We start from the raw sequence: 115,343 nt of genomic DNA, 5'->3' as shown, positions 1-115,343 counted from the left end.
ACCGCCTGTACTTCGAGCCGCTGACGCTTGAGGACGTGCTGGAGATCGTCCACGCGGAGTCGCTGGCCGGCCCCGTCGTGGGCGTCGTCGTCCAGCTCGGCGGGCAGACCCCGCTGGGCCTGTCGCAGGCCCTCAAGGACAACGGCGTACCGGTCGTGGGCACCCCGCCCGAGGCCATCCACGCCGCCGAGGACCGCGGCGCCTTCGGCCAGGTGCTCGCCGAGGCGGGTCTCCCGGCGCCGAAGCACGGCACGGCGACCACCTTCGCGGGCGCCAAGGCCATCGCCGACGAGATCGGCTACCCGGTCCTGGTCCGCCCGTCGTACGTCCTCGGCGGGCGCGGTATGGAGATCGTGTACGACGAGGCGCGCCTAGAGGCGTACATCGCCGAGTCGACGGAGATCAGCCCCTCCCGGCCCGTCCTGGTCGACCGGTTCCTGGACGACGCGATAGAGATCGACGTCGACGCCCTGTACGACGGCGAGGAGCTGTACCTCGGTGGCGTGATGGAGCACATCGAGGAGGCCGGCATCCACTCCGGCGACTCGGCGTGCGCCCTGCCCCCGATCACCCTCGGCGGGTTCGACATCAAGCGCCTGCGGGCCTCGACGGAGGCCATCGCGAAGGGTGTCGGTGTCCGTGGCCTGATCAACATCCAGTTCGCGATGGCGGGCGACATCCTGTACGTCCTGGAGGCCAACCCGCGCGCGTCCCGTACGGTCCCCTTCACCTCGAAGGCGACAGCCGTGCCGCTGGCCAAGGCGGCGGCCCGGATCTCGCTGGGCGCGACCATCGCCGAGCTGCGGGCCGAGGGCCTGCTCCCGGCGGGCGGCGACGGGGGCACCCTTCCCCTCGACGCGCCGATCTCCGTCAAGGAGGCCGTCATGCCGTGGTCACGCTTCCGCGACATCCAGGGGCGTGGCGTGGACACGGTGCTGGGCCCCGAGATGCGCTCCACCGGCGAGGTCATGGGCATCGACTCGGTCTTCGGCACGGCGTACGCCAAGTCGCAGGCCGGTGCGTACGGGCCGCTGCCGACCAAGGGCCGCGCGTTCATCTCGGTCGCCAACCGGGACAAGCGCTCGATGATCTTCCCGGCGCGTGAACTGGTCGCCCACGGCTTCGAGCTGCTCGCGACGTCCGGCACGGCCGAGGTGCTCAAGCGCAACGGCATCAACGCCACCGTGGTGCGCAAGCACTCCGAGGGGGAGGGCCCGAACGGCGAGCGGACCATCGTCCAGCTCATCCACGACGGCGAGGTCGACCTGATCGTCAACACCCCGTACGGCACGGGCGGCCGCCTCGACGGCTATGACATCCGTACGGCGGCGGTGGCGCGCTCGGTGCCGTGTCTGACGACCGTCCAGGCGCTCGCCGCGGCCGTGCAGGGCATCGATGCCCTCAAACACGGTGACGTGGGTGTGCGCTCACTCCAGGAACACGCGGAACACCTGACCGCGGCCCGCGACTAACAGCCCAGGAGGGGGACACCGGAAACGGTGTCCCCCTCTTCACAAGGACACCTACATGTACAAGAAGTTCTTCCGTCTGGTCTTCCAACGGATGGATCCGGAGCAGGCGCACCACCTGGCCGTCCGCTGGATCCGCCTTGCCGTCCGCATCCCCGTGCTGCGCACGTTCGTCGCCGCCGCCCTCGCGCCCCGCTACCGGGAGCTGCGGACGGAGGCCTTCGGGCTTCGTATGCACGGCCCCTTCGGGCTTGCTGCCGGCTTCGACAAGAACGCGGTGGCCGTCGACGGCATGGCGATGCTCGGCTTCGACCACGTCGAGATCGGCACGGTGACAGGGGAGCCTCAACCCGGCAATCCGAAGCAGCGGCTGTTCCGGCTGGTGAAGGACCGCGCGCTGATCAATCGCATGGGCTTCAACAACGAGGGCTCACTGGCGGTGGCCGCCCGGCTTGCGTCCCGCGAGACCGTTTTCAGGACCGTCGTGGGTGTCAACATCGGCAAGACCAAAGTCGTGCCGGAGGCCGAGGCCGTAGGGGACTACGTGAAGTCTGCCGAGCGGCTGGCTCCGTACGCCGACTACCTGGTGGTGAACGTCTCCTCGCCCAACACGCCCGGACTGCGCAACCTCCAGGCCACTCAGGCGCTGCGCCCCCTTCTGAGCGCCGTCCGCGAGGCCGCCGACCGTACGGTCACCGACCGCCGGGTCCCGCTGCTGGTGAAGATCGCCCCCGACCTCGCGGACGAGGACATCGACGCGGTCGCCGACCTCGCCGTGGAACTGGGCCTGGACGGCATCATCGCCACGAACACGACCATCGCGCGCGAGGGACTCGGTCTGACGTCCGACCCCTCTCTCGTGAAGGAGACCGGCGGGCTCTCGGGCACCCCTCTGAAAGCGCGCTCCCTGGAGGTGCTGCGCCGCCTCTACGCGCGCGTGGGCGACCGGATCACCCTGGTGGGCGTCGGTGGCATCGAGAACGCCGAGGACGCCTGGCAGCGCATCCTGGCCGGCGCCACCCTGGTACAGGGCTACAGCGCCTTCATCTACGAGGGCCCGTTCTGGAGCCGTGCTGTCCACAAGGGCCTCGCCGCGCGCCTCCGCAGCAGCCCGTACGCCACCCTCGCCGACGCGGTCGGCGCGGACACCCGGAAGGCAGGGAAGACGGCATGAGCGGTCCGGAACCCTTCGGCTCCCGGCTGCGGCGCGCCATGGACGAGCGCGGCCCGCTGTGCGTCGGCATCGACCCGCACGCGTCCCTCCTCACAAGCTGGGGCCTGAACGACGACGTCGCCGGGCTTGAGCGGTTCAGCCGCACCGTGGTGGAGGCGCTGGCCGACCGGGTGGCCGTGCTGAAGCCGCAGAGCGCGTTCTTCGAGCGCTTCGGGTCGCGCGGTGTCGCCGTACTGGAGAAGTCGGTGGAGGAGGCGCGGGCCGCGGGCGCCCTGGTCGTCATGGACGCCAAGCGCGGCGACATCGGCTCGACCATGGCCGCGTACGCGGAGGCTTTCCTGAGCAAGGGCGCGCCGCTGTTCTCGGACGCCCTGACCGTGTCGCCGTACCTCGGCTACGGGGCGCTGAAGCCGGCTGTGGAGCTGGCGCGCGAGAGCGGGGCGGGCCTGTTCGTGCTGGCGCTGACCTCCAACCCGGAGGGACGCGAGGTCCAGCACGCCGTCCACACCGGGGACACCGGCGCCCGGAACGTCGGAGCGGCCATGCTGGCGCACCTCGCCGCCGAGAACGCCGGAGAGGCGCCCATGGGGTCCTTCGGCGCGGTCGTCGGGGCCACGCTCGGTGACCTGTCGTCGTACGACTTGGAGATCAACGGTCCGCTCCTGGCACCCGGGATCGGCGCGCAGGGAGCGACTCCGGCGGACCTCCCGGGCACCTTCGGAGCGGCCGTGCGGCAGGTCGTCCCGAACGTCAGCAGGGGTGTCCTGCGTCACGGGCCTGATGTCGCGGCGCTCCGCGGGTCCGCCGAGCGTTTCGCGGCGGAGATCGGTGCCGCCGTGGCGGCGGCCTGAGTCCTCCGATGAGTGCCTCACGGACGGCCCGGGTCTCACCCTGAGTCTGAATACATTCTCAAATCCGGGGCAATAAGCCCGTTATGTCCGACTCCAGGGAGGCTGACCAGGACTTTTCCGCTGTTCTCGCTGACTCAGGCGGACTTGACCGCTAGTCTCCGACGTGTGGGGGCGCCTCCCACGCCCTCAAGGCAGTGGGGGAGAACGGGCAAGCGTGTTGCTCGTAGCTCCCCAGGTGTGGGGCGACTAGGTTCCTCACCGGTCCGTATCCGACAGTTCGACATCCGAGGTGACGTAGGCGTGGCTCTTCCGCCCCTTACCCCTGAACAGCGCGCAGCCGCGCTTCAAAAGGCCGCCGCGGCTCGCCGGGAGCGGGCCGAGGTCAAGAATCGACTCAAGCACTCCGGCGCCTCCCTCCACGAGGTCATCAAGCAGGGCCAGGAGAACGACGTCATCGGCAAGATGAAGGTCTCCGCCCTGCTTGAGTCCCTGCCGGGCGTGGGCAAGGTCCGCGCCAAGCAGATCATGGAGCGACTCGGGATCTCCGAGAGCCGCCGTGTGCGTGGCCTCGGTTCCAACCAGATCGCCTCCCTGGAGCGCGAGTTCGGCAGCACCGGCTCCTGAGTCCTGGGTATCCGGGATTGCTGGAATAATCGCTGCATGAGTGAACGTCCGCGGCTGACCGTGCTCTCCGGCCCCTCCGGGGTCGGCAAGAGCACGGTCGTCGCCCATATGCGCAAGGAATATCCCGAGGTCTGGCTCTCGGTGTCGGCGACGACTCGCAAGCCCCGCCCCGGCGAGAAGCACGGAGTCCAGTACTTCTTCGTCACCGACGACGAGATGGACAAGCTGATCGCCAACGGCGAGCTGCTGGAGTGGGCCGAGTTCGCCGGTAACCGCTACGGCACCCCGCGTCGCGCGGTGCTCGAACGGCTTGAGGCGGGTGAGCCGGTGCTCCTGGAGATCGACCTCCAGGGCGCCCGGCAGGTCCGTGAGTCCATGGCCGAGGCTCAGCTGGTGTTCCTGGCCCCTCCCTCCTGGGAGGAGCTCGTGCGCAGACTCACCGGGCGGGGTACCGAGCCGCCCGAGGTCATCGAGCGCCGCCTCGACGCGGCCAAGGTCGAACTCGCGGCCGAGTCGGAGTTCGACATCACCCTGGTCAACACCTCCGTCGAGGATGTGGCGCGTGAGCTGCTAGCCTTGATGGACGTAGTGTGATCGTTTTCGATCTCATCCCCCCTTTCGGAAGGTAGAGCGTGTCCTCTTCCATCACCGCGCCCGAGGGCATCATCAACCCGCCGATCGACGAGCTCCTTGAGGCCACCGACTCGAAGTACAGCCTCGTGATCTACGCGGCCAAGCGTGCTCGTCAGATCAACGCGTACTACTCGCAGCTCGGCGAGGGCCTTCTTGAGTACGTCGGTCCGCTCGTCGACACGCACGTCCACGAGAAGCCGCTCTCGATCGCTCTGCGCGAGATCAATGCGGGTCTGCTGACGTCCGAGGCCGTTGAGGGCCCGGCGCAGTAGTATTTTCAGCCTGCGGCTGACTTTTCCACAGGCCCGGCAGCGCGACTGCCGGGCCTGTGGTCTGCTCGGGAGTGCGGGGGCCGTCCCCCGCAATGGCGCAGCATTGAGTGGTACGCCAGTCGTACGCCGAAGTGCCGCGGCGTGCACGTGACGAGTGTGGGGAGGCCCGGTGGGCAAGCCGAAGGTCGTTCTGGGGGTCAGCGGTGGCATCGCCGCCTACAAGGCGTGCGAGCTGCTGCGCCGGCTGACCGAGTCCGGGCACGACGTGCGGGTCGTCCCCACCGCGTCCGCGCTGCACTTCGTCGGCGCCGCCACCTGGTCGGCTCTCTCCGGCCACCCCGTCTCGACCGAGGTCTGGGACGACGTCCACGAGGTCCCGCACGTCCGCATCGGCCAGCAGGCCGACCTCGTGGTCGTGGCCCCGGCCACCGCGGACACGCTCGCGAGGGCGGCCCACGGTCTGGCCGACGACCTGCTGACGAACACGCTGCTCACCGCCCGCTGCCCGGTCGTCTTCGCCCCCGCCATGCACACGGAGATGTGGGAGCATCCGGCCACCCGGGAGAACGTGGCGACGCTGCGCCGCCGGGGCGCCGTGGTGATCGAGCCCGCCGTGGGCCGGCTGACCGGCGTCGACACCGGCAAGGGGCGGCTGCCCGAGCCCGCCGAGATCTTCGAGGTCTGTCGCAGGGTGCTCGCGCGTGGGGTGGCCGAGCCCGACCTGGCCGGCCGCCATGTGGTCGTCAGCGCCGGAGGCACCCGTGAGCCCCTCGACCCCGTCCGCTTCCTCGGCAACCGCTCCTCCGGCAAGCAGGGGTACGCCCTGGCGCGTACGGCCGCCGCCCGGGGCGCCAGGGTCACGCTGATCGCCGCGAACACCGGGCTGCCCGACCCGGCGGGAGTGGACGTCGTGCAGGTCGGGACCGCGGTCCAGTTGCGCGAAGCGGTCCTCAAGGCAGCCTCGGACGCGGACGCCGTGGTGATGGCGGCCGCGGTGGCGGACTTCCGCCCTGCGGCGTACGCACAGGGGAAGATCAAGAAGAAGGACGGCCAGGAGCCCGACCCCATCGTCCTGGTCCGCAATCCGGACATCCTCGCGGAGATATCTGCCGACCGCCCCCGGCCCGGCCAGGTGATCGTCGGCTTCGCGGCCGAGACGGACGACGTCCTCGCCAATGGACGCACCAAACTCAAGCGCAAGGCGTGCGACCTCCTCGTAGTGAACGAGGTGGGCGAGCGCAAGACGTTCGGCTCAGAGGAGAACGAGGCCGTGATACTCGGAGCCGACGGCAGTGAGACCCCGGTGCCGCCCGGACCGAAGGAAGCGCTGGCCGAGAAGGTGTGGGACCTTGTGGTGACCCGTCTCAACTGAAGGTTTCGTGCGCCCCAAGGTTCCCTCGAACACCGCACATTGGCGCGTGGCGCCCCTGGCGAACACCGATCCCCTGTGGGCAGAATGCAGGTGCCGCAGGTCACAGCACTCCCAAGAGGCGAGACGGGTAGGTCTGCGGTTGTGCTCAACCGATAAACTGTTCTCGGACGATGCCGGGCGCAGCCCCCGTCCCGTCCGCCAATGATCAGTCAGCAGCCGCTGCAACCCCAGGGAGCGTTGTGTCCCGTCGCCTGTTCACCTCGGAGTCTGTCACCGAGGGCCACCCCGACAAGATCGCTGACCAGATCAGCGACACGATTCTCGACGCGCTTCTGCGCGAGGACCCGACCTCCCGGGTCGCGGTCGAGACGCTGATCACCACCGGTCTGGTGCACGTGGCCGGCGAGGTCACGACCAAGACGTACGCGCCGATCGCCCAGCTGGTCCGCGAGAAGATCCTCGAAATCGGCTACGACTCGTCGAAGAAGGGTTTCGACGGCGCGTCCTGTGGTGTCTCGGTCTCCATCGGCTCCCAGTCCCCGGACATCGCGCAGGGCGTGGACACGGCGTACGAGTCCCGGGTCGAGGGGGCCGTCGCGGGTGGCGAAGTGGACGAGCTGGACCGGCAGGGCGCCGGCGACCAGGGCCTGATGTTCGGCTACGCGACGGACGAGACGCCCACGCTCATGCCGCTGCCGATCTTCCTGGCGCACCGCCTGTCGAAGCGCCTCTCCGAGGTCCGCAAGAACGGCACGATCCCCTACCTGCGCCCCGACGGCAAGACCCAGGTCACCATCGAGTACGACGGCGACAAGGCCGTCCGTCTCGACACGGTGGTGGTCTCCTCGCAGCACGCCTCGGACATCGACCTGGACTCGCTCCTGGCGCCCGACATCCGGGAGTTCGTGGTCGAGCCGGAGCTGAAGGCACTGCTGGACGAGGGCATCAAGCTGGACACCGAGGGCTACCGCCTTCTGGTCAACCCGACCGGCCGGTTCGAGATCGGCGGCCCGATGGGTGACGCCGGCCTGACCGGCCGCAAGATCATCATCGACACGTACGGCGGCATGGCCCGCCACGGCGGTGGCGCCTTCTCCGGCAAGGACCCGTCCAAGGTCGACCGTTCGGCGGCGTACGCGATGCGCTGGGTCGCGAAGAACGTGGTCGCCGCGGGTCTGGCTTCCCGCTGCGAGGTCCAGGTCGCCTACGCCATCGGCAAGGCCGAGCCGGTGGGCCTCTTCATCGAGACCTTCGGCACGGCCAAGGTCGACGCCGAGAAGATCGAGACCGCCATCGCCAAGGTCTTCGACCTCCGCCCGGCCGCGATCATCCGCGACCTCGACCTGCTGCGCCCGATCTACGCCCAGACCGCGGCGTACGGTCACTTCGGCCGCGAGCTGCCCGACTTCACGTGGGAGCGGACGGACCGGGTGGAGGCGTTGCGGGAGGCCGTGGGGCTGTAGCGCATCCGGTTCTGTTGTCGTGGGTCCGGCTCTCAGTGTCCGAGAGCCGGGCCCACGGGCGTTCCACGGAGCGGGTCAGAAACCGCGGTTGTCCCGGCCCGGAGCGTCGTCCGGGGGAGCCTCTCCATACGGGGGCTCGGGGTCGTACGACTCGTCCGGCATGCTTCGGCCCTGCGAGAAGAGGGCGAGTCGGCGCCGAATCGCCTCGGCCATGGCGAACTGCCCCGCGGCTTCGGCATCGTCCGCAACCCGCTTGAGGAAGAGCAGCGACTGGGGGTCGTCTTCCGAGATACCGAGGCAATCCAGCAGCCGGTCGACGTCATCGTCGGCCGTGCGCGGTTCCGCCCGGGCGGGCTCGGGGTCCGGCTCCCACATGGCATCCGGTGCCGGCTCCGCAGCGAGTCCCGGGATGAAACGATGGAAGTCCGATGGAACCGGTTGGTCGTGCGCAGCCGACGCCAACTCGGCCAGCAGCCCGATATCCGACACCGTTTTGTCGATCCGCTCGTCGTTTTTCGCGAGCCACCACACCACAGCGCTACCCGGGCTCTTCAGCACGTCGTCGCCGAGATAGGCGCGCTTGCTCTGCTCCCACTTCCGCTCGTGCTCCCACACAGCCTCGTCCTTGCGTACCGTGGCGAGTTTTTCCAGGCGCTCGCGGTCCGCTTCCTCCAGCTTCAACCGCACGTTGTCCGCCATGGTGACGACCCTGCCGCTCGCATCGGGCAGCATGGTCGCGAGTTCCCCGTTGAGCCGGTGCTGGACGAGGGAACTGCGGCGCGGTGAGGACTGCTGCGTGACTCGGCGAGCCCGCTCCAGCACCGCGTCGACTGCCAGCCCGCCCAAGTTGACGGTCGAGGCGTCCATGGGCGGATCCTGCGGAAGCCAGCGGATGGTGGCGGAGAACAGAAAGTCGTAGTCGTCCGACAGCGAAGGCAGCGCGACGTCGCGCACGACGCACTCCCAGCGCTCGACCGGTGCGATGGGCAGGTCGGGTTCGAGCTGCCGTTCGGGCGGCATCACCGGCCTTCGCCGACGGGCATACACGAACGAGGCGGCGACGTAGGCGCCGAGGACGCAGACGGAGACGGGCCACGCCCACAAAGGCCACCGCGTCATGAGTCCGACGATGAGGAAGAGCAGAGTGAGGATGACGGTGACGAAGCCCGTCATGGCCTTCTGGCCGGAGTGCATGAATCGTCTCCCGGGGACGGTCAGGGGCGGGTTCGGTGCAGGCCTTGCGCGGCATCGATCTTCTGCTGGACAAGCGGTGCCACGGGGGAGCGGAAGGCCAGCTGGTAGAGGCGCCCCAGTCGATGGGGCTGCTCTCGGCAGGCGCGGACAAGGATGTCGAGCAACTGATCGCGCTGCTGTGGCACCGCGTCCTCCGCTGCCAACAGCCACAGACTGCACGGTTCCTGCCAGTCCTTCGGGGCCACCCGCGCGAACAGGGCAGCCCAGCAGTCGCTGAGCTGTCGACGTACGCCGGGCTCGTCGAGCAGCGAGCGGAGCCCGATACGCCGGCTGGTCAGCCGGCCGGGCGCCGCCAGGACGGCGAACAGGCGGATGTCTGCCTTCCAGGGGCGCTCCAGCCACAGCCCCAGCGCCAGCCGGTCCAGCATGCGGCGGTGCAGGCGCTGGCTGGTCAGGACCAGTTGGGCCAACTTGGCCTCGGCCTCACGGTCTTGGCTCTGACGCCGGACCACGTGGTGGAACCGCACCAGGGCCTGCTCCGGGTAGCGGGATGCGAAGTCCCCTCCGTGGGAGCACACTCTGACGAGCACCGCGGCGCGTCCGTCCGACAGCTTGGAGCTGGTGGCCCAGTCGTACAGCTCCTTACGGAACCGCCTGCCGTGGTCGCCGTGCAGCGCGCCGTACGTGAGCGCCTGGGATGCGGCCGACCATGCCCGAGAGCCGTGGCGCTCGATCCATTCACGTACGAGCCCCAGCAGATCCTCCGCACGGCCGGTGCGCAGGATCTGCTCGGCGAACCGCTCCGCCAGCAGGGCCCGGTCGTCGGTCGTCAACGACTCCAGGGTGACTGCCCTGCCCACCCATTGGCCCAGCCGGGTGCGCAGGCCCGGCATGTTGTTCCAGAAGTGGACGCGAATGGCGACGTCGTAGTCCATGGACGTGAACGTCACCCGGCCCTGCTGATCGGGAGTGGCCTTGATCTCGTCGAACCGTGCCGAGAGGTCCTCGCGTTCGAGGAGAGGGCGATCGTCCTTCGGGTGGGCGACCGTGGAGAGCAGAGATTCGCAGGCCTCGTGAACGGCGTCGGTGCGTGCGCCGTGCAGCATCGCCGTGGTCAGCAGCAGGGCCTTCGGCCTGCCGTCCCTGAGCGCGAGGACCTGCCGGGCCACGTCTTCGGGGCTCCTGGTGAACGCTTCCACCGCGGTGCGGCACCAGTCCGTGAAGGTGTCGGACCTGGCCGTGGCGGCCACCGTCCGGATCCTCCACGCGAGGTTGGCGACTTGGTCCAGAGGGGGCTCGTACTCCAGGAAGTGGAAGAGCTCTGCTGGAGGCTCCAGGTCAACGGGGAGCTCTGCCTCCCGCAGTGCGCCGCGCAGGACCAGGAGGGCTTCGGGACGGACGATCGGTGCCCGGAGCTGGGCGAGATCCGAGTGCAGGTCACCGTCGGCGCAGTTCGGCAGCACGACCGCGAGGCGCGAACCGTTCTTGCGGACGGCGGCGTGAAAGCCGGGCAGGCCGTCGTGGACGGCCTGCCAGGCTTGGGCATCCGCCTCCGACAGGTCGAGCAGCAGCCCCTCGGGCTCCGGTGCATCGCGCCGTTCGAGCCCTGCGTTGCCCTGCTCGTCCTCCGGGAGCACCTCGTGCAGGTTGTCCCGCAGATCCCGGTATTCGGCCAGCAGCATGCGCGCCGCTGCGTTCCTGCCGCTGCCGGGACGTCCGGCGATCAGAACGGTGTGGGTCTCCTGGAGGATCTGCCGAGCTTCCTGCATACCCGGCGGGTACACGAACCGCCGCCTGAGCCGATCCAGGATGTCGGGCGCGAGCGGCTGTGACCTCGACCTCCGGTTGTCGGGCCCTGCACCGTAGAAGTTGTTGATGGTCTGCGTGCCGCTGCCTGTGTGGAACGTGGCGCCGGCGCCGCCGATCCAGTTGCTGAAGACCTCGGTCACCGCCGGCCGCCTCCGTCGGAGTGACGGCGTCGGTCACCCCCAAAGGTGTGGTGGACGCCGTTGTGGTTGTCCCCGGCCACGAAGGTGCCCCCGTCGCCCGAGAAGTGAGGGGAGTTGACGTTCTGATCCCCGGAACCCGTGTGGAACGGACCGGTGTTGTTCCTGTATACGGTCCCGGCGATGTCCCCACCGACACTGACGTCGCGGCCCTGCACGAACGTGCCGTGGTTGCCGCCGGAGACGGAGTTGTGTGTGCTGCCGGAGGCCGTTGGCGCGGTCTGCTGTGAGGCGTCCGTCAGTTCCGGCACGAGCCTCGCGAGTTCGTCCCCGATGTGCGCCAGGTCGGTCGCGGAATGGTACGGCCTGTACCGCAACGATTGGATCTCGGCCAGCCAGGACAGCTTGACGGGCAGTTGGTCCCTGCGCAGCCAGGAAACCGAGGAGTCACCGAGGACCGGAACGATGGGGATGCGGTACCGGTGCGCCTCAAGGATCTCTCGTCGGACCCAGTCGTCCTCACGGCGCAGTTCCGCGGCCGTCGCCCAGCCAGGGCCGACGACGACGAGTACGGCACGGCTCTCGCGGAGGTTGGTCAGCAACTCGTGCGGGTACTCCGAGCCCGGTCCGATCGACCGTCCGTCGCGGAACACGGCGTCGTCTCCGAACCGGTTGCGCAGTGCCTCGTCCAGTGTGGCGGCGAGGTGATCTCCGTCGCCGGTGCGGTAGTTGATGAATATTTCGGGCATGGCGAAGCTTCCCCTTGTTGGCATGGGCGTCATGGCGTGGGTGCGCCGTCGGGATGTTCGGGACGTTCCGTAGCGGGTGGTTGCCCGGTCGGGATCAGCCCAGGGAGGTGTGGAGAGCGGCCGTGAGGTCGGGTGACAGCCCGGCCACTGCCGGGCGGCTTCGGAAGCGCGCGAGGGTGCGGGCGAGGCGGCGCAGGTCCAGCCGGATGGTGGCCGAGTCAGACGGCTCGCACCGCGGGCAGCAGTTCCCGCGCGATGGCGCAGGCGTGGTCCACCTCGCCGCTGAGGGCGTGGGCCAATGCCCTTCGTATGCCGTAGCGTGCCTGGGTGCGCAAGGCGTGGACGGGCAGTCGGGCGCAGGCCTCGTCCAGGACGGCCGCCGCCTGCCTGGGGCGGCCCAGGTCGAGCAGGCACCATCCGGTGATCATGGTGATCGGGTCACTGAGATGTGTCGCCCCCAGCTGCGGTGTGGCCGGGTCCGGGTGGTCGGCGTCCAGCAGCGCGCGTGCACGGTCGAGGTCGCGCAGACAGGCGTCGTAGTCGCCCGCCAGCGCATGACCCTGCCCTTCGTGCTGGGCCGCCAGCCCGCGGATTCGCACGGGGAGCCGGGGCGAGCGAGCCGTCGACGCCAGCGAGATCGTCTCGGCTGCGTCTCCGCGGTAGTAGCTGATGAGCGCCCGGCGCGTGAGTGCGTACGAGGCCAAGTCCCGGTCGCCGGCCTCTTCTGCGAGTCCTACGGCCCGTTTGGTCCAGCTGAGGGCGGCCTCGTCGTCGCCCGCTTCCTGAGCCATCCAGCCCGTGAACTCGGCGTAGCGCGCCGACAGGTTGAGCAAGGCCGAGCGGGTTCCGGCCTCGCTGTGCGCCGCCAGATCGCCGAGGGCCCGCGTCTGCTCGGCGAGTGCGGGAAGGAGTGTGATCGGCGGGGAGACCTGGCCCAGACGACGGTACTGGTGGAACAGGTCCCGGCATGTCACGAGGAGATACGGTCCTGCGTTCGCGGCGAGAGCCGCAGTGGGAGCCGGAGCGGCATAGACGGGCGTGGCGCCCAGGACCGACGCGGCGCCCACTGCCATGACCTGGCGCCGCGAAGGGGGTAACGGCCAGTGTGCTCGACCGGGCAGATCGGGTTCGGTTGTGCCACGTCGCATATCTACTCCTGCTTCATCCAGCGGTGTTGCGGTGCTGCTGGTTGTCGGGACGGACGGCACGAGGGCGGACAGGGCGCCACCCGCGTCGAGTGCCGCGTCACAAAGGCGCGCGAACTCCGCAGTAGGACGTTTCTGCCCGGTCTCGATCTTGCTGAGTTGGCCCTTGCTGTAGTGCACGGACGATGCGAGCTGTGTCAGCGTCAGACCCGCGGCCAGCCGTAACCGGCGCAGTTCGGGACCGAACATGTGTGGCTGCTTCAGCACGTAAACCCCCTCATGCCGACGCCGCCGATGCCGAGGGACGCCCGTCGTCGCGCATCAGCGTCTGCCGGGTGCGGTGGGTCGGGCAAGGCGGTCGGCGGAGTTTCCCGTTTCCAGTTCTGATACCGGGGTGCAGGCCGTGGCAGGCGCAGGTGGCTCGGGGAGGCCGGATCGGCCGTGGAAATGGCCGGTGGGGCGGGCTTGTGGAGGAGCCGGGTGCGGGTTCCCGGCGCGTAGGTTGCGGCTGGTGGGCAGTGAGGCAGAGGTGGCCCGTGGGGTGATCTTGGTGGGCGGCGTTGTCCGTGGGATTTGGTAAGAATGCAAGCGTGAGCAGCGACAACGGGCAGAGGAGCGGCGGCGCCCAGGGGGCGGTGCCGGAGCAGCTCGCGCTCATTCGGGAGGCCGTGCGCAAGAACAAGGCGCCGAAGGCCAAACCACGGACGTGGCGGGGGGCCGCGCTGGCCAAGGAGTTGCCGGTTGCCCGGGTGCTGGTGGACAAGGGGGTGCTCCATCTCGACCGGTACTTCGACTACGCCGTGCCGGAGGAGCTGGACGCCGCGGCCCAGCCCGGGGTGCGGGTCCGGGTGCGGTTCGGGGCCGGGGGGCGGAATGTGCGGGAGGGGAGACGTGAGGGCGGTTCGCTGATCGACGGGTTCCTGGTCGAGCGGGTCGCCGAGTCGGACTACGCCGGGCCGCTCGCCGCGTTGGCGCAGGTCGTGTCGCCCGAGCCCGTCCTCGGTCCCGAGCTGCTCGGGCTCGCCCGGGCCGTCGCCGACCGGTACGCGGGGAGCCTGGCGGATGTGCTGCAGCTGGCCGTTCCGCCGCGCCACGGGCGGGCCGAGGCCCGGAAGACGGGCGACCCGCCTCCGCCGCCCGAAGCGCCGGACCCGGGCTCCTGGCGGCGGTACGGAAGGGGAGCGGATTTCCTGAGCGCCCTCGCCTCGGGAGGAGCGCCTCGTGCCGTGTGGACCGCGTTGCCCGGGCCGCAGTGGGCCGAGGAGATCGCGCGGGCCGTGCAGGCCACGCTCGCATCGGGACGGGGGGCGCTCGTCGTCCTGCCCGCCGGGCGGCCCGTCGCGCGGGTGGACTCGGCGCTGCGGGAGCTGTTCGGAGATGGGCAGCATGCTGTCCTCACCGCCGACGCAGGCCCGGAGCGGCGGTACCGGGAGTGGCTGGCCGTGCGGCGGGGGGCCGTGCGGGCCGTGGTGGGGACCCGGGCTGCCATGTTCGCACCCGTCCGTGATCTCGGGCTGGTGGTCGTCTGGGACGACGGCGATGCCAGTCACAGTGATGACCGCGCGCCGTTTCCGCATGTGCGGGAGGTCCTGGAGCTGCGGTCCACCCGCGACAAGTGCGCGTTTCTGCTGGGGAGTTGGAGCTGCACCGTCGAGGCGGCGCAGCTCGTCGAGAGCGGCTGGGCCGCGCCGCTCGTCGCCGACCGGGAGCAGGTGCGGGCCACCGCGCCGCTCGTGCGGACCGTGGGCGATGCCGAGCTGGCCCGGGACGAGGCCGCACGGGCGGCCCGGCTGCCGAGCCTCGCCTGGCAGGTGGCCCGGGAGGGGCTGCGGCACGGACCGGTGCTCGTGCAGGTGCCACGGCGGGGGTACGTACCGCGGCTGGCCTGTGCGCGGTGCCGGGAACCGGCGCGGTGCCGGTGGTGTGCCGGACCGCTTCAGGCCCGGGACGCCGGGGGCGGCGCTCTGTGCTGCGGGTGGTGCGGGCGAGAGGAGGGCGCCTGGCACTGCCCGGAGTGCGGGGGCTTCCGGCTGCGGGCGCAGGTCGTCGGGGCGCGACGGACCGCCGAGGAGCTCGGGCGGGCCTTCCCCGCGGTGCCGGTGCGGACCTCCGGCCGGGAGCAGGTCCTGGACACCGTGTCCGGGGCGCCCGCACTGGTGGTGAGCACGCCGGGCGCCGAGCCGGTCGCCGAGGGCGGTTACGCGGCCGCCCTGCTGCTGGACGGCTGGGCCATGCTGGGCCGCCCCGATCTGCGGGCCGGGGAGGACGCGTTGCGGCGGTGGATCGGGGCCGCCGCGCTCGTACGGGACCAGGGAGCCGGCGGCACGGTGGTGGTCGTCGCCGAACCGACGCTGCGTCCCGTGCAGGCGCTCGTCCGCTGGGACCCTGTCGGGCACGCCGTGCGGGAGCTCGCCGAGCGGGCCGAGCTGGGATTTCCGCCGGTGTCGAGGATGGCCGCGGTGTCGGGTACGGCGGAGGCGGTGGCCGAGGTCCTGGCCGACGCCGAACTCCCGCGTGATGCCGAGGTGCTGGGCCCTGTTCCGCTACCCGTCACGGATGCCGGGCGGCCTCGTACGGTGGGGGCGCCACCGCCGGGGGAGCGGTGGGAGCGGGCGCTCGTCCGGGTGCCGCCGGGGAGCGGGGCCGCGCTGGCCGCCGCGTTGAAGAGTGCGGTGGCGGCTCGAATGGCGCGTGGGGGGAGTGGGGTTGAGGCGGTGCGCGTCCGGATCGATCCGCCTGACATCGGCTGACCAGCGAGACGTGGGGCGGTGGTTCGGCGTCCGGGTGCCGGGTACGCCACTGCCTCCCGGCTCGGAACCGGGAGGCAGTCGACGGGGAAGGGGTTCAGCCGTTGCGGGGGCCCGGGAAGGCCGTGGGCCTTGCCTCGTCGCGGAGTGTCGGGCTGCCGGCCGTCGGCTGCGTCGGCATCGAGCGGGCGGCCGGGACCGTGGGCACCCCGGCCATGCCGGTGCCGACATTGACCGTGCGCGTGCCCGACGGTTCCGCGGCGCGCTCGGCCTCCGCCGAGGCCTGGGCGGCGGCGCGGCGGGCGCCGTAGCGACGGTGCACGGCCTGTTTGGTGACTCCGAGCGCTGAGCCCACGGCGTCCCACGAGAAGCCCAGTGAGCGGTCGAAGTCCACGGCGGCCGTGACGAGGGTCTCGACGCTGTCCCGCAGCTCCTGCGCGAGGCGGACGGTCGGGGCGGGGGCACGTCCGTAGACGACGAATCCCGTGGAGGGGCCGGAGCGGCGCGGGCGGTAGACGTTGCCCAACTGGGCGGTCAGGGTGCGGAGCGCGTCCACCTGCCGGCGGACCCGCTCGATGTCCCGCACCAGCAAGTGCAGGCTGGCCCGAGCCTGGGCGTCGTGGGTTGCGTGGTCGGCCATGAACAAGCCTCTCGAACCGGCGTTGAAGGATGGGCCGCGAATGCGGCCTGTTTGGTCAACTCTTTCTTGACCAACGCGCCTGTGGGTTTGTGGTCACGCTGCGGGGCGTAAGGGTCTTGTGCGTACGCCCCCTGAGGTTGCGTTTTCCGCCCGCGGCAACCCGTGCGAGTGCGCTGTCGGGTCTCACGCCGCACCCCCATAGACTGGTGTGCTGCCCCGCGCACCGGTTGCCAAAGACGCCGGGGTCGATCCGAACTCCCGCCCGAGAGGCCGACAGTCACCCATGAAGCTCGTCTTCGCCGGTACCCCCGAGGTCGCCGTTCCCGCTCTGGACGCCCTGATCGCCTCCGGGCGGCACGAGGTGGCCGCCGTCGTCACGCGGCCGGACGCGCCGGCGGGGCGCGGGCGGCGGCTGATCGCGAGCCCCGTCGCGCAGCGGGCGGAGGAGGCCGGCATCGAGGTGCTGAAGCCCGGCCGGCCCAGGGACGAGGAGTTCCTGGCCCGGCTCCGGGAGATCGCTCCGGACTGCGCTCCCGTCGTGGCGTACGGCGCCCTGCTGCCCCGCGTCGCCCTCGACATCCCCGCGCACGGGTGGGTCAACCTGCACTTCTCGCTGCTGCCCGCCTGGCGCGGAGCCGCCCCCGTGCAGCACTCCCTCATGGCGGGGGACGAGATCACCGGGGCGTCGACCTTCCTGATCGAGGAGGGACTGGACTCCGGGCCCGTCTACGGGACGGTCACCGAGGAGATCCGCCCCACCGACACCAGCGGTGACCTCCTCACCAGGCTGGCCTTCGCCGGCGCCGGGCTGCTGGCCGCGACGATGGACGGGATCGAGGACGGGACGCTCCAGGCCGTACCGCAGCCCGCCGAGGGCGTCACCCTCGCGCCGAAGATCACCGTGGAGGACGCGCACGTCGACTGGTCCGCTCCGGCCCTGCGCGTCGACCGGGTGGTGCGCGGGTGCACGCCCGCGCCCGGCGCGTGGACGACGTTCCGGGGCGAGCGGCTCAAGCTCATCCAGGTCGCGCTCGTGCCGGACCGTGACGACCTCGCGCCGGGCACCCTCGCCGTCGGCAAGAACCACGTGTACGCGGGCACCGGCTCGTACGCCGTCGAGCTGCTGTGGGTTCAGGCCCAGGGCAAGAAGCCGATGCGGGCGGCGGACTGGGCCCGCGGGGTGCGTATCGCCGACCCGGAGACCCTCGGCGGGTAGGCCCTGTCGTCACACTCCCGCCTGCCTGGCCGGGACGTACGCTTGACGCGTCGCTTGACGCGTGTCCCCACCCTGATTTCCGGAGCACCTTTTTCGTGAGTGAGCAGTCCCGTCGGCCGCGCAGGCCGGGCAAGCCCTACCGCCGACCCCAGAAGGACCCCGTCCGCATCCTCGCCTTCGAGGCGTTGCGGGCGGTGGACGAGCGGGACGCGTACGCGAATCTCGTGCTGCCGCCGCTGCTGCGCAAGGCGCGGGAGAAGGAGGGACCCGACAGGTTCGACGGGCGGGACGCGGCGCTGGCCACCGAGCTGGTGTACGGGACGCTGCGACGGCAGGGCACGTACGACGCCGTCATAGCGGCCTGCGTCGACCGGCCGTTGCGGGAGGTCGACCCACCCGTGCTGGACGTGCTGAGTCTCGGGGTGCACCAGCTGCTCGGGACCCGGATTCCCAGCCATGCCGCCGTTTCCGCCTCCGTCGAGCTCGCGCGTGTCGTCCTCGGTGACGGGCGCGCCAAGTTCGTCAACGCCGTGCTGCGGAAGGTCGCGCAGGACGACCTCGACGGGTGGCTGGAGCGGGTCGCGCCGCCGTACGAGGACGACCCGGAGGACCATCTCGCCGTCGTGCACTCGCATCCCCGCTGGGTCGTCTCCGCCCTGTGGGACTCCCTCGGGGGCGGCCGCGCGGGCATCGAGCGGCTCCTCGAAGCGGACAACGAGCGCCCCGAGGTCACCCTCGTCGCCCGGCCCGGGCGGGCCACCGCCGATGAGCTGCTCGACGCCCTCGGCGACGAGGCCGCGACGCCGGGGCGCTGGTCGCCGTATGCCGTGCGGCTCAGCGAGGGCGGCGAACCGGGCGCCATCGACGCCGTACGGGAGAACCGTGCGGGCGTGCAGGACGAGGGCAGCCAACTCGTCGCGCTCGCCCTCGCCGCCGCTCCCCTGGAGGGCCCCGACAAGACGTGGCTGGACGGGTGCGCCGGACCCGGCGGGAAGGCCGCCCTGCTCGCCGGGCTCGCCGCCGAGCGGGGCGCCGTGCTGCTGGCCTCCGAGAAGCAGCCGCACCGGGCCGGGCTCGTCGCGAAGGCACTGGACGGCAATCCCGGGCCGTATCAGGTCATCGCCGCCGACGGTACGCGCCCGCCGTGGCGGCCGGGCACCTTCGACCGGGTGCTGATGGACGTGCCCTGCACGGGACTCGGTGCCCTGCGCAGACGGCCCGAGGCGCGCTGGCGGAGACGGCCCGAGGACCTGGACGGGTTCGCGCCGCTCCAGCGTGCCCTGCTGCGGACCGCACTCGACGCCGTACGCGTCGGAGGTGTCGTCGGGTACGCCACCTGCTCGCCGCATCTCGCCGAGACCCGCGCGGTCGTCGACGACGTACTCAAGCAGTACGGTCCCGCGGCCGACCTCATCGACGCCCGGCCGCTGCTGGAGGGCGTACCGGACCTGGGCGAGGGCCCGGACGTCCAGCTGTGGCCGCATCTGCACGGCACGGACGCGATGTATCTGGCCCTCATCCGCCGGGTCGCCTGAAGCGGGCGAGGCCGCCCGGGGGGCGCGGGCTTCCAGTACCGATGCCACCGCCCTTCGCGGTACATGGGAGGCTTAGGACATGGCCGTGCAGATCAACCCCAGCATCCTGTCCGCCGACTTCGCCCGCCTCGCCGAGGAAGCGAAGGCGGCCGAAGGGGCCGACTGGCTCCATGTGGACGTGATGGACAACCATTTCGTCCCGAACCTCACACTCGGTGTGCCGGTCGTGGAGTCGCTCGCCCGCGCGACGGAGATCCCGCTGGACTGCCACCTGATGATCGAGGACGCCGACCGGTGGGCGCCCCAGTACGTCGAGGCGGGTGCCGGTTCCGTCACGTTCCACGCCGAGGCGGCCGCCGCACCCGTGCGGCTCGCCCGTGAGATCCGGGCCAAGGGCGCCCGGGCCTCCATGGCGCTGAAGCCCGCGACGCCCATCGAACCGTACGAGGACCTGCTTCCCGAGCTCGACATGGTGCTGATCATGACGGTCGAGCCGGGCTTCGGAGGGCAGGCGTTCCTCGACATCATGCTCCCCAAGATCCGCCGCACCCGTGAGCTGATCACCAAGCACGGCCTCGAACTCTGGCTCCAGGTCGACGGCGGCGTCTCGGCCTCCACCATCGAGCGCTGCGCCGACGCGGGCGCGGACGTCTTCGTGGCCGGCTCGGCGGTGTACGGGGCCGAGGACCCGGCCGAGGCGGTACGGGCCCTGCGCGACCAGGCCCGTTCGGCGACGGCCACGGCGGCCTGGGCGTGCGCGCACTGAGCACCGCGTTCAGGAACCTCACAGGGGTTGCGGAGCGTTGACCAAGAACCCGGCGGAGCCGCGGGAACGCCCCACCTGTGGACCCACGAATCCGGTGGACGCGCGACGACTGGGCCAAGACAACGTGAACGCCACCCATCCGGGCTGATCGAATACGTCGGATCTGCAAGGATGAACGGCGTATCCAGAGTGTGAACAGCAGTGAGGAGATGGCCGTGTCGGGTATGTCGGCGGGCCGGTCAGCCATGCGGATGGGACCCGCTGAGCTGGTGCAGGCGGCGGCGATGGCCCGCCGCTTCTACCTTGAGGGAAAATCCAAGATCCAGATCGCCGAGGAGTTCGGTGTCAGCCGCTTCAAGGTGGCCCGGGTCCTGGAGACCGCTCTCGAACGGGATCTCGTGCGCATCGAGATCCGCGTCCCCGCCGAGCTGGACGCCGAGCGCTCCGACGCGCTGCGGGCGCGCTACGGCCTCAGGCACGCCGTGGTGGTCGAGTCGCCGGCCGAGGCGGAGGAGTCGCCCGACCCGGAGAACCTCGGTGAGGTCGCCGCGGATCTCCTCGGCGAACTGGTGAGCGAGGGCGACGTCCTCGGGCTCGCCTGGGGGCGCTCCACCATCCACATGGCGGCCGCCCTCGACCGGCTGCCGCCCTGCACGGTGGTGCAGCTGACGGGCGTGTACGACGCCGGAACCGCCGAGCGCGGCTCCGTGGAGGCCGTCCGCCGGGCGGCCCAGGTCTCCGGCGGAGACGCCCACCCCATCTACGCGCCGATGCTGCTGCCGGACGCGGCGACCGCGGCCGCGCTGCGCCACCAGACCGGGATCGCCCGCGCCTTCGAGTACTTCGACAAGGTCACGGTCGCCTGTGTCTCCATCGGCTCCTGGGAGGCGGGCATCTCGACGGTGCACGACATGCTCACCGAGGAGGAGCGCGCCCACTACGCGTCCCTCGGTGTCGCCGCCGAGATGTCCGCGCACCTCTTCGACGCCGAGGGCCGCCGGATCGGACGGGACCTGGGGGAGCGGTGCATCACGGTCAAGACCGACCAACTGCGCCGTATCCCCGAGGTCGTCGCGATCGCGGGCGGACAGCGGAAGGCGGCGGCGATCGACGCCGTGCTGCGGTCGGGGCTGGTGACCAGCCTCGTCACGGACACCTCGGCGGCGGACTCCCTGCTGACGGCGGGGCCGGCACCGCGGTCCGCGCTCAACCGGACGGACCCGGACGATACGCTGCGCGCGTAGCCGGTGGGCCTCGTCCGACGGGTCGGGGCCCGTGGGCGGCAGCGGGTTCGCACGGGTGATCAGTACGACTCGACTGATCACCACGACTCGATCAGGACGGGGCTGAGATGAGCGACGGGACACTCGCGGAGGCGCTGGCCACCGGTGGCTGGGTGCACATCGAGCTGAACCTCGCGGGCGTCACCGACAAGCCCGCCTTCATGGACCGCTGCACCCGCGCCCTGGACCTGCCCGACTACTTCGGCCGGAACTGGGACGCCCTCGCCGACTGCCTCGGCGACCTGTCGTGGGCACCGCCCGCGCGGGGGCGGCTGGTCGTGGTCACCGGCTGGCAGGAGTTCGCCCTGGCGGTGCCGCACGACTGGGGCATCGCACAGGAGGTGTTCGCCGAGGCCGGCGACCGCTGGCGCGACACGGGGACCCCGCTGCAGGTGGTGCTCGCCCTCGGAGGATCCTCCTAGCCCGCCCCGGCCGCTCTGGGCGATCTGTCCGCGCCACGCACACCGGGCGGCATGGGAAAATGAAGTACGTGCTCTTCCCCCTGGCTGACCTGTCCGGGGGCCACCTCTGATCGACTGGGATGTGCAGCACGTGCGTTTCCTCAATGACATCCAGCCCGCGTACGACCTGACCTACGACGACGTCTTCATGGTGCCGAGCCGCTCCGCGGTCGGTTCCCGCCAGGCCGTGGACCTCGCCTCCCTGGACGGGTCGGGTACGACCATCCCGATCGTCGTCGCCAACATGACCGCCATCGCGGGCCGTCGCATGGCCGAGACCGTCGCCCGGAGGGGCGGGCTCGTCGTCATCCCGCAGGACATCCCGATCGAGGTCGTCACCGAGGTCATCTCCTGGGTGAAGGGCCGCCACCACGTCCTGGACACCCCGATCGTCCTGGGCCCCCACCAGACCGTCGCCGACGCCCTGGCCCTGCTGCCCAAGCGGGCCCACAACGCGGGCGTGGTCGTGGACGAGGACCACAAGCCGGTCGGCGTCGTCACCGACACCGACCTGTCCGGCGTCGACCGCTTCACGCAGCTCTCCGAGGTCATGTCCAGGGACCTGCTGCTCCTCGACGCCGCCATCGACCCGCGCGAGGCCTTCCACACCCTCGACGCCGCCAACCGCCGCTACGCCCCCGCCGTCGACACCGACGGCAGGCTGGCCGGCATCCTGACCCGCAAGGGTGCCCTGCGCGCCACGCTCTACACCCCCGCCACGGACGCGGGCGGCAGGCTGCGCATAGCCGCCGCCGTCGGTATCAACGGCGATGTGGGCGGCAAGGCCAAGCAGCTCCTCGACGCGGGCGTCGACACCCTCGTCATCGACACGGCGCACGGCCACCAGGAGTCGATGATCAACGCCATCGGGACGGTTCGCGCGATCGGCCCGGCCGTGCCGATCGTGGCGGGCAACGTCGTCGCCGCCGAAGGCGTCCGTGACCTCATCGAGGCCGGTGCGGACATCGTCAAGGTCGGCGTCGGCCCCGGCGCCATGTGCACCACCCGCATGATGACCGGAGTGGGCCGCCCCCAGTTCTCGGCCGTCCTGGAGTGCGCGGCCGAGGCGCGCAAGTACGGCAAGCACGTGTGGGCCGACGGCGGCGTACGGCACCCGCGCGACGTCGCCATGGCCCTCGCGGCCGGCGCGTCGAATGTCATGATCGGGTCCTGGTTCGCGGGGACGTACGAGTCGCCGGGCGACCTCCAGCAGGATGCGGGCGGCCGCCTCTACAAGGAGTCGTTCGGCATGGCCTCCGCGCGTGCCGTCCGCAACCGCACGTCCGACGAGTCCGCCTACGACCGCGCCCGCAAGGGCCTGTTCGAGGAGGGCATCTCCACCTCGCGCATGTTCCTCGACCCGGCCCGCCCGGGCGTCGAGGACCTGATCGACTCGATCATCGCGGGCGTCCGCTCCTCCTGCACCTACGCGGGCGCCGCCTCCCTGGAGGAGTTCGCCGAGCGGGCCGTCGTCGGCATCCAGAGCGCCGCCGGCTACGCGGAGGGCCAGCCGCTGCACGCCAGCTGGAGCTGAGCGACCTGGAGGGCAGGGGCCCGCCGGGCTCGTGTTCTACTTCAGTCGCGGCTGCCGCCGCTTCCGTCCCGCAACTCCGCCAGAAGTGAACCGCCCGCAGTGCTGAACGATCTCGACGAACGCATCGTGCACGCCCTCGCCGAGGACGCCCGCCGCTCGTATGCCGACATAGGCCAGTTGGTCGGCTTGTCCGCGCCCGCCGTCAAACGGCGCGTGGACCGGTTGCGAGCCACCGGAGCGATCACCGGCTTCACGGTGCGTGTCGACCCCGCCGCGCTCGGCTGGGAGACCGAGGGGTTCGTCGAGATCTACTGCCGGCGCAACACGTCGCCGCAGACGATCCAGCGCGGCCTGGAGCGGTATCAGGAGGTCGTGGCGGCCTCCACGGTCACCGGTGAGGCCGATGCGGTGGTTCAGGTCTTCGCTTCCGACATGCGGCACTTCGAGCGGGTGCTGGAGCGGATCGCGCAGGAGCCGTTCGTGGAGCGGACCAAGTCCGTGCTGGTGCTGTCGCCGCTGCTGCGGAGGTTCTCGTCCGGGGCGCCCGCCCAAGAGCCCTGGCTGTGAGACGGGTTGACGGCCCCGCCTGACAGGGGCGGGGACTCCCGTTTAGTATCGGCCGCATGACCTGGCGACATTGATCCAGCAGCCGTGCCTCCCGAGGGCCGCCTCGGGCGCCGTTCATCCGGCGTCCGAACTGTCCCTGCGGGAAGGCCTCATGACACTCTCACCTTCGCGTGTGCCCGCCACCGGTGTCCGGCGGCTCACGGCCACGCTGTACGGCTACTCGTTCCTCGACGAACTCGTCCTGCTCTACCCGGTGTACGCGCTGCTGTTCGTCGACACCGGTCTGTCCGTCTGGCAGATCTCCTCCCTGTTCGTGCTGTGGTCGCTGACCGGCGTCCTCGTCGAGGTCCCGTCCGGGGCCTGGGCCGACGCCGTCTCCCGGCGGACACTGCTGTGGCTCGGGCCGCTCCTCGGTGCCGTCGGCTTCGCCCTGTGGGTGCTCGTCCCCTCGTACGAGGCGTTCGCCGCCGGCTTCGTGCTCTGGGGCGTCCGCGGAGCCCTCGGCTCCGGTGCCCTTGAGGCGCTCGTGTACGAGGAACTCGACCGGCTCGGCGCGGCGGACCGTTACGCGCGGGTCATAGGCCGGGCCCACGCCGCCGGGCTGGTCGGAGTCGTGACGGCCATGGCGCTGGCCGGGCCGGTGCTCGCGTTCGGCGGGTACCCGGCCGTGGGGCTGGCCAGCGTGCTGGCCTGTCTGCTGACCGCGGCGGTGGCCGGCCGGTTCCCGGAGCACCGGACCGCCACCTCCCGCGGCGACAGCTGGACCACGACCCTCATCGCCCTGCGGACGGGACTCTCGGAAGCCCGCCGCGATCGTTCCGTACGCGGAGCGCTGCTGCTCGTCCCGGCTGTCAGCGCCGTATGGGGCGCACTCGACGAGTACGCACCGCTGCTGGCGCGGGACACAGGGGTGTCCGAGGAGACGGTTCCCTACCTGCTCCTGCTGATCTGGGCAGGAGCCACGGCGGGGAGCCTGCTGGCCGGGGCGGGCGAACGCCTGGGCACGGCCGGGCTCGCCGCTCTGCTGGCCGGCTCGGCGCTGGCCCTGGCCGTGGGCGCGGTGGCGGGGACACCGCCCGGCATCGCCCTCGTGGCCCTGGCCTTCGGTGGCTTCCAGCTGTCGACGGTCCTGGCCGATGTCCGGCTCCAGCAGCGCATCGAGGGCTCGGGACGGGCCACCCTGACCTCGGTCGCCGGTGTGGGTACCGAACTCGCCACGATCACCGTGTACGGCGCGTACGCGATGCTCGGCTCGGCCCACGCGCACGGCACCGTCTTCGCCGTGTTCGCGGTGCCCTACCTGGTGACCGCGCTGCTGCTGGCGGCCAGGCGTACTCGGCCAAGAGGTCGGTGACTCGGGCCCTCCGCCCCCGGGCGGAGGGGCCCTCCTTCCCGTGGCGCGCAACGAATCGCCGCCGGACCCGTGTGACACGCAACGGATCGTTCACCGGCGCGCAACGGCTGCTGCTTGTCCGGCCGAGCCGCCCGAACGTAGCGTCTCAGTGGCCCGGCACACGGCCCCCAACCCCCTTCGCCCAGATGAGGAACACGCATGCGCACCGCCCTGCTCCAGAGCTCCGGCCGCCCCGGCTCGGTCGCCGGGAACCTCAAGGTGCTCGACGGGGCCGCGGGGCGCGCGGCGGCCGCGGGAGCCCGGCTGCTGGTGGCGCCGGAGCTGTTCCTGACCGGATACGCGATCGGCGACGACATCGCGCGGCTGGCCGAGCCCGCCGACGGGGACTTTGCCGACGCGATCGCGGAGACCACCGGGCGGCACGGCCTCGCGATCGCCTACGGCTACCCCGAGCGGGCCGGAGACCAGGTCTTCAACTCGGCCCAGCTCATCTCCGCCGAGGGCGTCCGGCTGGCGAACTACCGCAAGACACACCTCTACGGCTGCTTCGAACGCGACCACTTCACACCGGGGGAGCAGCCGGTCGTCCAGGCAGAACTGGACGGCCTCCGCGTCGGGATCATGATCTGCTACGACGTCGAGTTCCCGGAGAACGTCCGCGCCCACGCCCTCGCCGGCACCGACCTCCTCCTGGTGCCCACGGCCCAGATGCACCCGTTCCAGTTCGTCGCCGAGTCGGTGGTCCCGGTGCGCGCCTTCGAGAACCAGATGTACGTCGCGTACGTCAACCGAGTGGGCCGGGAAGGAGAGTTCGACTTCGTCGGGCTCTCCACGCTGGCCGGCCCCGACGGGGTCGCCCACGCCCGCGCCGACCGCGGTGAGCACCTGCTCCTCGCCGACGTCGACCCCGCCCTCCTCGCCGCCTCCCGCCAGGCGAACCCGTATCTGGAGGACCGGCGCCCAGGCCTCTACGGGTCCCTCACCTGAGACCCCGGCCTGTGCTGCGCCGCCGGCCTTCCTCCAGCTCTTCCCAGTTCTCCCCAGCCCCTCCCCCCTCCTCCCAGTCTCCCTGTGCAAGGAGCCCGTACCCCATGACGTCCACGGCGCCCAACACCGTCCGGCACGCAGACGAGCAGCAGCCGCCCATCACCATGTTCGGGCCGGACTTCCCGTACGCGTACGACGACTTCCTCGCCCACCCGACGGGCCTGGGCCAGATCCCCGCGACAGAGCACGGCGCGGAGGTCGCGGTCATCGGCGGTGGGCTGTCCGGGATCGTGACCGCGTACGAGCTGATGAAGATGGGGCTCAAGCCCGTCGTGTACGAGGCCGACCGGATCGGCGGGCGGCTGCGGACCGTGGGGTTCGAGGGCTGTGACCCGTCCCTGACCGCCGAGATGGGCGCGATGCGCTTCCCGCCGTCCTCCACGGCGCTCCAGCACTACATCGACCTGGTCGGCCTGGAGACCCGCCCCTTCCCCAACCCCCTTGCGGAAGCCACCCCTTCGACCGTCGTCGACCTCAAGGGCGAGTCGCACTACGCGCGGACGATCGACGATCTGCCGCAGGTCTACCGGGAGGTGGCCGATGCCTGGAACAGGTGTCTGGAAGAGGGCGCCGACTTCTCGGACATGAACCGCGCCATGCGTGAGCGTGATGTCCGGCGCATCCGGGAGATCTGGTCGAAGCTGGTCGAGAAGCTCGACAACCAGACCTTCTACGGCTTCCTGTGCGACTCGGAGGCCTTCAGGTCCTTCCGGCACCGCGAGATCTTCGGCCAGGTCGGCTTCGGCACGGGCGGCTGGGACACCGACTTCCCGAACTCCATCCTGGAAATCCTGCGCGTCGTCTACACCGAGGCCGACGACCACCACCGCGGCATCGTCGGCGGCTCACAGCAACTGCCGCTGCGCCTGTGGGAGCGCGAGCCCGGAAAGATCGTGCACTGGCCTTACGGGACCTCGCTGAAGTCGCTGCACGTGAACGGCGAGCCACGCCCGGCCGTGACCCGCCTGCACCGCACCGCGGGCAACCGGGTCACCGTGACGGACGCGAACGGCGGCATCCGTACGTACCGGGCGGCCGTCTTCACCGCCCAGTCCTGGATGCTGCTGTCGAAGATCGACTGCGACGAGTCGCTCTTCCCGATCGACCACTGGACCGCCGTCGAGCGCACCCACTACATGGAGAGCTCCAAGCTCTTCGTACCCGTCGACCGGCCCTTCTGGCTCGACAAGGCCCTCGACGACAGCGGAAACCCGACCGGCCGTGACGTCATGTCGATGACGCTCACCGACCGTATGACGCGCGGGACCTACCTCCTCGACGACGGCCCGGACCGGCCCGCCGTGATCTGTCTGTCGTACACCTGGTGCGACGACAGCCTGAAGTGGCTGCCCCTGTCCGCGAACGAGCGGATGGAGGTCATGCTGAAGTCGCTCGGCGAGATCTATCCGGGCGTCGACATCAGGAAGCACATCATCGGCAGCCCGGTGACGGTGTCCTGGGAGAACGAGCCGTACTTCATGGGCGCGTTCAAGGCCAACCTGCCCGGCCACTACCGCTACCAGCGACGCCTCTTCACGCATTTCATGCAGGACCGGCTGCCCGAGGACAAGCGGGGCGTCTTCCTCGCCGGTGACGACATCTCCTGGACGGCGGGCTGGGCCGAGGGCGCCGTCCAGACCGCGCTGAACGCGGTCTGGGGCGTCATGCGTCACTTCGGCGGGGCGACCGACCCGGCCAACCCCGGGCCCGGCGACCTGTTCGACGAGATCGCCCCCGTCGAACTCCCCGAGGACTGACAGGGGTTCACACCCCGGCGGCCCGCGCCTGCTCGTACACCTCGGCGGCCACGTCCTTGAGTTCCTGGGCGTCCCGTGCGGTGGCCTGCAGTTCGACGAGGATCTCGTCCAGGCCCACCTCGGCGTGGGCCACGAGATCCTCGACGATCTGGGCGACGTCGCCCTGGAAGGGCTGGCGGTCCGCGCCGTCGTAGGCCTTGGGCGTGTACGTCGCGTTCACGCGGAGCACCGTCTGGAGCGGTTCCGTGCGCCCGCGTTCGGCGGCGAGATCCTGCAACTGACGCCACTGCGCGGAGATCTGCTCGACGCCCATGCCCACCGGCAGCCAGCCGTCCGCGTGGTCCACGAGCCGCTGCTGGGCCTTCCTGGTGCTCGCGGCCAGCAGGATCGGAATCGGCCGGGCGGGCTTGGGGCCCACCACGGCGGAGGCGATCTTCGTGATCCGCCCGTCGTACGACACCGGGTCGGGGCCCCACACCGCGCGGCAGACCTCGATCACCTCGTCCAGCACCTGGCCGCGCTCCTCGAAGGGGCGGACCGACGCGGCCGCGTACTCGTCGTGCGACCAGCCCGTGCCCAGGCCCGCGACCACCCGGCCGCCGCTCGCCGCGTCCAGCGAGGCCAGGGCCTTGGCGAGCTGGAACGGCACGTGCAGCGGCGCCACCAGCACGCTCGATCCGAGGCGGGCGCGCTCCGTCGCAGCGGCCGCCAGGGTGAGGGTGACCAGCGGGTCGGCCACGTTGCGGTACTGGTCGGGCCAGGGCAGGCCCTCGACGCCGTACAGGCCCTGCGTGGCCGGTTCGGGGAAGAGGGCCCGTTCGAAGACCCACAGACTGTCGTAACCGATCTGTTCGGCGGTGCGCGCCACCTCCGGTACGTCCTTGCCGATGTCGTACTGCCGCATCTGAGGAAGGCCGAGTCCGAGTCGCGTCGCCATACTCAAGCTCCTTTGCGAGAGATGTGTCATTGCTGAACGTCATTGTTGAACGTACAACTTCGCCGGGGACTTCTGGAGGCCACACGGTGGATCAGGCGCAGGAGTGGCCGAATCAGTCCGGCAGTGGCGTGAGCAGCATCCGTCCCGTGAGCCCCACCGCGGCGTCCAGCCGCTCGGTGAACTCCTCGGCGAGGTCGGGCAGTCCACGCAGTGCCCACAGTGCGCGGGCCGCCGACCAGGCGGCGTCGCGGGCCCGCTCCAGGCTCCATGAGCCGGCCAGGTGCGTGAGCGGATCGGCGACCTGGAGCAGGTCGGGGCCCGGCATCAGCTCCTCGCGGATGCGTTCCTCCACCGAGACGAGGATGTCACCCACGAGCTCGAACTCGTCCTCCAACTCGGCTGGTTCGCAGCCGAGCGTACGACAGGCGTCCACCACGGCGAGCGCGAGATCGTGCCCGATGTGCGCGTTGATGCCCGAGAGCGCGAACTGCAGCGGCCGTACGCCGGGATGACGCCGGAACAGCAGCAGCGGCCGCCAGCAGGCAGGCGGACGCCCTCCCTCCGCCACCCGCAGATAGCGCTCGGCGAACCGCACATCCAGCGTGATGGCCGCCCGGACGTCCGGGAACCCTCCAGTGTCGACGCACCGGTCGATCGCCTCCGTGACGGCGAGGTAGACGCGGTTGAAGACGGCGACCCCGTCGTGCCGCGGCAGGGCGGCGTCCAGGACCCGCATACGGGCGACGACTCCGTCGACGGGAGTGGTGAGTTGTTCCAACTGCGCCATGGGGGCAGGGTCCCAGCCCTAGGCTGGCGCCAGGAGCGCCGGGCCGGGCGCGTCCCCGGATCGGGTTAACGCCCATGGCGGAAAGTGGGGAGTACCACGTGTCAGGCTTACGTGCCCAGCGCCTGGCCGCACGCAGGGCCGAGCGCAGGCGCGCCGCCCGGCGCGGCGCCATGGTCGCCGCGGCCTGTGTCGTGGCCGCCGTCGGCACCGTCACCGGGTTGGTCTCCGCGCTGGACGACGACAGCGCGTCCGACGAGGCGCGCCCCCGGGCCACCCCCTCTCCCAGCCTCCGGCCGAAGCCCGCCGTGCCCCCTGCGCCTGAGCCCTCCCCGCCGCCCGCGTCGCCCGCGCCGGCCTCCCCGTCCCCGTCGAGGACGTCCCCGAAGCCCAGCCCGAAGCCCACCGCGACGAGGACGACGGAGACCGTCGCCGCGTCGGCCCGCCTGTACCGGTACCCCGACTCCCAGGTCCGCGACTGGGTCGCCGACAACCCGACCGACCCCCGGATCGAGGTCATCAAGTCCCGGATCGCCGACCATCCGGCCGCCGTCTGGTTCGCCGACTACACGCCGTCCGACATCACCGCCCGGGTCAGTGCCGTCACCTCGGAAGGGTCGGCGCAGGGGCGGGTGCCGGTCGTCGTGCCGTACGCCATCGCGGACCGCGACTGCGGCGGTGCCTCACAGGGCGGGGCGCCCGATCTCGACGCCTATGACGCGTGGATCGACAAGTTCGCCGCCGGGCTCGGTTCGGACGAGGTGATCGTGATCCTGGAGCCCGACTCGATCGCCCAGTCGGACTGCCTCTCGTCCGCCCAGCGCGTCGACCGGTTCGCCTCGCTGGCCCGTGCCGGCCGCGTCCTGAAGGAGGCGAACCCGAAGGCCCGGGTGTACTACGACGCCGGCCACTCCGAGTGGAACGCGCCGGACAAGCAGGCCGCGCTCCTCGGCAAGGCGGGCGCCGCCTCGCCGGGGTCCTCCGACGGCGTGTTCAGCAACGTGTCCAACTTCAACCCCACGAGCGCCGAGGTCACCTATACCCGGCAGGTGCTGGACGCCCTCGCCGGTCCCGCGGGCCTGGGCGCCGTCATCGACACCAGCCGGAACGGCAACGGCGCCCCCGCCGACGGTGAGTGGTGCGACCCGCCCGGCCGCAAGCTGGGCCGGCCGCCGACCCTCAGTACCGGAGAGGAGCGCGTCGACGCCTACCTGTGGGTGAAGCTGCCGGGCGAGTCGGACGGGTGCAAGGGCGCGGCGGGGACCTTCTCACCCGGGTACGCCTACGACCTGGCGCGCTGAGCCGCCGGGTCAGTCCCCTGAGCGGTGGCCTTCGGGCGGTCGCTCGCGCCCGTGCGCAGCACGCCCGCCAGGACGGCGAGACCGCCCGCCAGGAACGTGACCAGCCCGAACGACACCGTCAGGCTCGTCGCCTGGGCCAGGGTGCCGATCGCGCTCGGGGCGATCAGGCCTGAGGTGTACGTGATGGTGGCGACGCCCGCGATGGCCAGGCTCGCGTTCGGGCCGCTGCGCCCGGCGGCCGCGAAGCACAGCGGTACGACGACCGCGATGCCCAGACCCATCAGCGCGAAGCCCGCCATCGCCACCGCCGGACCCGCCGCGGCAGCGACTGATGTCTGCGCCGCCACGACGACCAGGAGCCCGCCCAGCGCGGCCATGACGCCGCCCGCCCGTACCGTGCGCACCGCGCCGAAGCGGTTCACGACCGCGTCGCCGGCGATCCGGGCCAGCGCCATGGTCAGCATGAACGCGGTGGTGCACGCGGCGGCGAGACCGGCCGACGTGCCCAGCTGGTCTCGCAGGTAGACCGCCGACCAGTCGATGCTCGCACCCTCCGCGAACACTGCGCAGAACCCGACCGCGCCGATGAGCAGCGCCGACCTGGGCGGCAGCGCGAAGTGCGGCGGCGGCTCCTCGTCGTCGGTGGGCCTCAGGTCGAGCACCCACTGGCAGGCGGCCAGGGCCACGACGGTGAGCGTCGCCGAGGCCAGCGCGTGGTGCAGGCGCGCGTCCGAGCCCAGGTGCGCGGCGAGCGTGCCGGCCGCGGACCCGATCAGCGCACCCACACTCCACATGCCGTGCAGGCCGGACATGATCGACCTGCCCAGGCGGTTCTCCACGTCCACCCCGAGCGCGTTCATCGCGACGTCCGCCATGCCGGCCGTGGCGCCGTACACGAAGAGGGCCAGGCACAGCGTCCACAGGTTCGGCGCGAGGGACGGCAGGACCAGGGCGAGCGTCCACAGCGAGATCAGGCCGCGCAGTGCGTTGCGGGCGCCGAAGCGATGGCTGATCCGCCCCGCGAGCGGCATCGCCACCGACGCGCCGAACGCCGGGAAGGCGAGCGCGAGACCCAGCTGGCCCGCGCTGACGGAGGTGTGGTCCTGGATCCACGGCACCCGGGTGGCGAACGACCCGGTGACCGCGCCGTGCACCGCGAACACGGCGGCCACGGCATACCGGGCCCGCCGCACCGTGCGCTCGTCGTAGACCACCTCGCCCATCCTCATCTCCTTCCCGGACCGGGGCACAACGCCCCGCCGTCACCGAAATCATGGCGCCGCGTAAACTATCAGGAACCCTGCCTGATAGATAGGCGTGAAAGGGGCGCTCAACAGGCCACCGGCTGTGCGCCGCCACTGATCTGGAAGGATCCCGGCATGCCCGCATCACCGAGCACCGCCCGGGCCATCAACGACCGGCTCGCCCTGCGGCTGCTGCAGCAGGAGGGCCCGCTGACGGCAGGTCGGCTGAAGCAGCTCACCGGACTGTCCCGGCCCACGGTGGCCGACCTGGTGGAGCGCCTCATGGCGGCCGGTCTCATCGAGGTCGTGGGCGAGTCGGGGGAGCAGCGCCGCGGCCCGAACGCGCGCGTGTACGGGATCGTCGCCGACCGCGCACACCTGGCGGCGCTCGATGTGCGAACCGAGGGCGTGACCGTCGTCATCTCCGACCTTCTGGGGACGGAGCTCGGCCGGGCGTCCCTGCCGATCGCGGACGACACCGGTACCGGACCCGCGGTGGAGCAGGCGGTCGCGCTGGTGGAGCGCGCGGCCAAGGAGGCGGGGGCCGACCCGCTGCACACCGTGGGCATCGGAGCCCCGGGCCTCATCGACCCCGCCACCGGCGAACTCCGCGACTCCTCCGGTCTCCCGGAGTGGCACCGCCGCCTGGTCGCGGCGCTCGGTGACCGCCTCCCGGCCCGGGTGATCGTCGAGAACGAGACCAACCTCGCCGCGCTCGCCGAGCAGCGGGAAGGCGCCGCCCACGACCGCGACACCTTCGTCCTGCTGTGGCTCGGCCTCGGCACCGGCGCCGCCGTCGTCCTCGACGGCCGCCTACGCCGCGGCGCCTCCGGCGGCACGGGCGAGATCGGCTTCCTCCCGGTGCCCGGCACGGCCGCGCTCCCCTCGGCCACGGACTGCGCCGGCGGCTTCCACTCCCTCGGCGGCGACGCGGCCGTGGTGGCCCTGGCCGGTGAGCACGGCCTGGCGGGGGAGGGGGCCGAGGCCGGAGTGCGTGCGGCGGCTCTCGTACGGGAGGCCGTGGCGGGGGAGGCCGACGGGGCCTCACGCTTCCTCGACTCTCTGGCCGACCGCCTCACCATAGGCGTGGCCTCGGTCGTCGCCGTCCTCGACCCCGGATGTGTGGTGCTCGGCGGTGAGGTCGGGCAGGCGGGCGGAGCCGTGCTCGCGGCCCGGGTCGCCGAGCGGCTCGGGCGGATGTCGCCGCTGCCGACCGAGGTGAGGGCGAGCGTGCTCGGTGGGGGCGCCGTGCTGCGCGGTGCGCTGCTGATGGCGCGGGACGCCGCTCAGGACGAGTTGTTCGGGCCGCCGTCCTCGCGGTAGGGCCGCCCGGCGGATCGGTCACCCCGCAGTGCGGGACCCCCGAACCGTTCGGTCAGGTACTCCTCGAACGTGCCCTTCCCCACGGCCCGTTCCGGCGTCAGATGGCCGCCGGTCCGGAAGCCGCGGTACGCCTTGCCGGCGAGCGGGACGTTCACGATCGGCCGACGACGCCCCGTGGCCGCCAGATAGGCGCGGGCCAGCTCGGGGATCGTACGGACCTCGGGCCCGCCCATGTCCGCGACCCGCCCGGCGGGGGCGTCCGCGGCGAGCTCGGCCAGGCGGTCGGCGACCTCGGCGGCGGCGATCGGCTGGACCCTCACCCCCGCAGGCAGAAGCATGACCGGCGGCTTCGACAGCCTCTGGAAGAGCGTCACGAGCAGGTCGTGGAACTGGGTCGTGCGCAGGACCGTCCAGCCGAGCCCCGACCGCTCGATCTGCCGCTCCACGGCCCGTTTGGTGCGGTAGTAGCCGAGCGGCACGCGGTCGACGCCGACGATCGAGATGAAGAGCAGATGGCCCACGCCCGCCCTGTGCGCGGCCGAGATCAGGTGCGCCGCCGCCTGCTCGTCGCCCCCGCGCGGTGTGCTCGCACAGTGCACGATCGTGTCCACGCCCGACACGGCCGCGTCCAGGCCGCCGCCCTCGCGCAGATCCACGGCGTACGGCAGGCTGCGCCGGCTGAGCACCCGCACCTCGTGCCCGTCCGCACGCAGCCGCTCGGTGACGAGCCGGCCCAGCGTTCCGGTTCCTCCGGTCACGAGCATCGTGGTCATGCCGTTCCGTCCCCTCGGACAGTGGGCGCCCCCTCGTGGAGCGCCCCCGTACGTCAGCTACGACCGGTCTGTTCCCGGAAATGTGACATCGAGGGCTGGAATGCGCTGCTCGTCCCGGTGTACGGGAGCGGCCGCGAAGCGTGGTCTCCGTTCGTGGACCCGGCGACGGGCAAGGGCCTTCGTCACCGCCGCCGGGTCGGTCTTCGGCGCAAGCCGCAATCGCAGACCCTAAGAGGACTAGACCACCAGGGTCAATAGGTCTGTACCAATTCAACGGACTGTTGAACCGCGGCAGTTGAGATGCCGCCGACTGTCCGGGAAGTCCAGTGCCGCCGTCTGTGAGGCACCCCACAGCGGCCCGTCGCATGAGTGACCATCAGGCGTGGCACACTGACCCTGTACCAGAAGCAGCGCACTCCGGGGTCGGTGAAAGTCCGAACCGGCGGTTACAGTCCGCGACCCGGTCGCTTCCAGCGATCGGTTGACCAGGTGAAATTCCTGGACCGACGGTTAAAGTCCGGATGGGAGGCAGTGCGCGGCGGGCGGGCATGCGTGCGCGCCGCCGTCTGTTTGTGGTCCGTCCCCAGGGCGGACCCCCTGCGGCGTCGCTCCCTGTGCCGTAGTCCGCTCAGTCTGTCGTCTTCGACAGCCCCGGAGTCCGAGCCCCATGAGGCAGGAGGACCCGGGAAGTGTTCACCGGAATCGTCGAAGAGCTGGGTGAGATCACCGCCGTCGAGAACCTCGGCGACTCCTCCCGCTTCCGCCTGCGTGGCCCCGTCGTCACGCAGGGCGCACAGCACGGTGACTCCATCGCCGTCAACGGCGTCTGTCTCACGGTCGTGGAGCACGAGGACGACTGGTTCACCGCCGACGTCATGGCCGAGACCCTCCAGCGCTCCAGCCTCGGCGCCCTGACCGTCGGCTCCCGCGTCAACCTCGAACGCCCCATGGCGGTGGGCGCACGCCTCGGCGGCCACATCGTGCAGGGGCACGTCGACGGCACGGGCACGGTCCTCGAACGCGAGCCGTCCGAGAACTGGGAGATCGTGAAGATCTCGCTCCCCGCCGACCTCTCCCGGTACGTCGTGGAGAAGGGCTCCATCACCGTCGACGGCATCAGCCTCACCGTCGTCGACGCGGGCCCCGACCACTTCACGGTCAGCCTCATCCCGACCACCCTCGCCCTCACCACCCTCGGCCACAAGCAGGCCGGCGACCCGGTCAACCTGGAGGTCGACGTCATCGCCAAGTACGTCGAGCGGCTGCTCGGCGACCGCGGGGCCGGTCAGGGGGCCGACCGGTGAACTGGCTCAACTCCGAGGCGTTCGCCCTGTTCGGCCAGCACATCAAGTGGTCGGACATGATCGGCAACCTGATCGGCCTGATCGCCCTCGCGCTCGGCTGGCGCCGCTCCATCTGGACCTGGCCCGCGCAGTTCCTGTCCGGCGTCATCCTCTTCACGGCCTTCGTCACCGCCCACCTCTCCGGCAGCGCCGGCAAGCAGGTGGTCGTCATGCTCGTCGCGGTCTACGGCTGGTGGCAGTGGAACCGCGGCAGCGGCCGGTCCGACAACGGTGGCGACGGCCACATCGCCGTACGGTTCGCCACCTGGCGCGAGCGCGTTCTCCTCGTCGCCTCGGCCGCGCTCGGCACCGTGGCCGTCGGCGGACTGTTCACCGCCTACCCGACCCTCTCCTGGGACCCCTGGCCGGACGCGTACATCTTCGTCGGCACGATCGTCGCCATGTACGCCCAGGCGCGCGGCATGGTCGAGTTCTGGTTCGCCTGGCTGCTCGTCGACCTCGTCGGTGTACCGCTGAACTTCGCCAACGGCTTCGCCTTCTCCGGTTTCGTCTACGTCGTCTACGGCGCGCTCGTCCTGTGGGGCATGCGCGACTGGTGGCTGCGCTCCCGGCAGCCCGCCCTGGAAGGAGCTCCCGCATGACCACGGCGCCGATCCTCTACAGCACCGACACCATCGAGGACTTCTCCCTCGACCCGGTCGAACAGGCCATCGCCGACATCGCGGCGGGCCGCCCGGTCGTGGTCGTCGACGACGAGAACCGGGAGAACGAGGGCGACCTCGTCATCGCCGCGGAGAAGGTCACCCCCGAGATCATCGCCTTCATGATGAGCGAGTGCCGGGGCATGATCTGCGCACCCATGGAGGGCGACGAGCTCGACCGGCTCGAACTGCCCCAGATGGTGCAGCACAACACCGAGACGATGCGCACCGCCTTCACGGTCACCGTCGACGCCTCACCCGAACACGGCGTCACCACGGGCATCTCCGCCTCCGACCGAGCCACCACGCTCCAGCTGCTGGCGAGCGGCACGGCGCAGCCCGGCGACTTCGTGCGCCCCGGCCACATCTTCCCGCTGCGCGCCCGGCCCGGCGGCGTGCTCGTGCGCAACGGCCACACGGAGGCCGCCGTCGACCTCGCCCGGCTCGCCGGACTGCGCCCCGCGGGCGCCATCGTCGAGATCGCCGGCGAGGACGGCCGCATGCTGCGCCTGCCCGATCTGATCCCGTTCGCGCGCAAGCACGGCCTGTCGATCATCTCCATCGAGGACCTGATCACCTACCGCCGCTCCCTTGAGCCCTCCACCGAGCCCTCCACCGAGCGCGCCACGTTGCCCAAGCAGGTGGCACCCCCCTCCGAGCCCACCGTCCACCGCGAGGCCAGGACGCATCTGCCCACCGCCTTCGGCGAGTTCACGGCACACGGCTACCGCTCCACCGCCGACGGCGTCGAACACGTCGCCCTCGTCCACGGCGACATCGGCGACGGGCAGAACGTCCTCGTCCGGGTTCATTCCGAGTGCCTCACCGGCGACGTCTTCCACTCCCTGCGCTGTGACTGTGGCCCACAGCTGGAGACCTCTCTCCAGCGCGTCGCGGCCGAAGGCCGGGGCGTGGTCGTCTACCTGCGCGGCCACGAGGGCCGTGGCATCGGCCTGCTGTCCAAGCTGCGCGCGTACGAACTCCAGGAGCGCGGCAGCGACACCCTCGACGCCAACCTGGAACTCGGCCTGCCCGCCGATGCCCGGGACTACGGCGCGGGCGCCCGGATCCTGGCGGACCTCGGAGTTCGCAGCGTGCGGCTGATGACCAACAACCCCGAGAAGACAGACGCACTCACCCGCCATGGACTCAAGGTCACCGGCCGCGAGCCGATGCCCGTACAGGCGGGCGAACACAACCTCCGCTACCTGCGCACCAAGCGGGACCGGATGGGGCACGACCTGCCCTGGCTGGACGCGACCACCGTGTCCACCTGCGGCAACCAGTAGGACGAGCACCGCGTAAGACGAGCACTCGGCAAGATGGACAAGTCGAGCGAGCACGAGAACCAAGGAGCAACGTGAGCGGCAAGGGCGCACCCGAACTGAGCGTGAAGGACTGCGGCGACCTGCGCGTCGCGGTCATCGCCGCCCAGTGGCACGAGAAGGTCATGGACGGCCTCGTCGACGGCGCCCTGCGCGCCCTGCGCGAACTCGGCATCGACGAGCCGACCGTCCTGCGCGTCCCCGGCAGCTTCGAGCTCCCGGTCGTCGCCAAGGTCCTCGCGGGCCGCGGCTACGACGCGATCGTCGCCCTCGGCGTAGTCATCCGCGGCGGCACCCCCCACTTCGACTACGTGTGCCAGGGCGTCACCCAGGGCCTCACCCAGGTCTCCGTCGACACCGGCGTCCCCGTCGGCTTCGGCGTACTGACCTGCGACACCGAGGAGCAGGCCCTGGACCGCGCGGGCATCGAGGGCTCCAGCGAGGACAAGGGGCACGAGGCGGTGACAGCAGCTGTGGCGACCGCCGCCACGCTCCGCTCAGTATCCGAACCCTGGCGTTAGGGCCGTCGGCACACGCGTAAAGTGGGCGCCACCATGTCCAAGAAGACGTTCGAGGAGCTCTTCACCGAGCTCCAGCACAAGGCCGCCCACGGCGATCCCGCCACCTCACGCACCGCCGAACTCGTCGGCAAGGGCGTCCACGCCATCGGCAAGAAGGTCGTCGAGGAGGCCGCCGAGGTCTGGATGGCCGCCGAGTACGAGAGCAAGGACGCCGCCGCCGAGGAGATCTCCCAGCTGCTGTACCACGTCCAGGTGATGATGGTCGCGCGCGGGATCTCCCTCGACGACGTCTACGCCCACCTCTGAGCCGCACCCGCACACATTTCCGTATATCTCCACGCGAAGGAAGCCACCCTCATGCTGCGCATCGCCGTCCCCAACAAGGGTTCACTCTCCGGCCCTGCGGCGGAGATGCTGCATGAGGCGGGCTACCAGCAGCGCCGCGAATCCAAGGAACTGCGCATCGTCGACCCGGCGAACGAGGTCGAGTTCTTCTACCTCCGCCCACGCGACATCGCGATCTACGTCTCCTCCGGCCGCCTCGACATCGGCATCACCGGCCGCGACCTGCTCATCGACTCCGGTGCCAACGCCGAGGAGATCCTCCCGCTCGGCTTCGCCCGCTCGACCTTCCGCTACGCCACCAAGCCCGGCACGGCGAACGGCGTGGCGGACCTCAACGGCATGACGGTCGCCACCTCCTACGAGGGCATCGTGGCGGGGCACCTCGCCGATCACGGTATCGACGCCTCCGTGGTCCACCTCGACGGCGCCGTCGAGACCGCCATCGAGCTCGGTGTCGCCGAGGTCATCGCGGACGTCGTCGAGACCGGCACCTCGCTGCGCAACGCGGGCCTGACCGTCATCGGCGAGCCCATCATGAAGTCCGAGGCCATCGTGGTCCGTCGCGTCGGCGCGGACGGCGAGGAGCCCAAGGTGCGGCAGTTCCTGCGCCGCCTCCAGGGCGTCCTCGTGGCCCGGACCTACGTGATGATGGACTACGACTGCCGCGTCGACCAGCTGGAGAAGGCCGTCGCGCTCACCCCCGGCCTGGAGTCGCCGACCGTCTCGCCGCTGCACAACGAGGGCTGGGTCGCCGTCCGCGCGATGGTCCCCGCCAAGGACGCCCAGCGGATCATGGACGACCTGTACGACATCGGCGCGCGGGCCATCCTGACCACGGCCATTCACGCCTGCCGTCTGTGACCTGACGAGGACCTGTCCACGATGCCCGATCTGCCAGACCTTCCCGCTCTGCCCGTCACGTTCCGGCCGGGCCGCACCCGGGCCGTCCTGCTCACCGCGAGCGTGGCGATCTTCGTCGTCATCACGGTGATCGCGATGCTCCTGGAGCAGCTCGGCCCCGGCGAGCGCATGAGCTTCGTCTTCACCGGCGCGCTGCTGTCCTGCGTGCTGCTCCTGCTCTCCCGGCCCAAGGTCGTCGCCGACGAGTCCGGAGTCACCGTGGTCAACATCGTCGGCAAGCGGCGCCTGGAGTGGGCGGAGATCCTCCAGGTGAACCTCCGCCCTGGCGACCCCTGGGTGTTCCTCAACCTCAGCGACGGCTCCAGCCTGCCCGCGCTCGGCATCCAGCCGGGCATCGCCAAGCAGCGCGCGATCGAGGACGCCCGGACGCTGCGGGCCCTCGCGGAGGCCCGCTCGATCGGAGACCCGGAGACGCGTCAGGGGTGATTCATGGCACCCTCAGGGCCGACGCAGGGGGCTCTCCCCTGCCGTACAACCCCATGTCTTGATTAATCTGGTGGCGGAGGCGTGTCCTTTGCGCCACCGCCCCTGTCGCGCCGCCCGGTGCGCGGGGGCTCCTGCTACCCGAGGAGTGACTCCCTCCAGCGATGGACGGATCGTCCTGTAGTACCTGCGCCGCCCCCTCCCGACATAGCACGGACCGAGTCCGTTCCGGCTGTGCGGAGGGCGCGGCATCATGACCATCCCCCTGCTGCTCCTCGGGGCGGCGTTCCTGCTGATTCTCGCCAACGGCTTCTTCGTCGCGGCCGAGTTCGGCCTCGTGACGGTCGAGAGGCCGGACGCGGAGCAGGCCGCCGCCGAGGGCGACCGGCGGGCCCGCAAGGTCGTGGGCGCGCTCAAGGAGCTGTCCTTCCAGCTCTCCGGCACCCAGCTCGGCATCACCATCACCTCGCTCGTCGTCGGCATGCTCGCCGAACCGGCGCTCGCGGAACTGCTGCACGGCCCGTTCACCGCGATCGGCATACCCGAAGGCGCCGTCCCCGGTGTCAGCGTGGTCGTCGGCATGCTGCTGGCCTCGGCCGTGCAGATGGTGATCGGTGAGCTCGTGCCCAAGAACTGGGCGGTGTCGCGGCCGATGCAGGTCGCGCGCTTCGTCGCGGGCCCCCAGCATGTCTTCGCCCGCCTCTTCCGCCCGGTGATCGCAGGCCTGAACGCGGTCGCCAACCGGCTGGTGCGCGCCCTGGGCGTCGAGCCCGCCGAGGAGCTGGCCTCCGCCCGCACCCCGGGCGAGCTCGTCTCCCTGGCCCGGCACTCCGCCCAGGCCGGCACGCTGGAACAGGACACCGCGGACCTCTTCGTACGGACCCTGTCCCTGGCCGGGCTGACCGCGGAGAACGTGATGACGCCGCGCGTGAAGGTGAGCGCGCTCCAGTCGTCCGCCACGGCCGAGGACGTCGTCAACCTCACCCGCGCCACGGGTCTGTCCCGCTTCCCGGTCTACCGGGAACGCATCGACGAGATCGTCGGCATGGTCCACCTCAAGGACGCGCTCGCCGTCCCCGCGCGGGATCGGTTGCGCACCCCGGTCGGGCGCATCGCGCAAGCACCCCTCCTCGTCCCGGAGACGCTGCCCGTGCAGCCGCTCCTGGCCCGGCTGCGCAGCGAACAGCCCATCGCGGTCGTCGTCGACGAGTACGGCGGCACGGCCGGCGTGGTGACCCTGGAGGACATCGTCGAGGAACTGGTCGGCGAGGTGCGCGACGAGCACGACGGTCACGACCTGCCCGAACTCGCCGCGGCCCCGCCCGACGACGGGCGCCCCGCATGGGACGTCGACGGCAGCTGCCGCGTCGATGTGCTCCAGCGCCGCATAGGCCTCGACGTGCCCGAGGGCCCGTACGAGACGGTGGCGGGCCTCGTCGCCGATCTGCTCGGCCGTATCCCGGCCCCCGGAGACAGGGCCGAACTGCCCGGCTGGCGGCTGTCGGTGCGGCAGGTCGGCCACTACCGGGCGGAGCGGGTACGGCTTGTCCGGACGGCGCCGGTCACGGAGGAGGGTTCTGCCGCCGCGGAGGGCGCCCCCGCCAGGGAGAAGGCCACTGCGACGCAGACTGCCTCTCCCACCGACTTCGGGCCTGACACGCATACCGCCCCCGCTCCCGCCCCTGCTCCTGTCGCGGAGGCGGCCCGATGAGCGTGCTTCAGCTTCTCTTCGCCCTGCTGCTCGTGCTCGCCAACGGCTTCTTCGTCGGCGCGGAGTTCGCCCTCGTCTCCGTCCGCCGCAGCCAGATCGAGCCCCTGGGAACCGCGCGGGCGCGACAGGTGCTGTACGGCCTGGAGCGGTTGCCGCAGATGATGGCCGCCGCGCAGTTCGGCATCACCGTGTGCTCGCTGACGCTGGGCGCGGTGGCCGAGCCGACGGTGGCCCAGCTGCTTGAACCGGTGTTCGAGGCGGTGCACCTGCCGAACGGCGTGATCCACCCGCTGGGCTATGTGATCGCGCTCGCCGTGGTCGTCTTCCTGCACCTCGTCATCGGTGAGATGGTGCCGAAGAACCTGGCGATGGCGGCGCCCGAGAAGACGGCGCTGTGGCTGAGCCCGGGACTCGTCGCGTTCGCGCGCCTGTGCAAGCCGGTGACGGCGGCGCTCGGCGCCTGCGCACGGGTCGTCCTGAAGCTCTTCCGGGTCGAACCGAAGGACGAGGTGGAGGCCGTCTTCACCAGCGAGCAGCTCAACCGCCTCGTCGAGGACTCCGGCCAGGCGGGTCTGCTGGACCCCGAGGAGCAGGAGCGCCTGGAGGATGCCCTGGAGCTGGGCTCCCGCCCGGTCACGGACGTCCTGCTGAACCGCGAGACCCTGGTGACGGTACGTCCGTCGGTGACACCCGCCCAGGTCGTGGCGCTGACGGCCCGTACGGGCTACTCGCGCTTTCCGGTGGTGGCGGAGAACGGCGCCTTCATGGGCCGCTATCTGCACGTCAAGGACGTCCTCGACCTGGAGGACTCCGACCGGGCGGTCCCTCAGCAGATGTGGCGCCCCATGACCACACTCGGCTCCGAACTCCCCCTGGACGACGCGCTCTCGGTCATGCGCCGTGCCGCCACCCACCTCGCCCAGGTGGCCGACGCCTCGGGCCGGATCGTGGGCCTGGTCGCCCTGGAGGACGTCCTGGAACTCCTGGTCGGCGAGGTACGCGACCCGGCCCACCGCGAGCCGGTACCGTCCCGGGCGACCGATCCCCGCCCCGGCGGTACGCCGGAGGAGGTCCTGACGGCGTGACGGACGGAGCTTGGCCCCGGGACCCCCCGGGGCCTGCGCCCCGAACCCGTTCGCCAAAGCCCAGCACGTCCCGCGCGCCCTCCAGCACCTCCCGCACCTTCCAGCGCGCCCGCACAATCCAGCCCCTCCGGCGTTTGAGGAGCAGGGGTTCGGGGCCGGCCCCCGAACGGGGTCCGGGGCAGAGCCCGAAGACCGGGGGACCGGGGTCCAGGGGGGCGCAGCCCCGATGGCCGGGGTCGAAGGGGCGGAGTCCCTGGGGAGGGGACGGGTAGGGGCGGCGGGGGCGGAACACGCACTCGCCGCCCGCGCCGGGCACTCACACCCCCGACGGATCCTGCGGCCCCCGCCCCGAGAGAACCTCCCCGTACGCCTGCATCAGGTCCGGCAACCGCAACGTCGACAAGTCGTCCCGCGTCGGGGTGCTCGGATACCCCGACAGACGCAGATCACGGTACGCACAGCTCTTCTCGTAGAGCGTCCGCAGAAAGCGGCCGTTGCCCAGTTCGTCGATCCAGCCCTGCTCCACCACGTGCCCGCTGATGGAACGGAGCTCGTCGAGCGCCTCCTCGTCCCACACGTCACCGTTCTCCGCGGCGAGCACCTCACCGATGGCCGTGAGCTCCGTGGGCCGGTACGACGGGAAGTCGACGCGGGTCGTGAAGCGCGACGACAGCCCTGGGTTGGCGGCGAGCAGACGGTCCATGCCCTCCGGATAGCCCGCGAGGATCACCACGAGGTGGTCGCGGTTGTCCTCCGCACGCTTCAGCAGCACCTGCAACGCCTCGTCCCCGTACGCGTCGCCCTTGCCGTACCCGGAGTTGGACAGCGAGTACGCCTCGTCCAGGAACAGGACGCCGCCGATCGCCGAGTCGATCAACTCGTTGGCCTTCACAGCGGTCTGGCCGAGGTACTCGCCCACCAGATCGGCACGCTGAGCCTCCACCAGGTGGTCGCCGCCGAGCAGACCGAGGGCGTAGAAGACCCGCCCCAGGATGCGGGCGACCGTCGTCTTCCCCGTGCCCGAGGGGCCGGAGAAGACGAAGTGGCGCTTGGGGGGTTGTACGGGTAAGCCCTGCCCCGCCCGCAGCCGTGCCATGTTCAGCTGCGCCGAGAGCGCCTTGACCTGGCGCTTCACCGGCTCCAGGCCCACCATGCGCTCCAGCTCGGCGAGCGCCTGCTCCAGCAGCGCCGGATCGGTCGGCCCGGCCGGCAACTGCCCGGACGCCACGGACTTCTCCCGCACCACCGTGTCGACCGTCTCGGGCGGCAGCCCACCCGGCGGCGGCAGATCCGGCTCCGAGAGCTTCACCTCCCGGCCCTCGGCCCCGAACAGCGGGTCCACCCCGTCCGGCCCGTCCATCACGTCCCCGACCCCGGTCAGCGCCATCGCCGTGAGGTCCGTCGCGTCGTCGTAGCCGTCGCCCTCGGCGATCGCCGCGAGCCGCGCGGAGGTGTCCATGAAGGCGGGGTCCACCCGGTGCACGGCCCGGTACAGGGGGAGCGCGGCGGCCGACCGGCCCGTCCCCTCGTGCGCCCGCGCCAGCCAGTACCGCAGCTCCTTGCGCTGCGGCTGTTCGCTGCGACAGCGCATGAGGGCCGTGGACAGCAGCGGCTCCGCCTGGCCGTACATCTCCAGGCGGACCCGGGCCATGCCGCCGAAGAGGCCCGCCTCGATGCCCAGCATGGCGTCGTTGATCAAGGGATCGGTGTGCCGCACCAGTTGCTCCCAGTCCTTGACCAGATAGGCGCGGCACCCGTGCAGGAAGCGGACCTGGGGGTCGGCGTCCATCGGCGGCAGCCCGGCCAGCGCCCGGTCCAGCTCCGGGACATGGCGGCCGTCCAGCCAGTGCGAGGCGTGGGCCAGCAGCAGATCGCGCGGGCTCTCCAGGACCGGCTGCACCCACCAGCCCAGCCAGTACCAGGAGTTGAGGGTGCGCCGATGGCGGGCGCGCTGCTCCCCGAAGCGCTCCCGGTGCCGGAACATCCTCAGCAGCGCTGTCGTCGTGTCCACCCGCAGCGCGTGCAGCCCGAGCCAGCCGTCGGCCATCCCGGGGTCCATCCGCACCGCTGTGCGGAACTCCTCCTCCGCCTGCGGATAGGCGCCCATCGTGTAGGCGTCCACGCCTCGCAGCCAGGCGAGGTCGGCCGGGGCCTCGGGGCCCCGCGTGCCGAAATCCATCACGTCCCCCACAAACCGTGCCCCCGTCGGTATGCTGCCGAGCTGGTGCCCAGGGCAGCCTTCGTTGAACCGTCGTGCCGCGGACGGGAGTTGCATCGGTGCGTTTCCGCAGCCGTCCGAAGGTCGCACCGAGGGCATCGTACCCGTGGGTCGGTCGCCCACCGAAGGGTGCCGCACGGCCCGTCTGACGAGGTGGGAGCAGAGGGCGCACACTCCGCTCGGTGACCGACGGTGAACGACTTGTGTCCCCGAGCGTCCCCCGGGAGAAGGGTGCGGGCAGAACGAAGCCCCCGATCACGGGGGAACAACCGGGGGCTTCGCGTCTGAGGCGGTCGTCGACGACCGCACATTGAGAACGTAAGTCCTGTACGGCCCCCGGGTCAAGCGGAGTTGAAGCACTCAGGGAAGTTCCTCCGCAAGAGGCTTCACAAGTTCAGCACACCGCGGATGGTCCGTTACCGTGCGTGAGGAACAGGGTCGATTGCGCAGTCCCCGCAGGTCCCGGCAGCACCTCATACCCCTCTGGCCTCTGCCGGACCAGAAGATCGGCATAGGGGCGAGAAGGGTCCTCGGCGAAGTGCCGGCGCTCCGCTGCGACCCACCCCGCCCAGAACTCCTGCTGCTCTTCACCGTCCCGCGAGCGTCCTCGCGTCCATGCCTCCTCGTTCGGCACCTCCAGCCACAGCAGCCGTGCCAGATACGGGCGGAGCGCGCGGCGGCCCGCGCCGACCCCCTCGACCAGGACGACCGGTGCGGGGGGCAGTGGGCGGGAAGCGCCGAAGCGTCGCGTGCGCCAGTCGTAGGGGAGGTAGCGCGCCGTCTCGCCGCGGCCGAACGGTTCGATCACCTGGGCCATGAGCCGTCCGGTCCAGCCGAACAGTTCCTCGTGCGTGGCGATGTCGTCCAGGTGCAGCACGGGCGCGTCGTCGAGCGCGGCGGCCAACCGTCCCGCGAAGGTCGTCTTTCCTGAGCCGGCGTGTCCGTCGATCCCGATCAGGCGGACCGGTCCGCAGGACGGGGGCAGTCGGCGCAGGCGGGTGGCGAGGGCGTGAATGGCGGTTCCCTGGTGTGGTGCGAGGCGGCGCGACGCCGGCGCGCCGCGGTCGCCGACTCTACTGCGGACGGGCGGCGGCACTCCTTGGTGACGCTCACCGCCGCTCGGGTGACGTCAGTGGTCCTGACCAATGGTGCAGGGTTCTGCGGGGCGCGTGGTGCTGGCAGAAGTCGGCTTCCGGCGTCCATAGTTGGCCCACAGTCGTCGTCTCAACCGTGCTACGGACCACTGGGGGTCACCCGCTCATGACCAGCGCTTCACAGCCGTCCCGCAGAACCGTCCTTGCCGCCGCGGTCGCCGCGGCCGCGGTGGGTGCCGCCGGCCCGGCCGCGGCCGCCACGGCGCACCGCCCCGAGCAGAGTGGTGCCCTTCCCGCGAAGGCATCCGACCTCCCCGCGAAAGCACCGGCATCCGTCGTGGACAACCGCGCGTGGACCTCGTACACCGACTGGCGCGGCGGGAGCTCGAAGGGGACACGTGCCGTGGCCGGGAAGCGGCCCGGCCTGGTGATCGCCACGCCGGCCGGCACCACCGACTACGCCGATCCGCACACCGGCAGGACGTCCAGCTGGGAGTACGCGACGTGGACGTCTCCCGTCCACAGGCTGGCCGTCCCGTCGACCGAGGCCATCGTCTCCTGGAACGCCCGCACGCCGGCCGGCACCTGGCTCCAGGTCGAGCTGCGGGGCACGTACTCCGACGGCACGGACACGCCCTGGTACGTGATGGGACGGTGGGCGGCCGGCGACCAGGACATCAGGCGTACCTCCGTCGACGGCCAGAGCGACGGCAAGAGCAGCGTCTGGACGGACACCTTCGCCGTGGACACCCCGGCGTCCGGCCTGCGGCTGGTCTCGTACCGTCTGCGGCTCACTCTCCACCGCAAGCCCGGCACCGGGCTCACCCCCACCGTCTGGCGGCTCGGCGCGATGGGCTCCGACGTCCCCGACCGCTTCACCGTCGCGGAGTCCACCCCGGGGCTCGCGAAGGAACTGGTCGTCCCGCGCTACTCGCAGGAGATCCACAAGGGGCAGTACCCCGAGTACGACAACGGCGGCGAGGCCTGGTGCAGCCCCACCTCCTCGCAGATGATCATCGAGTACTGGGGACGCAAGCCCACCGCCGAGGACCTCGCCTGGGTCAACCCCGACTACGCCGACCCACAGGTGTGCCATGCGGCCCGGTTCACATACGACTACCAGTACGAGGGCTGCGGCAACTGGCCCTTCAACGCGGCGTACGCGGCCACGTACAAGGACTTCCAGGGCGTGGTGACCCGGCTCGGTTCACTCACGGACCTGGAGACGCTGATCGCGGCGGGCATCCCGGTCATCACGTCGCAGTCGTTCCTCGCCACCGAGCTGACCGGTGCGGGCTACGGCACGGCCGGCCACCTGATGACCGTGATCGGCTTCACCGCCGGCGGTGACGTGATCGCCAACGACCCCAACTCCCCGACCAACGAGGCGGTGCGGCGGGTCTACAAGCGGCGTGAGTGGGAGAACATCTGGCTCAGGACCAAGCGCTACAACGCTTCCGGCAAGGTCGTCTCCGGCACCGGCGGCGTCTGCTACCTGTACTTCCCGGCCCATCCGACCGCCCGGCAGCGCCAGGCGCTGGCCGCGGTGGGGGTGCGCTGAGCTGGGGTGCCATACCGCTGTGCCACGGCCCCCGGTCCGCCGGGGGCCGTGGTGTCACGGGCGGCATCCTCATCGCGGTTCCGGCGAGGATCGGAGTCGAACAGGCGGGTGGCAGCGGTCTGCCATACTGCGCATGTCCCCCTCGCCGTTGGAGACTTGGGCCGAAATTGAAGAGCAGCCAGCCAGGCGCGATCGGGGGCCCGCGGACCCGCGGTACCGACCGCTCTGTCACCCGCCGCGCCGAACTCATCGCCATCGGGCGGAAGTTGTTCGCCGACACCTCCTACGACGCGCTGTCGATGGACGACATAGCGCGTCAGGCACATGTCGCCAAAGGGCTGATCTACTACTACTTCAAGTCCAAGCGCGGCTACTACCTCGCCATCGTCGAGGACTCCGTGACCGACCTGGTCGCCTTCGCCGCGAGCGGTCTGGAACTCCCTCCGCAGGAGCGGGTGCACCGCACCCTCGACGGCTACCTCCGGTACGCCGAGAACAACCAGGCCGCGTACCGCACCATCGTCAGCGGCGGCGTCGGCTTCGACGCCCAGGTGCACGCCATCCGTGACGGCGTCCGCGAGGCGATCGTCGCGACCATCGCCGAGGGGGCGTACGGCCGCCCTGACATCGCCGCGCTGCCCCGCATGGGCCTCCTCGGCTGGGTGTGCAGTGTCGAGGGCGCCACCCTGGACTGGATCACCAGCCCCGTCCTGTCCCGGGACACCATGCGCGAGCTGCTGGTCAAGACGCTGGGCGGCACGCTGCGCGCCATCGAGGAACTCGACCCCGCGTACCGGGCCCCGGAGCCCGCCCGCCGCGGTCCCTGACGCCGGCGGGTTCCCCTGGCCGGGGTGGGCGGACACCGTCCGGGATGCGGAGCGCCGATCGTTCGATGTGTTGTAATGAACGACCGTTAACTGGTGACTCGCTGGTCCGGATCGGGCATACTCCAAGCGCCACAGCCGCTGGTCAGCGGCTTCCGCGACCCGGGAGGCGACCGTCGGCCGTGGCCAGTGAGACCCGGTGGCGCCACCCCATCCCCGGTGCGTCCGCCGCAGTGCCCGACAGGGAGGAGAGCGTCGCCATGCCCGACCGCGCCCCGCAGCCGGTGGACCGTCAACTGCCCACGGACGAGGCCCGGGATCTGATCTCCCTCGTCCGTGAGATCGCCCAGCGGGAGATCGCCCCGCACGCGGCCGAGGAGGAGGACGCCGGCCACTTCCCCCGCGAACTCTTCACGCTGCTCTCGGAGTCGGGACTGCTCGGCCTGCCGTACGACTCCGAGTACTGCGGCGGCGACCAGCCCTACGAGGTCTACCTCCAGGTCCTCGAAGAGCTCGCCGCCGCCCGGCTCACGGTCGGCCTCGGCGTCAGCGTCCACTCCCTGTCCTGTCATGCGCTCGCTCAGTACGGCACCAAGGAACAGCAGGCCGAGTACCTGCCCGCGATGCTCGGCGGCGGCCTGCTCGGCGCATACGGTCTCTCCGAGCCGTCCTCGGGCTCGGACGCGGCGTCCCTGCGCACGAAGGCCGTACGGGAGAGTGGGGGAGACTGGGTGCTCCACGGCACCAAGGCGTGGATCACGCACGGCGGCATCGCCGACTTCTACACGGTCATGGCGCGCAGCGGCGGCGAGGGCGCCCGGGGCATCACGGCCTTCCTGGTCCCCGGTGACGCCGAGGGGCTGAGCGCCGCCGCGCCCGAGAAGAAGATGGGGATGAAGGGCTCGCCCACCGCGCAGATCCACCTCGACGGGGTGCGGATCTCCGACGCCCGGCGGATCGGCGACGAGGGCCAGGGCTTCGCCATCGCCCTGTCCGCGCTCGACTCCGGGCGGCTCGGGATCGCGGCCTGCGCGATCGGTCTGGCCCAGGCAGCGCTCGACGAGGCCGTCGCGTACGCCACCGGGCGGCAGCAGTTCGGACGACCGGTCGCGGACTTCCAGGGGCTGCGCTTCATGCTCGCGGACATGGCGACGCAGATCGAGGCCGGCCGCGCGCTCTACCTCGCGGCGGCCCGGCTGCGCGACGCCGGCCGGCCTTTTTCCCGGCAGGCGGCCATGGCGAAACTGCACTGCACCGACACCGCGATGAAGGTCACCACGGACGCCGTACAGATCCTCGGCGGGTACGGCTACACGGCGGACTTCCCGGTCGAGCGGTACATGCGTGAGGCCAAGGTGCTCCAGATCGTCGAGGGCACCAATCAGATCCAGCGGATGGTCATCGCCCGTCACCTCGCGGGTCCCGAGTCGCGCTGAGCGGATCACGGGTCGCGCCGAACGGCGGGCCCGCGACGAAGGGGTCCCCGAGCCTGGTGAACTGGCCGGGGCCGCTCGGGGGCGCGGCCAGCCGGATCCACTCCGGGTCGCGGCGCCCCGGCAGTGTGCGGCCCCGGTCCGCCCAGATCCGCATCAGGGCGCTGTAGATGGGCGGGTCCTGCGGGAGCGCGGACCGACGGGAGACCGAGGCTCCCGGGGGCGGCGGGACGGGGAGGTGACGGTGACGCCCGGTCGTGGACGAGGTGGGGGTCATACCGGGGCAACGCGGCTGCGGGCGGGCCGGTCACCGCTCCCGGGAATCGGGTGTGTGTCCACGGTGGCCTCGTACGGGGGTACACGGCGACGGGGTCCAGGACCGTTCCCGCTGTCCCGAACGACTGGCGCGCCGGTAGGCGGTACGCCCGACTCACTGGCCACACACTGGTCCTGCACCACGGCGGTCCGCGGTCCATGATGCAGGGCAGTTACGGGGAAGAAGCGGGCTGAACAGCCCTCTCGGCGACCCGCCGGGTCAGGCGGCCTGGCGGTGGTCGACCTGGCGTCGAACGGCCGGCACGCGCATCGGGCGCGATCCCGGGCCGCCGACGTGCGAGAACGGCTGCGTCCGCCAGTCGAGCCCCTGAGGGAGCGTCAGCAGAAGGGCGGTGTCCTGCTCCTGGAGTTCCTCGGACTCGTCGGCGGACCGGGCCTCGGCCGCCGCCCGGCCCGTACCGGCGCAGACCGTGAGCCCGAACGGGTTCCACGGCGAGGCGCACAGCGCGTGCTCCGGCAGGACCTCCTCGTCCGCGAGGAGCGCGATGGGCTGCGCACAGTCCGGGCAGATCACCCGGTACATCTCCAGGGTGTCGTAGGCGTCGAACTCGTCGTCGGTTTCGACGCCCTCCGGCTCGGGCTCGACGACCGGCTGCTGGCGCTTGGGCGCGGTACGACCAAGGCGCTTGAGATTCTGCATGGGTTACTCCCCCTCGGGCTGGGCCGTGAAGGCACTGCGGCCTCGACCACAGCAAGCACTTCCCGTCCCGTCTCGGCGGTAATCACGAAGACATCACGAAGCCTGCTCGGGTGCTGTGGCGTTCGTCACATGCCAATCGCAGGTGCCCCATGCCCGGGGGCCCCTCACCCGCACGGCTCACGGAGCGCTCTCAGCCACATCACGAACCGGGTATGACCTGCGCCGCTCAGGTGTCCGAGGAGATCAACCGCCCTGTAGGTTCTTGCGCCATGGAGGAGCTGGATCGACAGATCGTGCAGCTGCTCGTCGAGGACGGGCGGATGAGCTACACCGACCTGGGCAAGGCCACGGGCCTGTCCACGTCTGCCGTGCACCAGCGGGTGCGCCGGCTTGAGCAGCGTGGCGTCATCCGCGGGTACAGGGCGGTCGTCGACCCGGAGGCCGTCGGGCTGCCCATGACCGCGTTCATCTCGGTGAAACCGTTCGACCCCAGCGCCCCCGACGACATCGCCGAACGCCTCGCCGGTGTCCCGGAGATCGAGGCGTGCCACAGCGTCGCGGGCGACGAGAACTACATCCTCAAGGTCCGCGTGGCCACCCCGCACGAGCTGGAGGAACTGCTGGCGCGGCTGCGGACGCTGGCAGGGGTGTCGACGCGTACGACCGTGGTGCTGTCGACGCCGTACGAGGCCCGGCCCCCGCGTATCTGAGGAGCGCGTGCAGCGGCGTCCCTGAGGGCGTGTGCGGCGCTCGGGCGCCCCGTGCACCGGGTGGTGAACCCCAGGCGCGAGACTGTTCCCATGAGTGAGAGCACCGCCTCGTCGGACACCGTGCTGTTGCGCGGTGGAGAAGTCCACAGCCCCGCCGACCCGTTCGCCACCGCGATGGTCGTGGAACGCGGGCAGATCGCCTGGGTCGGCTCCGAAGGGGCGGCCGACGCCTTCGTGGAGGGCGTCGACGAGGTGATCGACCTCGACGGCGCACTGGTCACCCCGGCGTTCACCGATGCGCACGTCCACACCACGTCCACCGGTCTCGCGCTGACCGGGCTCGACCTGTCCGACGCGCCCTCACGCGAGGCGGCCCTCGCCCTCGTACGTGAGTTCGCGGCCGCCCGCCCGGACGACCGCGTACTCCTCGGCCACGGCTGGGACGCGTCCCGCTGGCCCGGCGGCAGGCCTCCGACGCGCGCCGAACTCGACGAGGCGACCGATGGGCGCCCGCTGTACCTCTCGCGGATCGACGTGCACTCGGCGGTCGTGACGACGGCACTGCTCGATCTGGTTCCCGGGGGCACCGGCTTCGCCGACGGCCCGCTCACCCGCGACGCCCACCACTCCGTGCGCGCCACCGCGCTGGGCGCCGTCGCTCCCGCCCAGCGCACCGAGGCCCAGCGCGCGGCACTCGCCCACGCCGCCTCGCTCGGCATCGGCTCCGTCCATGAGTGCGCGGGCCCGGACATCTCCTCCGAGGACGACTTCACCGGGCTGCTGCGGTTGGCCGCCGAGGAGCCGGGCCCGCGGGTCGTGGGTTACTGGGCGGAACGGAATGTCGAGAAGGCGCGTGCCCTGGGCGCGGTCGGCGCCGCGGGCGACCTCTTCGTCGACGGCGCGCTCGGCTCGCACACGGCGTGTCTGCACGAGCCGTACGCCGACGCCGACCACACCGGCACCGCGTATCTGGACGCCGATGCTGTGGCCGCCCACGTCGTCGCGTGCACCGAGGCCGGTCTCCAGGCGGGCTTCCACGCCATCGGGGACGCCGCGATGACCGCCGTCGTCGAGGGCGTGCGCGCCGCCGCCGAGAAGACCGGCCTCGCCCGGGTCCGCGCCGCCCGGCACCGCGTAGAGCACGCCGAGATGCTCACCCCCGACACCATCGCGGCCCTCGCCGAACTCGGCCTCACCGCCTCCGTGCAGCCCGCCTTCGACGCGCTGTGGGGCGGGGAGGACGGCATGTACGCGCAGCGCCTGGGCGAGCGGCGCGCCCGTACGCTCAACCCGTTCGCGGCCCTGCTTCGCGCCGGTGTCCCTCTCGCCTTCGGCTCGGACAGCCCGGTCACGCCGCTCGACCCGTGGGGCACGATCCGCGCGGCGGCCTTCCACCGGACGCCGGAGCACCGGGTGTCCGTACGCGCCGCGTTCACGGCGCACACGCGAGGCGGCTGGCGGGCGGTCGGACGGGACGACGCGGGCGTCCTGGTCCCGGGCGCGCCCGCCGACTACGCCGTGTGGCGCACCGACGAACTCGTCGTCCAGGCCCCCGACGACCGGGTCGCCCGCTGGTCCACCGACCCCCGCTCCGGCACTCCCGGACTGCCCGATCTGAGCCCCGGCACGGACCTGCCCGTCTGTCTGCGCACCGTCGTGGGCGGGCGGACCGTGTTCGTACGGCCGGGCGAGTGATCTCCCGGGGTGGCGCGGCCCGATCGGGGGCCCGCCGCCCCGCCGCGCCACCTGGGCATCCGCCGCGCTGACCAGGGGCTTCGGTGAAACATCGCAGGTCGAACGGCTGTTGACAGCCGATGGCGGAGGGCGGGTAGGTTCGGCCGGGTCCACCACCGGACGTCCGACCGGGGACCTTCCGCGCGGTCGTCGGAGCGCCGCTGGGTCAGGGGCGGTGTGCTGCACCGGCGCACCGTCACTGGGAGCCAGGCCCAGCGTGGCCGCCCCGGCGAGGGAATGTTCAGTGAGAGGGAAGTCCCTCCCTGCTCAGGGGAATCCGACCCGCTCAACCGAAGTCGAGAGCGGGGGAGGAGCCGAGAGCCTGGGGGATTGGTGTGACCCGGGTGGGGCCCGGACGCTCAGTAGACAACGGCTTTCGGTCGATCCGCAGCCAGCGGGTCCCAGGTCGGCCCGAAGGGCGCCGGGCCCCGATCCGCAACGCATTCACCCGACCTGCCTCCGGGGCGCGCGTGCCGCGGTGCGATGGCGCATTCTGGACAGCACACAGGACCTTCCGGGAACACATCGGGGGGCTCGGGGATCGCTCGCACCCGGCTCTTGCCGAATCGACACCCGCCTGCGCACGTGCCGACACGTCGGTGCAGGCCGGGGACACTATGGTGGTCCCCTGCGTACGGACATGAAGGGGCAGGCAGTGAACGACGGCGACGGGACCCTCGCGGCAGGAGCCCAGAAGAGGCAGTTCGGTCCGCTCGGCACGGCCTTGGTGATCATCCCGACCTACAACGAGGCGGAGAACATCAAGGCGATCGTCGGCCGGGTGCGGAAGGCCGTCCCCGAGGCGCACGTTCTCGTGGCCGACGACAACAGCCCCGACGGCACCGGCAAGCTCGCGGACGAGCTGGCCGCCGTGGACGACCACGTCCAGGTGCTGCACCGCAAGGGCAAGGAAGGGCTCGGCGCCGCCTATCTCGCGGGGTTCCGCTGGGGCATCGAGCACGGCTACGGCGTGCTGATCGAGATGGACGCCGACGGCTCCCACCAGCCCGAGGAGCTTCCTCGTCTGCTCACCGCCCTCAAGGGTGCCGACCTGGTTCTCGGCTCCCGCTGGGTGCCGGGCGGGCGTGTGGTGAACTGGCCCAAGTCCCGCGAGTACATCTCCCGCGGCGGCAGCCTCTACTCGCGGCTCGCTCTCGATCTGCCGCTGCGCGACATCACCGGCGGCTATCGCGCCTTCCGGCGTGAGACCCTCGAAGGCCTCGGCCTCGACGAGGTCGCCTCCCAGGGCTACTGCTTCCAGGTCGACCTCGCCCGCCGGGCGATCAAGGCGGGGTACCACGTCGTCGAGGTGCCCATCACCTTCGTCGAGCGGGAGCTCGGTGACTCCAAGATGAGCCGCGACATCCTGGTGGAGGCGCTGTGGCGGGTCACGGCGTGGGGTGTGGGGGAGCGGGTGGGCAAGGTGCTGGGGCGCGGGGGCAAGTCGTCGTAGGCCCGGGGCTCCACGGTCCGGTCGGCCCCCTTATCCCGCATTGAGCCAGGTCCAGGCACACTGGGAGCATGACGAGTGGCGCTCCGACTTCCCCGTATCCCGCCCGGCCGCGGCGGTCCCGGTCGCGTACGTTCCTGCCGCTGGGCATCGCCGCGTGGCTGGTGCTGGAGATCTGGCTGCTGACGGTGGTCGCGGAGGCGGCCGGCGGTTTCACGGTCTTCCTGTTGCTGGTCGCCGGTTTCGCCCTGGGCTCGGTGGTGGTCAAGCGGGCCGGGCGGCGGGCGTTCCGCAAGCTGGCCGAGGCGGTGCAACAGCAGCAGCGTGGTGAGGCTCCCGCCGCGGGCGGCGGCAGCGAGGGCAACGGCTTCCTGATGCTGGGTGGGCTGTTGCTGATGCTGCCCGGCCTTGTCTCCGACGCCGTGGGTCTGCTGCTGCTGATCCCGCCGCTCCAGAAGGCCCTGGGGCGGTATACGGAGCGGACCTTCGCACGCAAGATCCGCGAAGCCGACGCCGGGAGCCTCGGTAACGCCTTCCAGCAAGCCCGTATCCACCGGCCGGACGGGAAGGTGGTTCAGGGTGAGGTGATCAGGGACGACGCCGGTGCCGCCCCGCAGGAGCCGCGGCCGCCGCTGAACCGCTGAGCCGCACATGACGAAGACCGCGAGGCCCCGTACGGCATGTACGGTGCCCGCGGTCTTCGGCTGCGCTGTGTATGCCGCCCAACCCCCGGAGGGACTACGCGGACTTGCGGCTGTCCCGCGGATGTACCGCGATATTCATCGCACCGGAGCGGAGAACGGCCAAGCGTTCCTCAAGGACCTCTTCGAGTTCCTCACGCGTACGCCGCTCCATCAGCATGTCCCAGTGTGTACGCGCGGGCTTGGCCTTCTTTTCCTCAGGGCCGTCGCCGTCCACCAGGAGTGCCTGGGCACCGCATACCTTGCACTCCCACTCCGGCGGGATCTCCGCCTCGACCGAGAAGGGCATCTCGAATCGGTGCCCCTTCTCGCATGCGTACTCCACGGCCTGGCGCGGGGCCAGGTCGATGCCGCGGTCCGTCTCGTAGCTGGTCACCACGAGGCGCGTGCCGCGAAGAGCTCGCTCACTCATGAATCGTGCCTCCCGGGCTTGTCGCCCACAGGACAGGTGTCGCTGTCGTCGTCATCCGGTCAACGTCCGGTCGGCGGTAAAGATTCCCGTTCCGTGTCCCGTTCCGGGTCATGCGTCGCCGTCGTAGCCGCAGCCTTGTCAACCAATGCAGTACCCACCGGCGCCCGGTTTGTCACATCTGACAGCAGATGTCACCTAGCGTTTCGGCATCTTTGACGCGCAGTAACGGTACGCCTGGCAGGCCAAACGCGTACACTACAGCCCTTTCGCTCCGGGTGCTAAATCCGTTCCGGCGCGGGATTGCCCGCCTCGGTGATCGCCTGGCGCACCGGAACCCGTGCGAGCAGGGCGAATCCCAGGACGAAGAAGGCCACGAGCGAGATGATCGCGTCACGATAACTTCCGGTCAGCTGGTAGGTCAGACCGAACAACAGCGGTCCCAGCCAGCTCATGCCCCGGTCGCTCATCTCGTACGCCGAGAAGTACTCGGCCTCTTTCCCGGGCGGGACGAGATGGGAGAAGAGCGAGCGGGAGAGGGCCTGGCTGCCACCCAGGACGAGACCGATCCCCGCCGCCAGGACGAAGAACCAGACGGGTGCTCCCGCCGGAAGGACGTATCCGGCGGCCAGCGTCAGCGTCCAGGCCACCAGCGAGCCCAGGATCGTGCGCTTGGCGCCGTACTTCCGCGCCAGCCGGCCCATGCCGAGAGCGCCCGCCACCGCGAGTACCTGGACCAGCAGCACCGCCCCGATGAGTGTCGACTGCCCGAGGCCCAGCTCCCTGGAGCCGTACACCGATGCCTGGGAGATCACCGTCTGGATGCCGTCGTTGTAGACGAGGTAGGCGAGGAGGAAGCCGAGCGTCAGGGGGTGGCGGCGCATGTCCCGTACGGTGGCGGCGAGTTGGCGCAGGCCGGGGGCCGTTGCCCTGGTCTGAGGAGCCCGGCGGTCGCGCAGCCTGCGCAGCGGTATGAGGGTGAAAGCGCCCCACCACAGGCCGGCCGAGGCAAGGCAGATGCGCACCGCCGTGCTCTCCGAGACGCCGAAGGAGTCATGGGCGGTGAACAGCACCAGGTTCAGCACCAGCACCACAGAGCCTGCCGCATAGCCGAAGGCCCAGCCCCGGGACGAGACCGCGTCGCGCTCCTCGGGGGGTGCGATCTGCGGCAGGTAGGAGTTGTACAGCATCATCGCGACCGACTGTGCGGCGTTCGCGATGACGAGCAGGAGGCCGCCGAGAAGGTAGCGGTCCCCGTCCAGGAAGAACATGCCCGTCGTCGCCGCGGCTCCCGCGTACGCGGCCGCCGCGAGCAGCGGTTTCTTGCGGCCCGTACGGTCGGCGGCCGCGCCCGCCAGGGGCATGATGACGATGGCCAGGATCACCGACAGGGACACCGAGTACGCGAAGAAGGAACCGGCGCGCACCGGGATGCCCAGCGGGTGGACATAACCGTCCGCGTCCGCCGCCGACTCGGCGACCGAGGTGAGGTAGGGGCCCAGGAACACGGTCAGGACGCTCGTCGAATAGACGGAACACGCCCAGTCGTAGAAGTACCAGCCGCGCTGTTCGCGCCGCCGCCCGGCGGCCTCGTCGGCCGTGTCCGTCCGCACGGTGTCGGTGCCCACCCGTGCCCTCGCTTCCCCGTGAACGGGCCGCGCGAAGGCTCAGACCCAGACCCCCCGGTCCTCCAGAACCTCGCGCAGCGTGTCGATGTGATCGGTCATGATGCCATCCACGCCGAGGTCCAGGAGCCGGTGCATGCGTTGCGGTTCGTTCACGGTCCACACATGGACGTGAAGCCCGCGCGCGTGGGCGGCGCGCACGAACCGGTGGTCGACCACGGGGACGCCCGACTGGGACTCGGGCACCTGCGCGGCGACCGCCGAGCGGCGCAGGGCGGCGGGCACGCCCCAGGAACGCAGCCGGAGTCCGAGGACTCCTCGGGTGCCGTACGAGGTGGCCAGGCGGGGGCCGGCCAGGTGCTGGGCGCGGGCCACGCGCGCCTCGGAGAACGAGCCGACGCACACGCGGTCCCAGGCGCCGGTGCGGGCGATGAGGTCCAGCAGGGGACCGAGGGTCGGCTCGGCCTTCATGTCGACGTTCCAGCGCACCTCGGGGAACGTTTCGAGCAGCTCCTCGAAGAGGGGCACCGGTTCGACGCCCGCCACGCGCGCGTGCCGCACCTCCTGCCAGGGCAGGTCCGCGATCCGGCCGGCGCCGTCGGTCACCCGGTCCAGGGTCGCGTCATGGAAGGCGACGAGTCGTCCGTCGGCCGTGGCGTGCACATCCGTCTCGATGTACCGGTAGCCCGCCTCGACCGCGCGCCGGAACTGGGCCACGGTGTTCTCCAGCCCGTCCGCCGCCCCGCCCCGGTGGGCGAAGGCTATGGGGCCGGGATGGTCGAGGTACGGGTGGCGTATCGGCGTGTTCACCTGGGAAGTATCGCTCGCTGGGATGGACCGGTGGCAACGACCGTGCTGCCGGATGCCGTGGGGACGGCGAACACGCGCAGGAACAGCTGGGACAGCGGGCCGATGGCCAGCGCGTAGAGGACCGTGCCGACGCCGACCGTGCCCCCGAGGACGAAACCGGTCGCCACCACCGCCAGCTCGATCGCCGTGCGGATCAGGCGGATCGAGCGGCCGGTGCGCTGGTGCAGACCCGTCATCAGGCCGTCGCGCGGGCCGGGCCCGAAACGGGCCGCGATGTAGAGACCGGTCGCCACGCCGTTCAGGAGGATGCCGCCGACGACCAGCGGAACCCGCACGGCCAGGGTGCGCGCGTCGGGCACCGCCGCCAGGGTGGCGTCCATCGTGAGACCGATCACGAAGACGTTGGAGACCGTGCCGAGTCCCGGCCGCTGGCGCAGCGGGATCCACAGGAGCAGCACGACGGCCCCCACGAGGATCACTGTCACGCCGATCGTCAGCCCGGTGAGTTCGGCGAGCCCCTCGTCCAGCACGATCCAGGGCGCCAGGCCCAGGCCCGCCTCCACGAGGAGTGCCATGCTCGCGCCGTACAGCGCGAGACCGGCGTACAGCTGGATCAACCGCCGCCCGAGGCGGCGCTGCGTGAACTGCTCCTTGGACAAGACGTTTCCCCCTGAGGTGGTGGCAGTGGCCCGGCTCATGACACTCTGTGGCTTGGCAGGACACGCCATCCATGGCCAATTCGGGGAAGGTGGACTGAAAACCATGGCTCAGTGGACGTCGGCAGTGGGTGCGGCTCAGCTCGCGCGGCTGCTCACCTCCCAGCAGGAGCGCCCGGCAGGTCCGGGCACCCGCCGACCGCCCGCCTATCGCGCGCTCGCCGACGGCATCCGGCTGCTGGTACTGGAGGGCCGTGTGCCGGTCGCGGCCCGGCTGCCCGCCGAGCGCGAGCTCGCGCTGTCCCTGTCCGTCAGTCGCACCACGGTCGCGGCGGCCTACGAGGCCCTGCGCACCGAGGGTTTTCTGGAGTCCCGCAGGGGAGCGGGCAGTTGGACCGCCGTGCCCGCCGGGAACCCGCTCCCCGCGCGCGGACTGGAGCCCCTGCCGCCCGAGGCGCTCGGCTCGATGATCGACCTGGGCTGTGCGGCCCTGCCCGCGCCCGAGCCGTGGCTCACCCGGGCCGTGCAGGGCGCCCTGGAGGAGCTGCCCCCGTACGCTCACACGCACGGCGACTACCCGGCCGGCGTGCCCGCGCTGCGCGCGATGCTCGCCGAGCGGTACACCGCGCGCGGGGTCCCCACCATGCCGGAGCAGATCATGGTCACCACCGGGGCGATGGGTGCCATGGACGCCATCTGTCATCTCTTCGCCGGGCGCGGCGAACGCATCGCGGTGGAGTCGCCCTCGTACGCCAACATCCTTCAGCTGATGCGTGAGGCGGGCGCCCGGCTGGTGCCGGTCGCGATGGCCGAAGGGCTCGACGGGTGGGATCTGGACCGCTGGCGGCAGGTGCTGCGGGACGCGGCGCCGCGGCTCGCGTACGTCGTCGCCGACTTCCACAATCCGACGGGCGCGCTCGCCGGCGAGGACCAGCGGCGACGGCTCGTGGACGCGGCCCGGGCCGCGGGGACCGTGCTCGTCGTCGACGAGACGATGAGTGAAGTCCGTCTGGACCCGGACCTCGACGCCCGCGCGATGCCCCGGCCGGTCTGCGGCTTCGACCCGGCGGGCTCGACCGTCATCACGGTCGGCTCGGCGAGCAAGGCGTTCTGGGCGGGCATGCGCATCGGCTGGGTGCGTGCCGCGCCCGACGTCGTCCGCAGCCTCGTCGCGGCCCGCGCGTACGCCGATCTCGGCACCCCCGTGCTGGAGCAGTTGGCCGTGAACTGGCTGATGAGCACCGGGGGCTGGGAGCACGCCCTGGGCATCCGGCGCGGCCAGGCCCGCGAGAACCGGGACGCGCTCGTCGCCGCCGTACGCCGGGAACTGCCGGGCTGGGAGTTCGAGGTGCCGCGAGGCGGGCTCACCCTGTGGGCGCGTGCCGGGGGGCTGTCGGGCTCGCGGCTGGCCGAGGCCGGGGAACGGGTCGGGGTGCGTGTGCCGTCGGGGCCGCGGTTCGGTGTCGACGGGGCCTTCGAGGGGTATGTGCGACTGCCGTTCACGGTGGGCGGTGCGGTGGCGGACGAGGCCGCCGTGCGGCTCGCGGCGGCGGCACGGCTGGTGGAGGCGGGGGCGGCCGGGGGTGCGGAGGCGCCGCGCACGTTCGTGGCCTGACCCGGTGGGTCAGCCCTCGGCGGCCACCGCGGCTTTGGCCGGGATCACGTCCTTGTCCATCCGTACCGGTTCGGTCTCCGCATGAACCAGTTCGACCTCGTCGGCCTGCGTCGGCACCTCGTCCCCCGGAGCGGTCCGGACCGGAAGCAGGTCCAGCACCGCCTGACGGAGGCTCTCGGTCGTGGCCTCGTCGTACGGGTCCGGGGTGGCCGGGACCTGGAGGCGGTGGACCGGGCCCGCGCCCAGGCGGGCATACCCCCGGCCGGGCGGGATGTCCGGGGTGGGCGTGGTGCGCGGGCGCGCGCCCAGGACCGTCTCCTGCTGCTCCGGAGAGGCGGAGCCGAGCAGCACGCGCGCGCGTGTGTGCTGCAGAACCGCGTCGGAGAGGGTGTCCAGACCGTCGAACTGTTCGGCCACGACGACCGTGACGTTCGCCGGGCGGCCGTGGCGCAGCGGCACACGGAGCAGGGACTGCGGGTCGCGGCCGCCGTCCGCGGCGGCCACGTGGCCCAGCGCGCTCGGGCGGTCCAGCAGGATCCACAGGGGGCGTCGGGTGTCGTCCGGCGGTGGGTGGCCCGCCTGGCGGGCCACGTTGGCGGCGATCAGCCTGCGCTCCGTCTCGTGCGCCGCCCACTCCAGGCCGGCCAGTGCCCCGGCGAGCCCGCACTCGACGGCCAGCACGCCGTCCCGGCCGGTCAGGCACGCGTACCCGTCGGTGCCGCTGCCCTCGACGATCAGCACGTCGCCGTACTGCAGGGCCTGGAGTGCGAGGGAGCGGAGCAGCGTGGTCGTCCCACTGCCCGGCTCGCCCACCGCGAGCAGATGCGGTTCCGTGGAGCGGGTGCCCGTGCGCCAGACGACCGGAGGGACGTCCCGCTGCTCCTCACGGTGTTCCACGGGCAGGGTGCGCTGGACGTGGGTCGGATCGGTGAAGCCGAGAACCAGCTCGCCGGGTGCCGTGACGAAGCGCTGGGCGGCGACGTCGGTGGGAAGCGGCGCCAGGACCGTGACCGTGAGTTGGTTGCCCTCCTCGTCCCAGTCGAACAGGTACTCGCGGCCGCGGCCCGACTTGGAGTGCACCACCCGCTCGATCCGCGCGCGTGACTCGGCCTCGCCGTCGGTGAAGTACGCCGGGTAGTGGATCTCCAGCCGCTGGACGCGCCCGGAGCCGTCGAAGGCGTACTCCGTGAACGCCTTCTGCCAGTCGCCGCCGTGGGCGTAGAGGGGTTCGGGGTCCTCGGCGGCGGCGAAGTAGGGCACGAGGGCCTCGTACAGCGATTGGAGGCGCTGCTTCTGCGCCTCGTCGGGGCCCGTGGGCGCCCCCGCAGGGCCACGGCCCTGCCAGGCTGCCGCCGCCATCAGTCCGATGACGGCGAGCAGCGGTCCGTACGGCACCAGGGCCACCACCAGCACCACCGACGCCATCAGAAGGAACAAGGAACCTCGTTTGTCCTTCGGGGTGTCGGCCCACTGGCGTCGCCCGGCGGCCGCCAGGCGACGCAGTCCACGGGTGATCGTGATCAGCGGGTGGAGGACGTCGGTGGCACCGTCGGCCGCCGTCTTTGCCAGCTCCCTGCTGCGGGCGAGGTGCGCACTGCCGTTGCTCAGGATGCGGGGGAGGGGGCGGCGGGCCACTGCGGTCTCCTTGAGGTGCGTACGGGCGGGAGGGGGGATCAGAACTTGATGCCGCCTAGGAGGCTCGCGAGGCTCTCGCCCCCTGCCTCGATGCTCGGGGCGATGCCCGTGCTGGCGAGGTAGAAGCCGAACAGCGTGGCCACGATGGCGTGCGAGGCCTTGAGGCCGTCCTTGCGGAAGAAGAGGAAGACGATGACGCCGAGCAGGACGACGCCTGAGATGGACAGGATCATGTGTGCTCTCCTGGTCGAGGGGGACAGTCACCATGAGTTATGCCATCATCACAAGATGTATCTATACGATAAAAGGCGCGAATGGGTGAATTGCGGTCCTTTTCGCTCGGGTGGTGGAGCCGCTGCTGAGCTGTCCGAGGCGGGATGTTGCGCCTGACGGAGTCTGCTGTGAACTTTGCCTCGGGCGGCTCGGCTCATGTGCGAGCGGAGCCCAGTACGCTGGCGATTCACCCGTACGGCGGCACCGACCTGCCGCCGTACGCTCCCGAAGTCGTCCCTGGAGCCCTCCGGGCTTCGTACGCGCTCGCTGTGAGAGGCGGTCCGTCCCATGAGTGAAGCCCCCGACCCCGAGGTCGTGGAGCTCGCGACGAAGATCTTCGACCTGGCACGCCGGGGCGAGACCGAGGCGCTCGTGGCGTACGTCGACGCGGGCGTTCCGGCCAACCTCACCAACGACCGCGGCGACTCGCTGGTGATGCTCGCCGCCTATCACGGTCACGCCGAGGCGGTGCGCGCCCTCCTGGAGCGCGGCGCCGAGGCCGACCACGTCAACGACCGGGGGCAGACACCGCTCGCGGGGGCGGTTTTCAAGGGCGAGGAGGCGGTCATCCGGGTCCTCCTGGAGGGCGGCGCCGACCCGCTCGCGGGCACCCCTTCGGCCGTCGACATCGCGCGCATGTTCGAGCGGATGGAGTTGCTCGAACTGTTTGGCGCACACTGATCCACTGTTCTGACCAGGCAGGACACGGAAGACGGGGGAGGCGGTACGGGGCCGCCGGAAATTTCGGTCGCGGCAGGAAGAACCAGCGAGTCATCATGACGTCGTGATTCACGGACACGATGGCTGGGCAGGTGTTGCCGCACCGCGTGGGCCGTGATGCGGTCCGCATGGGCCACCGACGAGAGGCAGAGGAAGATGGTCTACAGCAAGCAAGAGACGGCGGGCGCTCCGACGTGTTGTCACGCGGCCAGGTAGTGCGGATTCCCGGTTGCGTCGACGCTTGATGTGAGGCTGTTTCCCATGTTCGAACCGGTCATAGCGCCCAGCGGTACGCTGCTCGGCCTGCTCCAGCGGGGCCGCGGCGACGGCACGCTGCACGCGCTCACCGCCCCGCGGGCCGAAGCCCTCGCGGCACTGAACCACTGCGTGCTGAGCGACCCCCGCCACGACTGGCAGGTGGAGAACCGCTCCCTGTACTACGCCCGTCTGTACCTCGACCTGCACGGCGAGCTGGACGAGATCGAGCGGCACCTCTTCGACGCCGAGGACGTCCTCGACACCTGCGAGTCGCGCACCGGACTCGCCCTCGCGGTCCTCGGGCACCTCGCCTCGTACGGCAGGCGGGACGCCCTCACCCTGTTGCGCAGGTACGCCGCCTCCGGCACCAACTGGGCCTGGGCCCTCGACGAACTGGCCCTCAGAGACGACGACGCCGGCCTGCGTGCCCTCGCCGCACCCGTGCTGGCGCGCTTCGCCACCGACCCCGAGGGCGAAGCAGAGCTCGCGGCGACCGTCCGCGACGCCTTCGAGCCGCGGCCCTGGCGGCTGTGGGCCGAGGATTCCCGCGCATCGATCGCCACACGCGTGCGTGCCGCCCAGGAAGCCGGCTGCTTCGACCGCTGGCAGCGCCAGATGCGACCATCCGGGCCCCGTCCGGGATGGAGCGTGCGGGCCGTCTTCGAGTGGGCCCAGCAGGGCATCGAGCGCGGCGCCGCGCTCCATGTGCCCGCCGCCCGCTGTCTCATGGCCGTGGCAGGTCCCGAGGACCGTCCCGAGATCCTCGAAGCCGCCCGCGCCGGCAGTGACGGCGCCCGCAGCACCGCCCTGCGCTACCTGGCCGACAGCAACGATCCCGACGCCCTCGACCTGATCGAGGGTGCCGTGGCCGACGGTTCCACGGCCGTCGTGGACGCGGCCGTCGACGCCTTCGAACGGATGCGCAGCGTCGCCGCCGTCGACCGGGCGCGCCGCTGGGTGCACCGGCCCGACGTGCTGGGCGCCGCCGCCGGACGCACCCTCGCCTGCCGCGGCGGGGCCAACGACAGCGACCTGGTCCTGGGCGCGCTCCGGGAGGCCGTGCGCGGCGAGGGACCCGACGCGCCCACACTGTGGACCCTCGTCGACGGCACCGGACGGCTCGGCATCGTGTGCGCGGCCCCCGTCCTGCGCCATGTCTACCGCGAGACCGCCTCCTCCCACCTCCGCGGCCGCGCCGCCCGCGCCCTGGCCGCCACCGACCCCTCCTTCCCGTCCGGCTTCGCCGTCGAGTGCCTGTGGGACTGCGAGGAATCCACCCGCGAGATCGCCGCACGGCACGCCGAGACCGGAGACGCGCGCGTCGTCGAACAACTCCGCCGCCTCGCCGCCGATCCCGCCGAGGAGGCGGAGGTCCAGACAGCCGTACGGAGCCGGATCGGACCGGACACACCCGCCGTGTGAACAGCTGGAACACCCGCCGTGCGAACACCCGGGACACCCCACCGGGTGGACGACCGCGTGAACGATTGAACAACTGTATGAACGGCGGGTGACCTGGGGGAAAGGCCCGTGGAGCCGGAAGGGAGCGGTGCGGAACGCTCACGCGTCGTTCCCCGCCCGGAAAGATCCACGTTGACGCGGCCACGTCCAACGCGAGGACAACACCGGTATGCGTGTCGTCATCGTGACCGAGTCCTTTCCCCCCGATGTGAACGGCGTGGCCCACTGTGCCCTCCAGACGGCGCGGCACCTCGCCGCGCGCGGTCACGCCCCGCTCGTCGTGGCCCCGGCCACCGCAGCTGGGACCGAGGCCGACGCCCAGGCGCCGTGCCCCGTCGTCCGCGTCCCTTCCCTTCCGCTCCCGGGCTACCCCCAGGTCCGCGTCGCCCTCCCCAGCCGACGCGTCGCCGCGGCGATCACCGATCACCGCGCCGACCTCGTGCACCTGGCCAGCCCCTTCGTCCTCGGCGTACGCGGCATGGCCGCCGCCGCCCGGCTCGGCATCCCCGCCGTGGCCGTCTACCAGACCGACCTCGCGGGATACGCCCGCACCTACGTACACGCGGGCGAGGGTGCCGCCTGGCGGCGGATCCGCTCCGTGCACGCCGCGGCCGACCTCACCCTCGCCCCGTCCAGCGTGGCCCTGCACGACCTGGAGGCGCACGGCATCCCCCGGGTCAAGCTGTGGCCGCGCGGCGTGGACACCGTCCGCTTCCGTCCCGACCACCGCGACGAGGCACTGCGCCGGGAACTGGCGCCGAACGGCGAGCTGATCGTCGGCTACGTCGGCCGGCTCGCCCCCGAGAAGCAGGTGGAGCTGCTGGCCGGCGCCTGCGCCCTCGACGGCGTACGGGTCGTCGTCGTGGGCGACGGACCCAGCGAGCCCGGCCTGCGCGAGGCCCTGCCCGGTGCCGTCTTCCTCGGCCGCCGCACCGGCCACGACCTCGCCCGGATCTTCGCCTCGCTGGACGTCTTCACGCACACCGGGCCCTTCGAGACCTTCTGCCAGACCGTCCAGGAGGCCATGGCGAGCGGGGTGCCCGTCATCGCGCCCGCCGCCGGCGGCCCGCTGGACCTGGTGGCGCACGAGCGCACCGGCCTGCTGGTCCCGCCGCGCGACGCGGACGCCGTACGCGACGCCGTACGGACGCTGGCCGGCGATCCCGCGCTGCGGGCCGAGTACGGCGCGGCGGGGCGGACGACGGTCGAGGGCCGCACCTGGGAGGCGGTCGGGGACCAGCTGATCGGGCACTACGCCGACGTGCTGTCCGCGCGGACGGTGGTGGCGGCATGAGCGACTCGCTGCGCATCGTCCGGCTGGCGAACTTCGTCGCTCCCGCCTCGGGCGGCCTGCGCACCGCGCTGCGCGAACTGGGAAAGGGCTTCCAGGAGGCCGGCCACGAGCCCGTCCTCATCGTGCCCGGCGAGCGCCACACCGACCGCCAGACCGACCAGGGACGCGTCATCACCCTGCCCGGACCGCTGCTGCCCGGCACCGGCGGCTACCGCGTCCTCGTGGACAAACGGCGCGTGGCCGGGCTCCTGGAGCGGCTCGCGCCCGACCGCCTGGAGGTCTCCGACCGGACCACCCTGCGCTGGACCGGTGCGTGGGCCCGCCGGGCCAGGGTGCCCGCCATGATGGTCTCCCACGAGACCGCCGACGGGGTCCTGCGCACCTGGGGCCTGTCCGAGGCGATGTCCCGGCGTGCCGCCGACGCCCTCAACGTCCGTACGGCGCACACCTACTCGAAGGTCGTGTGCACCACCGAGTTCGCCGAGCGCGAGTTCGTGCGGATCGGCGCGCGCAACGTCGTACGGGCCCCGCTGGGCGTCGACCTGGTGGGGCGGCACCCGGCGCTGCGGGACCCGGGGCTGCGGGCCCGGCACACACGCGAGGGGGACGTGCTGCTGGTGATGTGCTCCCGGCTGTCCGTCGAGAAGCGGCCCGGTACGGCGCTCGACGCGCTGGAGGCGCTGCTGCGGCGCGGGAGGCGGGCGGTCCTGGTCGTCGCCGGGGACGGGCCGCTGCGGGCACGTCTCGAACAGCGGGCCCAGGGGCTCCCGGTGACCTTCCTGGGACACGTGACCGACCGTGGGACGCTGGGCGCCCTGCAGGCCTCCGCCGATGTGTGTCTGGCACCCGGACCCGCGGAGACGTTCGGGCTCGCGGCCCTGGAGGCGATGGCCTGCGGCACGCCCGTGGTGGCCAGCGCCTCGTCCGCGCTGCCGGAGGTCGTCGGCTCGGCCGGGGCCACGGCAGCCGACAACGGGAAGTCGTTCGCCGACGCCGTGGAGCTGCTTCTCGCGCGCCCCGAGCACGAGCGCAGGGAGGCCGCACGCGCGCGTGCGGAGTGTTTCGGGTGGACGACGGCGGTGGAGGCGTTCCTCGCGGCGCACGACGCGGCCGCGCCGCGCCCCTCCAGGGAGGGCGTCGATCCGCTCCGGGAGGGCGTCGTATGAGACCCCTGCGGTTCGTGGCTCTCGGCGACTCGCTGACCCAGGGCATCGGGGACCCCGTCGGTGACGGCTGGCGTGGCTGGGCCGCCCTCCTCGCCGACGGGCTCGGCCCGGCCGCGGACTTCACCAACCTGGCGGTCAGCGGCGCCCAGACGCGGGACGTCCTGGAGCGCCAGACCCCCGCCGCGCTGGCCCTGCGACCGGACCTGGTCTCCGTCGTCATCGGCGTCAACGACACCCTGCGCTGCACCTTCGACATCCACGCCGTCGCCGCCCGCCTCGACACGGTGTACGCGGCCTTCCGCGCCCAGGGCACCGGCCTGCTCACCGCCTGTCTGCCCGACCCCGGGGCGATGCTCGGTCTGCCCGGCTCCCTGGCCCGCCCGCTCGCCCGACGGCAGCGCGCGGTCAACACCGTGGTCCACGCCCTGTCCGAGCGGTACGAGGCGGTGCATCTGCACGCCTGTGAGGGCGCGTGGCTGACGGACCGCGCCATGTGGAGCGCGGACCGGCTGCACCCCGGGGAGCGCGGACACCGGCAACTCGCCGTCCGCTTCCACGCCCTGCTCACCGAGGCGGGCCTCTCGACGGGGCCAGGACCGTCCCCCGAGCCCGAGTTCCCTGTACCCACCCGGTCGGCGAGCCTGTTCTGGCTGGCCACGAAGGGAACCGCCTGGGTCGCCCGCCGGTGCACCGACCTGCTGCCGCAGCTCCTCGCCCTCGCCATGGCCGAGGTCCGCCACAAGGCCCGCGGTACCAGTGGCCGGCTGGACCTCAGCGCCTCCGCCGCGGTGGCGTCGGCGCTGGCCGCGCTGACGGTGGGAGAGCAAGCCGAGGCGGCGTGACCCGCGGGTGCGCGCATCAGGCCCGCCGGCGCACGGCGACGAACCGTACCGGGGTGCCCGGCGCCGCCTGGGCCGTCGCGGGCAGGTCCGCCGGGTGGACGACCGCGATCACCGGGTAGCCCCCGGTGGTCGGGTGGTCGGCGAGGAACACGACCGGACGGCCGTCCGGCGGGACCTGCACCGCGCCCAGGACCATGCCCTCGCTGGGGAGTTCGCCCGGGACCGCCCGCACCAGGGCGGGGCCTTCCGTGCGCAGGCCGATGCGGTTGCTCGCGGTGGACACCGTGTACGGGTGTGTGGTGAAGGCCCCGACGGCCGCCGCGGTGAACCAGTCGTCGCGCGGGCCCAGCGTCACGCGCAGGACGAGCTCGGCGGGTGGCGCCGGGTGCGGAACGACATCCACGCGCGCGTGTGCCCTCACCGACGGCCCCAGGGGCAACACCGTGCCGTCGGTCAGCGGAGCCGGGCCCAACCCCGACAGCAGGTCCGTCGAGCGACTGCCCAGCACCGGCTCCACGGCCACGCCACCGGAGACCGCGAGATAGCTGCGCACTCCGGAGCGGGCGGGCCCGATGTCCAGCAGCGCCCCTCCCGGGACCCGCAGGGGGGCTCCCCAGGCCGCCGGGCGCCCGTCCACGGTGATCGCGCAGGGGGCGCCCCCGACGGCCACGGTGACCGTCGAACGCGGCCGCACGGCACACCCGTTGAGCGTGGTCTCCAGCACGGCCGCCTCCGGGGCGTTGCCCACGAGCCGGTTGACCAGCGCGGCGGCGGGTGCGTCCAGCGCTCCCGAGCGCGGCACGCCGAGATGGGCGTGGCCGGGCCGCCCCTGGTCCTGGACGGTGGTGAGGGCTCCGGCCCGTACGACGGCGAGGGCGCGGTCGGTCACGGCGCCCCCACAGGGACGAAACGCACACGCGTACCCGGTGACAGCAGAGCAGCCGGCACGCGCGCGTGGTCCCACAGCACCGCGTCCGTCGTACCGATCAGCTGCCAGCCGCCGGGGGAGGCACGCGGGTACACCCCCGTGTACGGCCCCGCCAGGGCGACCGACCCCGCGGGCACAGCCGTCCGCGGCGTCCCCCGGCGCGGCACCTCGCGGGGCAGGCCCGTGAGATAGCCGAAGCCCGGGGCGAAACCGCAGAAGGCGACCCGGAACTCGGCCGCCGCGTGCAGCCGGGCCACCTCGGCCTCGGACACATCCCAGTGCGCGGCCACGTCGACGAGGTCGGGGCCGTCGTACCGCACGGGGATCTCGACCACGTCCCCCGCGCGCGGGGGCACGGGCGGCACCTCCCAGGAGGCGAGTCGCTCGGCGAGGCGGGACGGGGCGTCCAGGCCGTCCAGGAGGACCGTGCGGGCCGCCGGGACGATCTCGGCCACCGCCAGCTCGCCCGCGGCGCGGCGGCGCAGCAGCTCGGCGTGCAGGGCCTGCGCCTCCTCGCCCGTCCCCACCTCGATCAGCAGGGCGTGGTCCCCGGCCGGCAGCGCCCTCATACGAACGCCTCCACCCGGACGCCCGCCGACTCCAGCTCGTCCCGGACCCGGCGGGCGAGCTCCACCGCGCCCGGAGTGTCGCCGTGCAGGCACAGCGAGCGGGCGCGGACCATGACGCGCTCCCCGGAGTGCGACGTGACCGCCCCTGAGCACGCCAGCCCCACCGACCGTTCGACCACGGCGTCCGCGTCGGCGATCACGGCACCGTCCCGGCCGCGCGGCACGAGCGTGCCCTCGTCGGTGTACGCGCGGTCCGCGAACGCCTCGGTGACCACCGGCAGCCCGGCCTGCTCGGCCAGCTTGAGCAAGCGCGATCCGGGCAGCCCCAGCACGGGCAGTGCGGCGCCCGCGAGCCGTACGCCCTCGACGACCGCCCCGGCCTGCTCCTCGTCGTGCACGACGCGGTTGTAGAGCGCGCCGTGCGGCTTCACATACGCCACGCGCGCACCCGCCGCCCGCGCGAAGACCTCCAACGCGCCGATCTGGTACGCCACTTCGGCCGCCAGTTCGGCGGGCGGCACGTCCATCGCGCGCCGCCCGAAACCGGCCAGGTCCCGATACGAGACCTGCGCGCCGATCCGTACCCCGCGCCCGGCCGCCAGCTCGCACACCCGCCGCATGGTGGCCGCGTCCCCGGCGTGGAAACCGCAGGCCACGTTGGCACTGGTGACGACGGACAGGAGCTGTTCGTCGTCGGTGAGCCGCCAGCGGCCGAAGCCCTCGCCGAGGTCGGCGTTCAGATCGATCGAGGTCATGGATCCTTCGTTTTCCCTTCTCCGGCCACGCAGGTTCTCAGACCACGCGGTTTCTCACACCCCGTGGTTTCTCGGACTCCGTGGTTTCTCAGGCCACGCGGTACTGCTCGTCGCGGGCGTCGGTGACGAACATCTGGCCCGGCGCGTGGGTGATGGCGAACGGCGGGCGGGAGGCCATCACCGCGGCCTGCGGGGTGACTCCACAGGCCCAGAACACCGGGATGTCGTCGGGTTCGGCGTCCACCGGGTCGCCGAAGTCGGGGCGGCCGAGGTCCTCGATGCCCAGCCCCGAGGGATCGCCGCAGTGTACGGGGCTGCCGTGCACCGCGGGGAGCAGTCCGCTCTCCCGCAGAGCGGTCGCCAGATGCTCCGGCGGAACCGGGCGCATGGACACCACCATCGGGCCGCGCAGCCTCCCCGCCGGCCGGCACTGGCGACTGGTCACGTACATCGGCACGTTGCGGCCCTGCTCGATGTGACGGAGGGGGACGCCCGCCTCGGCCAGCGCCCACTCGAAGGTGAAGCTGCAGCCGATCAGGAACGACACCAGGTCGCCCCGCCAGTGCGCACGCACGTCCGTCGGCTCGTCCACCAGTTCGCCGTCCTGCCACACCCGGTAGCGCGGCAGATCGGTGCGCAGATCGGCGCCGCCCGCGAGGACAGTGGTCCAGGAGCCGGCGTCCGTGACGTCGAGGACCGGGCAGGGCTTGGGGTTGAGCGTGCAGAACAGGAGCATGTCGTACGCCCAGTCGGCGGGCACCGAGATGAGGTTGACCTGGGTGTGGCCCGCCGCGATGCCGGCGGTCGGGCCCGTGAGCCCTTCCCGGAAGCGGGCCCGGGCGGTTTTCGGGCTCCACGCGTGCGCGTGCTCGTCGACGAGGGTCAGCGGCCGGTCCTCTGCCGCAGTGACGGTCGCAGGGCGCTCTTCCGTGCTGTTCACGCCAGCTCCTTCCCACGCGTCTCGGGAAGCCCGAGCAGCGCGATCGCCGCCAGGCCGTAACCGATCGCGCCGAAGACCAGCGCGCCGCCCACACCCCAGCTGTCGGCCAGGAAGCCCACCGTGGTGGGGAAGACGGCGCCCACGGCGCGGCCGGTGTTGTACGTGAAGCCCTGCCCCGTGCCGCGAACGGCCGACGGGTACAGCTCGCTCAGGAACGAGCCGAAGCCGCTGAAGATCGCCGACATGCAGAACCCGAGCGGGAAACCGAGCACCAGGAGCAGGGTGTTGGCGCCGCTGGGGATGTTCGCGTACGCCAGGATGCACAGCGCCGACAGCACCGCGAACAGCCAGATGTTCCGTCGGCGGCCCAGCCGGTCGGTGAGGTAGCCGCCCGTGAGGTAGCCGATGAAGGCCCCGGAGATCAGGAACGTCAGGTAGCCGCCGGTGCCGACGACGGACAGGTCGCGCTCCGTCTTCAGGTACGTGGGCACCCAGGTGGCCAGCGTGTAGTAGCCGCCCTGGACACCGGTGGACAGCAGAACGGCGAAGAGAGTGGTGCGCAGCAGGCCCGGATCGTCCGCCGTGCCCGGCTTGAAGATCGCCGCGAGCGAGCCCTTCTCACTGCTCCTCTCGCGCGCGGCCTTCGCTTCGGGGGCGTCCTTGACCTGGCGCCGCACCCAGACGACGAGCAGCGCGGGCAGCGCGCCGGTCCAGAACATCACGCGCCAGGCGATGTCGTCGTCCAGGAACTGGAAGACCAGCGTGTAGACGATCACGGCGAGGCCCCAGCCGACGGCCCAGGAACTCTGGATCGCGCCGAGCGTCCGCCCCCGGTGCCGGGCACTCGCGTACTCGGCGACCAGGATCGCGCCGACCGCCCACTCGCCGCCGAAGCCGAGACCCTGGAGGGCCCGGAAGACCAGCAGCGTCTCGTAGTTGGGCGCGAAGCCGCAGGCCACCGTGAACACCGCGTAGGTGGCCACCGTGATCATCAGCGCCTTCACGCGCCCGATCCGGTCCGCGAGCACGCCCGCGGCCGCCCCGCCGATCGCCGAGACGACGAGGGTGACCGTGGTGAACAGGCCCGTCTGGCCGCTGTCCAGGCCGAAGTAGGCCGCGAGGGCCACCATGCTGAGCGGCAGCGTGAAGTAGTCGTACGAGTCGAGGGCATAGCCGCCGAACGCGCCCGCGAAGGCACGGCGGCCACGCGGACCGAGCGCCCGCAGCCAGGCGAACGCGCCGTCGTCGGCGCCGATTTCCCCCGCTTTCGGATGAACGTCGCCGGTCAGGGCCTGAGGGGGAGGATTCGTGCTCATGGGCACCTCGCAATGAGGGACGGAGGGTGCGTGAGGAGTCGAGCCGTGCCGTGCGGAAGCGATGGGCGCCGCAGCGCTACGGCGCCCATCGAGATGCGTTCCCAGCAAGGTAGAGGATCGTTGAACGATCCCTCAATACCCGTGTTGTTTCGTTCATGTATCCGCGATTGAATTCGGAACATGGCAGAACTCACTGGACTGGCCGACGACCGTGCACTGTTGGGCCGCACCAGCACCGCCGAGCGGGTTTCGGACATCCTCCGCAGCCGTATCGCCGAGGGGTTCTTCCCGCCGGGAACGCGGCTGTCCGAGGACAGCATCGGCGGCGCGCTCGGGGTCTCCCGCAACACGCTCCGCGAGGCGTTCCGCCTGCTCACCCACGAACGCCTGCTGGTGCACGAGCTCAACCGCGGCGTCTTCGTCCGCGTCCTGACCGTCGAGGACGTCGAGGACATCTACCGCGTCCGGAGCCTCGTCGAGTGCGCCGTCGTGCGCGGCCTCGGCGCGCCGCCGTACGCCGTGGAGGGACCGGCCAACGCCGTCGCGGACGGGCAGAAGGCGGCACGCGAGGGTGACTGGAAAGGGGTGTCCACCGCCAACATCCACTTCCACCGGGAGCTGGTCGCCCTCGCCGGCAGCGAGCGCACCGACGAACTCATGCGCAGCGTTTTCGCCGAACTCCGGCTGGCCTTCCACGTGGTGGACGACCCACGGCGCCTCCACGAGCCCTACCTGGCGCGTAACAGGCAGATCCTCCAGACCCTCCAGGCGGGTGAGCGCGACGAGGCCGAAAAGCTCCTCGCGGTGTACCTCGACGACTCACGCAAAGGGCTGGTCGAGGTGTACGGACGGAGGGTGGGGGACGGAACGCAGGGGATCGGATGAAGGTGGGGAGGGGCCTGGAAGAGGGTACGGGGCGGTGCTGATGTGCGGCTCCGCCGACGCGGGCGCGACCAACCACCGAGGGCCCGAATCCTGACGACAAACCCGCAGTTCCCCGGCTTTCCCAGCGGAGCGTTTCCGTCGTTGTCGGACCCAGGACCTAGTCTGTGCACCGTGACTTCGCCTGCATCGACGGACCGTGTTCCGCCCCAGCTCAGCGCGGGGCCGCGCCCCACTCTGGGCCCGGCCGCCGACGAGGGACTGGCGCGGCGGCTGCGCGCGCTCGCCTGCACCGCGCCGCTCCACGACCTCGACGCGCGCAAGGCCGGCCTCGCCGGTGAGTACTCGGTGTACGGCATGGCGGAGGTCGCCCTCGCCGCCATCGACCTGGTCACGCTCAACATGGACTTCGACACGGGCGCGGACCACGACCAGATCGTCGCCCGCCTCATCCCGCGCATCGCCGCCCAGGCCCCGCAGCGCCCCGTCGCCGAGCACGAGCGCGTCGCCCGCTGGGTCCTGGAGAACCTGATCAACGTGGGCAGCGTGGACCGCGGCTTCCGGGCCGTGTACGGCACGTTCGCACCCGACGGCACCTATGTGCGCCGCGACTACGACTTCAAGCTGATCGAGGAGGTACCGGGCTACGGGGGCGGCGTCTGCCTCCGTACCACCGACGAAGCCGTCAACGTCCTCGTGGGCGCCCTCGACACCGACGTCACCAGCGCGCAGATCGCCGCCGAGGTCAAGCTGGAGGTCCTGATCAGCCGCGGCCGCCTCGCCGACGCCCAGCTCGCCGCCGAGCAGGCCCGCTACCGGACCGTGCAGTACTCGGAGACCCTCCGCAGGGCGCTCGACGCCACCCGGCGCAACGTACGCGCGGTGGACTGGCTCCAGGCCGTCCCGGACATGATCGCCGAGGCTCTCGACCACGTCGCCGACCGCTACCGCCACGAGAACGCGATCCTCACCAACATCCGCAAGGCCCGCGACGAGACCGAGGACCCCGAGCACAAGCGGCGCGCCGCCGAGCTCGTCGACATCGTGAAGGACTGCATCCGCCGTCATACGCAGTTGCAGTCCCGGTTGCTGGAAGCCGGCCCGCTCTTCCGCGCCGAACAGGACCGGCAGGCCTTCGCGACGCCCCTGACCACGTCGGGGATAGACCTGTACGGGCACCTGGTCGCACCCGTCCTCCCCCTGCCGCTGGAGCAGGCGGTCCGCGTCACGGACGCGTTCTTCGGGCGCGGCACGGGATTCCGTACGCGGGCCTCCGTGCGCCTCGGGGACCTCGTCGATCTGTTGCTGACCCCGCCGGTGGAGCGGGAACACCTGGGTGCGGAGATGCCCGAGCCGGACTTGATCGCGACGCCGGACGACAGCCGGTTCAGTGAGGAGCAGCTGGCGGCGGCCATGGAGCTGCTCGACCTGCCTGCGGACGCGCCCCGGCGGTTGTCGGGGCTGTTGGCCGACGCCCGCCGTCAGGATGCGGAACTTCCGTACCTGGTCGCCCTGTTGGCCGTGCACGCGGCCAGTCCTGCGGTCGGTACCGCTTACCGCCAGGGCGAGGAGAAGCTGTTGTTCGCCGTGGACGACGGGACGGAGCTGGACGATCCGGAGTTCGGAGGTGCGGATCTGATCGTGGGGACGGCTCTGCTGGACGCGGTGGGGATGGCGGCCGACAGGACGGAGGCCGCGTGAACGCCCCGCTGAGAGGGCCGGGGTGGTGCGGGCTGTTCTTTGGCCGCGGGTTGTCCGTGGTGGCTCGCGCCCACGCGGCGGAGCCGCATGTGTCGCAGCCCCGCGCCCCCTTCGGGGCGCGTGCCCTCACCCTCGTATGTCAGGTACTTGAGACCAAGGAGCCCCAACCGTGACCGAGCACGTCGAGTGGAGTGAGCCGGAGGCCGCCGCCACCACGGCCAGTGCGGCCATCACCCCCGCCGACGCCGCCGACGCGGCACGGCTCGTGGCGTTCGGGCTGCAGCCCAAGCTCCAGCCCGCCCGTGACCAGCAGTACGGAGAGCTGCTGCGGCGATACCGGGAGGACCCGCCGTTCGCCCGGCTCGCCGACGCCGTGGCCGCCGGTCTGGGGCTGGTCGTCCTGGAGGTGTCCCCGCGCGCGGGGATGGCCGTCACCGCGGCCGAGGACTCCGTGTTCGCCGTGCGCATGGGGGACTACGCGCGCCGGACGTCGGCCGACGCGGGGGACCGCTTCCTGCACGGGCTGGCCCATCTCGCCGTAGCCACCCTGGCGTTCCCGCGTCCGGAGGATCTGGCCGACGACGGGTACATCGGACGCGTCTCGGTCAACGGCGTCGACGCGTTCGTACGGCAGGCCTGCCGCCGGCTGGAGGAACGGGCCGAGGAACAGGGGGAGAACACCGACCCCGCCACGGACGCGCCGGGACTGGAGGCGGCCTGGCGGATCTGGGTCAGACGCAGTGCCACCGGGGCGACCAAGGACGCGCGCAGACTGGCCGGTTCGACCACGGGCATCATCGGCAAGGCGGTCGCGTTCCTCACCGACTCCGGGTTCCTGCAGCGGACCGGCGACGACAACGGCGGGACGTACCGGACGACCGCCCGCTACCAGCTCCAGGTGCGCGACATGGCGGGCAGCGCCGCCATGGCCGAGCTGCTGGAGCTGGGCGTCGTCCCCGTGACCGACGGCACGGCCACGCTGCTGCCCGCCGAGGACACCGACGACCTGGAGCTGGTGGCCGACGCCGGGCTGCCGTTCCACTCCTGACCTCACGAACCACCGTTACGACTGCGAGAGTTCCACCGCCATGTACGAGTTGTCCCGGGTCCGCCTCTACTCCATCGGGCCGGCCGGTGCGCGCTATGCCGACACCGTGCTGGACCTGCGGGGTGTCGGCGGGCCCGTGCCCGACCCAGCTCCCCAGCAGGCGGAGTTCTTCCAGGAGGAGCCCACCGGACCGCCGCGCCGACCGGCGCCCGCGGGCGTGCTCTTCCTGGAGAACGGCGGCGGCAAGTCGGTGCTGCTCAAGCTGATCTTCTCGGTGATGCTGCCGGGCCACCGGAACACGCTCGGTGGCGCCAGCTCGGGTGTACTGCGCAAGTTCCTGCTCGCCGACGACTGCGGGCACGTCGCCCTGGAGTGGCAGCACACGCTGACCGGTGAGTGTGTCGTGGTCGGCAAGGTGAGCGAGTGGCGTGGGCGGCAGGTCTCCAGCGATCCGCGGAAGTTCGCCGAAGCCTGGTACTCCTTCCGGCCAGGGCCCGGACTCAGCCTGGACAACCTGCCCGTCGCCGAGTCCACCGCCGTACGGCCGCCCGTAGAGGGACAGTCGGGAGCCAAGGGACGGCGCCGGACCATGAAGGGCTTCCGGGACGCCCTCATGGAGGCGGCCAAGGCGTACCCGCATCTCGAAGCGCACTGGGAGGAGATCCACGACCGCTGGAACGAGCATCTGACGGACCTCGGTCTGGACCCCGAACTCTTCCGGTACCAGCGGGAGATGAACGCCGACGAGGGCGAGGCCGCCGGCCTCTTCGCGGTCAAGAAGGACTCCGACTTCACCGACCTGCTGCTGCGGGCCGTGACCGACACCCGCGACACCGACGGACTCGCGGACCTGGTCGGCGGCTTCGGCAACAAGCTGGGCCGGCGGGCCGAGCTGATCGCCGAGCGGGACTTCACGGCGGGCTCCGTCGACCTGCTCGGCCGGATCGTGGACGCGGCCGAGGCGAGGTCACGCGCGCGGGACATCCACGCCGGCGCCGAGCGACGGACCCGGACCCTGGCACGGCGCCTGTCCGCACGGGCCGCCCAGGAGCGCCTGAGAGGCGCCGACCTCGCCCAGCGGGTCACCGCCGCCGCGTACGCGGTCACACATGCCGAGAGCGCCCGCGAGCGCAGCGCCCTGATCGCGGCCGAACTCGCCTACCGGCACGCCTCGTTGGCACTCGCCGCCGCCGAGAAGGCCGCGGCGGCACAGAAGCGCGAGCTTGCCGACGCCCGTACCCTCCACTCCGCCTGGCAGGCCGCCGAGGCCGTGCTGCGCCACCGTGCGGCCGCCGACCGGGTCGCGCGCGTCGCCGCCGCGATCCAGGAGGCCGAACGGGACGCGGCCCCTGCGCTCGCCGCCCGCGCCAAGGCCGCCGTCGACCTCGTACGCGCCCTGCACGGCGCCGCCGAGAGCGCCGAGACCCTGGCCAACGAGGAGGAGGAGCGGTCCGCCGCGCTCCAGGAGGTGAGCGAGGCCGCGTACCGCGACTCGACCGCGGCCGCCACCGAGGCCCAGCGCGCCCGCAGTGAGGCCGGGCACCTGCGGCAGCGGCTCACCGAGGTCGAGCAGGAAACCGCCGAAGCCGTACGCGCGGGCTGGCTCGACGACAGCGCGCCGGACGCGGACCCCGCGCGGGCCGCGCTCGCCGCGAGCGACGCCGAGAAGACGGCCGTCGCCGCCTGGGACACCGCGCGCGAGGCATCCCGCCGTGCCTCCGAGCACGCCCGCGAGGCGGCCGCCACCGAGTCACGGGCCGAGCTGACCGCGGCCCGTGCCGCGGACGCGGCGAGCGCCGCGCAGCGCGCGTACGACGCGGAGCGCCGCACGGCCGAGGCGCTCGCGGGCGAGGAACGGCTGGCGGAGCTGCTGGGTCTCGGCGGCGGAAAGGGCGTGCGCAAGTCGGTACCCCGGCCGCGGCGCGACGACGCCACGACCGTGGATCCCACGGGCACCGAGCCCCGCCCCATCGGCGAAGCGCCGCTCACCCCCGAGGAGCTGGACCGCTGCGCAGACGACCTCCGCGAACTGCTCGACGAGAACGTCGCCTCCGCCGAGCGCCACCTCTTCGAGCTGCGGACCGCCGCCGCCGACGACGCCCGGATCCTCGGTGCCCTCGGCGACGGCGGTCTGCTGCCGCCGGGCCCGGATGTGCTGGCCACCGTCGAGTTCCTCGGCGAGCACGGCATCCCCGCGCTGCCCGGCTGGCGCTACCTCGCCCAGTCCGTCGACCCCGCCGACCACGCGCGCGTGCTGGCCGCGCGGCCCGAGCTCGTCGACGGCGTGATCATCACCGACCCGGACACACACGCCCGGGCCCGCGCGGCGCTCTCCGACGCCGCCCTGCTGCCGAGGTCCGCCGTGGCCGTGGGCACGGCCGCCGCGCTGCTCGCGCCGACCCCGGCGCTCGACGATGAAGCCGGCGGCGTCTTCCTGGTACCGCCGAACCCGGCCATGCACGACGAGCACGCCGCCGACGAGGAGCGGCAGGCACTGCGCGCCCGGGCGATGGAGCGGGACGAGGAGATCCGCACCCTCGCCGGACGCCTCGGCAAGGACCGGGAACTGGCGGCACGGCTCGCCTCCTGGCGCACGGGATGCCCGGCCGGACGGCTCACCGAGCTCGCCACGGCCGCCCGGGAGAGCCGCGCGTTCACCGAGGAGTCCGAGGCTGAGCTCGCCGAGGCACGCACCGTCAGGGCCGAGGCCGAGGAAGCCGCCGCCGAGGCCGCCCAGGTACGTGACGAGCGGCAGGAGGCCGCGCAGAAGGCCCGGCGCTCCGCCGACGCCCTCGCCGGCCTCGCCTACCGGCTGCGCGAGCGCTCCGGCTGGCAGGTCAAGGTGCGCGAACTCGCCGACGAGGCCGCCGAGTCGGAGACCCGCGCCCAGGTCTGCCTGGAGCGCGCCCGCGCCGCCGACGAGGACCGCCGTGCCGCCCAGCGCGCCGCCGACGACGCCCGCCGCACGGCGCGCGCCCTGCGCGCCGAGCGCGCAGAGATCGCGGGCGCCCCCGACGACGTACCGGACGACGGCACGGGCACGCCGAAGGCGTCCCTGCCCGCCCTGCGCGAGGCGTACCGCGCCGCGTCCCAGGTGTACGAGAAGGTCGGCGTCGGCGCCGATCTCCGGGCCGAGCAGGCCCGGGCGGAGAGCGACGAGAGCGCCGCACGCGCCGAGCTCGACCGGCTCAGCAACAAGGTCCGTAACCGCGCCGAGCAACTCCTCCAGTCCCCCGACGGCTCCGACGGGCCCTCCCGGCAGGCCGCCGCCGCGCGCGCGGAGGAGCTCGTGCAGCTCCTGGAGACCCGCATGTCCACCGCGAGTGAGCAACTCGGCCGGTTGCGCGGCGAGGCCGAGCGGCACGCGCCCGAGGACGGCGAGGCCCACACCGAGCCACCCGAGGAACTCGTCCCGCGCGACGCCGACCACGCCCAGGCCCTGCTGCGCACCGCCACAGCCGAACTCGCCTCCCACACCGAGGCGTTGACCCAGGCCCGCGAGGCCCACGCCGAACTCCTCGACGCCCACCGCGCCGCCGAGGACGCGGCCGGCGGCTTCGACGAGACGGCCGCCCTGCTCCGCGACCTCCTCCGTGAGCACACGAGCGACGAGGAGCAGGGGCAGCCCGAGCCGTACCCCGGCGCCCTCGAAGAGGCTCGCAGGGCCGCCGCCGAAGCCCGGCGCTCGCTGCGCGGCTGCGCCGCCGACCTGTCCGCCGCCGAGGCCGCCGTGCGCGAGGCCGGCGACGTCCTCGTACGGCACGCCAACTCCACGCGCTACGAGCAGGTCCGCACCCCCGCCCGCCAGCAGATCCGTGAGCTGCCCGCGTCCGCGCTGCCCGAGCACGCGCAGAAGTGGGCGGACGCCTTCGCGCCCCGGCTCCGGGTCCTCACGGACGAGTTGGAGCAGCTGGAGCGCAACCGGGACTCCATCGTGGACCGGTTGCGGGGCCTGGTGGAGTCGGCGCTGGCCACCCTGCGGTCCGCCCAGCGGCTGTCCCGGCTGCCCGAAGGACTCGGCGAATGGTCCGGACAGGAGTTCCTGCGCATCCGCTTCGAGGAGCCCGACCAGGCCACCCTCACCGAACGGCTCGGCGAGGTCATCGACGAGGCCACCCGCGCCGCCGTCAAGAAGAACTCCGACCTGCGCCGCGACGGTATGTCCCTGCTGCTCAGAGGGGTCGGCGCGGCCCTCCAGCCCAAGGGCGTCGCCGTCGAGATCCTCAAGCCGGACGCGGTGCTGCGCGCCGAGCGCGTGCCCGTCGGCCAGATGGGAGACGTGTTCTCGGGTGGCCAGCTGCTCACGGCCGCCATCGCCCTGTACTGCACGATGGCCGCGCTGCGCAGCAACGACCGGGGCCGCGACAAGCACCGGCACGCGGGCACGCTGTTTCTGGACAACCCGATCGGGCGGGCGAACGCGACGTATCTGCTGGAGCTCCAGCGGGCGGTGTCGGACGCGCTGGGCGTCCAGCTCCTCTACACCACCGGGCTGTTCGACACCACCGCGCTCGCCGAGTTCCCGCTGGTCATCCGTCTCCGCAACGACGCCGACCTCCGCGCCGGCCTCAAGTACATCAGCGTGGAGGAGCACCTCCGCCCGGGACTGCCCCAGCAGCCCCAGGCGGGAGAGGCGGTACACAGCGAGATCACAGCGACACGGATGTTCAAGCGCCCGGCAGCCGGCGCCTCGTGAGGGGGCGCCCGATAGCGGCGCGGGGCTGTGACATCATGCGGCCCCGCCGCGTGGCCCGCACAAACCGTCCTCCTTGAGTGCCACCGCGCCGGGTCACCGGGTCGGTTCCTCTCCCGGCCGGCGCGGTGCGGAGGCGTCGTCGGACCGCAGCCGGTGCTCGGCCAGCACGCCCGTCCTGTGCCGCTGCACGAGCCAGTAGTAGGCGAAGCCCCCGCCCGCGATGACCGCGACGAACAGGACCGCACCCCACCGCAGGTACCAGTGGAACGGGGCGGTCGCGTTGTAGACCGAGGGCCGCGGCCAGATCAGGTTGAGCGTCATGGCCGCCCCCCACACCACGGCGACGATGTTGACGAGCAGACCCCAGCGGCCCAGCGAGAACCTGCCGTCGCCCGCCGGCTGCCACGTTCCGCGCAGCCGGGCCATCAGCATCGGCACCGTGACGCCCAGGTAGGCGAGGTAGATCATGATGATGCCGATGCTGGTGACGACCGTGAAGATCTGCGGCTGGCGGATGTTGACCACGAGGATCGCCAGCGCCAGGATTCCGATGATCACGGTCGGCAGCACCGGCGTCTGGAAGCGAGGGTGGCACCTGGCCAGCCGCGAGGACGCGGGCAGGTTGTTGTCCCGGGCCATGGCGAACGCCAGCCTTACCGCGGCCGTGTGGACGGCCAGGGCGCAGACCGTGACCGCGATCAGCACACACCACAGCATCGCCTTTCCGGCCGTCGGACCGAGCACGTCGAGCACGACGTACTGCAGGCCGTCCGTGGACAGCTTCTCGCCCTTCAGGCTGGAGACGCTCATCAGCGCCAGCAGCAGGATCAGCCCGCCGAGCAGGAAGGAGGCGACGATCGCCCGGAGGATCGCGCGCGGTGCGTTGCGGGTCGGGTCCAGGGACTCCTCGCCCAGCGAGGCGGCGGTGTCGAAGCCGTACATGACGTACGCGGACGCCAGCGAGGCCACGAGGAACGCGCCCAGGTACCCGGCGCCGTACCCCGCCCCGGTGCCGTTTGTCTCCATGACGACCTGCGGACCGCGGGTGATGTGCACCGCGAGCAGCACGATGAGGACGACGGTGGCGATGAGCTCGATGAAGACGCCCGCCGTGTTGATGGTGGCCATCAGCTTGACGCCGAAGGCGTTCACCACAGTGGTGAACAGGATCAGCACGGCGGCCAGGATCACCGCGTTCGTCGCGACGTCGTACGTGCCCGTGCCGTCCCCGACGATCTGGAACACGTCGGAGATCTGCGGCAGCGTGAGCTGGTAGGCGAGTGCCACCGCCGAGATGGACACGATCGAGGCGATCAGCATCATCCAGCCCGCGAGCCAGCCCAGGTGCGGATTGCCGATCTTCTTCGACCAGTTGTAGACGGAGCCCGCCACCGGGTACCGGGCGGCCAGCTCCGCGAAGCAGAGCGCGACCATGAACTGGCCGGCGAAGACCATCGGCCACGACCACCAGTAGGCGGGGCCGCCGCTGCCGTAACCGAAGTAGAACAGCTGGAAGGTACCCGTCAGGATGGAGATGTAGCTGATGCCGGCGGCGAAGGTGTGGAAGGTGCCGAGGGTGCGCTTCAGTTCGGGCCGGTAACCGAACTCGGCGAGTTCGGCGTCGTCCTGGCCCTGTGAGCTTCTTGGATGACCGGTTGTCGTCATGAGCGGACTCCTGGAGGAGGGAGGGGGAGCGGCTCGTGCGGGCGCCGTGATCAATGAGGGTGTTCTACTCCTCGCCGCTGAACGGCACCAGATGGTGGAGCCCCCTCCAGCCCGTCGGCCGCGCGCACCCGCACCGCAGGACCGCACCCTCCCCCAGGCCCCTGACGACGTGCGCCTCGACCTTCGCGCGGTGCGCCGCCGAGCGGTTCACGTCACCATGTCGTCTGCCGGGGTGCGTCCGTCGACAGCGCCCACCCAGCAGCCGTCAATGAACAGGTCCGGCACCTCCGCCTCCCAGCATCCGGATCAGCCAGTCGTGGAAGATACCGATGTGGTGCTCATTGGGGACCAGCACACCACCCTTGCGGTACGCACGGGACGCCATGGCGGGCTGCGTCCGTTCACACGCCTCGAAGTCCTGGACGTTGACCCGGTGGAACAGTTCCACCGATTTCGTCACATCGGCCCCGGACGCGACGACCTCCGGCGCGTACAGCCAGTCGCACTCGACGATGGTGCGGTCCTCGGCCATCGGGAACATGCGGTGCAGGATGACGTGGTCGGGGACGAGGTTGACGAAGACCGTCGGCTTCACCGTGATCGCGTAGTAGCGGCGGTCCTGGTCCTCGGCGACGGCGGGCAGCTTCGCGAAGCCCTCGCTGCCGTCGACCGTGAAGCCCTGGATGTCCTCGCCGAACTCGGCACCGTGGCCCACGTAGTACTGGGCCGCGTACCCCTCCGCGAACTCCGGGAGCACCTCGGTGAGTTCCGGGTGGATCGTCGCGCAGTGGTAGCACTCCATGAAGTTCTCGACGATCAGCTTCCAGTTCGCCTTCACCTCGTAGACGACGCGCTGGCCGAGGGCGAGGTTCTCCGTGCCGTAGTGCTCGATGGCCGCCGCGTTGCCGAGCCGCTCCACGGCCGCGCCCATCACCGTCTCCTCGAAGGAGGGCGGCTCGTCGGCCAGGCACACCCAGGCGTAGCCGAGCCACTCCCGCAGCGCGACCTTGACCAGGCCGAACTCGACCCGGTCCACGTCCGGCATCCTGACCAGGTTCGGGGCGGCCAGCAGCTTGCCGTCGAGGTCGTACGTCCAGGCGTGGTACGGGCACTGGAGGGTGCGCCGCACCTCGCCCGCCTCCTCCACGCACAGCCGGGCCCCGCGGTGGCGGCAGATGTTCAGGAAGGCGCGCAGTTCGCCCGTTCGGGAGCGGGTGATCAGGACGTTCTCCCGGCCGATCTGCACGGTCCGGAAGGCGCCCTGCCGGGCGAGGTCCGCGGAGCGGATCGCACAGAACCACATCGACTCGAAGACACGTTCCTGCTCCTGCCGGAAGATCTCCGGGTCGGTGTAGTAGTGACCCGGCAGTGTCGCGATCAGACTCGCCGGGAGCTGGTGCGGGGCAGCCGGGATCCCGGTGGTGAACGGGCTCTGGGCCGCGACCGGGGTCCCGGGGACGAGCGGGCTCTCGGGGGCGGGGGTCGTCGTCACGTGGGTACTCCTCAGGCGGGCGCGGCGGCGAGGCGGCGGGGGTCGAACAGGCCGATCGGGTGGGCGGTGGTGCCGGTCAGGGCGAGGTCGGCGACGATCTCCCCGACCACGGGCACGAACTTGAAGCCGTGCCCGGAGAACCCGCACGCCACGGTCACCGACTCCGGGTGCGCCGGGTGGCGGGAGATGACGAAGTGCTCGTCGGGGGTGTTGGAGTACATGCAGGTGGCGGCCTTGAGGAAGGCGCCGGGCAGGTCCGGGATGCAGCGCGACATGTGGTCCGCCATGGCCTGGACCTCGTGCTCGTGCACCGTCCGGTCGATGGTCTCGGGAGTGGTGACCTGTCCCCTGCGGAAGAAGGCGACCTTGGCGCCGAGGTCCGGCCCGTCGATGGCCGGGAAGCCGTAGACCTGGACTCCCTTCGCGTCCTCCCAGATGTAGACGGGATGCTTCTCCGGCACGAACGGGCCGACACCGCCCCGCGGCTGGAACCAGTACATGATCTGCCGCTCGATCGTGAACGGCACCCCGAGACCGGTGAGCAGCCCCGGCGCCCACGCTCCCGGGCAGATCACCAACTGGCCGGCCGTGTACGTGTTCTCGGCGGTGTGGACGCGCACACCGTCCCGGTACGGTTCCCAGCGCACCATGGGCTCCTCGAAGTGCAGGTCGGCGCCCTGCCGGGTGGCCAGCTGGAGGTGGGCGGCGACCATGTTCTCGGGGCGCACCAGGCCGGCCTTCTTCTCGTACAGCGCGACCTCGTCGTCCTGGGGCGTGAGGGTCGGGAAGCGGCGGCGGATCTCGGCCGCGTCCAGCATCTCGTGCGGCAGGTCCCACTGCCGGGCGGAGCGCACGGAGCCGGAGACGGTACGGGACTCGGGACGTCCGACCATCACCCCACCGCACAGGACGGCGATGTCCCGGCCGGTCGCGCGCTCGACCTCCTCGTACAGCTCGTACGCGCGCAGCAGCAGCGGGACGTACGCCGGGTCCTCGAAGTAGGACTGCCGGGTGACCCGTGAACCGCCGTGGCTGGACCCGCGGTTGTGCACCGGGCCGAACTTCTCCAGGCCGAGCACGCGGGCACCGCGCGCCGACAGATGGTGGGCGGCGGCACTGCCCATGCCGCCGAGACCGACCACGATCACGTCGTAACTGGGGGACATCAGGCGCCTCCTACCGGCGGATCCGGGTCATCTTCGGGTCGAAGAGGGGCTCTTCGGCGACGGTCGCGGGGACCTTCTCGCCGAAGTACTCGATGTGCACGGCGGTCCCGGCGGCGAGCGGGGGCAGCCAGGCGTACGCGATGCAGCGGCCCAGCGTGTAGCCGTAACCCGCGCTGGTGACGTATCCGGCGGGGGCGCCGCCCACGTGGACGGGCTCCTTGCCGAGGACGACGGAGGCGGGGTCGTCGAGGAGGAGCGGGGTGAGCCGGCGGGTCGCGTCGGGCAGGTCCCGCAGCGCCTCCTGTCCCACGAAGCCGTCCTTGTCCATGCGGACGGCGAAACCGAGGCCCGCCTCGAACGGGTGGTGCTCGTCGGTCATGTCGACGCCCCAGGCGCGGTACCCCTTCTCCAGCCGCAGGGAGTTGAAGGCCGAGCGTCCCGCCGCGACCGCGCCGTGTTCCCGGCCCGCCTCCCAGAGCGTGTCCCACAGACGCAGGCCCAGGTCGGCGCTGGTGTACAGCTCCCAGCCGAGCTCGCCGACGTAGCTCAGGCGCATCGCGGTGACCGGGACGTGCCCGATGTACGTCTCCTTCGCGCGGAAGTAGCCGAAGCCCTCGTGGGAGAAGTCGTCGCGGGTCAGCGGCTGCACGAGTTCCCGGGCGAGGGGGCCCCAGACGCCGATGCAGCAGGTGCCGGAGGTGATGTCCTTCAGGTGCACGTCCTCGGGGGCGTGCCCAAGGAGCCAGTCGAGGTCGGCCGGGGAGTTGGCGCCCACCTGGAAGCGGTCGGCCGCCAGCCGGGCCACGGTCAGGTCGGAGCGCACGCCGCCCGTCTCGTCCAGGAGCAGGGTGTACGTGACGGCGCCGGGCTTCTTGCGGAGGTTGTTGCTGGTCATGCGGTCGAGGAAGGCGAGGGCACCCGGGCCGGTGACCTCCAGGCGGCGCAGCGGCGTCATGTCGTACAGCGCGACCTTCTCTCGTGTGGCCTTCGCCTCGGCCGCCGCGATCGGTGACCAGTAGCGGGCCGACCAGGCGTCCCGTTCGGGGAGCCCTTCGAGAGCGTCCACGAGCGGGGCGTTCGCCTCGTACCAGTGCGGGCGCTCCCAGCCGCCGCCCTCCAGGAAGAAGGCGCCGAGCTCCTGCTGCCGGGCGTGGAAGGGACTGACGCGCAGCGGGCGCGGGCCCTCGATCGGCTGGAGGGGGTGCACGATGTCGTACACCTCGACGAACTGTCGGCAGCCGCGCTCGCGGACGTACGACGGTGAGCGCTGGGCGTCCTCGAAGCGGGTGAGGTCGCATTCGTGCAGGTCGATGGAGGGGCGCCCGTCGACCATCCATTCGGCCACCGCCCTGGCCACCCCGGCGGAGTGGGTGACCCACACGGCCTCGGCCAGCCAGAAGCCCCTCAGCGTCCGCGACTCGCCGAGCACCGGCATGCCGTCCGGAGTGAAGGAGAAGACGCCGTTGAAGCCCTCCTCTACCTCGGCCCCGCGCAGGGCCGGCATCAACCGGCGGCAGTCCTCCCAGCTGGGAGCCCAGTCGTCCTCCGTGAAGGGGAACGAGGACGGCAAGTCCAGGTTCCGCGCCCTCGCCTCGTCGTACGTGAGGACCGCGAAGGGGTCGACGGGAAGCGGCCGGTGGGCGTAGGAGCCGATGCCGACACGGTCGTGGTGCTCGCGGAAGTAGAGGTCGCGGTCCTGGAAGCGGAGGATCGGCTTCGATGCCTCGGCCGTGGCCTCGGCCAGCTCGGGGAGCGGCTGTGTCTTCGCGTACTGGTGCGCGAGCGGCTGGAGGGGTACGTCGACTCCGGCCATACGGCCGATGACCGGGCCCCAGAAGCCGGCCGCCGAGACGACGTGGTCGGCGGGGAAGGAGCCCCGGTCGGTGACGACCGCGGTGACCCTGCCGTTCTCCCGCTCGATGCCGGTGACGGTGTGGCGGTCCAGGAAGCGGGCGCCGCGGCCGGTCGCGCGTTCTCTCTGCGCGTGGGCCGCGAGGAGGGCGCGGGCCAGACCGTCGTCGGGGGTGTGGAGGCCGCCCAGGACGAACGACTCGTCGATGAGCGGCCACAGCTCCTTGCAGCGGGCGGCGCTCACGACCTCGGCGCGGATGCCCCAGGAGGCGGCGTAACCGGCCCGGCGGTGCAGCTCGGCCAGGCGCTCGGGGGTGGTCGCCAGTTCCAGGCCGCCGACCTGGTGGAAGCAGGAGACTCCGTCCACTTCGAGGGAGCGGAACTTCTCGACGGTGTACTTCGCGAACGCGGCGAGCGCCTTGGACGGGCTGGTCTGGAAGACGAGGCCGGGCGCGTGCGAGGTGGAGCCGCCGGGGGCGGGCAGGGGCCCCTGTTCGAGCACGGTGACGTCGGTCCACCCGCGGGCGGTCAGCTCGTCGGCCAGGGAGCAGCCGACTATGCCGGCACCGACGATGACGACCTTGGGGCCGGGCGGGCGGGTTTCGGGAGCGCCGCTCTGGGGAGCGGGGCCGTTTTCGGGAGCGGGGCCGTTTTCGGGCGTGCTGGACATGCCCCTCCTTGGCGGGGTGGGGAGTGAGGGCGCTGGGGGAGTCGCTCAGGCAGCGGGGACGTGGGGCCGCTCGGCAGCGATCGCCGTGTCCTGGCCGTGCCCGGTGTGGACAACGGTGTCGCCGGGCAGTATGAGGAGCCGCTTGTGGAGGGAGCCTCGATGGTGGGCCGGTCCGAGTACGGGCGGCCGGTGGCGCCCGGGCCGCCGTGGATGGGGTCGTGGATGGAGTCGTGGAGGAGGTCTTGGAGGAGGTCTTGGAGGCCCCCGCCGTCACAGGACCACCACCGACCGCAGCACCTCTCCCCGGTGCATCTTCGTGAACGCCTCCTCGACCTGGTCGAGCGCGACCGTCTCGCTGATGAACGCGTTCAGGTCCAGCAGCCCGTACAGGTACTGGTCGATCAGGAACGGGAAGTCGCGGCTCGGCAGGCAGTCGCCGTACCAGGACGACTTGATCGCGCCGCCGCGTGAGAACACGTCGATCAGCGGGAGTTCGACCTTCATGTCGGGCGAGGGGACACCGACCTGGACGAGCAGGCCCGCGTGGTCACGCATGGAGAACGCCTGCTTGAACGTCTCGGGGCGGCCCACCGCGTCGATCGCGATGTCGACGCCGAAGCCGTCGGTGAGCGCGCGGACCGCCTCGACCGGGTCCGTACCACGGGAGTTGACGGTGTGTGTGGCGCCGAACTTCTCCGCCTGGTCGAGCTTCTTGTCGTCGATGTCGACGGCGATGACCTTCATGGCGCCGTTCAGACAGGCGCCCGCGATGGCCGCGTTGCCGACGCCGCCGCAGCCGATGACGGCGACCGAGTCGCCCCGCCCCACCTGCCCCGTGTTGACGGCGGCGCCGTACCCGGCCATCACTCCGCAGCCGATGAGCCCCGCGGCCTCCGGGCGGGCGGCCGGATCGATCTTCACGGCCTGGCCGGCCGCGACCAGCGTCTTCTCGGCGAAGGCGCCGATGCCGAGCGCGTTGGTGAGCGGGGTGCCGTCGAGGAGTGTCATCGGCTGGGTGGCGTTGCGGGAGTCGAAGCAGTACCAGGGGCGGCCGCGGCGACAGGAGCGACAGCTGCCACAGGGGGCGCGCCAGGCCAGGACCACGTAGTCGCCGGGGGTGAGGTCGGTGACGCCCTCGCCGACCGCCTCGATCGTGCCGGCCGCCTCATGCCCCAGCAGGAAGGGGAAGTCGTCGGTGATCGCGCCCTCCCGGTAGTGGAGGTCGGTGTGGCAGACCCCGCAGGCCTGGACGGCGACGAGCACCTCACCGGGACCGGGATCGGGGACGACGATCGTCCGTAGCTCGACGGGTGTGCCCTTTTTGACAGCGACTACGGCACGGACCTCGTGGGGCACGACAGGCTCCTCTGCTGTTGCGCAGTGCACGATGGGTTGCGCGATGAGAGACATATTGAGAACGGCGTCACGGAGCCGTCAAGAGGGTGGGGTTAACCCTTGGCAAAAGGAGTGGGCCGGACGAAAACTGTCGGACACACGGCAGCGCGGGACCAGGAGATTCCCGGTCCCGCGCTGCGTCCGACGTCCGCTGCGGCCTCCGTCGGACGTCGTAGTCGTGTTGTGCGGCCCCGTCGGGCGTGCCCTCAGCAGCGGTGCGGCGCCCGAAGACCTGGTGGGGTCTTCAGGAGCCCCACGCTTTCAGAAGCCGTACCCCATGCGCCGGGACAGTTCGGCCCCGGCCGCCACGGTGCGCTTGGCCACCTCCGGCAGCCGGTCCGGGGTGAGCCGGTACACCGGTCCCGAGACGCTGATCGCGCCGATCACCTTGCCGTCGTGGGACCGCACGGGCGCCGCCACGGCGGCCAGCCCGAGCTCCAGCTCCTCGACGGTGACGCCGTAGCCCTGTTCGACCACGGTCTCCAGCTCGGCGCGGAGCATGGACGTGCCCGTGATCGTGCGCTCGGTGAAGCGCGGCAGCGTGCGGGCGAGGAAGCCCTCGCGCAACGTGGGCGGCATGTGCGCGAGCAGGACCTTTCCGCTGGACGTGGCGTGCAGGGGCGTGCGTCTGCCCGGCCAGTTCTGCGCCGTGACGGACGCGGTGCCGCGGACCTGCATGATGTTGACCGCCGCGTCCTCGTCGAGCACCGCGATGTTGGCGGTCTCGCCCAGCTCGTCGGCCACTTCGCGGCAGACGGGAACGCCTTCCTGGGAGATGTCCAGGCGTACTGCCGCCGCCCCCGCGAGGCGCAGTACGCCGGCGCCCAGGTAGTACTTGCCGCGGTCCTTCTCCTGGGCCACCAGGCCGCGGTTCTCCAGCACGCCGAGCAGCCGGAACGCGGTGGACTTGTGCACGTCCAGCTCGTCGGCGATCTCGGTGACGCCCGCCTCGCCGTGCCGGGCGAGGATCTCCAGCACGCTCACGGCGCGGTCCACCGACTGGACGGCGCTCCCTGAGCCCTTGCCGTTCTGCTGCCTCTCCGTGTTCTCGGCGTGCACCTCGCTGCGGTCAGATTGCTTCCGCGTGGGGGTCATGGGTCAACTCTCACCACCTGACGGCCCCTGTTTGGGCCGCATCTGCGGGAACCTCTTGACGCGATGGTTGTCCCGCCCGGATTCTGTTGCGCATAGCGATCCCTCGCGCGCTATGTGAAACATCATTTTACCGAAGAGTCCCGGAGCGCCAAGGTCCCGCACAGGCGGAACCACGGCGGATCCGTTCCGTCCGGACCCTGCGGAGCACCGCTGCACATCTGGACCAACGACGGTCCGCACTCTCTGACTGCATGGACCAGCAAGGTCCCGGACCGCGCGTCCCGGACCTGGAGGGGGGCCCACGTGATACCCGTCTGCCGTCTTGAAGACCTCCCCATGGGTGAGTCCGTCCGTATCGACACCACACCGCCCATCGCCGTGTTCAACGCCGACGGTGAGCTCTACGCCGTCGACGACACCTGCACCCACCAGGACGCCTCCCTCTCGGAGGGCTGGCTGGAGGGCTGTCTGGTCGAATGCCCGCTCCACGCCGCGTCATTCGATCTCCGCACGGGGAAGCCCACCTGCCTCCCCGCCCGCCGCCCCGTCCGTACGCACCGGGTGAGCGTGGAGGACGGCGTCGTCCACGTGCACCTCACGATGGAGGAGGGCACGGCGGCGTGAGCGGCACGACCGTGAGGGTCGCCGCTCACACACGGTGCGTACGGCCGGAGGGGTGCGCCTCGTGAGGACCGTGACCGTCGTCGGCGCCTCGCTCTCCGGGGTGTACGCGGCCCGCGAACTGCGCGCCCAGGGATTCGACGGGCGGCTGGTGATCGTCGGGGAGGAACCCCACCGGCCCTACGACCGGCCGCCCCTGTCCAAGGACTTCCTCACGGGGAAGGCCGACGAGGAGGACCTCGCCCTGGCCGACGCCGAGGAGACCGCCGGACTCGACGCCGAGTGGCTGCTGGGTGTCCGGGCCCGAGGGCTGGACGCCCGAGGCCGCACCGTACTCCTCGGCGACGGCCGCACCGTCTCCACGGACGGCGTCGTCATCGCCACCGGAGCGTCGGCGCGCCGCCTCCCGGGCGACGCTCTCATGGGCGTGCACACCCTGCGCACCCTCGACGACGCTCGCGTCCTGCGTGACGAACTCGCCGACGGACCACGCCATGTGGTCGTCATCGGCGGCGGCTTCATCGGAGCGGAGACCGCGTCCTCGTGCACGGCCCTCGGCCATGACGTCACCGTCGTCGAGGCGGCTTCCCTGCCGCTCGTGCCCCAACTCGGCCCGGAGATGGCCGCGGTGTGCGCCACACTGCACCGCCGTGGAGGAGCCGCCCTCGTGACCGGCACCGGGGTGGCCCGACTGCACGGCCGCGCCGGTGGCGTCACCGGTGTCGAACTCTCCGACGGCCGCGTCCTCCCCGCCGACACCGTGATCGTCGGTATCGGTGCCACCCCCAACACCGGCTGGACGGCAGGCTCCACGCTCCGCCTGCACGACGGCGTCCTCTGCGACGACGGCTGTGTGACGGGACTGCCGCAGGTGGTCGCCGTCGGCGACGTCGCCCGTGTCGGCGGCAGGCGTGTCGAACACTGGACCTCCGCCACCGAGCAACCGCGCGTCGCCGTACGGAACCTGCTCGCCGGACGCACGGTGGAATCCGTACGCTCGGTCCCCTACTTCTGGTCCGACCAGTACGGAGCCCGCATCCAGTTCGCCGGCCGACGCCACGACGGCGACACCGTCCGCCTCACCGAGGGCGCACTCTCCGAAGACGGCCCCGCGGAGGGAGGCTTCCTCGCCGTGTACGAACGCGATGGCCGGACGACAGCCGTCCTCTCCGTCGACCGCCCCCGCCCCTTCACGCGGGCGAGACGCGCACTGATGCGTGCGGCAAGCGAGGTGCAGCCGACCGTGCCGTAACGGGGCACAGGCGGCAGGGTCTCGCCGGTCCGGTGAGCTCTACGGGTGCGACAACTGCCCGGCTCCACCCTGCCGCCGACGTATTCGCTCCTGAGTTCGTGCCGCGGCCCGCTCCTGCCGCCGCGCCCGGCGGCGCTCCCGGCGCAGGGCGCGAGCCGTGCTGTTGGGGGCCGACACCACCCCGTTCCGCTGGTTCCACACCTGGCGTGTCACCCACACGTCCAGTACGCCCCAGGTCGCCACGATCGTGCTGGTGACACTGCTGAGGACCATGGGGAACGCCAGCCAGGAACCGGCCATCGTGCACAGGAACGCCACCATTGCCTGGATCAGGGTGACCGCCGTGATGAGCACCGCGCGCACGGCCGCCGTCCGCACTGGATCAGGCAACCGCCGCTTCCGCGCGGGCTCCTCGATCCATAAGGGCCGGTAGTACGGCCGGCTCTCGCCCCCGCCCCGTTCGCCCTGCCCATCGCCCCGCCCATCGGCCTCGCTCTGCCAGGGTGTGGCACCTGCAGGAATGTCCGGATCCGACCCGAGCTCCCGGCCCCGCTCTCTCTCGGGCGCCGTCATGCCGTCTCCGGGCGCCACGCGCCGCTCCGTCGTGCCCATCAACTTCCGTCCTCCCCACCTCCGGCAGACAGCTCGCTCGCCGGGCTCACCACCCCGGCACCCCTCTGGCTGCCCGGCTTGCGCTGATTTACGCCGCCTGAACGTGACATGGGCGCCGACGGCCTGCACCGCCCCCCCAATCCTGTAGAGAAAGACGATCGACACTCGAAGAAGATTCCCGGCGAGCGAATGATTCCGGCCAACCGACAAAGTTCTCCGACGGGATGTGATCGCCTCAAGTGCGGGACAGCGGGAGGCAATCTCCCGTAATGAACGGACAACTCCCCATGTCTCGTTCCCCGCACGGGAGGTGTGCGCCCGGACTGCCCTTCGAGTTACCTGTGTCCCAGTAGTAGGCTCACGCAAGTTTGTTGACGCACGTGTGTGCCCCCGGTGCGGCGGGGGCCGAGCTGGGGGAGGCCATGCGCTTTCGCGGGAAGTCCATCCGCCGGAAGATCGTGGCGCTGCTTCTCGTGCCCCTGCTGTCCCTGGCAGGCATCTGGGCCTTTGCCACGTACCTCACGGTCCGCGACGTCAATGCGCTCTTCACGGTCTCCTACGTCGTCGAGGAGGTCGGCTACCCCACCGAGGACACCGTCCGGGTCCTCCAGGAGGAACGCCGCCAGACTCTCGTCTACCTCGCCGATCCGCGCGCTTCCGAGGCCCTGACCGCGCTGAAGCGCAGCCGTAACGCCACCGACAAGGCTGTCGCGACCGTCCGGGAGAAGTCGGAGGACAGTGACGTACAGGACGAGATGGGCGAGGCCACGTCCGCACGCCTCACCGCGGTCCTGGACGCCCTCGACGGCCTCACCTCCCTGCGCAGCAGCGTCGAGCAGGGCACGGTCAACGTGTCCCAGGCCCTCGACCTCTACAACCGCCTCGTGGACCCCTGCTACGCACTCCTGGCCAACCTCCATGTCCTGGACAACGTGGAGATGGACAAAGAGGGCCGCGCTCTCGTCAACGTGGCCCGCGCCCGAGAACTCCTTTCCCGCGAGGACGCCCTCCTCGGCTCGGCGCTCGTCTCGGGCAGCGTCACGCGCGACGAGATCCGCGACGTCTCCGACCTGATCGCCCAGCGCACCCTGATGTACGAGGCCAACCTGCCGCTGCTGCCGGCCACGGAACGTGACCGCTTCGAGGGGTATTGGAACAACGCGGGTACCGGCCCCCTGCGGGTGATCGAGCAGTCCGTCATCAACGCCGAGCCCGGCAAGCCGAGCGGCGTCACCGCGAAGACCTGGGACAGCGCGGCGGGCGACGTCCTCGACGAACTCGCCGCCCTCAACGTCCAGGCGAGCGACCGGTTCCAGGAGCGGGTGCGGCCCCTCGTCATCAACGTCGTCCTCAAGGCCGTCATCGCCGGCGTCCTCGGCCTCGTCGCCCTGCTGTTCTCGCTCTTCATGTCCGTGCGCACCGGCCGGTCCCTTGTGCGCGACCTGCGCCGGCTGCGGCAGGACGCAAACGAGGCCGCCGGCGTCCGCCTGCCGAGCGTCATGCGGAGGCTGTCCGCGGGCGAGAAGATCGACGTGGAAACCGAGGCCCCGCGCCTGGAGTACGCCAAGACCGAGATGGGCGAGGTCGGTCAGGCCGTCAACACCCTCCAGCGCGCCGCCGTCGAGGCCGCGGTCAAGCAGTCCGAACTCCGCGACGGGATCTCCGAGGTGTTCGTCAACCTCGCCCGCCGCAGCCAGGTCCTGCTCCACAAGCAGCTCACCCTCCTCGACGCGATGGAGCGCCGCACCGAGGACACCGAGGAACTCGCCGACCTGTTCCGCCTCGACCACCTCACCACGCGTATGCGCCGCCACGCCGAGGGCCTGGTCATCCTCTCGGGCGCCGCACCGTCCCGACAGTGGCGCAAACCCATCCAGCTCATGGACGTCGTACGCGCCTCCGTCGCCGAGGTCGAGGACTACGAGCGCATCGAGGTCCGCCGGCTCCCCCGGGTCGCCGTCACCGGCCCGGCGGTCGCCGACCTCACCCACCTCATCGCCGAACTCCTGGAGAACGCCACGGTGTTCTCGCCCCCGCACACCGCCGTCCAGGTCCTCGGCGAGCGCGTCGCCAACGGCTTCACCCTGGAGATCCACGACCGAGGTCTGGGCATGGCGGCCGAAGCCCTTCTCGAAGCGAACCTGCGGCTCGCCGAGACTCCCGAGTTCGAACTGTCCGACACCGACCGGCTCGGCCTGTTCGTGGTCAGCCGGCTGGCCCAGCGGCAGAACGTCCGCGTCTCGCTGCAGCCCTCGCCGTACGGCGGCACCACCGCCGTCGTCTTCATCCCCGATGCCCTGCTCACGGACGACGTCCCGGACACCAACGGCATCGGCTTCCGTCTCGACCGGGTGCATCCCTCCAGGGAGGCCGAGCTTGAGGCGGAGCGCCAGGCGGCCCTGGCCGACGTACCCGTGCGGCTCCCCGGCCTCCCGGCCTCGCTGCTGGACGGCCCCGTCGAGCTGGAGGCCCCGGTCGACATCGGCGCGCCGGTCGGCCTGGACGCGGCGTTCGGAGCCTTCCCGGGCGCCCTCGACGATGACGGCGAACGCGGGCGTCTGTTCCGGCCCCACCACTCCATCGCCGGTGTCCCCAGTGAGCAGCCGCAGCAACGCGAGGGCCGGGAAGAGCCCGCCCGCCCCGCTGCCGCGGACACCGGCCAGCCGGGCGGCCCGGCACCGCTGCCGCGCCGCCGCGTGCCCAAGCTGGTCAGCTCCCACGGCCGCCCCGTGGCGGAGCGGTCCCGACGCGACGACGAGGAGTTCCCGGAAAGCCACGAGCCGGCGCAGGCCGGCCTGGAGGAGCCGAAGCTGCTGTCGGCTCGACGAGGTGACCGCCCGGGGCTGTCGGCCCTCCGGGCCGCAGACAGCGGGGAGTCTCTTCCGCGCGCGGCCGACGAGCCGCCCGTGCTGCCCCAACGCCGTCGTACGACCCCGGCGAGCCCCGCTGCCGGGGTCACCCCGGGTGCGGACACCACGGGCGGCGAGGCAGAATCAGGAAGCAGGCCGCTGCCCCGACGCGTGCGGCAGGCCAACCTGGCCCCGCAGCTGAAGGACGGCGCCGCACGGCGCGCCGAACGCGACAAGGCCCGCCCGGACCGGGCAGACGTCGCCCAACGCGACGCCGACGAGGTTCGCAGCCGTATGGCCTCGCTCCAGCGGGGCTGGCAGCGCGGCCGCGAGGAGAACGCCGAGGGCGACAACGCCCGGGACGGCTCAGCACGAGGAACGACTAAGGGGGACGGTCGATGACCGCACCGCAGGGCCCAGGGCCCACCGCCGCCGGCTCGCAGTCGAAGGAGCTGAACTGGCTCCTCGACGATCTCGTGGAGCGTGTCGGCAGCATCCGCAAGGCACTCGTGCTCTCCAGCGACGGGCTGCCCACCGGCGTCTCCAAGGACCTGACCCGCGAGGACAGCGAGCACCTGGCCGCCGTGTCCTCGGGCTTCCACAGTTTGGCCAAGGGCGTCGGCCGCCACTTCGAGGCGGGCAACGTCCGGCAGACCGTCGTCGAGCTCGACGACGCCTTCCTGTTCGTCACGGCCGCCGGCGACGGCAGCTGTCTCGCCGTCCTCGCGGACGCCGACGCGGACATCGGGCAGATCGCGTACGAAATGACGCTCCTCGTGAAGCGCGTCGGTGTACATCTGGGTGCCGCACCGCGCACCGATGCGCCCTAGGGCGGGTAGTGGGATGTCATGAACGGAGACGGTCAGGGAAGAAGCCACTGGTTCGACGACGAGGCCGGACCCGTGGTCCGTCCGTACGCCATGACGCGGGGCCGCACCAGCCACGCGGTCCAGCACCGTCTCGACCTCATCGCGGTGGTCGTGGCGGAAACCAGGGCGGACGACCAGGAGGCGGACCACTCGCTGGCCCCTGAGCATGTGCACATCGTCGAACTCTGCCGTGACACCCCACAGTCGGTGGCCGAACTCGCCGCGGAACTCGATCTGCCCGTCGGAGTGGTACGCGTCCTCGTGGGCGATCTCGTGGACGAGGAACTGGTCCACGTGACACGCCCCGTACCCCCTGCGGAGCTGGTCGACGAGAGTATTCTCCGCGATGTGATCAACGGCCTCCGGGCGCTCTGAGCAGCGCGGAATCGGAGTGGAGAAGTGACGGGCTGGCAGTTCTGGGTCGACCGAGGCGGCACCTTCACCGACATCGTCGCGCGTCGCCCGGACGGCCGCCTGCTCACCCACAAGCTCCTCTCCGACAATCCCGCGCGGTACGCCGACGCCGCCGTCGCGGGTGTCCGTGAACTCCTCGACGGCTCCCGGGACCCCGTCGACGCCGTCCGCATGGGCACCACGGTCGCCACCAACGCCCTCCTGGAACGCAAGGGCGAACGCACCCTCCTCGTCATCACCCGTGGCTTCCGCGACGCCCTGCGCATCGCCTACCAGAACCGTCCCCGCATCTTCGCCCGCCACATCGAGCTTCCCGAGCTGCTGTACGAACGCGTCGTCGAGGTCGACGAACGCATCGCCGCCGACGGCACCGTGCTCCAGGCCCCCGACCTGGACGCGCTCGCGGGACCCCTCAGAGAGGCGTACGACGACGGGATCCGCGCCGTCGCCGTGGTCTGCATGCACAGCCACCTCCACCCGGCCCACGAACAGGCCATCGGCGAGCTGGCCCGGAGCACGGGCTTCCCGCAGATCTCCCTCTCCAGCGAGGTCAGCCCCCTGATGAAGCTCGTCCCGCGCGGGGACACGGCCGTCGTCGACGCCTACCTGTCGCCCGTACTGCGCCGCTACGTCCAGCACGTCGCCGACGAACTCCGGGGCGTGCGGCTGATGTTCATGCAGTCCAACGGCGGGCTCGCCGAAGCCGGACAGTTCCGCGGCAAGGACGCCATCCTCTCCGGGCCCGCGGGCGGCATCGTCGGCATGGCCCGCATGTCGCAGCTCGCCGGCTTCGACCGCGTCATCGGCTTCGACATGGGCGGCACGTCCACGGACGTCTCGCACTTCGCGGGTGAGTACGAACGCGTCTTCACCACGCAGATCGCCGGGGTCCGGCTGCGCGCGCCCATGCTGGACATCCACACCGTCGCGGCGGGCGGCGGCTCGATCCTCCACTTCGACGGCTCCCGCTACCGTGTGGGGCCGGACTCGGCGGGCGCGGACCCGGGACCCGCCTGCTACCGAGGCGGCGGCCCGCTCACCGTCACTGACGCCAACGTCATGCTCGGCCGCATCCAGCCCGGCCACTTCCCGCGCGTGTTCGGCGCCGACGGCGACCAGCCCCTCGACGACGCGCTCGTCCGCGACCGGTTCGCCGTCCTCGCGCGTGAGATCCGCGACCGAACCGGCGACGACCGCACCCCCGAGCAGGTGGCCGAGGGCTACCTGCACATCGCCGTCGCCAACATCGCAGGCGCCGTGAAGCGGATCTCGGTCCAGAAGGGCCACGACGTCACCCGGTACGCCCTGACCACCTTCGGTGGTGCAGGCGGCCAGCACGCCTGCTTGGTCGCCGACTTGCTCGGCATCCGGACCGTCCTCGTCCCGCCCATGGCCGGTGTGCTCTCGGCGCTCGGCATCGGCCTCGCCGACACCACGGCCATGCGCGAACAGTCCGTCGAGGCCCTCCTGGAGCCCGCCGCGATGCCCGGCGTCCTGCGGACCGCCGCCGACCTGGAGGGCGCCGCCCGCGCCGAACTCCTCGCCGAGGACGTCCCCGAGGACCGCATCCGTGTCACGCGCCGCGCCCAGCTCCGCTACGACGGCACCGACACGGCCCTCACCGTCGAGCTCGCGCAGCCCGCCGCCATGCGGCACGCCTTCGAAGAACGTCATCGCGCCACGTACTCCTTCACCCTCGACCGCCCCGTCGTCGTCGAAGCCCTGTCCGTGGAAGCCACCGGCATCACCGAACCCCCCGATCTCTCCGCCCTCGCCGCCTATGAGGGCCCCACCACCGCACCCCGTCCCACGGCCCCCGAGACCGTCAGCCTCCACACGGGCGGCACCTGGCGCGACGTGCCCCTGCACCGCCGCGAGCAGCTCCCGCCCGGCGAGACCGTCACCGGACCCGCGATCATCACCGAGGCCAACGCCACCACGGTCGTGGACGACGGCTGGCAGGCGGCCGTCACCGGCGACGGCCACTTGGTCATGGAACGCGCGGCGGTTACGGAGAGTTCCGATCTCGACACGAAAGTCGACCCCGTTCTGCTTGAGGTCTTCAACAACCTCTTCATGTCCATCGCCGAGCAGATGGGCGCCCGCCTCGAATCCACTGCTCAGTCGGTCAACATCAAGGAGCGCCTGGACTTCTCCTGCGCCCTCTTCGACCCCGACGGCAACCTGGTCGCCAACGCCCCCCACATTCCCGTGCACCTGGGCTCGATGGGCACCAGCGTCAAGGAGGTCATCCGGCGCCGCGGCGACAACATGCGCAAGGGTGACACGTACGCCGTCAACGACCCCTACCATGGCGGCACTCACCTTCCCGACGTCACCGTGATCACCCCGGTCTTCGACACAGAGGGTGACCGGATCCTGTTCTACGTGGCCTCGCGCGGCCACCATGCCGAGATCGGCGGCATCCAGCCCGGCTCCATGCCCGCGAGCAGCCACACCATCGAGGAGGAGGGCATCCTCTTCGACAACTGGCTGCTCGCCGAGGCAGGCCGCTTCCGCGAGGAGGAGACCCTCCGCCTGCTCAGCGATGCCCCGTACCCCTCCCGCAACCCCAGGACCAACCTCGCCGACCTGCGCGCCCAGATCGCCGCGAACCAGAAGGGCGTCGACGAGGTCGCCCGCATGATCGAGGACTTCGGCCTCGACGTCGTGCAGGCCTACATGAAACACGTCCAGGACAATGCGGAAGAAGCCGTACGGCGCGTCATCGACGCCCTGGACGACGGTGCCTACGCCTACGAAACCGACTCGGGGGCCGTCATCCGGGTACGCGTGCGCGTGGACCGCGAAAAGCGCTCTGCGGCAGTCGACTTCACGGGCACCTCCCCGCAGCTCACCACCAACTTCAACGCACCCCTCTCGGTGGTGAACGCTGCCGTTCTGTACGTCTTCCGCACCCTGGTCGCCGACGACATCCCGCTCAACGACGGCTGTCTGCGCCCTCTCGACATCGTCGTCCCGCCCGGCTCGATGCTCGCGCCCGAGTCCCCGGCCGCGGTCGTCGCGGGCAACGTGGAGACCTCGCAGGCCATCACCGGCGCCCTGTACGCCGCCCTGGGTGTCCAGGCCGAAGGATCCGGGACGATGAACAACGTCACCTTCGGCAACGAGCGGCACCAGTACTATGAGACCGTCGCCTCCGGGTCCGGCGCGGGCGACGGCTTCCCTGGCGCGCCAGTTGTTCAGACCCACATGACCAACTCCCGCCTCACCGACCCCGAGGTCCTGGAGTGGCGTCTGCCCGTTCGGCTCGACGAGTTCTCGGTACGGCGCGGCAGCGGCGGCTCCGGACGCTGGCGGGGCGGGGACGGTGCCGTACGCCGCATCCGGTTCCACGAGCCCATGACGGTCTCCACGCTCTCGCAGCACCGCAGGATCCCGCCCTACGGCATGGCCGGCGGCGCACCCGGAGCCCTGGGAACCAACCGGGTGGAGCGCGCCGACGGGGCCGTCGTACAACTCGGCGGAAGTGATTCGGCGGAAGTCGGCCCCGGCGACGTACTAGTCATCGAAACCCCCGGCGGCGGAGGCTATGGGCCACCGCCGCGTGACCAAGAACCAGCAGGAAGAGAGACCGATGATCTTCGGGCGTTCTGAGCGCGGCAAGTCCCCGGTCGAGCCCGTCACGCTCAAGATCCTGGTGGCCGGCGGTTTCGGCGTGGGCAAGACGACCTGCGTCGGCGCGGTCAGCGAGATCAAACCGCTGAGGACCGAGGAGGTACTCACCGAGGCAGGCCGCCCGATTGATGACACCAGAGGTGTGGAAGGGAAGCGCACCACCACCGTCGCGATGGACTTCGGGCGCATCACGTTCCGCGAGGACCTGGTGCTGTACCTCTTCGGGACACCCGGCCAGGACCGCTTCTGGTTCCTGTGGGACGAACTCGCCACGGGTGCCCTGGGCGCCATCGTGCTCGCCGACACCCGTCGCCTGGAGGACTGCTTCGCCGCCGTCGACTACTTCGAGCGGCGCTCCATCCCGTTCGTGATCGGCGTCAACTGCTTCGACGGCGCCGTGCGTTACCCCGCCGAGGCGGTCCGCCAGGCCCTCGATCTCGACCCCGGCGTACCCGTCGTGCAGTGCGACGCACGTGAGCGGGAATCCGTCAAGGACGTCCTCGTCGCTGTTGTACGGCACGCGATGACCCACGCGGCCGACCACCGCCCGAGCGTGACGACCTGACGCCCGACGGACGAGCACGGCCCGTACCCCCGCCGACCGGGGTACGGGCCGTGGGCCCGAGGCACGCGCATACGGGCCCTCATGCGGACGTGCATGAGCGGCACGCGCGCGTGGACTGCGATGTCAGCTCGCGCCGTCCTCGTGCCAGCCGAGGCTCTTCTCCACCGCCTTGCGCCAGTTGCGGTACTCGCGGTCCCGGACGGGTGCCTCCATGGCCGGCGTCCACTCGGCGTCCTTCTGCCAGTGCGACTTCAGCTCGCCCAGGTCGTTCCACACACCTGTCGCGAGGCCGGCCGCGTACGCGGCGCCCAGGCAGGTGGTCTCCGAGACCTTCGGGCGGATCACCGGCACATCGAGGACGTCTGCCTGGTGCTGCATCAGGAGGTTGTTCCCGGTCATGCCGCCGTCCACCTTCAGGGTGGTGATCTTCACGCCCGAGTCCTGGAACATCGCGTCCACGACCTCACGCGTCTGCCAGCTCGTCGCCTCCAGCACGGCGCGCGCGAGGTGTGCCTTCGTGACATACCGCGTGAGGCCGGTGACGACTCCGCGCGCGTCGGACCGCCAATAGGGTGCGAACAGGCCCGAGAACGCGGGCACGATGTACGCGCCGCCGTTGTCGTCCACGCTCGCCGCCAGGGACTCGATCTCGTCGGCGGTTCGGATGATGCCGAGCTGGTCGCGGAACCACTGCACCAGGGCGCCCGTGATCGCGATCGACCCCTCCAGGCAGTACACCGGAGCCTCACTGCCGATCTTGTACCCCATGGTGGTGAGCAGCCCGCTCTTCGAGGGTACGGGCCGGTTTCCAGTGTTGAGCAGCAGGAAGCTGCCGGTGCCGTAGGTGTTCTTCGCCGTGCCCACGTCGTAGCAGGCCTGCCCGAACACGGCCGCCTGCTGGTCACCGAGCGCCGACGCGACCGGCACGCCGGCGAGTTGGCCGACGGCGGTGCCGTACACCTCGGCGGAGGAGCGGATCTCCGGGAGGACGGCCTCGGGGACGTTCATCGCCGAGAGGATCGAGGAGTCCCACTGGAGCGTCTCCAGGTTCATCAGCATGGTGCGACCGGCGTTGGTGACGTCGGTGACGTGCCGTCCGCCGTCGGTACCGCCGGTGAGGTTCCAGATCAGCCAGGAGTCGATCGTGCCGAAAGCGATCTCACCGCGCTCGGCGCGGACTCTGAGCCCTGGCACGTTGTCCAGCAGCCAGGATGCCTTCGGGCCCGAGAAGTAGCTGGCCAGCGGCAGGCCCGTCTGCTCGCGGAAACGGTCCTGCCCGTCCGGGCCGCCGAGTTCGTTGCAGAGCGCGGACGTACGCGTGTCCTGCCAGACGATCGCGTTGTGCACGGGTTTGCCCGTGGCGCGGTCCCACAGGACCGTCGTCTCGCGCTGGTTGGTGATGCCGAGCGCGCTGAGCTGGTCGGCACGCAGGCCCGCCTTGGCGATCGCCCCCGCGACCACCGCCTGCACCTTGGACCAGATTTCGGTGGCGTCGTGCTCCACCCAGCCCGGCTTGGGAAAGATCTGACGGTGCTCGCGCTGGTCGACGGCGACGATCGCCCCGTCGTGGTCGAAGATGATGCAGCGACTCGACGTGGTGCCCTGGTCGATCGCGGCGACGTACTTCTGGGCGTTGTCCGGCATGACGTCCCCTTACGTCAGTTACGTGAGTTACGTCAGATACTCAGAAGGCTGCGTTGTAGATGAGGCCCGCGAGCGCCCCTCCGAGCAGCGGGCCGACGACCGGGACCCAGGCGTAACCCCAGTCGGAGGTGCCCTTGTTGGGGATCGGCAGGAAGGTGTGCACGATGCGCGGGCCGAGGTCACGCGCCGGATTGATCGCGTAGCCGGTCGGCCCACCGAGCGACAGACCGATCCCGACGACCAGCAGGGACACGATCAGCGCCTGGGTGCCGGACTCCCCGAGACCCTTGGTGAGTCCGAAAGCGAGGACAGGCAGGACGAGCGCGGTCGTGGCGATGGTCTCCGTGACGATGTTGGCGACCGGGTTCCGGATCTCCGGGATGGTGGAGAAGATGCCGAGGGTCGGCATCGGCTCGTCCGCCGAGCCCACCTTGGGGACGTTGGCCTGGAACTGCGCGAGGTAGACCAGGTATGCGAGAACCGCGCCCAGCATCGCGCCGACCATCTGCCCCAGCACATACACCCAGACGGTGTCCCACGTGCCGGTGTCCACGGCGATGCCGATGGTGACGGCCGGGTTGAGATGGCCGCCCGACAGGGGAGCGGCGGTGTACGCCCCGGCCAGCACGCCGAAGCCCCAACCGAACGCGATGACGACCCAGCCAGAAGCCCTCGCCTTCGAGTATCTGAGACTGACAGCGGCGCACACACCGGCGCCGAAGAGGATCAGGATCGCCGTACCTATGACTTCGCCGACGAATATGTCTCCGTTGCTCATGGCGGCTCCTTGGCCCTGGGCCGGGTGATCGCCCCCGGCCCTGTGTGCAGGGTGCGTTTCCCATGGCTACGTCCGCCGAAGGCGGGGAGGGTTCCGCACCCCGCCCGGCGTCCATGACGAGCGTCCGTCGCAGCCGAATCGCCCGTGGGGGAGGGCCCGTTACGCAGGCAGGGTGCCCGAGCGGCGCAGTGCACAAAGTCACTCGAAAGCGGCGATGCCGACTGACACCCGGAAGTGTTCACCGGTGCCCAGGGAGCGTCAAGGTCGCGGACGGCAACGGTTGGTGTGGGGATGAGGACTCTCCAGTGCCGCGACCCCTATGGTCGTCAGGTTGACCACCGGCTGGAAGGCGAATCGGAGAGAGCGCCCACCGCCGCAAAGGTCACCGCACCGCGATCACCGACGACCCGTGCCCGAACAGTCCCTGGTTCGCGGTGATCCCCACCCGCGCACCCTCGATCTGCCGGTCACCCGCGTCGCCCCGCAACTGCCAGGTCAGCTCACACACCTGGGCGATCGCCTGCGCCGGAACCGCCTCTCCGAACGAGGCCAGCCCGCCACTGGCGTTCACCGGTATGCGCCCGCCCGGGGCCGTCGCCCCCTCCCACAGCAGCTTCGCCGCCTCGCCCGCACCGCACAGGCCGAGGTCCTCGTACCACTGCAGCTCCAGTGCCGTGGACAGGTCGTACACCTCGGCGAGCGACAGGTCCTCTGGCCCGAGCCCCGCTTCCTCGTAGGCCGCGCGCGCGATGGACGCTCGGAAGGTCTCGGGGGCGGGCTCCACCGCCACCGCCGAGTCCGTTGCGATGTCCGGCAGGTCCAGCACCGTGGTGGGGTAGCGCGGCGTCACCGTGGACACCGCCCGGATCCGTACGGCTTCGGCCGCCCCGTGACGCCGGGCGAACTCCATGCTGGACAGCACCAGCGCCGCTCCGCCGTCCGAGGTCGCGCAGATGTCGAGCAGCCGCAGCGGATCGGCGACCACCGCGGAGGCGGCGACCTCCTCGGCTGTGACCCGCTTGCGGTAGCGGGCGTACGGATTCAGCGTCCCCAAGGCGGCGTTCTTCACCTTGACCTGCGCGAAGTCGTCCACCGTGTCCCCGTGCACCGCCATGCGCCGGCGCGCGTACAGCCCGAAGTACGTCGGGTTCGTCGCTCCCAGAACCCGGAAGCGCAGCCAGTCGGGATCGTCGGGCCGGTCCCCGCCCGCCGGCCGGAAGAACCCCTTGGGCGCGGCGTCGGCTCCCACCACCAGGACGACGTCCGCGAGTCCCGAGAGGATCTGCGCCCGTGCCGTGGCGACCGCCTGCGCCCCGGACGCGCACGCCGCGTACACGCTCGTGACGCGGGCCCCCTGCCAGCCCAGCGCCTTCGCGAACGTCGCCCCCGCCACGTACCCCGGATAACCGCCACGCACCGTGTCCGCGCCGACGATCGAGCCGATGTCCCGCCAGTCGACTCGCGCGTCGGCAAGGGCCGCACGTGCGGCCGCCGTCCCGTACTCGACGAAACTCCTGCCCCATTTGCCCCACGGGTGCATGCCCACGCCGAGGACCGCCACATCACCCGTCATGCCGTCACCCCCTGCGTCCCTGTCGGCCGCCAGTGCCACGTCGTCCAAGTCGTCTCCGCGTCTTCACTGAGTACGCCCGCGACGACCTCCACCTCCATGCCCACCGCCAGATCGGCGACCGTGACTCCGGGAACCGCCTGCCCGAGCACCACGAGGCGCTCGGCGGCCAGTTCTACAGCGACCAACGTGCGAGGTTCCCACGGAAGTTCCGGATCGGACACGTAGGGTGACGGAGGACGGTACCGCCCGTCCGTGTAGGACCACACGCGCCCGCGCTGCGAGAGCGGCACCTCCTCCAACTCGCTCCCACCGCACTCCGGATTGCGGCAGCGGGCGTCCTCGCGCGGGAAGAAGACCGAGGCGCACGCCGAGCAGCGCGTGCCGAGGAGCCGGAAGGCGTCACCCTCCCCGGTGAACCATCCCGTGACCACGGGCGTGCGTGTACGGGCCATAGCCCCTCCCCGGCAAAGCGATCTGCAGAAAAGCTGACGGGACGTCAGAAGTGTGCCACGGGCAACCACAATTCGGCAGGGCGTCACAGTGAACCAAACGCACCCCATTGGCGTCGGAGTATCGGCGGGGGCGTCCGGGGCCCACGGGGGTGGTTCCGGCCGCCCCTCCATGCGGTCCGTATCGCGCTGCGACTGAGGCGACGGCTCAGAGACCGAGTACGCACGTACCGTGTCCGGCCGCAGGACCGTGGGCGGGTCGTCCCGGTCCACCAGCACCCGCCGACTCGTCCCACAGGGCGGTACCACCCCGGGAGCACACGCCCGTCCCGCGCACGCAACGAGCGTGCGCCCTCCGCGCACGGCCATCTGTCGGAAAACCCCGCCGACTGGTACATGGAAGGGCCATGAGGAGACTCACGCCACGTCTGCGCCCCCTGCTCGTCGCTGCCACGTCCCTGCTCGCCCTGACTCTGACCGCCACACCGGCCCGGGCGACACCCGAACCCAAGGCCCCCGAGGCCTTCGTCGCCCTCAGAACCATCGACCCGACCATCCTCCAGGACATCCGCTACTTCACCCGGCACAACTTCGTGGGCGACCGCATAACCGGCTACAAGCAGCCGCTGTGCATCCTCACCCGCCCCGCCGCCGAAGCCCTCCACAAGGCCCAGGTGAAGCTCCTGAAGCAGGGCTACACGCTCAAGGTGTACGACTGCTACCGCCCCCAGCGCGCCGTCGACCACTTCGTCCGCTGGGCCAAGGACCTCGGCGATCAGCGGATGAAAACCGAGTTCTACCCCCAAGTCGACAAGACCCGCCTGTTCACCGACGGCTACATCGCGGAGAAGTCCGGCCACAGCCGAGGCTCGACGGTGGACCTCACACTCGTGAAACTCCCCGCCGGGCCGACCCGTCCGTACATTCCCGGAGAGCCCCTGGTGCCCTGTTACGCACCGCGAAGTGAGCGTTTTCCCGACAACTCCGTGGACATGGGCACGGGCTACGACTGCTTCGACACGCGCTCTCACACGGACGACCCACGGATCACCGGCCAGCAGCGCACCAACAGGCAACTCCTGAAAGGCACTCTGGAAGCCCTCGGATTCGTGAACCTGCCCGAGGAATGGTGGCATTTCACCTACAAACCGGAATCGTACCCGGACACCTACTTCGACTTCCCGGTGGCCAGGAAATCCCTCACCCACGCACATTGAGCCGCCCCCGGGAGACGCCTCTCACGCGATCGGATACAGTCCGCCGCGTGTCCGCAATTCAACAACCCAACGCCAACTCCGCACGGAGCTCCCACTGTTCGAGCTGCGGAGCGCCCTACGGAGAGGGCGTCTCCGGCTGGCCCCGCACCTGCCCGGCCTGCCACACGGTCGCTTACCGCAACCCGCTGCCCGTAGCGGTCGCGCTGCAGCCCGTGTACGACACCAAGGGCACAGCCCTGGTCGTCATCACTCGAACCATCGCTCCCGCGCGCGGGGGCACTGCCCTGCCCGGAGGGTTCATCGAGCAACAGGAGGACTGGCGCGGCGCCGTCGTCCGCGAGCTCAAGGAGGAGACGGGCATCGACGCCCCCGAGCGCGACGTGCGCCTCGCCGACGCGATGAGCTCACCCGACGGCCACCTGCTCCTCTTCGGGCTCCTACCGGAGCGCCCGGCCGCCGGCCTGCCCCCGTCCGCCGCCACGGACGAGACGGAGGGCTGGCAACTGCTGCACAGGCCAGCGGAACTCGCCTTCCCGCTGCACACCCGGGCCGTGCAGGCGTTCTTCGAGGGCAGGTACGTCTGATTCACGGCCGGGCGAGCCCGCGTACCCGCACCGGATACGGGGGCTCGCCCCGGCCGTCGTGCCCGCCCCGCTTCACGACCACCTGCCGCTTCTTCCAGCGCGTCACATAGCGTTCGACCTCCGGTTCGTCCCAGCCCTCTCCCGCGTCGGCCACCACGAGCCCACCCCCGGTCCGGCCGTGGTCCGGCGCCCACGCCTCCAGCTCCAGTCCGCCGTCGGAGCCGCGGACGGGCAGGACGGCGCCCGCGCGCGCGAGCACCGGGATCCGCGACAGAGGCGCCTCGACCAGCACCTGCCCCGGCCCCTCGTACACCTCCTCGGTCACCGTGTCGTACCAGCGCCCCCGCGGCAGCTGCACCGCGCGCCGGTCGGTACCCGGATCCAGCACGGGCGCCACCAGCAGAGAGTCACCGAGCAGGAAGGCGTCCTCGCAGTCGCGCAGCGCCCGGTCCTCGGGCGCGCCCCACCAGACCGGCCGCACATACGGCGCTCCCGTACGCCGCGCCAGATGCGCCAACGTCATGAAGTACGGCAGCAGACGCCGCCGCCCGACGAGCGCCACGCGCGCGTGTGCCAGTACCTCGTCCCCGAACTCCCAGGGCTCCCTGCGCCCCGCCCGCAGACTCGCGTGGGTACGGAACAGCGGCAGATACGCGCCCAGTTGGAACCACCGCAGATACAGCTCCGGAGACGGGCTCCCGTCGAAACCCCCGACGTCGGGGCCCGAATACGGCACCCCGCACAGCCCCAGCCCCATCACCAGCGACAGCGATGCGCGCAGCCCAGGCCAGCCAGTCGCCACGTCCCCCGACCACGTGCCCCCGTAGCGCTGCATGCCGACCCACCCGGAGCGCGAGAACAGAAACGGCCGCTCCTCGGGGACGAGTCTCCGCAGGCCCTCGTACCCGGCCCGGGCCATACACAGTGCGTACACGTTGTGCGCCTCGCGATGGTCACCGCCCCGGCCGTCCAGATCGTGCCGCGCGGACCGTGGCAGCGTGTTCTCCCCGAAGGCCGTGAACGACGTCGGCTCGTTCATGTCATGCCAGAACCCCGCGAAACCCTGTGCCAGCCGCTCCTCGTACAGCCCGCCCCACCACTCGCGCACCTGCGCACGCGTGAAGTCCGGGTACACCGACTCCCCGGCCCACACCACGCCCTCCACGGTCCGGCCCGCCGCGTCCCGCACGAACGCGTCCTCGGCCGTCCCGCCGTCGTACACCTCGTTGCCCGGCTCGGCCCTGACAGCCGGATCAACGATCGACACCAGCCGGATCCCTTCCCGCCGCAGCTCCTCGGCGAGCACCGGCAGCTTCGGGAAACGCTCCTTGTCGACCGTGAACACCTGGTGCGCGTCGTGGTGGTCGATGTCCAGATGGACCGCGTCCAGCGGCAGATCGTGCTCCCGATAGCCCGAGACGATCCGCCGCACCTCCTGCTCGCTCCCGAAGCCCCACCGCGCGTGATGGTGCCCCAACGCCCACGCGGGCGGCAGCGCGGGCGCCCCGGTGAGCGCGGCCCAGGTGTGGAGCACGCGCGCGGGGGTGCCCACCACCATCCAGCAGCGCAACGGGCCGCCGTCCACGCGCAACTCGCTCCTCCCCGCCCGGTCGTGCCCGGAACCGGCGCCCTCCTCACCCTCGCGCAACGTCACTGTGCCGTCCCACGAGGTGTCGTGGAACACCAGGTGTGTGCCCGCGTCGGCCACCACCATCTGCACCGGCATGGTGATGTACAGCGGATCGTCACCGGGAACGAACGTGTGCCCGGGGTCGGTGTTCCACAGGCGGTACGTTCCCTCACGCAGCCGAGGCCCCGACGCACGCCCTCCCAGACCGAAGAACCGCGCGTCGGCCGGCACCTCGGAACGCTGCATCCAGCGCGCCGTGCCCCCAGCCGCCGGCTCCCACCAGCGGGGCGGCAAGTCCCGCCGCAGGAGCACCCCGCCGGGCGTCTGCACCTCGACGGCTCCGTGCCGCGAGACGATGACCGTGACCCGCTCCGCCACCACCCGCCAGGCACCGTCCTTGTCCGGCTCCAGAACGGCCCGTGGATCGGGTTCCGGGCTCCGGTCCGCGAGCGCGTACGAGGGCTCCGGCCCGGCACCGTCCCAGCCCCAGAACACAGCGCCGCTCGCGGTGACGGTGATCTGCAGCTCCGACCGGGCGAACCGGACGACGCCGCCACCGGGCCCCGGCTCCACCTCCCGCACGGGGCCGGGCACCCGCGCTCGCTCAGCTCCCCGCTCGGGCAGCCCGGCTGCATCCGCACGCCTTCTTCGCCATGCGGCCCGCACGGTGCGCAAACCCTGCGCCGCCCCCGCCGAGCCGACCGCCTTCACCGAACGCACCAGGTCACGACCGTCCATGCTGCTCACCCTGCCACTGACTCACCCATGGCGATGAGTCGTTCAACTGCCGTTCACCCGTGGTGGCGGCACATCTTTACGGCACCGACCATGTGCGGCGCACCCTGGTGTAGAAGTCGATCACATGGCATCGTCCGTGTCAGCCGTGTGACGCGCACACCCCAACCCGTGCGCGACAGCCGCATACGACGCGCACAGTCCCGGGAGCCGCCCCATGACCTCAGCGAAGCCCGCACCGCTCTGGCAGCCTGATCAGGAACGCATCGCCCGGGCACAGATCACGAAGTTCCAGGCATGGGCCGCCGAGCACCACGGTGCCCCGGCCGAGGGCGGATACGCGGCCCTGCACCGCTGGTCCGTCGAGGAGCTGGAGAGCTTCTGGAAAGCCGTCACCGAGTGGTTCGACGTACGGTTCTCCACCCCCTACGCGCGCGTACTCGGCGATCGCAGCATGCCGGGCGCCGAATGGTTCCCCGGAGCGACCCTCAACTACGCCGAACACGCCCTCCGCGCCGCCGCCACCCGCGCGGACGAACCGGCACTGCTGCACGTCGACGAGACCCACGAGCCATACCCGGTGACCTGGTCCGAACTGCGCCGCCAGGTCGCCTCGCTCGCCGCCGGACTGCGTACCCTCGGCGTACGCCCCGGAGACCGCGTCAGCGGTTACCTCCCCAACGTTCCCCAGGCCGTCGTCGCCCTCCTCGCCACGGCCGCCGTCGGCGGCGTCTGGACATCCTGCGCCCCCGACTTCGGGGCACGCAGCGTCCTCGACCGCTTCCAGCAGGTCGAACCGGTCGTCCTGTTCACCGTCGACGGCTACCGCTACGGCGGCAAGGAGCACGACCGTCGCGACACCGTCGCCGAACTCCGCCGCGAACTGCCCACCCTGCGCGCTGTCGTCCACATCCCGCTCCTGGGCACCGAAACCCCGGACGGCGCGCTGGAGTGGTCCGCGTTGACCTCCGAGGACGTGGAACCCGTCTTCGAGCAGGTTCCTTTCGACCACCCCCTGTGGGTCCTGTACTCCTCCGGCACCACCGGCCTTCCCAAGGCCATCGTCCAGTCCCAGGGCGGCATCCTGATCGAGCACCTCAAACAACTCGGCCTCCACTGCGACCTGGGCCCCGAGGACCGATTCTTCTGGTACACCTCCACCGGCTGGATGATGTGGAACTTCCTCGTCTCCGGCCTGCTCACCGGCACCACGATCGTCCTGTACGACGGCAGCCCCGGATACCCGGACACCGGCGCCCAGTGGCGCGTGGCCGAACGCACCGGAGCGACCCTCTTCGGCACCTCCGCTGCCTACGTCATGGCCTGCCGCAAGACCGGCGTCCACCCCGCACGCGACTACGACCTCTCCCGCGTGCAGTGTGTCGGTACCACGGGTTCACCGCTGCCGCCGGACGGCTTCCGCTGGCTGCACGACGAGTTCGCAGAAGCCGGGGCCGACCTGTGGATCGCCTCCGTCAGCGGCGGCACCGACGTGTGCTCCTGCTTCGCGGGAGCCGTCCCCACCCTCCCCGTGTACATCGGTGAACTCCAGGCTCCAGGCCTCGGCACCGACCTCCAGTCCTGGGACCCCAGCGGTAAACCCGTCACCGACGAAGTCGGCGAACTCGTGGTCACCAACCCGATGCCGTCCATGCCGATCTACTTCTGGAACGACCCCGACGGTGCCCGCTACCACGACAGCTACTTCGACACCTACCCCGACGTCTGGCGCCACGGTGACTGGATCACCGTCACCTCACGCGGCTCCGTCGTGATCCACGGACGCTCCGACTCCACCCTCAACCGCCAGGGCGTCCGCATGGGCTCGGCCGACATCTACGAAGCCGTCGAGCGCCTCCCTGAGATCAAGGAATCCCTCGTCATCGGTATCGAACAGCCCGATGGGGGCTACTGGATGCCCCTCTTCGTCCATCTCGCCCCCGGAGCCGTCCTCGACGAGGCCCTCCTGAACCGCATCAAACAGACCATCCGCGAACAGCTCTCCCCACGCCATGTCCCCGACGAAGTCATCGAGGTCCCCGGGATCCCGCACACTCTGACCGGCAAACGCATCGAGGTCCCAGTGAAGCGCCTCCTCCAGGGCACACCCCTGGAAAAGGCAGTCAATCCCGGCTCCATCGACAACCTCGACCTCCTGCCCTTCTACGAGGACCTGGCCCGCGAACGCTCCTGAGTCACCCGTTCCCCTGCCCAGCGGGCGTTGTCAGTGCCGCCGGTTACTGTGAGTGAGCATTGATCGACTGCACACAGGGGGAAAGATGGCACACACCCGGCACCAGACCATGCGACGCGTCCTGCGCCGTGAAATCGCCGGCACCATCGGCCTGCTCACAGACGAGCACGATTTCACGGCGATGCGGCGCTACCGCACCTTCACCTTCGACGACCACACCACCTACCTCCAACAAGTCGAGGCCCTGCTCCGGACGCTCGCCTCTCAAGGCAGCCACACCACCGTCGCCCTCTTCGACCCCGAGGAGTACGCGGAATTCTGCGCCGAGACCGGCCTCGAACCCGACGCTCCGGCCAGCCGCACCCGCTTCACGGCCGAACTGGCCGCTACGGGCCCCAGCCTCCCGTACCAAGGACAGCCCCTCGACGAACTCGTCCCCGAACTCGTCGACGAGGCCGTCCGCCAGGCCACATGGCAGTACGCGACCACACTCCTGGCCGGCATCGGCGCCTGCGCATCCTGCGGTGAGGACATCGGACGCGCTGCCTTCCTCCGCGCCTCCGACCTGCTCACACGCATCCTCGACACCGCGGGGCCGGGCGAGCGGCATCTGGTGTGCAGCGTCTCGGCCACACCCGAACCACTCGTCGCCGCTCTATGGGCGGACGAGAAGCCCGACGGCACGATCCACCTCGACGAAACGGAAGGCCTCGAATTCACCACGGTCCTGGCCGTGGGTATCGCCACCCAAAGCGCCGGCGGCCTCGTCGTGCGCGCCAGTGCCCCCGACTCGACCGACCGCGTCTACGGCTGGCGCCTGCGCGGTGAAGGACTCAAACCCCTCACCGCGGGCGAGGTCTTCGACGCCTACTGCACCGACATCGAATCCGGTGACCTCGTTTCCCCTGAATCAGGCGTCGACTACTGCGCCCCACCCGACCTCGGGGACACAGACACGCTGAGGGGAGGCCACGCCCACTGAACGCGCCGGGGGCGCTCCACCCAAAAGGCGGAGCGCCCCCGGCGACTGGCGTTACTCGCCGGACAGCACCGCCTGAGCCGCGTTGCGCGCCTCCTCAGCGGTGTCCGCCGCACGCGCCGCAGCCGCCGCACGCTCGCACTGCGCCAGCGTGTACTTCGCCAGCGTCGCCCGCACATACGGAATCGATGCCGCCCCCATGGACAGCGAGGTGACACCCAGACCGGTCAACACACACGCCAGCAGTGGGTCGGACGCCGCCTCACCACAGACACCGCAGCTCTTGCCCTCGGCATTCGCGGCTTCCGCGGACAGCGCCACCAGGTCGAGCAGCGCGGGCTGCCACGGGTCCTGCAGCCGGGACACCGCGCCCACCTGACGGTCCGCGGCGAACGTGTACTGCGCGAGGTCGTTCGTCCCGAGCGACAGGAACTCGACCTCCTGCAGGATCGACCGGGCCCGCAGCGCCGCCGACGGGATCTCCACCATGGCCCCGAACTTCGCCTGGAGCCCGGCCGCACGGCACGCGTCCGCGAACGCCTTGGCGTCCGTACGGTCCGCCACCATCGGAGCCATGACCTCCAGGTAGACCGGCAACCCCTCCGCGGCCTTCGCCAGAGCGGTCAGCTGGGTCCGCAGCACCTCCGGGTGATCAAGGAGGGTCCGCAGCCCCCGCACGCCCAGTGCCGGGTTCGGCTCGTCCGCCGGGGTCAGGAAGTCCAGCGGCTTGTCAGCGCCCGCGTCGAGCACACGCACGACGACACGGCCCTCGGGGAACGCCGCCAGCACCTGCCGGTACGCCTCGACCTGCTTATCCTCCGACGGCGCCTTCTCGCTGTCGTCCAAGAAGAGGAACTCGGTACGGAAGAGGCCGACACCCTCGGCCCCGGCCTCCACGGCGGCCGGCACATCAGCGGGCCCACCCACATTGGCCAGCAGCGGTACCTTGTGCCCGTCGGAGGTGGCACCCGGACCGGTCGAAGCCGACAGCGCCGCCTTGCGCTCCGCCGCCGCGCCCTCCAACTCGGCCTTCTTCTCCGCGCTCGGCTCCACGAAGATCTCACCTGTGCTGCCGTCCACGGCGATCACCGTGCCCTCGGGCAGATCACCGGCACCCGGCAGCGCGACCACGGCCGGTACTCCGAGCGCCCGCGCCAGGATGGCACTGTGGCTGGTCGGCCCGCCTTCCTCGGTCACGAAACCAAGCACGAGCGTCGGATCCAGCAGCGCGGTGTCGGCCGGCGCCAGATCACGCGCAATAAGAACGTACGGCTCGTCGCTGTCCGGCACCCCCGGCATGGGTACCCCGAGCAGCCGGGCGACGATACGGTTCCGCACGTCGTCCAGGTCGGCCACGCGACCGGCAAGATATTCACCGGCGCCCGCCAGCAGCGCCCGATACGCGGCGAACGCGTCGTAGACCGCGCGCTCGGCCGTGCTGCCGACAGTGATTCGGCGGTCCACGTCCGCCATCAACTCGGGATCCTGCGCCATCATGGCCTGGGCTTCGAGCACCGCCTGGGCCTCTCCACCCGCCAGGTTGCCCCGTGCTATCAGATCGGCCGCCACGGCTTCCACCGCTTTGCGGGCGCGCCCCTGCTCACGCTCCACTTCCTCCGCAGGTATCTGCTTGGCGGGCGGCTCCAGGACCGCCGTTCCCATGTGCCGAACCTCGCCGATCGCCACACCGTGGCTCACACCGACGCCTCGCAGCGTTGTCTCCATCTCACCCGTCTCCGATAGTGCGGCGGATCCCACCGCCGCGGTGGTTGTCCCTGCTTGCCGTCTCGTACGGCGTTGCTGTCACTGCCAGCCGAAAAGTTCGTCGCCGGCCTTGACGTCACCGTCGACGCGGAGACCGGTGAGAGAGTCGGCCGTGGCCTCGATCGCCACGATCGGGCAGATCGGAGACTTGCCCGCAGTCTCGACGGCGGTGGGGTTCCAACGCACCACGGCTTGGCCGCGCGCCACGGTGTCGCCCTTATTGACGAGCAGTTCGAAGCCCTCACCGTTGAGCTGCACGGTGTCGACGCCGAGGTGGGTGAGCACGCCGTGGCCGCCACTGTCGACCACGACGAAGGCATGGGGATGGAGAGATACGACAACCCCGTCCACGGGAGCGACGGCCTCGGAGGCCTCCCGTACGGGGTCGATTGCGGTACCGGGTCCTACCATCGCTCCCGAGAAGACGGGGTCGGGTACCGCGGCGAGTCCGATGGCCCGCCCGGCAAGGGGGGACGTCACGGTGGTCATGGGAAGCCTCCCAGAGGAGATTCATATGGGCCGTCACTGCCTGTCCCGGACGGCGCACTGGGGAGCAGGGTATGTCATATGAACTGCCGGTTCCGTGTGAGTCGTACGGGATGACGGCCGTCGAGCCCCGCGTAATCGGTTTGCGCGCGCTCCAGACCCAGATGTACAGTCGTACCCCTGCTTGGGGCCGAGCGACACGATCAAGTGTCCCAGTCCGGCAGCATCCAACTTGTCAGATCCTCTCTTGAGGTCCCTTCTGCGTGTCCGCAGGACGGTGGTCAGAGAGAAGGAAAAACACTGATAGAGTCGGAAACACCGAAGGGAAGCGCCCGGAGGAAAGCCGCGAGAGAGTCTC

The 115,343-nt window shown here is 71.3% G+C and carries 96 protein-coding genes and 1 riboswitch (1 of these 97 running past the window's edge); of the genes, 58 read left to right on the top strand and 38 right to left on the bottom strand.

The window, feature by feature from the left end; genetic code table 11:
- The 8 genes from carB to metK all read left to right on the top strand — a co-directional run.
- Positions 1-1,472, top strand: partial view of a carbamoyl-phosphate synthase large subunit gene (carB, locus tag IE262_RS13215; RefSeq protein WP_189873704.1) — the 3' end only. The gene continues 1,837 nt to the left of window position 1, outside the view; 1,472 of the gene's 3,309 nt are visible here — the last part of the coding sequence; its start codon lies off the left edge, out of view; it ends in the stop codon at positions 1,470-1,472.
- 55 nt (positions 1,473-1,527) lie between these two features.
- Positions 1,528-2,643, top strand: a complete 1,116-nt coding sequence (locus IE262_RS13210) for a quinone-dependent dihydroorotate dehydrogenase (RefSeq protein ID WP_189873702.1) — start codon at positions 1,528-1,530, stop codon at positions 2,641-2,643.
- Positions 2,640-3,494 carry an orotidine-5'-phosphate decarboxylase gene (gene pyrF, locus IE262_RS13205; protein WP_189873700.1) on the top strand — a complete coding sequence of 285 codons (855 nt, stop codon included), beginning with the start codon at positions 2,640-2,642 and terminating at the stop codon, positions 3,492-3,494. The genes IE262_RS13210 and pyrF overlap by 4 nt, the downstream gene beginning before the upstream one ends.
- Before the next feature lie 300 nt (positions 3,495-3,794).
- Entirely contained in the window at positions 3,795-4,118 is a 324-nt protein-coding gene (locus IE262_RS13200; protein ID WP_131563075.1) for an integration host factor, read from the top strand.
- Between the two features lie 36 nt (positions 4,119-4,154).
- Positions 4,155-4,712, top strand: coding sequence for a guanylate kinase (gene gmk, locus IE262_RS13195; protein ID WP_134039048.1), 558 nt, complete (start codon positions 4,155-4,157; stop codon positions 4,710-4,712).
- Between the two features lie 38 nt (positions 4,713-4,750).
- Complete coding sequence (gene rpoZ / locus IE262_RS13190) at positions 4,751-5,023, top strand: DNA-directed RNA polymerase subunit omega (RefSeq protein WP_003982715.1); 273 nt, start codon at positions 4,751-4,753, stop codon at positions 5,021-5,023.
- Positions 5,024-5,192: 169 nt separating this feature from the next.
- Positions 5,193-6,395 carry a bifunctional phosphopantothenoylcysteine decarboxylase/phosphopantothenate--cysteine ligase CoaBC gene (gene coaBC, locus IE262_RS13185; RefSeq protein ID WP_134039047.1) on the top strand — a complete coding sequence of 401 codons (1,203 nt, stop codon included), beginning with the start codon at positions 5,193-5,195 and terminating at the stop codon, positions 6,393-6,395.
- A gap of 239 nt (positions 6,396-6,634) precedes the next feature.
- Positions 6,635-7,858 carry a methionine adenosyltransferase gene (metK, locus tag IE262_RS13180; protein ID WP_189873698.1) on the top strand — a complete coding sequence of 408 codons (1,224 nt, stop codon included), beginning with the start codon at positions 6,635-6,637 and terminating at the stop codon, positions 7,856-7,858.
- A 75-nt stretch (positions 7,859-7,933) separates the two neighbouring features.
- Here metK and IE262_RS13175 read toward each other — a convergent pair whose 3' ends face one another.
- The 4 genes from IE262_RS13175 to IE262_RS13160 form a co-directional block, all read right to left on the bottom strand.
- Entirely contained in the window at positions 7,934-9,052 is a 1,119-nt protein-coding gene (locus IE262_RS13175) for a phage holin family protein (protein WP_134039045.1), read from the bottom strand.
- A gap of 20 nt (positions 9,053-9,072) precedes the next feature.
- Positions 9,073-11,001, bottom strand: a complete 1,929-nt coding sequence (locus IE262_RS13170; RefSeq protein ID WP_189873696.1) for an nSTAND3 domain-containing NTPase — start codon at positions 10,999-11,001, stop codon at positions 9,073-9,075.
- Positions 10,998-11,747 carry a toll/interleukin-1 receptor domain-containing protein gene (locus IE262_RS13165; protein WP_189873695.1) on the bottom strand — a complete coding sequence of 250 codons (750 nt, stop codon included), beginning with the start codon at positions 11,745-11,747 and terminating at the stop codon, positions 10,998-11,000. The genes IE262_RS13170 and IE262_RS13165 overlap by 4 nt, the downstream gene beginning before the upstream one ends.
- Before the next feature lie 218 nt (positions 11,748-11,965).
- A complete protein-coding gene (locus IE262_RS13160) occupies positions 11,966-13,141 on the bottom strand; it encodes a helix-turn-helix domain-containing protein (RefSeq protein ID WP_506005226.1) in 1,176 nt (391 codons plus the stop codon).
- Positions 13,142-13,482: 341 nt separating this feature from the next.
- On the opposite strand from IE262_RS13160, the gene IE262_RS13155 reads away from it, so the two are divergent.
- Entirely contained in the window at positions 13,483-15,642 is a 2,160-nt protein-coding gene (locus tag IE262_RS13155; RefSeq protein WP_189873693.1) for a primosomal protein N', read from the top strand.
- Positions 15,643-15,736: 94 nt separating this feature from the next.
- Here IE262_RS13155 and IE262_RS13150 read toward each other — a convergent pair whose 3' ends face one another.
- Positions 15,737-16,279 (bottom strand): hypothetical protein, encoded by a 543-nt coding sequence (locus IE262_RS13150; RefSeq protein WP_134039040.1) that lies wholly within the window; start codon positions 16,277-16,279, stop codon positions 15,737-15,739.
- 283 nt (positions 16,280-16,562) lie between these two features.
- Between IE262_RS13150 and fmt the strand changes: the two genes are divergently transcribed.
- From fmt to IE262_RS13100, 10 genes are all read left to right on the top strand, one after another.
- Positions 16,563-17,495: a methionyl-tRNA formyltransferase gene (gene fmt, locus IE262_RS13145; protein WP_189873691.1), complete on the top strand. Its 933-nt coding sequence runs from the start codon at positions 16,563-16,565 to the stop codon at positions 17,493-17,495.
- Between the two features lie 95 nt (positions 17,496-17,590).
- Positions 17,591-19,030, top strand: a complete 1,440-nt coding sequence (locus tag IE262_RS13140) for an RsmB/NOP family class I SAM-dependent RNA methyltransferase (protein WP_189873689.1) — start codon at positions 17,591-17,593, stop codon at positions 19,028-19,030.
- 79 nt (positions 19,031-19,109) lie between these two features.
- Positions 19,110-19,796, top strand: a complete 687-nt coding sequence (gene rpe / locus IE262_RS13135) for a ribulose-phosphate 3-epimerase (protein WP_134039037.1) — start codon at positions 19,110-19,112, stop codon at positions 19,794-19,796.
- Between the two features lie 191 nt (positions 19,797-19,987).
- Positions 19,988-21,040 carry a sugar-binding transcriptional regulator gene (locus IE262_RS13130; protein ID WP_166681694.1) on the top strand — a complete coding sequence of 351 codons (1,053 nt, stop codon included), beginning with the start codon at positions 19,988-19,990 and terminating at the stop codon, positions 21,038-21,040.
- A gap of 107 nt (positions 21,041-21,147) precedes the next feature.
- The gene (locus IE262_RS13125) at positions 21,148-21,501 is read left to right on the top strand and encodes a barstar family protein (RefSeq protein ID WP_189873687.1); all 354 of its coding nucleotides are present in this window, start codon (positions 21,148-21,150) and stop codon (positions 21,499-21,501) included.
- Between the two features lie 130 nt (positions 21,502-21,631).
- On the top strand, positions 21,632-23,074 hold the full coding sequence (locus tag IE262_RS13120) for a GuaB1 family IMP dehydrogenase-related protein (protein WP_166681693.1): 1,443 nt from the start codon (positions 21,632-21,634) through the stop codon (positions 23,072-23,074).
- A 99-nt stretch (positions 23,075-23,173) separates the two neighbouring features.
- On the top strand, positions 23,174-23,641 hold the full coding sequence (locus IE262_RS13115) for an Lrp/AsnC family transcriptional regulator (RefSeq protein ID WP_189873685.1): 468 nt from the start codon (positions 23,174-23,176) through the stop codon (positions 23,639-23,641).
- A 151-nt stretch (positions 23,642-23,792) separates the two neighbouring features.
- On the top strand, positions 23,793-24,995 hold the full coding sequence (locus IE262_RS13110) for an MFS transporter (protein WP_189873683.1): 1,203 nt from the start codon (positions 23,793-23,795) through the stop codon (positions 24,993-24,995).
- 198 nt (positions 24,996-25,193) lie between these two features.
- Positions 25,194-25,982 carry a carbon-nitrogen hydrolase family protein gene (locus IE262_RS13105; RefSeq protein WP_189873681.1) on the top strand — a complete coding sequence of 263 codons (789 nt, stop codon included), beginning with the start codon at positions 25,194-25,196 and terminating at the stop codon, positions 25,980-25,982.
- 104 nt (positions 25,983-26,086) lie between these two features.
- Positions 26,087-27,799 (top strand): flavin monoamine oxidase family protein, encoded by a 1,713-nt coding sequence (locus IE262_RS13100; RefSeq protein ID WP_189873679.1) that lies wholly within the window; start codon positions 26,087-26,089, stop codon positions 27,797-27,799.
- A 7-nt stretch (positions 27,800-27,806) separates the two neighbouring features.
- Here the strand turns inward: IE262_RS13100 and IE262_RS13095 are convergent, their stop codons facing one another.
- Complete coding sequence (locus tag IE262_RS13095; protein WP_134039029.1) at positions 27,807-28,736, bottom strand: LLM class F420-dependent oxidoreductase; 930 nt, start codon at positions 28,734-28,736, stop codon at positions 27,807-27,809.
- 112 nt (positions 28,737-28,848) lie between these two features.
- On the bottom strand, positions 28,849-29,523 hold the full coding sequence (locus tag IE262_RS13090) for a DUF5995 family protein (RefSeq protein ID WP_134039028.1): 675 nt from the start codon (positions 29,521-29,523) through the stop codon (positions 28,849-28,851).
- Positions 29,524-29,693: 170 nt separating this feature from the next.
- Between IE262_RS13090 and IE262_RS13085 the strand changes: the two genes are divergently transcribed.
- Positions 29,694-30,821, top strand: a complete 1,128-nt coding sequence (locus IE262_RS13085; RefSeq protein WP_189874067.1) for a glycoside hydrolase family 6 protein — start codon at positions 29,694-29,696, stop codon at positions 30,819-30,821.
- Here the strand turns inward: IE262_RS13085 and IE262_RS13080 are convergent.
- Entirely contained in the window at positions 30,803-32,044 is a 1,242-nt protein-coding gene (locus IE262_RS13080; protein ID WP_189873677.1) for an MFS transporter, read from the bottom strand. The genes IE262_RS13085 and IE262_RS13080 overlap by 19 nt on opposite strands.
- Before the next feature lie 156 nt (positions 32,045-32,200).
- On the opposite strand from IE262_RS13080, the gene IE262_RS13075 reads away from it, so the two are divergent.
- Positions 32,201-33,388, top strand: coding sequence for an ROK family transcriptional regulator (locus IE262_RS13075; protein WP_189873675.1), 1,188 nt, complete (start codon positions 32,201-32,203; stop codon positions 33,386-33,388).
- Here the strand turns inward: IE262_RS13075 and IE262_RS13070 are convergent.
- Positions 33,352-34,161, bottom strand: coding sequence for an SDR family oxidoreductase (locus IE262_RS13070; protein WP_189873673.1), 810 nt, complete (start codon positions 34,159-34,161; stop codon positions 33,352-33,354). The two genes, IE262_RS13075 and IE262_RS13070, sit on opposite strands and share 37 nt — an antisense overlap.
- A 408-nt stretch (positions 34,162-34,569) precedes the next feature.
- Positions 34,570-34,700, top strand: a riboswitch (FMN riboswitch).
- A 150-nt stretch (positions 34,701-34,850) separates the two neighbouring features.
- On the opposite strand from IE262_RS13070, the gene IE262_RS13065 reads away from it, so the two are divergent.
- The 9 genes from IE262_RS13065 (at position 34,851) to IE262_RS13025 (ending at position 42,497) form a co-directional block, all read left to right on the top strand.
- Positions 34,851-35,465, top strand: coding sequence for a riboflavin synthase (locus IE262_RS13065; RefSeq protein WP_134039024.1), 615 nt, complete (start codon positions 34,851-34,853; stop codon positions 35,463-35,465).
- Entirely contained in the window at positions 35,462-36,106 is a 645-nt protein-coding gene (locus IE262_RS13060) for a nicotinamide mononucleotide transporter family protein (protein ID WP_134039023.1), read from the top strand. The genes IE262_RS13065 and IE262_RS13060 overlap by 4 nt, the downstream gene beginning before the upstream one ends.
- Positions 36,103-37,455, top strand: coding sequence for a bifunctional 3,4-dihydroxy-2-butanone-4-phosphate synthase/GTP cyclohydrolase II (locus IE262_RS13055; RefSeq protein ID WP_189873671.1), 1,353 nt, complete (start codon positions 36,103-36,105; stop codon positions 37,453-37,455). Before IE262_RS13060 ends, IE262_RS13055 begins: the two co-directional genes overlap by 4 nt.
- Before the next feature lie 71 nt (positions 37,456-37,526).
- Complete coding sequence (ribH, locus tag IE262_RS13050; RefSeq protein WP_134039021.1) at positions 37,527-38,012, top strand: 6,7-dimethyl-8-ribityllumazine synthase; 486 nt, start codon at positions 37,527-37,529, stop codon at positions 38,010-38,012.
- Positions 38,013-38,045: 33 nt separating this feature from the next.
- Entirely contained in the window at positions 38,046-38,318 is a 273-nt protein-coding gene (locus IE262_RS13045) for a phosphoribosyl-ATP diphosphatase (RefSeq protein WP_134039020.1), read from the top strand.
- 51 nt (positions 38,319-38,369) lie between these two features.
- A complete protein-coding gene (gene hisG, locus IE262_RS13040; RefSeq protein ID WP_134039019.1) occupies positions 38,370-39,218 on the top strand; it encodes an ATP phosphoribosyltransferase in 849 nt (282 codons plus the stop codon).
- Between the two features lie 21 nt (positions 39,219-39,239).
- Entirely contained in the window at positions 39,240-39,704 is a 465-nt protein-coding gene (locus tag IE262_RS13035) for a PH domain-containing protein (RefSeq protein ID WP_134039018.1), read from the top strand.
- Positions 39,705-39,954: 250 nt separating this feature from the next.
- Complete coding sequence (locus IE262_RS13030) at positions 39,955-41,412, top strand: hemolysin family protein (RefSeq protein ID WP_189873669.1); 1,458 nt, start codon at positions 39,955-39,957, stop codon at positions 41,410-41,412.
- Complete coding sequence (locus tag IE262_RS13025; protein ID WP_134039017.1) at positions 41,409-42,497, top strand: hemolysin family protein; 1,089 nt, start codon at positions 41,409-41,411, stop codon at positions 42,495-42,497. The genes IE262_RS13030 and IE262_RS13025 overlap by 4 nt, the downstream gene beginning before the upstream one ends.
- 316 nt (positions 42,498-42,813) lie before the next feature.
- Here IE262_RS13025 and IE262_RS13020 read toward each other — a convergent pair whose 3' ends face one another.
- Together IE262_RS13020 and IE262_RS13015 are read right to left on the bottom strand one after the other, a co-directional pair.
- Entirely contained in the window at positions 42,814-44,676 is a 1,863-nt protein-coding gene (locus tag IE262_RS13020; RefSeq protein WP_189873667.1) for an AAA family ATPase, read from the bottom strand.
- Positions 44,677-45,109: 433 nt separating this feature from the next.
- Entirely contained in the window at positions 45,110-45,730 is a 621-nt protein-coding gene (locus IE262_RS13015; protein WP_189874065.1) for a uridine kinase family protein, read from the bottom strand.
- A gap of 245 nt (positions 45,731-45,975) precedes the next feature.
- Here IE262_RS13015 and IE262_RS13010 point away from each other — a divergent pair, with 245 nt between their 5' ends.
- From IE262_RS13010 to IE262_RS13000, 3 genes are all read left to right on the top strand, one after another.
- Positions 45,976-47,370, top strand: coding sequence for a C39 family peptidase (locus tag IE262_RS13010; RefSeq protein WP_134039015.1), 1,395 nt, complete (start codon positions 45,976-45,978; stop codon positions 47,368-47,370).
- A gap of 167 nt (positions 47,371-47,537) precedes the next feature.
- The gene (locus IE262_RS13005) at positions 47,538-48,197 is read left to right on the top strand and encodes a TetR/AcrR family transcriptional regulator (RefSeq protein ID WP_134039014.1); all 660 of its coding nucleotides are present in this window, start codon (positions 47,538-47,540) and stop codon (positions 48,195-48,197) included.
- A 257-nt stretch (positions 48,198-48,454) separates the two neighbouring features.
- Positions 48,455-49,630: an acyl-CoA dehydrogenase family protein gene (locus tag IE262_RS13000; protein WP_189873665.1), complete on the top strand. Its 1,176-nt coding sequence runs from the start codon at positions 48,455-48,457 to the stop codon at positions 49,628-49,630.
- Here IE262_RS13000 and IE262_RS12995 read toward each other — a convergent pair.
- Positions 49,593-49,904: a hypothetical protein gene (locus IE262_RS12995; protein ID WP_134039013.1), complete on the bottom strand. Its 312-nt coding sequence runs from the start codon at positions 49,902-49,904 to the stop codon at positions 49,593-49,595. The genes IE262_RS13000 and IE262_RS12995 overlap by 38 nt on opposite strands.
- 258 nt (positions 49,905-50,162) lie before the next feature.
- A complete protein-coding gene (locus tag IE262_RS12990; protein WP_134039012.1) occupies positions 50,163-50,603 on the bottom strand; it encodes a hypothetical protein in 441 nt (146 codons plus the stop codon).
- A gap of 269 nt (positions 50,604-50,872) precedes the next feature.
- Between IE262_RS12990 and IE262_RS12985 the strand changes: the two genes are divergently transcribed.
- From IE262_RS12985 to fxsA, 4 genes are all read left to right on the top strand, one after another.
- On the top strand, positions 50,873-51,313 hold the full coding sequence (locus tag IE262_RS12985) for an Lrp/AsnC family transcriptional regulator (RefSeq protein ID WP_134039011.1): 441 nt from the start codon (positions 50,873-50,875) through the stop codon (positions 51,311-51,313).
- A gap of 90 nt (positions 51,314-51,403) precedes the next feature.
- Entirely contained in the window at positions 51,404-53,008 is a 1,605-nt protein-coding gene (locus IE262_RS12980) for an amidohydrolase (RefSeq protein WP_189873663.1), read from the top strand.
- Positions 53,009-53,702: 694 nt separating this feature from the next.
- A complete protein-coding gene (locus tag IE262_RS12975; RefSeq protein WP_134039243.1) occupies positions 53,703-54,500 on the top strand; it encodes a polyprenol monophosphomannose synthase in 798 nt (265 codons plus the stop codon).
- Positions 54,501-54,568: 68 nt separating this feature from the next.
- Complete coding sequence (fxsA, locus tag IE262_RS12970) at positions 54,569-55,141, top strand: FxsA family membrane protein (protein WP_134039009.1); 573 nt, start codon at positions 54,569-54,571, stop codon at positions 55,139-55,141.
- Between the two features lie 94 nt (positions 55,142-55,235).
- Here fxsA and IE262_RS12965 read toward each other — a convergent pair whose 3' ends face one another.
- From IE262_RS12965 to yczE, 4 genes are all read right to left on the bottom strand, one after another.
- Positions 55,236-55,610: an RNA polymerase-binding protein RbpA gene (locus IE262_RS12965; RefSeq protein ID WP_003977404.1), complete on the bottom strand. Its 375-nt coding sequence runs from the start codon at positions 55,608-55,610 to the stop codon at positions 55,236-55,238.
- 278 nt (positions 55,611-55,888) lie between these two features.
- A complete protein-coding gene (locus IE262_RS12960; RefSeq protein WP_134039008.1) occupies positions 55,889-57,235 on the bottom strand; it encodes an MFS transporter in 1,347 nt (448 codons plus the stop codon).
- A 39-nt stretch (positions 57,236-57,274) separates the two neighbouring features.
- Positions 57,275-58,042, bottom strand: a complete 768-nt coding sequence (locus tag IE262_RS12955) for a glycerophosphodiester phosphodiesterase family protein (protein WP_134039007.1) — start codon at positions 58,040-58,042, stop codon at positions 57,275-57,277.
- Positions 58,039-58,740, bottom strand: coding sequence for a membrane protein YczE (gene yczE, locus IE262_RS12950; RefSeq protein WP_189873661.1), 702 nt, complete (start codon positions 58,738-58,740; stop codon positions 58,039-58,041). Before yczE ends, IE262_RS12955 begins: the two co-directional genes overlap by 4 nt.
- A gap of 64 nt (positions 58,741-58,804) precedes the next feature.
- Here yczE and IE262_RS12945 point away from each other — a divergent pair, with 64 nt between their 5' ends.
- Positions 58,805-60,313, top strand: coding sequence for an SCO1417 family PLP biosynthesis transcription factor (locus tag IE262_RS12945; protein WP_134039005.1), 1,509 nt, complete (start codon positions 58,805-58,807; stop codon positions 60,311-60,313).
- Positions 60,314-60,322: 9 nt separating this feature from the next.
- On the opposite strand, the gene IE262_RS12940 is transcribed toward IE262_RS12945, so the two are convergent.
- Entirely contained in the window at positions 60,323-61,948 is a 1,626-nt protein-coding gene (locus IE262_RS12940; protein WP_189873659.1) for a hypothetical protein, read from the bottom strand.
- Between the two features lie 38 nt (positions 61,949-61,986).
- Positions 61,987-62,181, bottom strand: coding sequence for a hypothetical protein (locus tag IE262_RS12935; protein WP_131562356.1), 195 nt, complete (start codon positions 62,179-62,181; stop codon positions 61,987-61,989).
- A gap of 328 nt (positions 62,182-62,509) precedes the next feature.
- On the opposite strand from IE262_RS12935, the gene IE262_RS12930 reads away from it, so the two are divergent.
- From IE262_RS12930 to IE262_RS12910, 5 genes are all read left to right on the top strand, one after another.
- Entirely contained in the window at positions 62,510-62,902 is a 393-nt protein-coding gene (locus tag IE262_RS12930; protein ID WP_189873657.1) for an ankyrin repeat domain-containing protein, read from the top strand.
- A 300-nt stretch (positions 62,903-63,202) separates the two neighbouring features.
- Positions 63,203-64,621 carry a HEAT repeat domain-containing protein gene (locus tag IE262_RS12925; RefSeq protein WP_134039002.1) on the top strand — a complete coding sequence of 473 codons (1,419 nt, stop codon included), beginning with the start codon at positions 63,203-63,205 and terminating at the stop codon, positions 64,619-64,621.
- 208 nt (positions 64,622-64,829) lie between these two features.
- Positions 64,830-65,954, top strand: a complete 1,125-nt coding sequence (locus IE262_RS12920; RefSeq protein WP_189873655.1) for a glycosyltransferase family 4 protein — start codon at positions 64,830-64,832, stop codon at positions 65,952-65,954.
- Positions 65,951-67,120, top strand: coding sequence for a glycosyltransferase (locus tag IE262_RS12915; protein ID WP_189873653.1), 1,170 nt, complete (start codon positions 65,951-65,953; stop codon positions 67,118-67,120). Before IE262_RS12920 ends, IE262_RS12915 begins: the two co-directional genes overlap by 4 nt.
- A complete protein-coding gene (locus tag IE262_RS12910) occupies positions 67,117-67,962 on the top strand; it encodes an SGNH/GDSL hydrolase family protein (protein WP_189873651.1) in 846 nt (281 codons plus the stop codon). The genes IE262_RS12915 and IE262_RS12910 overlap by 4 nt, the downstream gene beginning before the upstream one ends.
- A 16-nt stretch (positions 67,963-67,978) precedes the next feature.
- On the opposite strand, the gene IE262_RS12905 is transcribed toward IE262_RS12910, so the two are convergent.
- The 5 genes from IE262_RS12905 to IE262_RS12885 all read right to left on the bottom strand — a co-directional run bounded on the left by IE262_RS12905 (position 67,979) and on the right by IE262_RS12885 (position 72,470).
- Positions 67,979-68,851: a 5-oxoprolinase subunit C family protein gene (locus IE262_RS12905; protein ID WP_189873649.1), complete on the bottom strand. Its 873-nt coding sequence runs from the start codon at positions 68,849-68,851 to the stop codon at positions 67,979-67,981.
- Positions 68,848-69,459 (bottom strand): 5-oxoprolinase subunit B family protein, encoded by a 612-nt coding sequence (locus tag IE262_RS12900; RefSeq protein WP_189873647.1) that lies wholly within the window; start codon positions 69,457-69,459, stop codon positions 68,848-68,850. The genes IE262_RS12905 and IE262_RS12900 overlap by 4 nt, the downstream gene beginning before the upstream one ends.
- The gene (locus IE262_RS12895; protein WP_134038996.1) at positions 69,456-70,214 is read right to left on the bottom strand and encodes a LamB/YcsF family protein; all 759 of its coding nucleotides are present in this window, start codon (positions 70,212-70,214) and stop codon (positions 69,456-69,458) included. The genes IE262_RS12900 and IE262_RS12895 overlap by 4 nt, the downstream gene beginning before the upstream one ends.
- Before the next feature lie 88 nt (positions 70,215-70,302).
- Positions 70,303-71,154: a putative hydro-lyase gene (locus IE262_RS12890; protein ID WP_189873644.1), complete on the bottom strand. Its 852-nt coding sequence runs from the start codon at positions 71,152-71,154 to the stop codon at positions 70,303-70,305.
- Positions 71,151-72,470: an MFS transporter gene (locus IE262_RS12885; RefSeq protein ID WP_134038995.1), complete on the bottom strand. Its 1,320-nt coding sequence runs from the start codon at positions 72,468-72,470 to the stop codon at positions 71,151-71,153. Before IE262_RS12885 ends, IE262_RS12890 begins: the two co-directional genes overlap by 4 nt.
- Positions 72,471-72,650: 180 nt before the next feature.
- On the opposite strand from IE262_RS12885, the gene IE262_RS12880 reads away from it, so the two are divergent.
- From IE262_RS12880 to IE262_RS12865, 4 genes are all read left to right on the top strand, one after another.
- On the top strand, positions 72,651-73,355 hold the full coding sequence (locus IE262_RS12880) for a GntR family transcriptional regulator (RefSeq protein ID WP_189873642.1): 705 nt from the start codon (positions 72,651-72,653) through the stop codon (positions 73,353-73,355).
- A 171-nt stretch (positions 73,356-73,526) separates the two neighbouring features.
- Positions 73,527-75,053, top strand: coding sequence for a hypothetical protein (locus tag IE262_RS12875; protein ID WP_189873640.1), 1,527 nt, complete (start codon positions 73,527-73,529; stop codon positions 75,051-75,053).
- Positions 75,054-75,222: 169 nt separating this feature from the next.
- The gene (locus IE262_RS12870) at positions 75,223-76,101 is read left to right on the top strand and encodes a hypothetical protein (protein WP_134038992.1); all 879 of its coding nucleotides are present in this window, start codon (positions 75,223-75,225) and stop codon (positions 76,099-76,101) included.
- Between the two features lie 40 nt (positions 76,102-76,141).
- A complete protein-coding gene (locus IE262_RS12865) occupies positions 76,142-80,797 on the top strand; it encodes a hypothetical protein (protein WP_189873638.1) in 4,656 nt (1,551 codons plus the stop codon).
- A 93-nt stretch (positions 80,798-80,890) separates the two neighbouring features.
- Here the strand turns inward: IE262_RS12865 and IE262_RS12860 are convergent, their stop codons facing one another.
- From IE262_RS12860 to IE262_RS12835, 6 genes are all read right to left on the bottom strand, one after another.
- Positions 80,891-82,462, bottom strand: coding sequence for an APC family permease (locus IE262_RS12860; protein WP_189873636.1), 1,572 nt, complete (start codon positions 82,460-82,462; stop codon positions 80,891-80,893).
- A 265-nt stretch (positions 82,463-82,727) separates the two neighbouring features.
- Positions 82,728-83,876, bottom strand: a complete 1,149-nt coding sequence (locus IE262_RS12855; protein ID WP_189874063.1) for an aromatic ring-hydroxylating oxygenase subunit alpha — start codon at positions 83,874-83,876, stop codon at positions 82,728-82,730.
- An 89-nt stretch (positions 83,877-83,965) separates the two neighbouring features.
- A complete protein-coding gene (solA, locus tag IE262_RS12850; RefSeq protein WP_189873634.1) occupies positions 83,966-85,120 on the bottom strand; it encodes an N-methyl-L-tryptophan oxidase in 1,155 nt (384 codons plus the stop codon).
- 10 nt (positions 85,121-85,130) lie between these two features.
- The gene (locus IE262_RS12845) at positions 85,131-87,641 is read right to left on the bottom strand and encodes a GcvT family protein (protein WP_189873632.1); all 2,511 of its coding nucleotides are present in this window, start codon (positions 87,639-87,641) and stop codon (positions 85,131-85,133) included.
- 270 nt (positions 87,642-87,911) lie between these two features.
- Positions 87,912-88,997 (bottom strand): S-(hydroxymethyl)mycothiol dehydrogenase, encoded by a 1,086-nt coding sequence (locus IE262_RS12840; protein ID WP_134038988.1) that lies wholly within the window; start codon positions 88,995-88,997, stop codon positions 87,912-87,914.
- A 300-nt stretch (positions 88,998-89,297) separates the two neighbouring features.
- On the bottom strand, positions 89,298-90,131 hold the full coding sequence (locus tag IE262_RS12835; RefSeq protein ID WP_134038987.1) for an IclR family transcriptional regulator: 834 nt from the start codon (positions 90,129-90,131) through the stop codon (positions 89,298-89,300).
- Positions 90,132-90,434: 303 nt separating this feature from the next.
- On the opposite strand from IE262_RS12835, the gene IE262_RS12830 reads away from it, so the two are divergent.
- Positions 90,435-90,755 carry a bifunctional 3-phenylpropionate/cinnamic acid dioxygenase ferredoxin subunit gene (locus tag IE262_RS12830; protein ID WP_134038986.1) on the top strand — a complete coding sequence of 107 codons (321 nt, stop codon included), beginning with the start codon at positions 90,435-90,437 and terminating at the stop codon, positions 90,753-90,755.
- 61 nt (positions 90,756-90,816) lie between these two features.
- On the top strand, positions 90,817-92,004 hold the full coding sequence (locus tag IE262_RS12825) for an NAD(P)/FAD-dependent oxidoreductase (protein ID WP_189873629.1): 1,188 nt from the start codon (positions 90,817-90,819) through the stop codon (positions 92,002-92,004).
- A 39-nt stretch (positions 92,005-92,043) separates the two neighbouring features.
- Here IE262_RS12825 and IE262_RS12820 read toward each other — a convergent pair whose 3' ends face one another.
- Entirely contained in the window at positions 92,044-92,616 is a 573-nt protein-coding gene (locus IE262_RS12820) for a hypothetical protein (RefSeq protein WP_189873627.1), read from the bottom strand.
- A gap of 422 nt (positions 92,617-93,038) precedes the next feature.
- Between IE262_RS12820 and IE262_RS12815 the strand changes: the two genes are divergently transcribed.
- From IE262_RS12815 to IE262_RS12795, 5 genes are read left to right on the top strand one after another with little or no spacing between them, the layout of a single operon-like run.
- The gene (locus tag IE262_RS12815) at positions 93,039-95,867 is read left to right on the top strand and encodes a nitrate- and nitrite sensing domain-containing protein (RefSeq protein WP_134038983.1); all 2,829 of its coding nucleotides are present in this window, start codon (positions 93,039-93,041) and stop codon (positions 95,865-95,867) included.
- Positions 95,864-96,295: a roadblock/LC7 domain-containing protein gene (locus IE262_RS12810; RefSeq protein WP_134038982.1), complete on the top strand. Its 432-nt coding sequence runs from the start codon at positions 95,864-95,866 to the stop codon at positions 96,293-96,295. Before IE262_RS12815 ends, IE262_RS12810 begins: the two co-directional genes overlap by 4 nt.
- An 18-nt stretch (positions 96,296-96,313) precedes the next feature.
- Positions 96,314-96,709: a DUF742 domain-containing protein gene (locus IE262_RS12805; protein WP_134038981.1), complete on the top strand. Its 396-nt coding sequence runs from the start codon at positions 96,314-96,316 to the stop codon at positions 96,707-96,709.
- Between the two features lie 24 nt (positions 96,710-96,733).
- Positions 96,734-100,366: a hydantoinase B/oxoprolinase family protein gene (locus tag IE262_RS12800; protein WP_189873625.1), complete on the top strand. Its 3,633-nt coding sequence runs from the start codon at positions 96,734-96,736 to the stop codon at positions 100,364-100,366.
- Positions 100,347-100,952: a GTP-binding protein gene (locus tag IE262_RS12795; RefSeq protein WP_134038979.1), complete on the top strand. Its 606-nt coding sequence runs from the start codon at positions 100,347-100,349 to the stop codon at positions 100,950-100,952. The genes IE262_RS12800 and IE262_RS12795 overlap by 20 nt, the downstream gene beginning before the upstream one ends.
- A 123-nt stretch (positions 100,953-101,075) precedes the next feature.
- On the opposite strand, the gene glpK is transcribed toward IE262_RS12795, so the two are convergent.
- From glpK to IE262_RS12775, 4 genes are all read right to left on the bottom strand, one after another.
- Positions 101,076-102,596: a glycerol kinase GlpK gene (gene glpK, locus IE262_RS12790; protein WP_189873623.1), complete on the bottom strand. Its 1,521-nt coding sequence runs from the start codon at positions 102,594-102,596 to the stop codon at positions 101,076-101,078.
- A gap of 40 nt (positions 102,597-102,636) precedes the next feature.
- Entirely contained in the window at positions 102,637-103,374 is a 738-nt protein-coding gene (locus IE262_RS12785) for an MIP/aquaporin family protein (protein ID WP_134038977.1), read from the bottom strand.
- 382 nt (positions 103,375-103,756) lie between these two features.
- The gene (locus tag IE262_RS12780; protein ID WP_134038976.1) at positions 103,757-104,947 is read right to left on the bottom strand and encodes a lipid-transfer protein; all 1,191 of its coding nucleotides are present in this window, start codon (positions 104,945-104,947) and stop codon (positions 103,757-103,759) included.
- Positions 104,944-105,378: a Zn-ribbon domain-containing OB-fold protein gene (locus IE262_RS12775; protein ID WP_189874061.1), complete on the bottom strand. Its 435-nt coding sequence runs from the start codon at positions 105,376-105,378 to the stop codon at positions 104,944-104,946. The genes IE262_RS12780 and IE262_RS12775 overlap by 4 nt, the downstream gene beginning before the upstream one ends.
- 425 nt (positions 105,379-105,803) lie before the next feature.
- Between IE262_RS12775 and IE262_RS12770 the strand changes: the two genes are divergently transcribed.
- Entirely contained in the window at positions 105,804-106,613 is an 810-nt protein-coding gene (locus tag IE262_RS12770; RefSeq protein ID WP_189873621.1) for a M15 family metallopeptidase, read from the top strand.
- A 47-nt stretch (positions 106,614-106,660) separates the two neighbouring features.
- The gene (locus tag IE262_RS12765) at positions 106,661-107,197 is read left to right on the top strand and encodes an NUDIX domain-containing protein (RefSeq protein ID WP_229877246.1); all 537 of its coding nucleotides are present in this window, start codon (positions 106,661-106,663) and stop codon (positions 107,195-107,197) included.
- 1 nt (position 107,198) lies between these two features.
- On the opposite strand, the gene IE262_RS12760 is transcribed toward IE262_RS12765, so the two are convergent.
- Positions 107,199-109,565, bottom strand: a complete 2,367-nt coding sequence (locus IE262_RS12760; RefSeq protein WP_189873618.1) for a glycoside hydrolase family 31 protein — start codon at positions 109,563-109,565, stop codon at positions 107,199-107,201.
- A gap of 214 nt (positions 109,566-109,779) precedes the next feature.
- On the opposite strand from IE262_RS12760, the gene IE262_RS12755 reads away from it, so the two are divergent.
- Positions 109,780-111,756 (top strand): acetoacetate--CoA ligase, encoded by a 1,977-nt coding sequence (locus IE262_RS12755; protein WP_189873616.1) that lies wholly within the window; start codon positions 109,780-109,782, stop codon positions 111,754-111,756.
- An 85-nt stretch (positions 111,757-111,841) separates the two neighbouring features.
- Positions 111,842-112,738 carry a DUF8829 domain-containing protein gene (locus IE262_RS12750; protein ID WP_134038971.1) on the top strand — a complete coding sequence of 299 codons (897 nt, stop codon included), beginning with the start codon at positions 111,842-111,844 and terminating at the stop codon, positions 112,736-112,738.
- A gap of 51 nt (positions 112,739-112,789) precedes the next feature.
- Here the strand turns inward: IE262_RS12750 and ptsP are convergent, their stop codons facing one another.
- Together ptsP and IE262_RS12740 are read right to left on the bottom strand one after the other, a co-directional pair.
- The gene (ptsP, locus tag IE262_RS12745; RefSeq protein WP_189873614.1) at positions 112,790-114,460 is read right to left on the bottom strand and encodes a phosphoenolpyruvate--protein phosphotransferase; all 1,671 of its coding nucleotides are present in this window, start codon (positions 114,458-114,460) and stop codon (positions 112,790-112,792) included.
- Positions 114,461-114,538: 78 nt separating this feature from the next.
- On the bottom strand, positions 114,539-114,988 hold the full coding sequence (locus tag IE262_RS12740) for a PTS sugar transporter subunit IIA (protein WP_134038969.1): 450 nt from the start codon (positions 114,986-114,988) through the stop codon (positions 114,539-114,541).
- Between the last annotated feature and the right edge of the window lie 355 nt (positions 114,989-115,343).

This window comes from Streptomyces bluensis (assembly GCF_014650715.1).
Classification (GTDB): domain Bacteria; phylum Actinomycetota; class Actinomycetes; order Streptomycetales; family Streptomycetaceae; genus Streptomyces; species Streptomyces bluensis.
The sequence above is the reverse complement of the archived record's forward strand: the minus strand, read 5'-3'. Positions and strand labels throughout refer to the sequence as shown.

What these genes read in the sequence shown, in the direction of transcription:
- IE262_RS13210 (WP_189873702.1), top strand. Translation starts at nt 1,528, where the DNA reads ATGTACAAGAAGTTCTTCCGTCTGGTCTTCCAACGGATGGATCCGGAG.
- pyrF (WP_189873700.1), top strand. Translation starts at nt 2,640, where the DNA reads ATGAGCGGTCCGGAACCCTTCGGCTCCCGGCTGCGGCGCGCCATGGAC.
- gmk (WP_134039048.1), top strand. Translation starts at nt 4,155, where the DNA reads ATGAGTGAACGTCCGCGGCTGACCGTGCTCTCCGGCCCCTCCGGGGTC.
- IE262_RS13175 (WP_134039045.1), bottom strand. Translation starts at nt 9,052, where the DNA reads ATGCACTCCGGCCAGAAGGCCATGACGGGCTTCGTCACCGTCATCCTC.
- IE262_RS13165 (WP_189873695.1), bottom strand. Translation starts at nt 11,747, where the DNA reads ATGCCCGAAATATTCATCAACTACCGCACCGGCGACGGAGATCACCTC.
- IE262_RS13160 (WP_506005226.1), bottom strand. Translation starts at nt 13,141, where the DNA reads ATGTTCGGTCCCGAACTGCGCCGGTTACGGCTGGCCGCGGGTCTGACG.
- IE262_RS13150 (WP_134039040.1), bottom strand. Translation starts at nt 16,279, where the DNA reads ATGGCCGACCACGCAACCCACGACGCCCAGGCTCGGGCCAGCCTGCAC.
- fmt (WP_189873691.1), top strand. Translation starts at nt 16,563, where the DNA reads ATGAAGCTCGTCTTCGCCGGTACCCCCGAGGTCGCCGTTCCCGCTCTG.
- rpe (WP_134039037.1), top strand. Translation starts at nt 19,110, where the DNA reads ATGGCCGTGCAGATCAACCCCAGCATCCTGTCCGCCGACTTCGCCCGC.
- IE262_RS13125 (WP_189873687.1), top strand. Translation starts at nt 21,148, where the DNA reads ATGAGCGACGGGACACTCGCGGAGGCGCTGGCCACCGGTGGCTGGGTG.
- IE262_RS13110 (WP_189873683.1), top strand. Translation starts at nt 23,793, where the DNA reads ATGACACTCTCACCTTCGCGTGTGCCCGCCACCGGTGTCCGGCGGCTC.
- IE262_RS13105 (WP_189873681.1), top strand. Translation starts at nt 25,194, where the DNA reads ATGCGCACCGCCCTGCTCCAGAGCTCCGGCCGCCCCGGCTCGGTCGCC.
- IE262_RS13100 (WP_189873679.1), top strand. Translation starts at nt 26,087, where the DNA reads ATGACGTCCACGGCGCCCAACACCGTCCGGCACGCAGACGAGCAGCAG.
- IE262_RS13095 (WP_134039029.1), bottom strand. Translation starts at nt 28,736, where the DNA reads ATGGCGACGCGACTCGGACTCGGCCTTCCTCAGATGCGGCAGTACGAC.
- IE262_RS13090 (WP_134039028.1), bottom strand. Translation starts at nt 29,523, where the DNA reads ATGGCGCAGTTGGAACAACTCACCACTCCCGTCGACGGAGTCGTCGCC.
- IE262_RS13085 (WP_189874067.1), top strand. Translation starts at nt 29,694, where the DNA reads ATGGTCGCCGCGGCCTGTGTCGTGGCCGCCGTCGGCACCGTCACCGGG.
- IE262_RS13080 (WP_189873677.1), bottom strand. Translation starts at nt 32,044, where the DNA reads ATGGGCGAGGTGGTCTACGACGAGCGCACGGTGCGGCGGGCCCGGTAT.
- IE262_RS13075 (WP_189873675.1), top strand. Translation starts at nt 32,201, where the DNA reads ATGCCCGCATCACCGAGCACCGCCCGGGCCATCAACGACCGGCTCGCC.
- IE262_RS13070 (WP_189873673.1), bottom strand. Translation starts at nt 34,161, where the DNA reads ATGACCACGATGCTCGTGACCGGAGGAACCGGAACGCTGGGCCGGCTC.
- IE262_RS13055 (WP_189873671.1), top strand. Translation starts at nt 36,103, where the DNA reads ATGACCACGGCGCCGATCCTCTACAGCACCGACACCATCGAGGACTTC.
- IE262_RS13045 (WP_134039020.1), top strand. Translation starts at nt 38,046, where the DNA reads ATGTCCAAGAAGACGTTCGAGGAGCTCTTCACCGAGCTCCAGCACAAG.
- hisG (WP_134039019.1), top strand. Translation starts at nt 38,370, where the DNA reads ATGCTGCGCATCGCCGTCCCCAACAAGGGTTCACTCTCCGGCCCTGCG.
- IE262_RS13035 (WP_134039018.1), top strand. Translation starts at nt 39,240, where the DNA reads ATGCCCGATCTGCCAGACCTTCCCGCTCTGCCCGTCACGTTCCGGCCG.
- IE262_RS13030 (WP_189873669.1), top strand. Translation starts at nt 39,955, where the DNA reads ATGACCATCCCCCTGCTGCTCCTCGGGGCGGCGTTCCTGCTGATTCTC.
- IE262_RS13025 (WP_134039017.1), top strand. Translation starts at nt 41,409, where the DNA reads ATGAGCGTGCTTCAGCTTCTCTTCGCCCTGCTGCTCGTGCTCGCCAAC.
- IE262_RS13020 (WP_189873667.1), bottom strand. Translation starts at nt 44,676, where the DNA reads ATGGATTTCGGCACGCGGGGCCCCGAGGCCCCGGCCGACCTCGCCTGG.
- IE262_RS13010 (WP_134039015.1), top strand. Translation starts at nt 45,976, where the DNA reads ATGACCAGCGCTTCACAGCCGTCCCGCAGAACCGTCCTTGCCGCCGCG.
- IE262_RS13000 (WP_189873665.1), top strand. Translation starts at nt 48,455, where the DNA reads ATGCCCGACCGCGCCCCGCAGCCGGTGGACCGTCAACTGCCCACGGAC.
- IE262_RS12995 (WP_134039013.1), bottom strand. Translation starts at nt 49,904, where the DNA reads ATGACCCCCACCTCGTCCACGACCGGGCGTCACCGTCACCTCCCCGTC.
- IE262_RS12990 (WP_134039012.1), bottom strand. Translation starts at nt 50,603, where the DNA reads ATGCAGAATCTCAAGCGCCTTGGTCGTACCGCGCCCAAGCGCCAGCAG.
- IE262_RS12985 (WP_134039011.1), top strand. Translation starts at nt 50,873, where the DNA reads ATGGAGGAGCTGGATCGACAGATCGTGCAGCTGCTCGTCGAGGACGGG.
- IE262_RS12980 (WP_189873663.1), top strand. Translation starts at nt 51,404, where the DNA reads ATGAGTGAGAGCACCGCCTCGTCGGACACCGTGCTGTTGCGCGGTGGA.
- fxsA (WP_134039009.1), top strand. Translation starts at nt 54,569, where the DNA reads ATGACGAGTGGCGCTCCGACTTCCCCGTATCCCGCCCGGCCGCGGCGG.
- IE262_RS12965 (WP_003977404.1), bottom strand. Translation starts at nt 55,610, where the DNA reads ATGAGTGAGCGAGCTCTTCGCGGCACGCGCCTCGTGGTGACCAGCTAC.
- yczE (WP_189873661.1), bottom strand. Translation starts at nt 58,740, where the DNA reads ATGAGCCGGGCCACTGCCACCACCTCAGGGGGAAACGTCTTGTCCAAG.
- IE262_RS12945 (WP_134039005.1), top strand. Translation starts at nt 58,805, where the DNA reads ATGGCTCAGTGGACGTCGGCAGTGGGTGCGGCTCAGCTCGCGCGGCTG.
- IE262_RS12935 (WP_131562356.1), bottom strand. Translation starts at nt 62,181, where the DNA reads ATGATCCTGTCCATCTCAGGCGTCGTCCTGCTCGGCGTCATCGTCTTC.
- IE262_RS12930 (WP_189873657.1), top strand. Translation starts at nt 62,510, where the DNA reads ATGAGTGAAGCCCCCGACCCCGAGGTCGTGGAGCTCGCGACGAAGATC.
- IE262_RS12925 (WP_134039002.1), top strand. Translation starts at nt 63,203, where the DNA reads ATGTTCGAACCGGTCATAGCGCCCAGCGGTACGCTGCTCGGCCTGCTC.
- IE262_RS12920 (WP_189873655.1), top strand. Translation starts at nt 64,830, where the DNA reads ATGCGTGTCGTCATCGTGACCGAGTCCTTTCCCCCCGATGTGAACGGC.
- IE262_RS12915 (WP_189873653.1), top strand. Translation starts at nt 65,951, where the DNA reads ATGAGCGACTCGCTGCGCATCGTCCGGCTGGCGAACTTCGTCGCTCCC.
- IE262_RS12910 (WP_189873651.1), top strand. Translation starts at nt 67,117, where the DNA reads ATGAGACCCCTGCGGTTCGTGGCTCTCGGCGACTCGCTGACCCAGGGC.
- IE262_RS12900 (WP_189873647.1), bottom strand. Translation starts at nt 69,459, where the DNA reads ATGAGGGCGCTGCCGGCCGGGGACCACGCCCTGCTGATCGAGGTGGGG.
- IE262_RS12895 (WP_134038996.1), bottom strand. Translation starts at nt 70,214, where the DNA reads ATGACCTCGATCGATCTGAACGCCGACCTCGGCGAGGGCTTCGGCCGC.
- IE262_RS12885 (WP_134038995.1), bottom strand. Translation starts at nt 72,470, where the DNA reads ATGAGCACGAATCCTCCCCCTCAGGCCCTGACCGGCGACGTTCATCCG.
- IE262_RS12880 (WP_189873642.1), top strand. Translation starts at nt 72,651, where the DNA reads ATGGCAGAACTCACTGGACTGGCCGACGACCGTGCACTGTTGGGCCGC.
- IE262_RS12865 (WP_189873638.1), top strand. Translation starts at nt 76,142, where the DNA reads ATGTACGAGTTGTCCCGGGTCCGCCTCTACTCCATCGGGCCGGCCGGT.
- IE262_RS12860 (WP_189873636.1), bottom strand. Translation starts at nt 82,462, where the DNA reads ATGACGACAACCGGTCATCCAAGAAGCTCACAGGGCCAGGACGACGCC.
- solA (WP_189873634.1), bottom strand. Translation starts at nt 85,120, where the DNA reads ATGTCCCCCAGTTACGACGTGATCGTGGTCGGTCTCGGCGGCATGGGC.
- IE262_RS12845 (WP_189873632.1), bottom strand. Translation starts at nt 87,641, where the DNA reads ATGTCCAGCACGCCCGAAAACGGCCCCGCTCCCGAAAACGGCCCCGCT.
- IE262_RS12835 (WP_134038987.1), bottom strand. Translation starts at nt 90,131, where the DNA reads ATGACCCCCACGCGGAAGCAATCTGACCGCAGCGAGGTGCACGCCGAG.
- IE262_RS12820 (WP_189873627.1), bottom strand. Translation starts at nt 92,616, where the DNA reads ATGGGCACGACGGAGCGGCGCGTGGCGCCCGGAGACGGCATGACGGCG.
- IE262_RS12815 (WP_134038983.1), top strand. Translation starts at nt 93,039, where the DNA reads ATGCGCTTTCGCGGGAAGTCCATCCGCCGGAAGATCGTGGCGCTGCTT.
- IE262_RS12810 (WP_134038982.1), top strand. Translation starts at nt 95,864, where the DNA reads ATGACCGCACCGCAGGGCCCAGGGCCCACCGCCGCCGGCTCGCAGTCG.
- IE262_RS12805 (WP_134038981.1), top strand. Translation starts at nt 96,314, where the DNA reads ATGAACGGAGACGGTCAGGGAAGAAGCCACTGGTTCGACGACGAGGCC.
- IE262_RS12795 (WP_134038979.1), top strand. Translation starts at nt 100,347, where the DNA reads ATGATCTTCGGGCGTTCTGAGCGCGGCAAGTCCCCGGTCGAGCCCGTC.
- glpK (WP_189873623.1), bottom strand. Translation starts at nt 102,596, where the DNA reads ATGCCGGACAACGCCCAGAAGTACGTCGCCGCGATCGACCAGGGCACC.
- IE262_RS12785 (WP_134038977.1), bottom strand. Translation starts at nt 103,374, where the DNA reads ATGAGCAACGGAGACATATTCGTCGGCGAAGTCATAGGTACGGCGATC.
- IE262_RS12780 (WP_134038976.1), bottom strand. Translation starts at nt 104,947, where the DNA reads ATGACGGGTGATGTGGCGGTCCTCGGCGTGGGCATGCACCCGTGGGGC.
- IE262_RS12770 (WP_189873621.1), top strand. Translation starts at nt 105,804, where the DNA reads ATGAGGAGACTCACGCCACGTCTGCGCCCCCTGCTCGTCGCTGCCACG.
- IE262_RS12760 (WP_189873618.1), bottom strand. Translation starts at nt 109,565, where the DNA reads ATGGACGGTCGTGACCTGGTGCGTTCGGTGAAGGCGGTCGGCTCGGCG.
- IE262_RS12755 (WP_189873616.1), top strand. Translation starts at nt 109,780, where the DNA reads ATGACCTCAGCGAAGCCCGCACCGCTCTGGCAGCCTGATCAGGAACGC.
- IE262_RS12750 (WP_134038971.1), top strand. Translation starts at nt 111,842, where the DNA reads ATGGCACACACCCGGCACCAGACCATGCGACGCGTCCTGCGCCGTGAA.
- ptsP (WP_189873614.1), bottom strand. Translation starts at nt 114,460, where the DNA reads ATGGAGACAACGCTGCGAGGCGTCGGTGTGAGCCACGGTGTGGCGATC.
- IE262_RS12740 (WP_134038969.1), bottom strand. Translation starts at nt 114,988, where the DNA reads ATGACCACCGTGACGTCCCCCCTTGCCGGGCGGGCCATCGGACTCGCC.